The sequence below is a fragment of the Paraburkholderia sp. GAS333 genome (genome assembly GCF_050435665.1).
Taxonomy (GTDB): domain Bacteria; phylum Pseudomonadota; class Gammaproteobacteria; order Burkholderiales; family Burkholderiaceae; genus Paraburkholderia; species Paraburkholderia fungorum_A.
This window is the reverse complement of the sequence record NZ_JBNDKS010000001.1, coordinates 628,235-743,577: the sequence shown is the minus strand read 5'-3', so window position 1 is coordinate 743,577 and position 115,343 is coordinate 628,235. Positions and strand designations below refer to the sequence as shown.

Genomic DNA, 115,343 nt, shown 5'->3' with positions numbered 1-115,343 from the left:
CTTCCTGGCGCTCGAAAAAGCGCAAGCCGCCGTACACGCGATACGCGATGCCCGCGTTGACCAGCGTGTGTTCGATCGTGCGCGACTGCGCGTTGCTGCGGTACAGGATCGCGATTTCGCTGCGCGACGTGCCCGTGCTGATCAGCGCCTTGATTTCCTCGACGATCCAGCCCGCCTCCTGTGTATCGGTCGCGGATTCATACACGCGCACCGGTTCGCCATGACCCGCGTCGGTGCGCAGATTCTTGCCGAGACGGCGCGAGTTGTTCGCGATCAGCTGATTGGCTGCATCGAGAATATGGCCGTGCGAGCGGTAATTCTGCTCGAGCTTGATCAGATGACGAACCTTGAACTCGGTTTCGAAGTCGCGCATGTTGCCGACGTTCGCGCCGCGGAATGCATAGATCGACTGGTCGTCGTCGCCGACGGCGAAGATCGAATTGGTCTGACCCGCCAGCATTTTCAGCCACGCGTATTGCAGCTTGTTGGTGTCCTGGAACTCGTCGACCAGGATGTGCCGGAAGCGCGCCTGATAGTGCGCGCGCAGCGGCGGATTATGCGCGAGCAGTTCGAAACAGCGCAGCAGCAGTTCCGGGAAATCGACTACGCCTTCGCGCTGGCACTGCTGGTCGTACGCTTCGTAGAGTTCGACGAATTTGCGGTTGAAGTTGTCGGTCGCGTCGACGTCTTTCGGTCGCAGGCCCTGCTCTTTCGCGTTGTTGATGAAGTACTGGAGATTTTTCGCCGGGTACTTTTCGTCGTCGATGTTGAGGCCCTTCATCAGACGCTTGATCGCGGAAAGCTGGTCGGCGGTGTCGAGAATCTGGAAAGTGGCGGGCAGGCCGGCGTCACGGTGATGCGCACGCAGCATGCGGTTGCACAGGCCGTGGAAGGTGCCGATCCACATGCCGCGCGTGTCGATCGGCAGCAGCGCCGACAGCCGCGACATCATTTCGCGCGCGGCCTTGTTGGTGAAGGTGACCGCGAGGATCGTGGCCGGCGACGCCAGGCCTTGCTGGATGAGCCACGCGATACGCGTGATCAGAACGCGGGTCTTGCCGCTGCCCGCGCCGGCGAGGATGAGCGCGGGCTCGTTGGGGAGCGTGACGGCGGCGTGTTGTTCGGGGTTTAGATTGGCTAGCAGATCGGGCATTTTTTCTGGAGGGACGGGGCGGCGGTTCGTGCGACATTATATGCCCCGGCGGGGGTTGGGCTTTTTTGCGGGCTGCGCCATTTGGCGGCGTTCTTCGGGGTGTTGGCCTTTCCTTGTGATCGCGGTGGTCTATTGGCGTTGCCACTGTGCCGGGGGGAGCTTTTTTGAGCTGCGCCCTTTGGCGGTGTTCTTCGGGGTGTTGGCCTTTCCTTGAAGTCACGGTGGTCTATTGGCGTTGCCCCTGTGCGGGGCGGCACTTACTTTCTTTGCCGCCGCAAAGAAAGTAAGCAAAGAAAGCGGGCTCACACCGCTAGCCTTGAAGTGGATCCCCTGGCTTGGAGGGGAAAGTGGTGCGATCAACGAATGATCCCTCGCGCAGTAAACGCCAGTGACCAGGCAGTCATTCGCTCCCACTCCGCACTACGTGCATCGCGGACGGGACTGCACGGGAAGCCAGCGGGTTTGTTATATGCGGCGAGAAGCGGCTTCGCGTCGCTGTCAAAACGACGAAGCATGTATAGGTTAATAACCTATACGGGGCTTGAGCCTTCTCACCCTGAAAAAACGGGGAGCGGACATTCCCCGCCACGCCTCGCTGCGGGCGAACGACCGGGGGCGCGCGCAGCGCCGCCGGAAGAATGACTGCTTTGTCACGAACGCGGATCTGCCCGATACCGTCCACTAGCAGTAGCAACCTCAAACTGCCTCGATTCTTTGCGCTCGTTGATAAGGATGTCTTAATTCCTTTCGCATACCACTCTCCAGATTTATAACCCCTCAGCTAACTTTGACGATATTTGACAGAAGTCCTATAGAACTTTCCGTAAAACAGTTTGCATACTAGAGCGGGGTCAATTCAGAGACGTGTCGTAAATTGCGCCGACGACACATTTTTTATGGGAAATTTAAAATGTTGGAGCAAGAAAAAGTTAGAGGCACGATGTACGCATTCGCGACGCTTGGCGCACGAACCGAGCGCGGCGGGTATCTGACACACGCAACAAGCGGCCTGGTTATCTGCGGTCTGCGTGCCGCTTGTGTGGGCGATATCGTCACGTATCGCGACGGCAGCGAAGCGGCGATTATCGACGGCACTGGTAAAGTCCCGCACTATAACGGTAAATGTCTTGCACTTGTTGGCAGTCACCTCAGCAACGGCGATTCCATCGCCTTTACGCCTTGGGATGATGGAATATCCGGCGTATTCATTCCCGAAGGCGAAAGCCCCGAAGGTCTGTTCGATCCGTCCTATGCGCCGCCCCCGCGCAAAACGTTCTATCGCTACGCGCTGCGTGGATCGACTACGGCACGCGGCGGCGTGCTGCGCGAGCCGGGCGGTAAATGGCGTAGCAACGGCGAGGATATCAACGTAGGGCAATTGGGCGATCTGGTTCACTACGCGGACGGCATGACCGCTCGCGGTATTAGCGCGCTCGCGATGATTGCAAATCCGGGTTACGGCCAGTTTGCCTATGTTGGCAGCGTGCTTGATAACGGCGACACGATCACGCACAGCCCGGAACGGGATGGCGGCGCGAATCCAGACACGTACAGCCCCGTAACCGAAGATCAAGTTAAGCGCGTGCAAGCATGATCCGCACGTTTCTCGCTAGAGGCGACCGAGGCGGCGAAGCCGTAATTACTGAAGGGCTAGATTTCGTCACCTGTTCCAATCCGCCTCCTGCTGCGTACATCGCAACGCTGGGAATGAAAACCTATTGTTCAGCATGTAAGCAGGAGGGCTATATTGCACCGCGCGGGCCGCGTTGGCCGGGTACGGGTCCAAACGGAAAAAAATGGGCGTTAAGCGGCGACATTAATATCTGTGGTTGCAACCCACCGCCCTTGTTCTATCCCAGTCGCGAACGTCATATGACGATGAGTTTTACTAGCGATGAAGCGGCACGACTGATGGGAAAAGCCACGCCAGTATCATCAAGCGCGGTAGCGTCGTCTGTTGCCATCTACGATGAACAGGTGCGAGCCGTTGCGGCCCGCGCTTCGCTTGCCGGTTATCCGTACTTGATCGAAAAGGCAGACGGGCAAACTGTATGCGGGCGCATTGAGAGTTCCGGTCGCTTGCCCCGTATCTATACCGACACTGCCGCGACCTACACAATCCATTGGGGCGACGAAGCCCTAGCCCTTGAGGAATGGCAATAATGCCGAACAAGAAAACGCACGTTCAAACGAATACAACTCAAGGCTCAGTCAAGGAAGTGCCACTAAACGTCTTGACGTTCCAAGAGCTCTGGAATAACTATCCTTCGGGCGATCCGTACGACAATCCGGCATACACCGACCAATGTGCAATCCGCATGAGCGTGACGTTCCATCGCGTCGGGATTGAAATGAAATCCTTTTCTTCAAAGTTGGTGCATCCGCTTTCGGGGCAACCCAGCATTGGAAGAATCATACTTGATGGTAAAACTACGGCAACTCGGGCAGACGAGCTTGGCGAGTGGTTGCAGTTGGGGCCGTTCGCCGGATTGCCAAAAGCGGAAAATGTCACTGGACTGGACTGGGAATCCAAGGTGAAGGGGCGGACCGGTATTATCCAGTTTTCACGTTACTGGACACGGGACGGAGAAAGTACGGCGGATGCCAGCGGCGGCCATATTGATCTATGGAATGGATCGCGCTTGACGATCAGCGGGCCAATAGATTCGGTTGCCACGATTGGGCGAAGGTTTGGAATGAACTCGCTTTTTGCTGGCACCTCGTTTGGCTTCTCTGATCTACGCAACTCGAAGCAGATTCTATTTTGGGAAATCAAGTGAAACGGTTCGTGGTCGGTCTTGCTGGAATTGGATACGGCCTGGTTGTCACATGGGCTTGTTTAGTCACGCTAAGTCGTTTTGACTGGTTCCGCAATTCGCATAGGATCATGCAAGGTTGCCATGAGTTGGGCAAGTGCGCGCTCCCGTGGTACAACTGGCCAATTCTGTATGTCGTCATTTTTGGCCCTGCTACGGTAGCAGCGGCGATAAACCTTTACGCATGGCGAAGATGGACCTTCAAGCGCTGGGGGTACTACACAGGGTCGGCGATGTTTCTGTGTGCGGCTCTTTACTTCGTCGCAGTTATTATTTTAGAGCGTTAGCGAAGATTAACCGTATCGGCTGGCAAGGTTAATCGGCTTGCCGAGACAAGCAAGAATCATTGATGCAACCGTGTAAGCCCCGCTTCGGCGGGGCTTTGCATATTCATACATGCGAAAAGGCCCGCCCCGTTCGGGCCTTCTCAATGTTATGGCCGCCGCCAGTGATTGACACGACGCGGCGATCCGTCACGATGCCACTTGCTCCGTTGCAGAGCGATCTTCTCTAACGACCGCAATACCTCTTCTCGCTTGCCGACCGTTTCCGCTTGTGCCATAGCGCTTCGATATTCTTCAGGCGTCGGCTCGACGCCATCGCAGTACCGGTTGACCACTACGGTCAGCGCATCCATTGGCGGTCCGGCATAGCGCCTGCGCAACGCGACCAACGCGTCAGGCGTAAGGTCTGTCAGGTCGTCGGTCTGCAAGATGGCGGCACTGATCTTCAGCACGGGTTCCAGCCAGTGAACCAATTCTGACGTGTGCTGCTTTCGTACTTCGAGCGATCGAAGGTTGTCATAGCACCGCTTTCTATCATCGTTATCAAGAGTGGCCGGTGCGAAACGATACGTGAACTCGATTCGTTCCCATCCCATGTAGTGACGCACATGAGCGACGTTAGCTCCTAGATTCATTTCCGCTGTCTCCTAAAATAGTTTAAAAAAAACCCGCACATGGGTGCGGGCTTTGAACACATGGCGCGGTCCCGGAATGGGGCCGAGCCTGTACAACACGGTTCTATCCATCCGGGCACGCGACGGGCGTATGACTACCGCGCACACTTGAAAATATCCTGTTCATCAAGACTCCGAAATTATTATTGAAAAGTTTCACTGATTTTTCAGTATTGCCTTTCCGTCTCGTTCGTCTGTTCAGGTTCATGCTTTTTCTCCACTCGCTTATAGGTGTGCGATTCGGGTGCTGAAATTGTCGGTCCTACCCTACGGACAATGCCCGCTCGGCGCGGGTTCAGCGTGGAAGGAAACGGGCTCAACTACCATCTTTTTGGGGCGCAGCAGTTGAGTCGGGTTACAGGCAAGAACCATTGCGAGACTTTTGCGAGTACGGTCCCGCAAGACAGGCAATGCTTCCATTTCCTTGAATGTTTTAGGTGCGCAGCCAAAGGCTTTAGCGCACTGCTTGATAGCCATATGGCGATGCCTTCGCCACGCTGCAATAGGGGATTTACCCTCCGTCAGATGTGCCATGACGGCATCAGGATAACGAGTGTCGTCTGGGGAATATTCCATCGCGCGGTCCTTATGCGGACGGATTGACTGAACGGGCGTTGTCTCAGAGCCGGGTTTGGGTGTTAACTTTCCGACCGTGCAATCGTAGATGTCGGCGAATCGCTTCAGCGTGCCCGCGTTTGGAACGTTGTAGCCGCGCTCGTGCCAGAGAATCGTGTCTGGGGAGACACCCGCAAGTTCGGCCGCTTCGATGGGCGAAAGTTCGCGATAGAGACGCCATGCCCGCAACACATAATTTCCGTGTTCGATAAGCGTTGCTACTTCGTCCGATATCGGCTCTGAAAAGATTCGCGGAAAATAGACTTGCTGTCTGGAGCGGAGTGGGCGTTTCGTTGAGGCTGGCTCGACGGCTGGCTGGACAACGTTCGAATGAGTTTCAACTGGTCGGGCGGGGAACTCGACGGCGTGCGCGGCCTCACGTATCAACCTCTCTTCGCGTCAGGAACAGCCTTTCGGCCCGCTCACGCCGGGTCCGTGGTTCCGGGAAGGCGTCCTTAGGCGGCTCGTCAATATAAGGCGTGGCATCAGACAGGTTAGGCAGGCCATCTAGTGAACTCCTGAAAGCGCCGGATGGCGTTTTTTTTCCATCACTACCGCGTGGGCACGGAGCGCCGCATTCCGAAACTCGACTAGCTGGTTCAACAGCCCTACCGGCATGTCAACCCGCAGTCGCCTCCCTTCGTGATCGGTAATGAACTGGCAAGCAGATAAATCAAGACCGTAATTCATTGGCAAGAATAGAAAATCAAGTTTTGACCGGTGGACCTTATTGATTCGGTGCGGATGTATGCGCCAGGGTATGCATTCGTTCTTCCCATGCCCGAGCGTCGCCGAGGGTAATCATTACCTTGCGACCAAGATGAATTTCGCTCGGCCCTTGTCCCGTACGGCGTAGCCGGTAATAGAAGGACCGGCTTAAATGGTAAGCATCGCAAAACTCGTCAATGGTAAAAACCCGCCGTAAGTCGCTCTCCGTAGTGCGTGGCCCAACGTGAGACGAGAGGCCCGAAATTTCGGGACGGGGCGGCGGGCCAGTTTCCTCTTGCATGGCATTGCTCCTTGTGAACATTCCTTATTGGTATTTATAAATGCCAGTGCATGCCTGTGGATAAGTGCGTTTTCCTATCCACCCTTCATCGGTAAGTGCATCTTTCTATCGCCGTTCGCCGGTGAGGTAAATAATTCTTTTGATGCAGGGAGGCACACGCGTAAGCGTGTCCTCCCAAGTACGAAATACCGATTGCTATGCCGCGAGGGCGAGAGACGCGCTGGTTGGGCGTTCCAGCAGGCGGACGGCGCGGGCGCGATGTTGCGGCGAAAGATGCGCGTAGCGCAGCGTCATCTTGATGTCTGCGTGTCCAAGCAGTTCGCGGACAGTGTTTAGATCGACGCCTGCCATGACCAGCCGGGAGGCGAAGTGGTGGCGCATGTCATGCCAGCGGAATGCCACCAGTTTTGCGGCCTTGCGGATTTCCGGCCAGATTTTCAGACCGCGAATCGGCGCGTCTCCCGATTCGTTAGGGAACACCAGGCCGTTCGTGGCGCGTGCCTTCCAGCGGGTAAGGACGGCCAGCGCTTCGGCGTTGAGTGGGACGTGACGCTGGCGGCGAGACTTCGCATTGACTGACAGGACCGTGACGAACGCGAGCCGTAGGTCTATGTCGGACCAGTGCAGCTTGAACAGTTCGCCGCGACGCAAACCCGTGTGCAGGCTCACGACAATGGCGACTTCGGCCGCGTCTTCATGATGGTTGCCGTATTTCGTGCGCAACGAGGCACGGTGTTCGTCCAGCGCGTCATACAGTCGTTGCTCTTCTTCAGGATCAAGAAACCGTACCTTGCCGTCCGGCTCGTTCTGCTTTTTTACCTTCTTCATCGGACTGGTCGTCAGCACTTCCCACTCGACGGCTCGCGCGAACAGTCCACGCAGCGCGTTCAGCTTACGGTTCAACGTGGACGGCTTGAATTCCTTCTTCAGCAAATCCGTACGCCATTCTTCGATCATGTACGCCGTGCATTCATCCAGCGGTGTATCAAGCAGGCCAGGAAACGACATGCGGATCATCTTCGCCGTTATCGTGGCGCGGGCGAGCGTCAGTTTCGTTTGAAGATGGCGTTCGTAACGCTCGTCAAGGAACGCCCGGATGGTCGGCACACCTGCCACCTTCTGAACCGCAACGCGTTGCGCCTTGCGCTCGACTAGCTGAAGGGGCAAGTCACCTTTGCGGTCAAGCAGTGCGATTTCACGACCGCAACGCTCGCGTGCTTCGCCGGGTTGCAGGTCCGGCCAACGCCCCACGTTGCGCCGTCCCTGCGTGCCATCAGGCTTGACCCAGCGGTAGGTGTACGCGACGGTTCCGACTGGCGAAACCTTGATGCCGAACCCGGTCAGGTCTGCATCCTGGAACGCCTGGTATTTTCCGTTCGGTGAAATGGCGCGAATGAATGCGCGGTCGATGCGGTGACGTGTGCCCATGCTGCCATGTCCTCATATATAGATGGAGCACCGCGCCGCAAGCTGGCCAGGCAGGACAAAACCTGCGATGTACAACGGTTCATGCCCGGACATCAACATACACACAAGTCTTTGATTTTTAAATCAAATGGAACTTCCGCGCACACTGGTAGACAGAAAAAATCCCCCGCACAGGGGCAAAACGCTAATAGACCACCGTGATCACAAGGAAATGCCAACGCCCCGAAGCACACCGCCAAAGGGCACAGCGCAAAAAAGCTCAACCCCGGCACAGGGGCAACGCTAATAGACCACCGTGACCACAACACAAGGAAAAGCCAACACCCCAGCAACACAACCAGAGGCGCCTCCCAGGCAAAACACCCTCCCATCGCACCGCATGGCAAAAAATCCCCCACCGCCACGCGCCGCTTATAATCAACCATTCCTTGCATTCACCAGCCGAATCGATACAAATGAGCGAGACCCCGAGCGACATCACCTCCACGCTTGCCAAAAGCTTCGAGCCACACACCATCGAAGCCCACTGGGGCCCCGAATGGGAAAAGCGCGCGTACGCCGCGCCGTCCTTCGACGAGAACAAAAAAGACTTCTCGATCCAGCTGCCGCCGCCGAACGTCACGGGCACCCTGCACATGGGCCACGCGTTCAACCAGACCATCATGGACGGCCTCACCCGCTATCACCGCATGCTCGGCGAAAACACGCTGTGGGTGCCGGGCACCGACCACGCGGGTATCGCCACGCAAATCGTCGTCGAACGTCAACTGGACGCCAAAGGCGTCTCGCGCCATGACCTCGGCCGCGAAAAGTTCGTCGAACGTGTGTGGGAATGGAAACAGCAGTCGGGCTCGACCATTACGAATCAGGTGCGCCGCCTCGGCGCGTCGATCGACTGGTCGCGCGAATACTTCACGATGGACGACAAGATGTCGGCCGCCGTGCGCGACGTCTTCGTGCGCCTGTATGAACAGGGCCTGATCTATCGCGGCAAGCGCCTCGTGAACTGGGATCCGGTGCTGCTCACCGCCGTGTCCGATCTCGAAGTGGTCAGCGAGGAAGAAAACGGCTCGCTGTGGCACATCCAGTACCCGCTCACCGACGGCTCCGGCCACCTCACGGTCGCCACCACGCGCCCGGAAACCATGCTCGGCGACACCGCCGTGATGGTCCACCCGGAAGACGAACGTTACGCGCATCTGATCGGCAAGACGGTCACGCTGCCGCTGTCGGGCCGCGAAGTGCCGATCATCGCCGACGACTACGTCGACCGCGAATTCGGCACGGGCGTTGTCAAGGTCACGCCCGCGCACGATTTCAACGACTACCAGGTCGGCCTGCGCCACAAGCTGCCGATGATCGAAATCCTCACGCTCGACGCGAAGATCAACGACAACGCGCCGGAAAAATATCGCGGCCTCGACCGTTTCGAAGCCCGCAAGCAGGTGGTCGCCGACCTCGAAGCGCTCGGCGCGCTCGAATCGGTCAAGCCGCACAAGCTGATGGTGCCGCGCGGCGACCGTACGGGTGTCGTGATCGAGCCGATGCTGACGGACCAGTGGTTCGTCGCGATGAGCAAGCCGGCGCCGGAAGGCACCTTCAATCCGGGTAAATCGATCGCCGAAACCGCGCTCGACGTGGTCCGCAGCGGCGAAATCAAATTCGTGCCGGAAAACTGGTCGACCACGTATTACCAGTGGCTCGAAAACATCCAGGACTGGTGTATCTCGCGCCAGCTCTGGTGGGGCCACCAGATTCCGGCGTGGTACGGCGAAAACGGCGAAATTTTCGTCGCTAAGACCGAAGAAGATGCGCGCGCCAAGGCTGTCGCCGCTGGCTACACGGGCGCCCTGAAGCGCGATGAAGACGTGCTCGACACGTGGTTCTCGTCCGCGCTGGTGCCGTTCTCGTCGCTCGGCTGGCCCAACGAAACGCCAGAACTGAAGCATTTCATGCCGTCGTCGGTGCTCGTCACCGGCTTCGACATCATTTTCTTCTGGGTCGCGCGCATGGTCATGATGACCACGCATTTCACCGGTAAAGTGCCGTTCGACACCGTTTATGTGCACGGTCTGGTGCGCGACGCCGAAGGCCAGAAGATGTCGAAGAGCAAGGGCAATACGCTCGACCCGATCGATATCGTCGACGGCATCGACCTCGACACGCTGGTCGCCAAGCGCACCACCGGCCTGATGAATCCGAAGCAGGCTGCGTCGATCGAAAAGAAAACCCGCAAGGAATTCCCGGAAGGCATCCCGGCATTCGGCACGGACGCACTGCGCTTCACGATGGCGTCGATGGCCACGCTCGGGCGCAACGTCAACTTCGATCTGGCACGCTGCGAAGGCTATCGCAACTTCTGCAACAAGCTGTGGAACGCCACCCGCTTCGTGCTGATGAACTGCGAAGGCCACGATTGCGGCTTCGGCAAGCCAGAACAGTGCGGCGAATGCGGCCCGGACGGACACCTGAATTTCTCGGCGGCCGACCGCTGGATCGTGTCGCGTCTGCAACGTGTGGAGGCAGAAATCGGTAAGGGTTTTGCCGACTATCGCTTTGACAATGTGGCCAACGCCCTATACAAGTTCGTATGGGACGAATACTGTGACTGGTATCTCGAACTCGCGAAAGTGCAGATCCAGACGGGTCAGCCGAACCAGCAGCGCGCTACACGCCGCACGCTGCTGCGCGTACTCGAGACGGTGCTGCGCCTCGCGCATCCGGTGATTCCGTTCATTACCGAAGCGCTGTGGCAGAAAGTGGCACCGTTGGCCGGACGTTATCCTGAAGGCAAGGCCGAAGGCGAAGCGTCCATCATGGTGCAGCCGTACCCCATCGCCGAGCCGTCGAAAATCGACGAAGAAGCGGAGCAATGGGCGGCCGACCTGAAGGCGGTGATCGATGCGTGCCGGAATCTGCGTGGCGAAATGAATCTGTCGCCGGCGCTCAAGGTGCCGTTGCTCGCCACCGGCAACGCGGAGCGCCTGCGCACCTTCGCTCCGTACGCTCAGGCGCTGGCCCGTTTGTCCGAGGTGCAGATCATTGCCGACGAGGCAACGCTCGACGCGCAGGCAGATGGCGCGCCAATTGCTATCGTTGGGAATGACAAGCTCGTGCTGAAGGTGGAAATCGACGTTGCCGTCGAGCGCGAGCGGTTGTCGAAGGAAATTACGCGGTTGAGTAATGAGATCACCAAATGCAATGCCAAATTGCAAAATGAAAGTTTCGTTGCAAAGGCGCCGCCGGCAGTCGTTGAGCAGGAACAGAAAAGGCTGGCCGAATTCGAGGCGACAGTAGGCAAACTGAAGGCGCAGCTTGCGCGCTTGCCGGTCTGACCAACTCAACGTGCTCGCCCGTTTTTACCGGGCGAGCAGGACTGAAAGCTAATCCAGAGGACTCAGGGTAATCACATGCTAAAAGTTACAAAAGCGGTTTTTCCGGTCGCAGGTCTTGGCACCCGATTCCTCCCTGCCACGAAGGCAAGCCCGAAAGAGATGCTGCCGATCGTCGACAAGCCGCTGATTCAATACGCGGTGGAAGAGGCCATGGCAGCTGGCATCACCGAAATGATCTTCGTCACGGGCCGCAGCAAGCGCGCGATCGAAGACCACTTCGACAAGTCGTATGAGATCGAGCACGAGCTGGAAGCGCGTGGCAAGGACAAGCTGCTGGAGCTGGTGCGCAGCATCAAGCCGAGCCACGTCGACTGCTTCTACGTGCGTCAGCCGGAAGCGCTGGGCCTCGGCCACGCGGTGCTGTGCGCGGAAAAGCTGGTGGGCGACAACCCGTTCGCCGTGATCCTCGCGGACGACTTGCTGTACGGCAAACCGCCCGTCATGACGCAGATGATCGAGGTGTTCGACCACTATCACAGTTCGGTGATCGGCGTCGAAGAAATCCCGCACTCCGAAACCAAGTCGTACGGGATCGTCGACGGCAAGGAGTGGGAAGATTCGATCATCAAGATGTCGGGCATCGTCGAAAAGCCGGAGCCGAACGTGGCGCCGTCGAACCTCGGCGTGGTAGGCCGCTATGTGCTCAAGCCGCGCATTTTCGACCACATCCGTTCGATCAAGCCGGGCGCAGGCGGCGAATTGCAACTGACTGACGCAATCCAGTCGCTGCTCGCCGACGAACAGGTTCTCGCGTACAAGTACCACGGCACGCGTTTCGACTGCGGCAGCAAGCTCGGATATCTGAAGGCGACGGTCGAGTTCGCTCTGCGTCACCCCGAAGTGGCCGCCGATTTCGAAGAATATCTGCGCACCCGCTCGCCGGTGCTGGAAGGCTGAAGCGCCTCTCGTTGCAGCCCTCGATTAACGTGGGGCTGAAATAAAAAATCGCTGTGACCCGCATTTGCGGGCACAGCGATTTTTCGTTTAAAGCGACCTATTGCCAGCTTGCGCACCCTGCACGACGCCAAGCTGCGCGGAACCCGGAGAGTGTCCAGGCGCGCGGCCGGTTACGTAACATTCGGCCCGTGTTCCGGGACAATGCTCCCCCACACGCGCCTAGCGCCGCTTCATCAAAAACGTGAAGACCTTGTCTTGCGCCGAGCTTTCGACGATTTCATTGCCGGTTTGCTTCGCAAACGCCGCGAAATCGCGCTGTGAGCCGGGGTCGGTGGCCAGCACCTTGAGAATCTGGCCGCTTTCCATGTCGGCGAGCGCCTTCTTGGCGCGCAAAATGGGCAGCGGGCACATCAGCCCGCGCGCATCGACTTCTTTGTGAATCTGAATTTGCATCGACGATGACCTTCGGGACGAGGCGTCGTCAGCGACGCCGGATAGAGGCCAAATTCTACCGCAGCCGCCGTTTAGCCGCCCGTCGTGACGCTGTGATGTCGTCATTCATGCTGCGTTAGCGCCGCTACAGCGTCACCGCCTCGCCGGTTTGCAGCGACTGCCGCAACGCCATGCCGATGCGCGTCGCTTCGAGCGCGTCGGCGAGCGTCGCGCCTGCCTGCACGCCGGACCCAGCCCCCGATCCGGCCGCACCCGGCCCGCCCTGCACCGCCGCCACGAACGCCCGCGCCTCGTGCAGAAACGCCTCTTCGAACCGGTCGAAAAAATTCGGCGTACATTCGTTGCGGATACCGTTCGCGTCGTATATCTCAACGCGATTCGCTCGCGGATTGTGGCCGATTGCCAGCGCCCCCGCCGTGCCGATCACCTCGCTGTGTGTGTCGTTGCCGTGCGCCTGCGTGCGCGACGCGTAGAACATCGCCAGCTTGCCGTCTTCGAATTCGCAGATCGCCACGCCGTTGTCGACATCGCCGGATTCGCGCAAGCCTTCGTGCAACGCGATCGCGCCCGCCGCAAACACGCGTTTGGCGCGCGGCTTGCCGAGCAGCCAGCGCGCGACGTCGATATCGTGCACCGTGCAATCGAGAAAAATCCCGCCCGACGTGCCCGCGAAGCGCACGAAGAAACCTTCGGTGTCGTTCTTGTCGGTGGTCTGCGAGCGCACGAGGAACGGCCGGCCGATTTTGCCCGCTTCGATCTTGTCGAACGCGTCCTTGTAGCTCGGATCGAAGCGTCGCATGAAGCCGATGGTCGCCTGCAGATGCGGATAGCGCGCGGCCTCGGCCAGCACGCCCTCGCATTCGGCCAGATCGAGTGACAACGGCTTCTCGCAGAACACATGCTTGCCCGCGCGCAACGCGCCGACAATCTGCTGCGCGTGCAGCGACGACGGCGTAACCAGCCACACGGCGTCCACTTCGGAATCGGCGAGCAGGTCCGCGTAATTCTCGTAAAGACGCGGCGCGGGCAACGCTTCACGCGCCCATGCGCGCTCTTCTTCGACCGGGCTGCACGCTGCCACCAGCGATGCGCCCGGCACGCGAAACGCGAGATTTTCCGCGTGCCGCTTACCGAGCCGCCCAAGCCCGACCACGCCGACACGCACCTTCCCGGAAGCTGGAGCCGCCGTCATCACAATGCCTCGCCGAGTTTGACCACGCGGCCTTCGCGCCACGAACGGGTCGCTGCGTCGGCGAGTTCGAGCGCCTTCAAACCATCGGCGACGGTGGTCCGAACCGGCTTGCCGTGCGCGACCGCATCGAAGAAATGCGCGATTTCGAGCGCGTACGCCGCACGATAACGTTCGAGGAAAAACGCTTCCGGCACATCGCTCGACACTTCGGTTTTCGAATACGCCGTGACCTCGGTGGGCCGCACGTTGCCTGCCTGCAGCATGCCGGTGCTGCCGAGTACTTCGAACCGCTGGTCATAACCGTAAGCCGCGCGCCGCGCCGTGTTGATCTGGCACAGCCGGCCGCGCTTCGTGCGGATTGTCACTGCAGTCGAATCGATATCGCCCGCATCGGCAATCGCCGGATCGCTCAGACAACTGCCGGTCGCGTGCAGCGTGTCGGCTTCGTCGTCGAGAATCCAGCGAAAAATATCGAAGTCGTGAATCAGCATGTCCTTGAAGATGCCGCCCGAGTGCTTGATGTACTCGACCGGCGGTGCGCCGGGATCGCGGCTCGTGACCACCAGCATTTCCGGCGTGCCGATTTCGCCCGCGTCGATACGCGCCTTCAGCGCGGAGAAAGTCGGATCGAAGCGCCGCTGAAAACCGATCATGCACACCACGCCCGCGCGCGCCACCGCGTCGGCGCACGTGCGCGCGCGCTCGAGCGTGAGATCGACCGGCTTCTCGCAGAACACATGCTTCTTCTGCGCGGCCGATTTGACGATCAGGTCCGCGTGCGTATCCGTGCTCGAGCAGATCACCGTCGCGCCGATTGCTGCGTCGCCCATCGCGCCGTCGATATCCGCAACCTGCGCGCCGTGTTCGGCCGCAAGCGCCGCAGCGGCCTCACGGTTCACGTCGACCACGTACTTGAGCCGCACGCCCTTCTGCCGCGCGAGATTCGCCGCATGAATCCTGCCGATGCGCCCCGCGCCGAATACCGCTACGTCGATCGTCTGTACCGCGTCAGTCATCGTATCCTCCTGTGTCCTGGGATTCTTCAACGTTCAATTCGAGCTTGTACGCGAGCGCGATGAATAACGCCTGGCACAAACAGATCGTGCTGGTCAGCGAGCGGAACGCGAACGCGCTGCCCTCTTTCACATACAGTTGCGTGGTTGCGTAACGGGCGAGCGGAGATAGTTGGCTATCCGTAATAACCAGGGTTTTCGCCTGGTGATGATGCGCGACGCGCAGGCAATATTGCGTTTCTTTCCCATAAGGCGCGAAGCTGATCGCAATCACCACATCGCCCTTTTTCACGCTGCGAATCTGTTCGCGATACATGCCGCCGAAACCCGACACCAGATGCACGCGCTTGGGCGTGTGCTGCAACGCATAGACGATGTAGCTCGCCACCGGGAACGACCGCCGCACGCCGATCACGTAAATGTTGTCGGCCTGCTGGAGCATCTTCACGGCGGCGTCGAACTGCTTGTCGTCGAGTCCCGCTTCGAGTTCTTCCAGACCGCCGCGCGACGCCGCGATGAATTCGCGCGCCACCGAGCCGCCCGACAACGCGCCTGGTTTCTCGTCGATCAGCTTGCGAATCCTCTGCTGATAACTCGGTGACGAACTGCCCTGTCCCGTGTATGCCTGTTTGAACACCGCCTGCAAATCCGAGAAGCCGGAAAAGCCGAAGCGTTGCGCAAAACGCACGACGGCCGACGGATGCACGCCGCAACTCGCGGCGATATCGCTGGTGCGATCCACCATCACGCTGGAGCGGTTCTGCTCGATATAAGTCGCGACGTTTTTCAACTGACGCGGCAACGCGTCGTAGTTCTCCGCGATGCGCTGCATCAATTCTTCGACGCTCGGCAATTCTTCCGTGCTCTGTTCCGCCATGACTCTCTCTCGCTTGCTTTATTGCAGTGCGGCAACCGAAGTTGCAAACACCTGCAACGCCCGCCGCACAGGCTTCCGACGCTGCCGATTATAGGCAGCCTACCCGTCAAATGGAACGTATTTTCCATTTTTCTTTGTCATGAAATTTTCATTGCACCGGCTTGGAAGATGACCTACTCTTGGTCGTGAGCGATGGTGCTTCGGCGAATATGCGCCCTCCCCTGTGCGCGGAAAAAGCGCCGTCCGCCATACGCTCCCTTTAATAACGACAGACCGAGAAAGGTGGAGACAATGAGACTTTGCAAGGGCAAGGCTACGCTCAGGGTTCTGGTGACGGCATTGACGTTGGCGACGGGATTCGGCGCGGCATCGGCCGCCCGCGCGGCTGACGCCCACTTCGTGCTGATCAGCCACGCGCCGGATTCGGACTCGTGGTGGAACACCATCAAGAACGCCATCAAACAGGCCGACGAGGACTTCAACGTCGAGACCGATTACCGCAATCCGCCGAACGGCGACATCGCCGATATGGCGCGTCTGGTCGAACAGGCCGCCGCGCGCAATTACGACGGCGTGATCGTCACCATCGCCGATTTCGACGTGCTGAAAAGCTCGATCAACAAGGTGACCGCGAAGAAGATTCCGCTCGTCACGATCAACTCCGGCACCGAGGAACAGAGCGCGCAACTGGGCGCGATCATGCATGTGGGTCAACCCGAATATGTCGCTGGCAAAGCGGCTGGCGAGAAAGCGAAAGCGGCTGGCGTGAAGTCGTTTCTGTGCGTGAACCACCTCGCCACCAACACCGTTTCGTTCGACCGCTGCCGTGGTTTCGCAGAGGCAATCGGCGTCGACTACAAGAGTTCGACGATCGACTCCGGCCAGGACCCGACCGAGATTCAATCGAAGGTCAGCGCGTATCTGCGCAATCATCCGAACACCGGCGCGATCCTGACACTCGGACCGACCCCGGCTTCGGCCACGCTGAAAGCGGTTGAACAGATGGGCCTCGCGGGCAAGATCTATTTCTGCACGTTCGACTTCTCCGACGACATCGCCAAAGCCATTCAAAGCGGCACGATCCAGTTCGCGATCGATCAGCAGCCCTATTTGCAGGGCTATATTCCGGTCGCCGTGCTGGCCATCGTGAAGAAAGAGCACACGATGGACCCCGTGAAAATCCGCCAGATTCTCGAAGCGAATCCGAAGTTCAAGGCACGTCTCGCGACTTACGGTCTTGCACCTTCGTATGGACCGAAGAACATCCGTTCGGGTCCGGGTTTCATCACCAAGGAAAACCTCGACAAGGTCATCAAATACGCAGGGCAGTACCGCTGATTCTTTTCTCTAGCTAGTTAGTCACGCGCCCGGCGGGCCGCGCTGCGAGTCAACACGATTCGCAGCGGGACGCCTGCCGCCCGCGCGCTTTTCACCGGCTGTGGTTCCCGCAACGCATCCCCGCTTAGCTACGAACACGGTCCGGCACCAAGGAGACATCATGGGTGTAGCCGGCAAACACTTCCCACCGCACGTCAAAACGAATCCTGCTGCGCCGCGCGACAACGATGCGCCGTCGCTGCCGGACGCCGACGAGCGCGTGCGCAAGGAATCCCGATTCGGTCATTTGCTGAATCGCCCCGAATTCGCCGCGATTTCCGGCGCGGTACTGGTGTTTCTCGTCTTTGCATTGGGCGCCGGCGGCTCCGGCATGTTCAATCTCGACGGCGTGATGAACTGGTCTCAGGTGTCGGCATATCTCGGCATTCTGTCGGTCGGCGCGTGTCTGCTGATGATCGCGGGCGAGTTCGATCTTTCCATTGGTTCGATGATCGGCTTTGCCGGGATGATGGTCGCGATTCCGTCGGTCTATTTTCACTGGCCGATCTCGCTAGCGATCCTGTTCGCGTTTGCAGGCTCGATGCTGCTCGGCGCATTGAACGGCTACCTGGTGATGCGCACGCGCCTGCCGTCGTTCATCGTCACGCTCGCGTTCCTGTTCATTTTGCGCGGCCTCACGCTGGCGCTGTCGATCATGTTCGCGGACCGCACCATCGTCTCCGGTGTCGGCGATCTCGCACAACAGGACTGGTTCGCCAACACGCTGTTTCACGGCGTCGCGCTGAGCGGCCTGTTCCTGACGCTTGCGCATCACGGCATCGGCACTCTGCTCGATAACGGCAACGCGCTCGTGCCCGGCATTCCGAAGGTGATTTTGTGGTGGCTCGGACTCGCGGCCGTGTGTGCGTTCGTGCTCGCAAAAACGCGCGCTGGCAACTGGATTCTCGCTGTCGGCGGCGACGCGAACGCGGCCAAGAATGTCGGCGTGCCGGTGCGTCGCGTGAAGATTTCGCTGTTCGTGCTGACCGCATTCTGCTCGTGCCTGTTCGCGGTGCTGCAGGTGTGCGATATCGGTTCGGCTGCGGCCGACCGTGGTCTGCAAAAGGAATTCGAAGCGATCATTGCCGCGGTGATCGGTGGCACGTTGCTGACGGGTGGATATGGCTCGGTGATCGGCGCGTGTTTCGGCGCGCTGATCTTCGGCGTCGTGCAGATCGGCATTACGTACACCAATGTCAGCTCGGACTGGTTCCGCGTGTTCCTCGGCGTGATGCTGCTGATCGCCGTGCTGTTCAATCACTATGTGCGCCGCCGCGTCGCGCAATCGTAACGAGGAGACGACCATGTCCGATACGAACTCAGTACACGATAGCGCCGCAGACAACGATGCTTCCGGCGACGACGTGATCCTCGCGCTGGAAAACGTCTACAAATATTTCGGCAAAGTGATCGCGTTGAGCGGCGTGACGTTGCGGCTGAAACGCGGCGAAGTGCATTGCCTGCTCGGCGACAACGGCGCGGGCAAATCGACGTTGATCAAGACGCTGGCCGGCGTGCATCAGCCCTCTTCCGGCCAGTATCTGGTGGACGGCCAACCCGTCCTGTTCGATTCACCGAAAGACGCGCTCGATCTCGGCATCGCCACCGTTTATCAGGATCTCGCACTCGTACCGCTGCTTTCAGTCGCCCGCAACTTTTTCATGGGACGCGAGCCGGAGAAGAAACTGTTCGGTTTCCTCAAGGTAATGGACCTCGAAACCAGCGCGATCACCGCGCGCGACAAGCTCGCGGAAATGGGCATCAACGTGCGCGACCCGCATCAGCCTATCGGCACGATGTCGGGCGGCGAGAAGCAATGCCTCGCGATTGCCCGCGCGATTCACTTCGGCGCGCGCGTGCTGATTCTCGACGAACCGACCGCCGCACTCGGCGTGAAGCAGAGTTTCAATGTATTGAAGCTGATTCACAAGGCGCGCGCGAAAGGCATCTCGGTGATCTTCATCACGCACAACGTACACCACGCGTATCCGATCGGCGATTCGTTCACGATTCTGAATCGTGGCCGCTCGCTCGGCACCTTCACGAAGGAAACCATCAGCAAGGACGAAGTGCTCGACATGATGGCCGGCGGCGCCGAAATGCAGAAGATGATCGGCGAACTCGAAGGCGCGACGATCTGACCGATTCGCGTGGATCGCCCGGCGCTCGTGTCGCCGGTGATCGCGCTCAGCTACTCAGGACTATTCATGGATCACTCCAGCACATCCAGCGGCGCCGCGACCGGTTCGACGTCCGCCAGCCGCTTCGCGCCGGGACGCAGCCGCGACGTCGTCTGCCTCGGCCGCCTTGCCGTCGATCTGTACGCGCAGCAGGTCGGCGCGCGGCTCGAAGACGTGTCGAGTTTTGCGAAGTATCTCGGCGGGTCGTCGGCGAATATTGCGTTCGGTTGCGCGCGGCTCGGGCTTGCGTCGGCGATGCTCGCGCGCGTCGGCAACGATCATATGGGCCGCTTTCTCACCGAGACGCTCAGCAAGGAAGGTTGCGACGTCAGCCATGTACATGTCGATCAGGAACGTCTGACTGCGCTGGTACTGCTCGGCCTGAAAGACCGCGATACGTTCCCGCTGATCTTCTATCGCGAGAACTGCGCGGACATGGCCGTCGACGAAGCCGATTTCGACGAGGCGTACATTGCGTCGTCAAAAGCGCTGCTGATTACCGGCACGCACTTCTCGACCGAGCAGGTGAATCGCACCAGCCGCCGCGCACTCGATTACGCGCGCCGCAACCAGGTGCGTACTGTGCTCGATATCGACTATAGACCGGTGCTGTGGGGCCTCACGGGCAAGGCGGATGGCGAGACCCGCTTTGTCGCAAGCGAAGGCGTGACGGCTCATTTGCAACGTATTCTGCCGCTATTCGATCTGGTGATCGGCACCGAGGAGGAATTCCGCATAGCCGGCGGCAAGGCGGCACTGGTCGACGCGCTCGCCGCCGTGCGCGCGGTCACGCCCGCCACGCTCGTACTCAAGCGTGGGCCGCTGGGTTGCCAGATTATCGACGGCGAAGTGCCCGCTTCACTCGACGCTGCGCCGATTCATGGCGGCGTCGAAGTCGAAGTGCTGAATGTGCTCGGTGCGGGCGATGCCTTCGCTTCCGGTTTTCTGTCCGGCTGGCTGCGCGATCAACCGCTCGAAGCGTGCGCGCGCGCCGCGAATGCGAGCGGCGCGCTGGTCGTGTCGCGTCACGGCTGCGCGCCCGCGATGCCCACGCCCGCCGAACTCGGCTATTTCCTGCGCGAAGCGAAAGCCGACCCTCAGCGCATGCGCCGCCCGGATCGCGACGCCACGTTGGCACGTCTGCATCGCGTTTCACCAGCACGCAAACAGTGGAGCGAAGTGCTGGGCTTCGCGTTCGATCATCGCAACCAGTTCTTCGAACTCGCACAGCAAACCGGCGCCGACGAAGCACGCATCGCGCGTCTGAAAGGGCTGTTCGTCGAAGCCGTGTCGCAGACCGAAAGCGCGCTGGAACTGCACGGCAAGATCGGCGTGCTGATCGACGACCGTTATGGTCAGGATGCGTTGAACGCAGCAACCGGACGCGGCTGGTGGATCGGCCGTCCGGTTGAACTGCCCGGCTCCGTGCCGCTCGTGTTCGATCATGGACGCTCGATCGGCACGACGTTGATCGCGTGGCCGCAGGAGCATATCGCCAAGTGCCTCGTGCAATTCCATCCCGACGAACCGATCGAACAGCGGCTCGAACAGGAAGCGCAATTGCGCGCGCTGTACGACGCGACGCAGGCGAGCGGACACGAGTTGCTGCTCGAAGTCATTCCGCCGAAACATGCGCATTTGCCGCAGGCGCCGGACATCGTGTATCGCGCGTTGAAGCGGCTGTACAACATCGGCATCTATCCCGAGTGGTGGAAGCTCGAACCGATGGAAGCCGCGCAATGGAAAGCGGTCGATGCGCTGATCGCCGAACGTGATCCATATTGCCGGGGCGTGGTGCTGCTCGGTTTGTCGGCAGGCGTCGAGCAGTTGAACGAGGGCTTTCGCGCAGCGGCGCAATCGGCGACATGCCGTGGCTTTACCGTGGGGCGCACGATCTTTCACGAGGCGAGTCATGCGTGGCTTGCCAATGAAATCGACGACAACGAACTGATTGCTCGCGTGCGGCGCACGTTCGAAACGCTGATCGCGTCATGGCGCGCGACGCGTGGCGAGAACGCCGCGCAGACTGGCGCAACGAGTCATGTTCATCAGGAGCAGGCGGCATGAACGAGCACGTAATGCACCATGAGCATCACGAAACGGCATCCGCCAACGACGCGAGCGACACTCTTGCGACCGCCAGCGGCACCGTCCGCCTGACCACGGCGCAGGCGCTAGTGCGCTACCTCGCCGCCCAACGCGTGACCACCGAAGACGGCAAAGGCACCGAGCCGCTATTCGGCGGCGTGTTCGCCATCTTCGGACACGGCAACGTCGCGGGCATGGGTGAAGCGCTGTATCAGCATCGCGACGAATTGCCCACGCTTCGCGCTCACAACGAACAGGCGATGGCGCACAGCGCGATTGCGTATGCAAAGGCGCATTTCCGCCGACGCATGATGGCGGTGACCACGTCGATCGGACCCGGCGCGACCAACCTGCTGACCGCAGCCGCGCTCGCGCATGTGAACCGTTTGCCGGTATTGCTGCTGCCCGGCGATATTTTCGTATCGCGCGCGCCCGATCCAGTGTTGCAGCAAGTCGAGGATTTCAACGACGGCGGCGTATCCGCGAACGATGCGTTCAAGCCGGTATCGCGCTACTTCGATCGCATCATGCATCCCGCGCAATTGCTGAGTGCGCTGCCGCGCGCGTTGCGCATTCTCACCGATGCCGCGATGTGCGGCCCGGTCACGCTCGCGTTACCGCAAGACGTGCAGGTGCAGGCGTACGATTTCCCCGTCGACTTCTTTGCGCCGCGCGTCGTCCGCTTTCATGCGCCCGCGCCGCGTGCCGACGATATCGACGCTGCGTTCGCGCGTTTGCGTCGCGCGAAGCGGCCGCTGATCGTTGCGGGCGGCGGCGTTCTCTATGGCCGTGCAACCGATGCACTGCATCGCTTCGCGACCTCGCATGGCGTGCCGGTCGCCGAGACACAGGCAGGCAAAGGTTCGCTCGCATGGAACGACCCGTTGAACGCGGGCGCGCTGGGCGTCACGGGCTCTCCTGCCGCGAATGCGCTCGCAAGCGAAGCCGATTGCGTGCTCGCCATCGGCACGCGCTTGCAGGACTTCACCACCGGCTCGAATACGCTTTTCACGCAGGCCGACGTGGTCGCGATCAATGCAAACGCGTTCGATGGCCTCAAGCATCGCGCGCTAGTCGTCGAAGCGGATGCGCGGCTCGCGCTCGACGCGCTCGCCGATCCGCTGCAAGGATGGCATGCCGAGCGCACGTGGACCGCGCGCGCGCAGAAACTCGCGGCCGGTTGGCGCGATACGGTGAGCACGCTCACGCACGCGCCGCAGCGCGATGCCGTGCTGCCGTACGAAGGCGATGTAATCGGCGCAATACAGCGTTCGAGCGCTCGCTCCACGACCGACGACATCGTCGTGTGCGCGGCGGGTACGTTGCCTGCCGAATTGCACAAGCTCTGGCGCGCGGGAAAACCGGGCGCGTATCACGTCGAATACGGCTATTCGTGCATGGGCTACGAGATCGCGGGCGGACTCGGCGCGAAGCTCGCGCGACCCTCGCGTGAAGTCATCGTGATGCTCGGCGACGGCAGCTACCTGATGATGAACAGCGAAATCGCGACCTCGGTGATGCTCGGCGCGAAGCTGATTATCGTGGTGCTCGACAATCGTGGGTACGGTTGCATCAACCGTTTGCAGCAGGCTTGCGGTGGTGCGCCGTTCAACAATCTGCTCGACGACTGCAAGCAGGGTCCGCTCGGCGCGCCGAAGATTGACTTCGCCGCGCACGCGCGAGCGTTGGGCGCGCAAGCCGAGCACGTCGAAAATATCGCCGGACTCGAAGCCGCGATGCAACGCGCGCGCGCGGCGGATCGCACCTACGTGATCAGCATCGACACCGATCCCGCCCGCACCACCGACGACGGCGGCTGGTGGTGGGAAGTCGCCGTGCCCGAAGTGTCGTCGCGCGATACGGTGCGCAAGGCCCGCGCGAAGTACGACGCGCAAATCGCGACGCGCGCCGACCCGGCCGCTTTGAACGACAGCGCCAATTCCACCGATCATGAATGAGGACGCTCGCATGACTGCTTTCGACGTACGTATCGGCATCAATCCGTTATCGTGGATGAACGACGATCTGCCCTCGCTCGGTGGCGAAACACCGCTCGATGTCGCGTTGACGGAAGGCCGCAAGATTGGCTATCAGGGCTTCGAACTCGGCAACAAATTTCCGCGCGAACCGCAGGCATTGAAGACACTGCTCGCGCAATACGATCTCGCGCTCGTGTCCGGCTGGTATTCGGGACGTCTCGCACGGCGCAGCGTCGAAGAGGAAATCGCGGAGGTGGGCCCGCATCTCGAACTGCTTGCGCAGAATGGCGCAACCGCGATGGTGTATGGCGAGGTTGCAGATTCGATTCAGGGTGCACCGCAGCCGCTTTATCAACGGCCGCGTTTTTTTAGCGACGCGCAGTGGGCTGCTTTCGCCGCACGTGTCGACGAATTCGCGCGCTATACGTTGAGCCGCGGAGTGCGGCTTGCTTACCATCATCATATGGGCGCGTATGTGGAAACGCCTGCCGATGTCGATCAGTTGATGGCTCGCACGAGCGATGCCGTCGGCCTGCTGTTCGACGCCGGACATATCACGTTTGCCGGGGGCGATCCGCTGGCCGTGCTCGACAAACATATCGCACGGGTTTGTCACGTGCATTGCAAGGACGTGCGTTCTGCCGTGATGAAGCTCGCGCGTAACCGCAACTGGAGTTTTCTCGACGCGGTGATCGCAGGTGCATTCACGGTGCCGGGCGACGGCGCGGTGAATTTCCCCGCGATCATCGAGCGGCTCAAGCGGCATGGTTATCGCGGCTGGCTGGTGGTCGAAGCGGAACAGGACCCGGTCGTCGCGCCATCGTATGAATATGCGCAGAAGGGCTTCACGACTTTGCGGACTCTCGTCGATGCACCGCTCGGCGCAGCAGACGCCGACACAGACACTACGCGTCAGGAGGCAGCATGAGTTTATTGGTGAAGGCACAGCGCGAAGGCCAGACGATCGCGCGAGTCACGCCGCAATCGGCGTGCTGGCGATATGTGGGATTCGCCGCGTACCGGTTGGGGACCAGCGAAGTGGTGCACGTGCTCGATGCGTCGCGCGAAGTGTGCATTGTCGTGCTCACGGGCGCAGTGGATATCGAAACGCCCGACACGAAATGGACCTCGCTCGGTTCGCGCGACAGCGTGTTCGAAGACGCCGCGCCTTACGCAGTGTATTTTCCGCCGAACGTGCCGGTTACAGTGCGCGCGTGTCGCGACGCGGAGATTGGTGTCGCGAGTGCGCCCGCCAAAGGCGAGTTTCCGGCGAGGCTGATCGAACCCGCTTCAATGAAACGCTCGACTCGCGGCAAAGGCCTGAATACGCGATACGTATGCGATATTCTCCCGCAGACCGAACCTGCCGAATCGCTGCTGGTGGTCGAAGTCAGAACGCCGGGCGGACATGCTTCGAGTTATCCGCCGCACAAGCACGACACCGACAATGTCCCGCACGAGAGTTCGCTCGAAGAGACTTATTATCACCGGCTCGATCCGCCGCAAGGGTTTGCGTTTCAGCGCGTGTACACCGATCTGCGCGATATCGACGAATCAATGGCCGTGGAAAATCACGACGTGGTGATGGTGCCGCGCGGCTATCATCCGGTAGTCGTTCCGTATGGGTACGACTCGTATTATCTGAACGTGATGGCCGGTGGCCAGCGGATCTGGCATTTCCATAACGACCCCGCGCATGAGTGGATCATTAATAAGGATGCTTGACAGTTTCTTTGAGCGCGGCGCATTCGGACAATCGAATGCGCCGCGCAACGCGCCCTACTTCCTCGCGGCCAGATCCACATTCAGGCCACCATCGATACCCATTCTCACCGTCCCTTTAGACACGTCGCGACGATAGCCGTACAGGTCGAACTTCATCACGCCAGGATTCGAACTGTCCTTGATATAGGTGCGCGTATTCGTGACCAGCGAGTTGAACATCTTCACATCGCCCGATTCGATCCACACGAAACTCTTGCCTGCATTGGCAGGCGGCCGCGCGGCAGGAATCGCGGGATCACGCCTGAACTTCAGTACCAGTCCGTCGTCGGTCACGGTCGCGCTTGCGAGGCGGCCCTGCAACACCGGCGGCGGGAAAACCGTGTACTGATCGAATACCAACTCGTTGCCCTTCAGCGCCACGCCCTTGCGCGTGAACGGCGTCAGCGAGGCCAGCGGAATATCGAGCGCACGCAGCAGACCGGCCTGCGGCACGCCGAGCACTTTCACCGATGTCGGTTCATACACGAGATGGCGCTCGTCCGCTGCGACGATCGTGCCGCTCATCGTGGTCGGCAACCAGACGCCGGGGAAGTGATTCCACAACTTGATGCCGCCCGTCACTTCGAGCTTTCCGTCAACCGGTTTCAATTGCAGATCGTTCAGCGAGCGCGGCTCGTAATCCAGCAGATAGTCGTTGAACAGCGCCGCCATTGCGGGCCACGGCTCCACTACCTCGCCACCGATAATACGGATATCGAACTGATCGGGATCGTCGAAATCGACCGGCTGACCGGCGTGCTTCGGCACCATCTGCGCATCCAGTGAACGCACGTGAAAGCCGATACGTCCCGCTACGTAGAAGTCCACGTTCTCGACGTGAATCAGCGGCGCGGTGCCGGACGAATGACGCTCGTCGGCGAGGACGGAACCTGGCGTGGCGGCGTTCTGCCCGGAAAACGCGGCGCGTGTGCCGACCGGAATCGCGTGGGCGACCGAGGCGGTGCGCAAAGTCTGCGGAACGTGTTGCCAGACGAGGCGCGCCTGCGCAAGCGCGGCCTGCTGCTCGCGGATAAAGCTGTCGTTATAACGCGCGTTCGCACTGCCGGTTTGCGACTGCGCGTCTTTCGCGCCACTTGCTCCCGCAATCGCGCTGGCTAGCGCCGGATACGACGGCAGATGCACATCGAGCGCACCCGCTTCGTCGAATGTGAAATAGCCGGCCGCCATCTGGTTGCGATAGTGATACAGGTCCAGCACGAACGGCGCGTTGCTGTCGATCGGCGTCAGCGCCATGTCGATATTCATCGGCATCGAGCGCATGAACTTGACGTCGCCGCCCTGCACCAGCATGCCGCGTGCAGGCATCGTCGCGGGCCAGTCGATCTTCGATACCGTGTGGTCGTCGAGCGTGAAGCGCACGCCCGCCGCGCTCGTGTCGATCTTCGCGATGCTCATGCGCAACGCGGGCGGCGGCGTGAGTTTGGCAACCTGCATCACCACGTCGTCGCCGTCGAGACGCGCAATCGGCGTGTCCACTTTCAGCAGGTCGGCCATTTTTACGTGCGCGGCCTGCATCAGCTTGTCCGCGCCGACACCGGCCACCTCGACATGATCGGCGCGGAACACGAGTTCGTCGGCATTGCGCATCGACAGCGAACCGGCCAGCACGATCGGCACCCACGTTTCGCGATGCATCTCTCCGGTGATGCGCAGCGTGCCGCCGTCCTGCGGCACGACCCGCATGTTGCGCAGCGGCGAGCCCTGATACTGGAACAGATAGCGATCGAAAATCGCGGTGAGCTTCGCGCTGTCGAGCGTGACGTCACCCCGGTGAACGTTGATCGTCACGCTGGTCGGATCGTCGAACACGATCGGCTGGCCGGGGCGCGCGGGAGTCAGCGTCGCGGCCATGTCGTGGATCATGAAGCCGATGTCGCCGGTCACGCGAAAATCGACATCGCGCGCGAACATCAACGAGCCGTCGATGCCGGAATCGCGCAACGTCAGTGGACGGTCGCGCTTTTCGCTCATGCCGCTCGCGGACGGCACGCGCGCGGCGACGCTTTGTTCGGCGGCGAGTTGCCGGGCTTTGGCGAGTTCCAGCGCGGGCCGTTGTGACGACGCAGAGTCGTGCGTGGTGTTGTCGGCCTGGCTTGCCGCTTTGGCCGAGGTTCCCGGCGAGCCGGATGGTGCCGGCGCGGTATCCGCCGTAGTTGAACTCGCGTCGGCGCACGCGGACATCAGAAGCGCGGCGGTCAGCAGCGCCGCGCCGATGCCAAACCGTGAGCGCCAGTCATCACGCGCACATGCTGCATCGCCATTCGAATGACGCGGATACAACCCGGCCACCTGACGATCCAATGCCCTTCCGCCCAACCTCGCCGATCTTTTCATGATGTCTCCTCCTGAAGCCGCGACGCGTCTTCGCGCGCCAGACACGGCAGGGTTCGTCACGCAGACGGCGGCTCGAAACACCACGCCGCGAGTGCGCGCCTTTGGACTGATTGTCTTTATTTGTCCGCTCGCTGCCGACAAGATTTCTGGAGGGCGCTCACCAAACGATCAAGCGTTTGAATCGTTTGGCGAGGTGACCGGCGAGCCGCATGGATCAAGGTTGAGCGGTGAATCGGGAAAGGAGATTCAAACGGCAATCAACGCGCGTTTGAGAGGCGGCACAGCGCATGAAGTGGAAAGCGAGCGGGAAAAATGCGGAAAACCTGCAGGCAGAGGCAACCGTGCGGCTAATCGCCCGCATGCGGCAACGCGATAAATGCGCATCGCAACGTAGCCGATATCAGCCGACGCCGAGCCATTCGTCGATCACGTCACCACGTGCGCGCAACGACGCCAGTTCGCCTTCGTACACGATCTGCCCGTGGCCCATCACGGCGACGCGGCGAGCAATCTGCTGCGCGATCACGAGACGCTGCTCGATCAGCAGGATCGCGCCGCCGCGATCGCGCAGCATCCGCAGACAACCGGCGACCTGCTCCATCACCTGACTCGCAAGACCCTCGCCGGGTTCGTCGATCACCAGCAGATCGGGATCGCCGACCAGCGCCCGCGCGAGCGTCAGCATCTGCTGTTCGCCACCCGACAGCGCACCGGCGCGCGTGCGCTTGCGCTCGGCGAGGACGGGGAAAAGCGCATAGGCGTCATCGATCGTGAAGCGCGGAACGCGCCCACGCGATCGCGGCGCGATTCCGAGTTGCAGATTTTCGTGGACGCTCAGCGCCGGGAACACATCGCGATGTTCGGGCACGTAACCCAGTCCGAGGCGTGCGATCTCGAAGGTGCACAGTCCCGCCAGCGAATGTCCCGCGAAACGCAATTCGCCGTCGCTGCGCACGAGGCCCATGATCGCGCGCGCGAGTGTCGAGCGGCCGGAGCCGTTGCGCCCGACCAGCGCCAGCACTTCGCCAGGCCCGATCTGCAACGTGACGCCGTGCAGGACCTGGCTCGCGCCATACCACGCGTTCAGTTCGCGGATGTCGAGCAAGGCGGTCATGCGCCGCGTCCTTTGGGCTGGGGTTTGTCGAAGCCGCTGCCGTTACCGAAATCTTCGCCGAGATACGCGGCCCGCACCGCTGCATCCGCGCGAATCGCCGCCGGTGTCCCGGTCGCGATGACGCGCCCCTGCACCAGCACCGAAATGCGATCAGCTATAGAGAAAACCGCGTCCATGTCGTGTTCGACCATCAGCAGCGTGCGCCCCGCCGTCGTCTCGCGGATCAGCTCGATCGCATGCGCCGCTTCCGCGCGATTCATGCCGGCGGTCGGTTCATCCAGCAACAACGTGTGCGCGCCGCCCGCGAGCGCAATGCCGAGGTCGAGCGCGCGCTGCCCCGCATAGCTGAGCGTGCCCGCGAGAACATGGCGGCGTGCGCCCAGGCCCACGGCGTCGAGCACCTGTTCGGCTCGTGCGTCGACCGTGCGCGAGCCGCTGAAGCGCTGCCACCATCGCAAGCGCCCGCGCTCGGCCAGCATCGCCGCGCAGCGCAGGTTGTCGAACACGCTCAGACGCGCGAACACGCTGGTGCTCTGGAAACTGCGCGCGAGGCCGCGGCGGGTGATCGCTGCCGGTGGCAGGCGCGTGATTTCTGCGCCGAACAGATCGATGCGCCCGGCGTTGGGACGCGCGCCGCCCGCGATCAGGTTGAAGATCGTCGACTTGCCCGCGCCGTTCGGACCGATCAACGCGTGGCGCTCGCCGGGTTCGATCGCGAGGTCGACGCCGCGCAGAATCTGCGTGGAGCCGTAGCGTTTTTCGATGCCGTATAGCGCGAGAGCCGGGATCATTGTGCGGCTCCGGTTTGCGCCGTAGGACTTACGAGCCCGACGCGATTCACCAGCCGCGCGTGTGCACGAACGGCGTAACGCGCGAACACCGCGCCCAAGCCCGCCAGCACGAACAGCACAGCGCACAGCGAGACCGGCGACGCGGCCAATGCCGACGGGACGCCCGGCACGCCGGAATTAGCGCCATCGTCCGCGCCGAATTGCACCGCGTACGCCCACTGCACCGCAAGCACGACGAACGCGATCCACAGTAGCGCCGCGCCCGCACTCCACAGATAAGCCGCGCGGCATTTGCCCCAGCCGAGGTTTGCCAGCCGCGCCGAGTGCCGCTGGACAAAGCCCGCCAGGCCGTCCGGCGACGCGACCACGACCACCACGAAGAACAGCCCGAGGTAGAACAGCCACGCGCGCGTCACGCTCGCCACCGCGACGCTGAAAAACGTCAGCACGATCGCGCCCGCCACGGGTCCGAAAAACGCGCCGGTCCCGCCGATCACCGTCGCGATCAGCACCGAACCCGAGCGCATCATGCTGACGCTTTCCGTCGATACCAGTTCGAGGTTAATCAGCCCCAGCGTCCCCGCGACGCCCGCGAAAAACGCCGACAGCACCACCACGCCAAAACGCACGCGCTTCGGATAGCAGCCAATCGCCGCCGCTCGCGTCGGGTTGTCGCGCACAGCATTCGCAAGACGCATGAACGGCGTGCGCGACAGACCGAACAGCGCCGCACTCGCCAGCAGACACCAGAGCGCGATGAGCGCATAAGCTTCGCGCGCCGGACCGAAGCTCCAGGGCCCGGACCATGGCCCACTCGCGCGATCGATCGCGACGCCCGCTTCGCCGCCGAACCAGTCGGGCAGCGCCCACGAAGCCGCCACCACGAGTTCGCCGAGACCGAGCGTGATCATCGCGAAGGCGGTGCCTGCGCGGCGCGTCGTGATAAAGCCGAACAGCACGCCGCACAGCGCGCCGCCGATGCCGCCGATCAACGGCAGCAGCGCGAGCGGCACGCCGATCCGGTTGAACACCTGCGCGGCGACCAACGCCCCGAGTCCCGAATACATCGCGTGACCGAACGACAGCAAGCCGGTTTCGCCGAGCAGCAGGTTGTACGAGAGCGCGAACACGATCATCGTCGCGCTTTGCGCAAGGTAGGCGAGCAACCAGCTTTGCGGCCAGATGAACGGCGGCACGACGAGGAAGACGACGAGCGCGAGCCACGGGGTGAGCGCACGCGCGATCGAGGCTGGTGCCGGAGCTTGTGGTCCGGTTGCATCAGACTTGGACCGGACAGATACATCTGGCGAGCCGGACGCGTGGCTGCTCTTACGCATGCTCGTCCCGCCTTCCGAACAGGCCACGCGGACGCAGCGCCAGCATTCCGACCAGCAGCAGATACGGAATCAGCGGCGCGACCTGCGCGAGCGTCAGCGCGTCCCACTCCGGCGGCGCCGACGCGCCAATCGCCGATAGCACGTCACCCAGTGACACGTCGCTCGCCACTGCCAGCGTCTGCACGCAGCCGACCAGCAACGACGCCGCCAGCGCTCCGCCAAGCGAACCCAATCCGCCGATCACGACCACGACGAACACGATCGAGCCGAGCGATTCCGCCATCGACGGTTCGATCACGAACAGCGGCGCGCCGATCACGCCGGCGAGCGCGGCGAGCGCCGTGCCGGCTGCGAATACGCCCGTGAATACACGCGGCACGTTATGGCCGAGCGCTTCGACGGCGCTCGCATGCGTGAGCGCGGCGCGCACGATCAGGCCCGCTCGCGACACCCGCAACACCGCGTACAACACCGCCAGCATCGCCAGCGACACGGCCATCATGAACGCGCGGTAACGCGAGAAAGCCGCGCCGTACAACGTGAACAGCGGACCGTCGAGCACGGACGGCACTGTCGCGGACAGCGGGTTCAAGCCCCAGCCGAGCTTCACCAGTTCGCCTAACAGATAAGCCGCGCCGAACGTGAGCAGCAATTCAGGCAGATGACCGTGCACGCGTACGCGCCGCAACAGCCAGCGCTCCAGCGCGGCGCCGATCAGACCGACGAGCAGCGGCGCGAGCACCAGCGCGCTCCAGAATCCCGCATGCGCCGCGACCGAGAAGCCGACATACGCGCCGAGCATGTAGAAGCTCGCGTGCGCGAAATTCAGCACGCCGAGCATGCTGAAAATCAGCGTGAGCCCCGCCGACAGCATTAACAGCAACAGCCCGTAGCTGACGCCGTTCAGCAGATTGATGACGAACGACTGCACGCGCCTATTCCGTCCACATATCGACGGCGAGCGGTTGCAGCGCCGCACGCAGATCGTCCGGCAGATTCACGGGACGCCGCGTCGCGCGGTCGACGTACACGTGCACGAAGTGTCCCTGCGCAGCGGGTTGAGCGTCGCCCTCCCGGAACAGCCCGACCTCGTAACGCACGCTCGTCGTGCCGAGCCGCACCACCCGCAAACCTGCTTCAATGCGGTCGGGAAACACGAGCGGCGCGAAGTAGTTGCAATGCGTCTCGACGACGAGCCCGATCGTCGCGCCGTGCTCGAAATCGAGCACGCCCGCGCGGACCAGATACTCGTTCACCACGGTGTCGAAATAGCTGTAGTAGACGACGTTGTTCACGTGACCGTAGACGTCGTTGTCCATCCAGCGAGTGGTGATGGGGAGGAAATGCGGGTAGGCGCTACGCTCGGCGGGGGCGGGTTTGCTCATCGTGGCGTGATGTTCTGGTCGGGTTGATGTGCGTGGATATCGTGACTGCAGGAATGGCTGCCGACGGTTCCGGTCGAGGGAGTTGCCGGGTGTTTGATTGGCTTTGGCTTTGGCTTTGGCTTTGGCTTTGGCGTTCTACCGATCGTAGCGACGTGTTCGCGTTTTCGAAAAACAACGGCCACATCGCATCGACGCCATGTCAGTCCGCTTACTGGCCCGGCTTCTCCACGAACTCGAACGGCAAGCCGCGCCGACGCATCCATTCACCGAGCGCCTGACCCGTGCCCGCGCGCCACGGCCGCAATCTGGCCGGTTCGACGAGCCGGTATTCGAGCAATTCCGGCGACAGCGCAATCGTGCCGTTCGCCTTCACGTGATACGCGATGATGAGTTCGTTCTTGCGCATGAACTCATACACGCCGACCAACTCGACCGATTCCGCGTGCAGCGACGTCTCTTCGAGCACTTCGCGCGCGATGCCCTGCTCCGGCGTCTCGCCGTTTTCGAGGAAGCCGGTGATCAGCGCGAACATGCCTTCGGGCCACGCGGCATTGCGCGCCAGCAGAATCTTGCCTTCATATTCGACGATTGCCGCCACTACCGGCAGCGGATTGTCCCAGTGGACGTAGCCGCACGTGGTATCGGGACAGCTCTGGCGAACCCGCCCGCCTTCGTGCTCGGGATCGGCGCGTTGGGTCAACGGCGTGGCGCAACGTGGACAAAATCGGTAGTCGGTCATGTCGTGAGGACGTCTCTTTTATCTTGTGTTTGAGGGTGTGTCTGGTGATCGGGATTGCGGTTGATACTGAGGTAGCGAGAGCGTGGGAGGCGAGGTCCAGTGGGTGCTGGGTGTAGCTCATGCGCTCGGCGTTCTGAGTCAACTTTGTGCTGCGATAAAACGGCGAAGCCGCGAAGCACGCGGTTTGGGCTAGGGGCTTTGGTGCTTGCTGGCTGCTTGCCCGCGTTGCCCTCGCTGCTTTGCTGCTTGCCGCTTGCTGCTTGCTGCTTGCTGCTTGCTGCTTGCTGCTTGCTGCTTGCTGCTTGCTGCTTGCTGCTTGCTGCCTGCTGCCTGCTGCCTGCTGCCTGCTGCCTGCTGCCTGCCGCTTGCCCGCTCTGCTACTTGCGGCTCACCGCTTGCCCGCTTTGCTGCTTACCGCTCACCGCATGCCCGCGTCGCCGCTCGCCGCTTTGCTGCCTGCCACCTATCGCTTGTTGCCCGCCGCTTTGCCGCCCCACTCAACCGCCACGTCACTAACTCATCGCATCACCGCACGCCCCGAAGCGGCATCAAGCTGCGCACAATTCGCGTACGTCGGCCGCAAAGCGCTCGACCGTCTCCGGTTGCGTGTCCCACGCGCACATCAGCCGGCAACCGCCCGCGCCGATGAACTCGTAGAACTTCCAGCCCCGCGCGCGCATCGCTCTTGCGGCTGGCGCGGGCAATTGCGCAAAGACCGCGTTCGATTCGCGCGGAAACATAATGCTGACGCCGGGAATTTCCTGCAACCGCGTCTGCAACAGTTCGGCCATCGCATTCGCGTGACGCGCGTTGCGCAGCCATACGTCGTTGTCGAGCAGACCCAGCCAAGGCGCCGAAATGAAGCGCATTTTCGACGCCAGTTGACCGGCCTGCTTCAGACGGTACGCGAAATCGTCAGCGAGCGAGCGGTCGAAAAACACCACCGCCTCGCCGACCGGCAAGCCGTTCTTGGTACCGCCGAAGCACAACACGTCGACGCCCGCGCGCCACGTGATCTCCGACGGATGCACGTCCAGCGCCGCCACCGCATTCGCGAACCGCGCGCCGTCCATGTGCACTTTCAGATGACGCCGCTTCGCGATCGCCGCAATCGCCCGCACTTCCTCGACGCTGTAGACCGTGCCGACTTCCGTCGATTGCGTCAGCGTGACGACTTTGGGCTTCGGGTAATGGATATCGGCGCGGCGCGTGACGACCGCCTCGATCGCGTCCGGTGTGAGTTTTCCGCCGATGCCCGGCGCCGTCAGCAACTTCGAGCCGCCGGAGAAAAATTCGGGACCGCCGCATTCATCGGTTTCGATGTGGGCGAGTTCGTGGCAGATCACCGAGTGATACGACTGACACAGCGACGCAAGCGCCAGCGAGTTCGCGGCCGTGCCGTTGAACACGAAGAACACTTCGCAATCGGTCTGGAACAGGTCGCGCAGACGGTCGCACACCTGGTTGGTCCACGAGTCGTCGCCGTAGGCCGGTTCGTGGCCGCTGTTATTGGCGGCGATCAGCGCCTGGAGCGCCTCGGGACAGATGCCGGCGTAGTTGTCGGACGCGAAATGTTGCATGGCGGGCGGCGCGTCGCGAGGCGGACGCGCGGTGGTGACGGGAAGCGGTCATTTTAGTGCGGCTGAGGGAATTTGGGGTTCGGGGCGGCTCCCGAACCGTCCGCCCGCCAAACCTGCCGGCGACCGCTAACAGTCAGCAACCTTTAACTGCATCCGCAATCGGGCATTCGTCCCCGGCCATTGCTTCGCGGCGTTATTACCACCGCGACCAAACCCGCAGCCCCCACTACCAACGCCCCCGCCGCGAGCCACAACGCCGGCGAAAACGACCCAGTATGTTCGGCGATCGGCGCGGCAACCAGCGGCCCCACGATCTGACCAACGCCATAGGCCGCTGTCGCATAACCCATCAAGCCGGCAGCATCGTCGCCCCGCAGACGCCTTGCCTCGCGCATCGCGAACAGCGTGATCGCGGTAAAAGGCAGACCGATCAGCATGCTGCCGATCGAAAAGCCGGCCGCCGTCGGCCAGATGATCCCCGATGCGATGCCGCACGCTTGCAGCACATAGCAGCCGGCGAGCAGGGTCCGGTTGTCCCAGTGCGCAGGCAGCCGCGCCGCCAGCAATGCGCCCGCCACCAGCGCCGCGCCGAACATCGGCCAGAACAGGTCGGGCCACGCGGACCCGGGCAGCGCATGACGCGCGATCACCGGCAGAAAGGTCGCCGTGATGATGTAGCCAAAGCCTGGAATGCCGTAGAGCAGCACGAGCCAGAATGCGTCGATGGGATGGGCGGTGGGATTTTTAGCGTGGCTGGGCGTGTGAACGCGGCTGCCAGGGGACGCACCCGCCGCAGGTTGATTGCTCAGACGCGAACTGTCGGCGGGCTTGTGCGCCCCGCCTCCGCTCCCCGGCGCTGCAGCGTTTCCGCCGTTCGCGCGGGCATCCGCGGCTGCTTGCCTGACACCAGACACATCGCTGAAAACCGGCCAGACCAGAATCGACAGAACCAGCGCGATCAGCCCGAAGCCGATCCATCCGGCCGTCGCGCCATAACCGCCTGCGACACTCACCAGCAACCCCGTCCCGACGATACCCACGCCCGGCCCGGTATAAATCACGCCGCCCCACCCATGCGCGCCGAGTTCGGCAAGCCGCCGCAAACCCCACTGGGACGCGAACACGAAGGTCCACGCGCTGGCCGCACCGGCGACGAAACGCACCACCGCCCAGACCCAGAACTGGCTGGTGAGGCCCATTGCCAGCGTCAGCAGAACCGTCGCGAGCAGCCCGGCGCGCACCATCCGGGCGGGCGAAATCCGCAACGCCGCGCATCCGACCGCGCCGACAAAATAGCCCGCATAGTTGAACGAAGCGAGCCAGCCGCCTTGCTGGATGTCGAGTTGCGGCTGACCGGGGGCCGCGCCGTGGAGCATCAGCGGCAACAACGGCGTGAACGCGAAACGCCCGATACCGAGGGCGACGGCCAGCGTCACCATGCAAGCAAGCGCCGCGCGACGGGCGGCATGACGATCGGCGAAAGTGTCGCGTAGGGGAGAAGCAAGATCGTTCGTGAGCATGGCGAATAAGGGCCGGGATGGGATGGGCCCGTCGAGTTGATGCTGGTTAATGAGAACAGAGGGTTCATCTCATATTAGCTTGACCAGACGATCACGAAAAATGAATAATCAGGATACCAACCATCGCCAGGAGAGAACTGTGGATCTGGCCGCCCTGACCATCTTTCGCGCCGTCGTGCGGGAAAACGGCGTGACGCGCGCCGCCGCGAAGCTCAATCGCGTGCAATCGAATGTCACGACGCGTATCAAACAGCTCGAGGAGCAACTTGGCACCGACCTGTTTATCCGCGACGGGCGGCGGCTCGTGCTGACCCCGGCCGGCGAAACGCTGCTGCCTTACGCCGAACGTCTACTCGCACTCGCCGATGAGGCGCGTCATGCGATCCGCGAAGATCGTCCGAGCGGACGCCTGCGTCTGGGGACGATGGAAAGTGTCGCCGCCACCCGTCTGCCCACTTTGCTCGCGCGTTATCACCAGCAGTGGCCCGCCGTCGCGCTGGAGCTTGAAACCGGCACGACCGGCAAACTGATCGAGCGGGTACGCGAATTCGAAGTGGATGCCGCGTTGCTGGCCACGCCACTCGATCCGGCCGCGCTCGGCGACCTGTTCGAGAGCGTGCCCGTGTTCAAGGAGGAACTGGTGATGCTCACGCCGCGCGGGCATCGGCCAATTCGCGAGGTGCGCGACGTCGCGCTGACCACGCTGATCGCGTTCGAACAGGGCTGCGCGTATCGGACTTATATCGAGAAGTGGTACATGGAACACGGCGTGCGGCCGGCACGGGTGCTGGAACTGGGCTCATATCACGCGATCGTCGCGTGTGTGGCTGCGGGCGCGGGAGTCGCGGTGGCTCCGCGCTCGGTGCTGAATCTGCAAACCGATTCGAGCAACATCACGGTTCACGAATTGCCCGATATCGGAACGATCGAGACCTTGCTGGTCTGGCGACGTGGACATTTTTCTTCCGCGCTCAACGCGTTGAAGAAGACGCTGCTGGCACCCGAGGATGCAGGAAAGCTGTATAGCGCGGAGATTGCCGCAGATGTGGGTAGCGCGGCGAACACGGACGTTGTTTGATCCGATCCGCTGAGGGAAAAACGTGGATGGCTAAAGCCTGCGAATTTGACGCTGCGGATCGCTACTCAGTTCGACAGTGCAAAAAAACTAAGGCCACGTGCCGCGCCGATCCTTCCAGCGCGCCACGTGGCCTTATCAGACTTGATCGGAAGTGACTGGGCCGTGCGGGCCCGGTCAACCACGAATCAGCGCTGAATCAAACGCAAATCAAAGCTGACCTTCAACCCAAGCTTTAACGCCTGCCAATGCCGCAGGCAGGTTGGCCGGCTCGGTGCCGCCAGCCTGAGCCATGTCCGGACGACCACCGCCCTTACCGCCCACCTGCTGCGCCACGAAGTTGACCAGCTCGCCAGCCTTGACCTTCTTGCTCGCGTCCGCAGTCACACCGGCGATCAGGCTTACCTTGCCACCGTCAACTGCAGCCAGCACGATGGCCGCGCTCTTCAGCTTGTCCTTCAGCTTGTCGACCGTTTCGCGCAACGTCTTGACGTCTGCACCTTCCAGCGTGGCCGCCAGCACATGGACGCCGCCGACTTCGACTGCCTGACCGGCCAGTTCGTCGCCCTGGCTCGAAGCCATCTTCGACTTCAGCGCGCTCAGTTCCTTTTCCAGCGCCTTCACCTGATCCTGCACCTGGCTGATGCGCTGCGTCAGTTCCGACGGTTGCGCCTTCAGCACGGCCGCAGCCGCATTGATGCGCGCGTCGAGGTCCTGCACGAAACGCACGGCGTTGTCGCCCGTAATCGCTTCCACGCGACGAATACCCGCCGCCACGCCGCCTTCCATCACGATCTTGAACAGACCGATGTCGCCGGTGCGTTGCACGTGCGTACCGCCGCACAATTCACGCGAGAAACCGAGGTCGAGCACGCGCACTTCGTCGCCGTACTTTTCGCCGAACAGCGCCATCGCGCCGCCCTTCACCGCTTCGTCGAACGGCATCACGCGCACGATGCCCGGCGCGTTCGCCAGCACTTCGGCGTTGACGATTTCTTCGACGCGGCGGATCTGCTCGTCCGTCATCGGCGAGTTGTGTGCGAAGTCGAAACGGGTCTTGTCTGCGTCGACCAGCGAACCCTTCTGCTGCACATGGCTGCCGAGCACTTCGCGCAGCGCCTTGTGCATCAGGTGCGTGGCCGAGTGATTGCGTTGCGTGCGAGCGCGGCGCACCGCGTCGATTTCCGCCTTGACCACATCGCCAACCTTCAGCGTGCCCTGCTCGACCGTGCCGTGATGACCGACCACGTCGGCCTGCACTTTCAGCGTATCGGCCACCGCGAAGCGAACGCTCGCGTTAGCCAGCACGCCCTGGTCGCCGACCTGGCCGCCCGATTCCGCGTAGAACGGCGTGTGGTCGAGCACGACGACAGCCTGCTGGCCGTCGCGCGCTTCCTGCACCGACACCCCGTCTACATACAACGCGATCACTTTCGCGTCGTCGAAGATGACTTCTTCGTAGCCGTGGAACGTAGTCTTCGCGCCCGAATATTCGAGGCCCTGCGCGATCTTGAACTTGCCCGCCGCGCGAGCCTGTTCGCGCTGACGCGCCATGGCTTCGTCGAACGCCGCTTCGTCGACCGTCACTTCGCGCTCGCGGCACACATCTGCCGTCAGATCCAGCGGGAAGCCGTACGTGTCGTGCAGCTTGAACGCGAGTTCGCCGTCGAGCGTCTTGCCGCCCTTTGCGTCGAGATCGGTCAGTGCCGATTCGAGGATCGACATGCCGTGCTCGATGGTCTCGAAGAAGCGCTCTTCTTCCTGACGCAGCACGTCGGTAACGCGTTGTTCGGCTTCCTTCAGTTCTGGATACGCCGCGCCCATCTGCTCGACGAGGTCGGGCACCATGCGATGGAAGAACGAACCTTTCTTGCCGAGCTTGTAGCCATGACGGATGGCGCGGCGCACGATCCGGCGCAGCACGTAGCCACGACCTTCATTGCCCGGAATCACGCCGTCGACGATCAGGAACGAGCACGCGCGGATGTGGTCGGCGATAACCTTCAGCGAGTTGTTCGTCAGGTCGGTGGTGGCTGTTTCGCGAGCCGCGGCCTTGATAAGCGACTGGAACAGGTCGATCTCGTAGTTGCTGTGCACGTGCTGCAGCACAGCCGCGAGACGCTCGAGCCCCATGCCGGTGTCGACGCTCTGCTTGGGCAACTTCGTCATGTTGCCTTGCGGGTCGCGATTGAACTGCATGAACACGAGATTCCAGATCTCGATGAAGCGGTCGCCGTCTTCTTCCGGCGATCCCGGCGGGCCGCCCCAGATTTCCGGACCGTGGTCGTAGAACACTTCGGAACACGGACCGCACGGGCCGGTGTCGCCCATGGTCCAGAAGTTATCGGATGCGTAACGCGCACCCTTGTTGTCGCCGATGCGGATGATCCGCTCTTTCGGCACGCCGATTTCGTTTTCCCAGATGGCGAACGCTTCGTCGTCTTCCTGGTAGACCGTGACCGTCAGCTTGTCGGCCGGCAGTTGGTAGACCTTGGTCAGCAATTCCCAGCAGTAGTGGATCGCGTCGCGCTTGAAGTAGTCGCCGAACGAGAAGTTGCCCAGCATTTCGAAGAACGTGTGGTGACGCGCGGTGTAGCCGACGTTTTCCAGGTCGTTGTGCTTGCCGCCCGCGCGCACGCTGCGCTGCGCGGTGGTGGCACGCGAATACGGGCGCGATTCCGCGCCGAGGAACACATCTTTGAACTGCACCATTCCCGAATTGGTGAAGAGCAGCGTCGGGTCGTTGCCGGGCACAAGGCTCGACGAGCGAACGATCGTATGGCCCTTCGATTCGAAGAACTTGAGGAATTTCTCGCGGATTTCAGCGGCTTTCATAGCGGGCGGGGGACGGGTTTGCCAGTTCCCTGGCTGTTACCGGCGGCATCGTGGGATGCGCCAACTGTTTGTTTCTTAAACGACTGATTATACGGGATCGGCGAGCGTGCGCGGCAGCGCCCCGCCGCGTTAGCCGTTCGGCCAGGTTTGCCCAGGGTTCGCGTGAGGTTGCGTCGTCCTGGGTTTCAGAAAAGGTCGGCAAAACGCGGACAGACTGAGCCTGGTCTGAGCGAGTAGTTACGAGTTTGCGGTTTTCCTGAATCGTCCTATGACGTTTGGCTGACTGCGCCCGCACGCTGTAATCGCTTAAGATTGCCTCCATCGACGGCGCCCCGCGCGCCGCCTGGACTACATAGGAAGGAGACATCAAACGAATGGGCGCTCTCAGTCATATCCGCGTGCTGGATCTCACACGCGTGCTCGCCGGACCGTGGTGCGCGCAGACACTCGCCGATTTCGGCGCCGACGTGATCAAGATCGAACGTCCCGAAGTGGGCGACGACACCCGTCACTGGGGCCCTCCGTATCTCAAGACGCCGGAAGGCTCGGACACCCTCGAGGCCGCGTACTACCTCGCGGCAAACCGCAACAAGCGCTCGGTCACCGTGGACATCGCGTCGCCCGAGGGCCAGCGGATCATCCGCGAACTGGTTGCGCAGAGTGACGTAGTACTGGAAAACTACAAGGTCGGTCAACTGAAGAAGTACGGGCTCGATTACGCGTCGCTGAAAGAGGTGAAGCCCGATCTGATTTACTGCTCGGTCACGGGTTTCGGGCAAACCGGTCCGTATGCGCAGCGCGCCGGCTACGACTTCATCGTGCAAGGCATTGGCGGCTTCATGAGCATTACCGGCGAACGTGACGGCCAGCCGGGCGGCGGTCCGCAGAAAGCCGGCGTTGCGATTGCGGACCTGATGACCGGCATGTACTCGACCGTCGCCGTGTTGACCGCCCTCACGCATCGCGATCGCACGGGCGAGGGGCAATACATCGACATGGCGCTGCTCGACGTGCAGGTGGCGATGCTCGCGAACATGAATTCGAACTACCTGGCGAGCGGGCAGCCGCCGGTGCGCTGGGGCAACGCGCATCCGAACATCGTGCCCTACCAGACCTTCCAGACGAGCGACGGCTGGATCATCGTCGCGGTCGGCAACGACGGGCAGTTCCGCAAGTTCGTCGAAGCGGGCGGACAACCCGAACTTGCCGATGACGAGCGTTTCGCGACCAATCCGTCGCGGGTGCGTCACCGCGACATCCTCGTGCCGATTCTCGCCGACATGGTTATCCGCCAGGGCAAGCAGGAATGGATCGCCGCGCTTGAAGCGGCGGGCGTGCCGTGCGGGCCGATCAACGATCTCGGTGAGGTATTCGAGAACGAGCAGGTGGTGGCGCGCGGGTTGAGAGTCGATCAGCCGCATCCGTCGGGCGGCACGGTCAAACTGGTGCGCAATCCGATCAATATGACGGGGACGCCGCCCGAAGCAGTGAGCCATCCGCCGATGCTCGGCGAGCACACCGAAAGCATTCTGCGCGACGTGCTCGGCTATGACGACGAGCGGATCAAGGCGCTGCGGGGGCAGTCGGTTATTTGAGGGTGAGTTTGGGGCAGTGGTGGTTTGAGGCAGTGAGGCCGTGTTGACAGACGGAGGCGATGCAGTGAATACGGCGAATGCCCCTCTGCTCCGTGCCCCGCTCGCCACTACGTCCGTATTCACGCGAGCGAGCCACCAAACGCCCGCCAATCAACCCGATGTCAACGTGACCCGCCCAAAGAGTCCAGCCAGCTCCGCCCTTCGCTCCAGTCGCCCAAACCGCTATCGGCATTGATATGGCCACGCGCGCCGACGCCAACCCATCGGCTGCCCCAGGCATTCGCACAATCCTGCGAAAACGGTACGCCGCCGTAGGGATCGTCGCTACTCGCCACGACAATGCCAGGAAACGGCAACGGCAAAAGCGGCACCGGCGCGAACCCGCTGGCGTCTCGCGGAAAATGAGCCCCGGCGGGATCGGGCACGGCGACCAGCAACGCGCCGGCCACCTTCGCAAGTTGCGCCGCGCTCGCGTATCGGGTGGCCCAGAAAGCCGCCGTCAGACAGCCGAGGCTATGGGCAGCGAGCACCACCGGCGAATCGGCTGCGGCCACTGCGGAATCGAGCGTGCGGCACCACGCGTCGCGCACGGGATGATCCCAGTCCAGCATCTGTACACGCGTGAATGCCGGATCGAGTGATTCCCAGCGCGTTTGCCAGTGACCCTCACCGGAATTCTGATACCCCGGCAGCACGAGTACCTTCAGTTTTTCCCCGTTCATCGCATTTCCCGTTGCTGGTTTTTTAGGTCGTTGATTTGTCGACATCCACCACAGCGCGTGCGTTATCGGATCACACGCGCCACGCCGACGCCACGCGGATCGGCGACCGGCTCCGGCGTCGTTCCGTCGATGCGGATCATCTGCACATCGCCATTGAACGACTGCGCTTCGACCGTGTAGCCCAGCGCCTTCAACTGATCGCCCAGCTCGGTCGGAACCGGACGATACGGCTCGAAGTAAATCGTCTTCTGCGGCAGCAGTTGATGATGAAAACGCATCGCCGCAACCGCATCGGCGGGCGCCATGTTGAAGTCGTACAGATTGGTCATCACCTGAAAAATCGACGTCAGGATACGCGAGCCGCCCGGCGTGCCGATCACTAGCGCCACCTTGTTGTCCTTCAGCATGAGCGTCGGCGTCATCGACGACAGCGGGCGGCGTCCCGCCGCGACCGTATTGAGATCATCGCTGCTCGCGCCGGCCGTTTTGTCGCTGCCCGGTTTCGTGACGAAATCGTCCATCGCGTTGTTCAGCAGGAAACCCGCGCTATCGACCACCACGCCCGAACCGAAATCGCCGTTCAGCGTGTAAGTGTTCGAGACGGCATTGCCCCACTTGTCGACCACGGAGAAATGCGTGGTTTGGGTCTTTTCCGGCAGCGCATCGCCGAGACCCGGCTTGACCGGCGCGGCGCCCGGCACTTCGTCGGGCTTCACTTCGTCGGCGCGTGGCGCGAGATAGGCGTCGTCGGTGAGCTTGTCGACGGGAATTTTGTACGAATCGGGATCGCCGAGGTATTGCTGCCGGTCGGCAAACACGCGGTCCTCGATCTGGGCGATCAGGTGAATGTACGGCGCGGAGTTCAATTCGAGGCCGTCGAATACCTGCTTCAGATCTGCCCGCATCTTCAGCATCTGGATCAGTCCGACGCCGCCCGAACTCGGCGGCGGCGCGGTGATCACCCGATAGCCGTTCCAGTCGGCGGAAAGCGGTTGGCGCCACACGGCCTTGTACTGAATCAGGTCCTGCTTCGTGACGAGGCCGTGGCCGTACATCTGCTGCGCGATCAGGTCGGCGGTACGGCCTTCGTAGAACTCACGGCCACCGTCGCCGGCAATCCGCGACAGCGTCTGCGCGAGTTCCGGCTGACGGAAAGTTGCACCGGTCTTGAGATTCGAGAAATACGCGTCGAAATTGGTCTTACCCGTAAAATTCTTCGCCGCCGCGTCGCGCCGCTGCTGCAGCCATGGCTCGACCGGAAAGCCGTCGGTGGCGTAATGGATCGCGGGCGCCAGCACCTGCTTCCACTTCAGCTTGCCAAAGCGCTGCTGCGCCTGCCACATTCCGTCAACCGTCCCCGGCACGCCTACCGCGCGGGCGCCGACCACGCTCATGCCCGGCAGCAGGTTGCCCTTGTCATCGACGTACATGTCGCGGGTCGCCTGTTGCGGCGCCCGCTCGCGGTAGTCGAGAAAGTACGGTTTGCCGTCCATGAACAAGGTCATGAACCCGCCCCCGCCGATATTCCCCGCGTCCGGCCGCGTCACGGCGAGCGTGAAGGCGATGGCGACGGCGGCATCCACCGCGTTGCCGCCGGCGGCGAAGATCTGCTGCGCGGTGTCGGCGCTGTAGCCATCCGGCGCGGCCACCGCCGATGCGTCGAACACGGGCTTCGGCGGCGCCGTTTTCGCTAGCGCCGTACCCGGCGCGACAACGCTGCCGGTGAACGCGACGAACAGCGCCGAAGCCATCGCGATGCGGGCGAGAGAAAGAGAAGCGAAAGACGCGCGACGCGCGCCGTGGGTCGGTAAAGACATCCGAGAAACTCCGGCAACTAAGGGCGCCATGGTGCACGAGCAGCGGCGGTTCGTGCAAGGCAGCAATGGGCGGTAAGGGCGATGCGGCCTGCGCTGCGTGGACGGCTGCGACGGATGCGCGCGCTGCGCGTCGAAGCACAAGCTGCACTGCCCCGAAAAAGAGCGGGCGGCCAGCCTGCGGGCCGCTGGAGAACGTGCCAACGGATGGCGGTCTCGCCAGGAAACGCGTGAAAGCGCACCACGAAAACGGAGCGATCGCGCGCAGGAAATCCGGACGTTCGCGTTAAAGCTCGCGGTAGAGACGCAACGTCGTCGGATAAGGCCCTTGCGATCCGGTCACGTTCAAGGTCACGGGCCGCCGCCGCGGAACCTTGGCGCGGCGCGATCCGCGAGCAATGAGGGCCGTTCAGATTGCGACGGCCTGACACAAGGCCGTCTGGGTCCAGGAAACTCCGCAAATCCGACAGCCTGAAACGGGGCAAATCCCGCACCCGACCCAGCCGCGACATCCCGCGGGCGAACCCGTGCCGCAGCATCCTAAATCGCGCGGGCAAGCGCGAACAAAACGTTTTACCTCCTGTTACAGCGCTCAATCAGCCGTAAGCCAAACCCCAAACCGCGCCGAAAACCGCTCAAACGTTGGCTGCACGCCGCACTCGCCTGCCGCCCGCGAACTCGTCAGGTAGAATTGTCGGATAAGTGGGACGTATTGCGCGGCCCCGACAGACTTTCACCACCTCGCATGAATACCGAACGCAACGACGCGCCAGCGGCATCCAATTTCATCCGTAACATCATTGACGACGACAACCGCACCGGCAAGTGGGGCCAGCGCGTCGAAACGCGCTTTCCGCCCGAGCCGAACGGCTATCTGCACATTGGCCATGCCAAAAGCATCTGCCTGAACTTCGGCGTGGCGCGCAGCTACGGCGGCGTCTGCCATTTGCGTTTCGACGACACGAATCCGGAAAAGGAAAGCGTCGAATACGTCGACTCGATCATCGACTCGGTGCGCTGGCTCGGTTTCGAGTGGGAAAAAGAAGGCAAGGAACAGCTCTTCTACGCGAGCGATTACTACGACAAGCTGTATGAATTCGCCGAACTGCTGATCCAGCGCGGCAAGGCATATGTAGACAGCCAGTCGGCCGAAGAAATGCGCGTCAACCGTGGCTCGGCCACCGAAGTCGGCACGCCGTCGCGCTTCCGCGAGCGTTCGGTGGAAGAGAACCTCGACCTGTTCCGCCGCATGAAGGCCGGCGAGTTCAAGGAAGGCGAGCACGTGCTGCGCGCGAAGATCGACATGTCGTCGCCGAACTTCAACATGCGCGATCCCGTCATCTACCGGATCCGCTTCGCGCATCACTACCGTACCGGCGACACCTGGTGCGTGTACCCGATGTACGACTACACGCACTGCATTTCGGACGCGCTGGAAAACATCACGCACTCGCTGTGCACGCTCGAATTCGAAGACCACCGTCCGCTGTACGACTGGATTCTGAACGAGTTGGCCGAAGCGGGCATTTTCACGCGCCCGCTGCCGCAACAAATCGAGTTTTCGCGCCTGAACCTGACCTACGCGATCACCAGCAAGCGCAAGCTGCTGCAACTGGTGAACGAAGGCCACGTAGACGGCTGGGACGACCCCCGCATGCCGACCATCGTCGGCGTGCGCCGTCGCGGCTTCACGCCCGAGTCGATCCGGTTGTTCTGCGAGCGCATCGGCGTCACCAAGGTCGATTCGTGGATCGACATGAGCGTGTTCGAAGGCGCGCTGCGCGACGATCTCGATGCCAAGGCGCCGCGCACCGTCGCCGTGCTCGACCCGGTCAAGCTGATCATCGACAACTTCCCGGAAGGCGTGAGCGAGCCGTGCAGCGCGCCGGTTCATCCGCATCATCCGGAACAGGGCGTGCGCGAGTTTCCGATTTCGCGCGAACTGTGGATCGAGCGCGAGGACTACAACGAAACGCCGCCGAAGGGCTATTTCCGTCTGTTCCCGGGCAACAAGGTGCGTTTGCGTTACGGCTACGTGATCGAATGCATCGGCGCGGACAAGGATGAAAACGGCAACATCGTTGCGGTTCACTGCAACTATTTCCCGGACAGCAAATCGGGCACCGAAGGCGCGAACAACTACAAGGTCAAGGGCAATATCCACTGGGTCAGCACGGCAGCCGCATGCCCGGCCGAAGTGCGCATCTACGACCGTCTGTTCAAGGAAGCGCAACCGGACGCCGGTGGCCGCGAATTCCTCGACGCGTTGAATCCCGACTCGAAGCGCGTGGTCAACGCATATCTGGAGCAAGGCGCGCGCGACGCGCTGCCGGAACAGCGTTTCCAGTTCGAGCGCCATGGCTACTTTGTCGCTGACCGCGTCGATTCGAAGCCGGGCAAGCCTGTGTTCAATCGCATCGTCAGCTTGCGCGACAGTTGGGGCAAGCCGGCGTAAGCTGGTGCGGTTATAGCCCGTCACGCGTCTGAAGCGAAATACGGCGTGCATCTCGCTCTTGAGATGTACGCCGTTTCCTTACATGATGCTCTATCGACAGTGACAGCGCGGCCACGCCGCGCGCTAGTCCGGGAGGCCCGATGAAATTTGCAGCCCGCCGCTGGGGGAGTACCCGAGATACGACTCGCGGCCCATGTCGCGAAGGCCGTGCGCTTGCCGCCATCGCCCCCTGCGCCCCCGCCCCTGCCTCCGGCTTCGCCTATCGCACCGGTTGCATGCTCGTAGCTCTGGCCGCCGTCGGCACGTCGCTCGCCAGCCCTGCCCGCGCGGACGAACTCACCGGCACGCTTAAAAAAATCCACGACGACGGCGCCGTCACTCTGGGCGTACGCGAGGCATCGATCCCCTTCTCGTATTTCGACGGCAAGAGCACCGTCGGCTACTCGCAGACCATCGCGCTGCAAATCGTCGACGAAATCAAGAAGACGCTCGGCCTGCCGCAACTGAAGGTTCACGAAGTGACCGTGACCTCGTCGAACCGCACGCCGATGCTGCTGAACAACCAGATCGACCTCGAATGCGGGTCGACTACGCATACGGCTGAGCGCGAAAACGTCGCCGCGTTCTCGAACAGCTTCTTCCAGTATGCGGTGCGCATGATCACCCGCAAGAACGCGGGCATTACGGATTTCCCGGAACTGGCAGGCAAGGCGGTCGTGACGACCGCAGGCACGTCCGACGAACGTTTGTTGCGCCGCCTGAATACCGACAAGCATCTGAACATGCGCATTACCAGCGCGCGCGATCACATGGAAGCCTTCAACGCGTTCAAGGACGACCGGGCGGTGGCGTTCGTGATGGACGAGCCGATCGTCTACGGCCTCAAGGCGACCGACCCACGTTCTGCGGATTTCATCGTGACGGGCACGCCGCTCGGCTACGAGGTGTACGCGTGCATGTTCCGCAAGGGCGACGAGCCGTTCCGCGAACTGGTGAACGGGGTGATCGCACGCGCGCAGACCTCCGGGGATGCCGAGCGCCTGTACAAACAGTGGTTCACACAGCCGATTCCGCCGCACGCTATCAATCTGAATTTTCCGCTGTCGGAACAGAATCGCGCGCTGTTTGCACATCCGAACGACCGCGCGCTCGACTGAGCTTGCGGCGCAGCGCCGCTAAAGCGAACGGTGCAATTCCGTCAGCGACAGCGTGGTCTCGAAAAGGCGCGTGAGGCTGCGGCTCGCATACTTCGGAATCTCGTCCAACGCAGCCCAGCGATACGCGTCCATTTCGGGAATCATCGTGCCGTCCGAGCGACGCGGAAACATCGACGTGCAGGTGCAGATAGAGAGGTCGAGTTCGTCGGCGCCGGCCCGTGCCGCGAACAGATGCAGGTCCTTGTCTCGCCGGTAGACAAACAGCCCGAGATCCTTCAGACGCGCCGGGTCGATGGCGATGCCCGTTTCTTCGACCATCTCGCGCAGTGCCGTGACGTGCGGCGCTTCGCCCTCTTCGCCATGACCTTTCGGGATGTCCCAATGCGACGTTTCCGTGGCGTGCGCGAGCAGCAACCGGCCGTCCGGGTCGAGCAGGACGATTCCGCAAGACACCACGCGCGCGCTCATTCACGCCCCTCGCCATGCACTCCCACGCGTGAGTCGCCCGCAAGGCGGAGCCGCGCCGACGACCGGCCGACGCGTGCAGCCATTCCAGCCTGCATGCTCAATGCCGCTTCTGCAATTGCCAGGCGCCGCTACCTTCCTTGCAGAATTGCGGACGCAGGTTCATCGATTGCCCTTTCGCGCTCAGCACGACCGCCAGATCGCGGCAGGTGCGCGCGCCGTCGTGGGCGGTGCTGGTGATGTTGATCGTCGCGTCGATCTTGACGCTGTTGCCGGTGCCTTCGTTGACCCACGTGCTGCTCTCGCCGTCTTTCTGCTCGTTCAACGCATGGATGACGGCCTGCTTGACCGAATCGTTATCGCGCGGCCTCATGTAGCTAATTGGCGTGTCGTTCAGAAAACCGAGATTCGCCGCTTGCGCGCCGCCGATTGCACCGGCGATCAACAGGCTGCCGGCAGTCAGGTGAAACAGCACACGGGTTCGCATCGACATGAAGTGTTCTCCTTGAGAGTGTTCCGGGCGGTCACGAGCGCCCGGCCGCAGCGCTTGATCTGGACCTCAAAAGCATAGCACGCGCGTTTGAAAGACCCGTTTGGCGCGGCTTGCGCGGGGTCAATCTGTTCCCAACTTCGACATCAGACTGGCACTAGGGCCCCAGCGAGAGTTTAGAACGAGTCCAAGACTTTTTAGGATGCGTCTCATATCAACTCGCAAACTACTTTCTTAAGATGGAATTCTGTTGCGCTTCAGCGTCATCCCGATCTTAGGCAAGCCGTTATGAACACCGTCCTTCTTCTGCAAATTCTCACAGTTGTGGTCGCACTGGTCTGCATCACGCTCGTGCCGGTTGCTATCCGCCACGATCCCGGTCTCGCGCGGCGCGTAGTCCGCATGGACGCCATCCGGCTCGCGCGCTGGCCTAATCTGCTGACGCGGGTCGGCACGGCCTGTCTGCTGGTGTCTTTTGCGATGCTGGTTCTCGCCTGCTATTACCTTCTCGACGGCGCGCCTCAGTAACAAAAAAAAAAGCCGCCCGAAAAACGGACAGCTTCGTCGTTAACTCTTCCCCGATTCAATCCATTCGTGACTGCATGTCAATGCACGGCGACAGCAGGAATTGCCGCTTCGGCCGATGCGTGAACCGCTCCATCCGGCGCTTTATAGCCATCCGTGAGCGTATCTAGAAACGCCACCACGTCCTTGATTTCCGCTTCATCGAGCGCGGGTTTGTCACCCGGCTTGCGATCGAACGGCGGCTCGGTATTCAGATTCGCCCAGTAACGCTGCGGCAGATCGTCGAACTTCTGCACCTTACCCCTCACGACCGGATAGAACTTCTCGGGGTTCGTATCGCGCTCGGCATAAAAGCGCACCACCTGATCGAGCGAATGATAAATGCCGTTGTGGAAGAAGCTCTTCTTCAACGCGATGTTGCGCAGCGTCGGCGTGCGGAAGATGCCACAAAACTCGTCGCGTTTGCCGAGGTCGGTCCGCTCAGGACCACAAGCGCCGAGATCGTAGAAATGCGGATCGCGATTCACCGGCAACGCGCGATTGCGCGGCACGCCGATCGCGATCAGACCGAAATCGCTGAACTGCGGCGGTGCGCCATCCTTGGTGCGCTGGCTGATGTGACAACTCGCGCAATTACCTTTCTGCTCGTCGTTGAAGAGTTGCAGGCCGTGAAGCTCGGCCTTCGTCAGTTGCGCCTTGCCCGCGAGGAATGCGTCGTACTTGCTGGTGTATGGGTAGAAAACTTCGGGCGTCTGCTCGAACGTTTCGAGCGATTGCAGAACCGCCTTGAAGGTGGCGTCCTCATTATCGAAAACGTGTTCGCCGAAGGTCGCGCGGAACGCATCGGCGTAAGGCGCAGCCTTGACCGCCGCGACCACCCTGGCCGGCGTGCTGCCCATTTCGAGCGACGACAGCAACGGAATGCGCGCCTGATCGCTGCCCCGGTCGACGCGGCCGTCCCACGTCAAACCACCAGTCGGGCCCGCGTCGACGCTTTCGTCGCCTTCGTCGTCCGACTCGTGATAGTGCTCGGCAAACGCCGGCACCGATTGCAGATACTTCAGCGTCGGCGCGGCGCGCATGCCGGTGCGGTGCATATCCATGCCGCCCAGTTGCGCCGACAACCCATTGGCAGGCGAAAAAGCATGGTCCGGGCTGTGACACGAAGCACAGGCGAGCCTGCCTGAACCCGAGAGCGACGGATCGAAAAATAGCTGTTTGCCGAGCGCCGTCATCTGCCGCACGGACTCATACACCTGCGCGCGAGATTGACCCGCGCCTTGAGCGGCCACCTTCACCGCCGAAACCGCCAGCGGCGCATCGGGCTGCGCTGCATTCGCGCTCGCTTCCGGCTTGCCTGCATCGCACGCGGCGAGCGTGGCCGCCAACGTGGTGACCGTCAGCACGAGCAGCGCGCTCCGCTTGACGTTCGCAGGCTCGACGCGCTGTCGCGCCGAACGCCGAGCCAGAATTTCCCGAATTTCCGCCAGACCGATCCGCATAGGGTGATGTGTGTTCGCGCCAATGAAGTCAGCGAGCGTATTTCATCTACATGTCGACTAAATGACATTTAGCCTACGCAATATACGAACTCCAAGACGTTCGTAATTATTTACATCTTTCTGTCAAATATATTCTCCAAACTTTCGCTCGCGGTCATTCGTGTAAGGAATGCACCCACCTGTCCCCAACGCGAGAGAGAGAATCCACATCAAATGAACAAGAAACTGATCTGCGCGACGCCCATCGCGATCGCAGCAGCGTTGAGTCTGTATGCATGCGGTGGCAGTGAGATCGGCGATCCTGACATCACGGCGATCAAGAACGTCGTCGTGATATACGCGGAAAACCGTAGCTTCGACAATCTGTACGGCAACTTCCCCGGCGCGAACGGTCTGCAGAACGTGAGCGCCGCCAACTCGACCCAGGTGGATCGCGACGGCTCGACGCTCGCGACGCTGCCGCAGGTGTGGAACGGTCTCACGCAAACCGGCGTGACGCCGGTTGTGACCCAGGCCATGACCGCGAATCTGCCGAACAGCCCGTTCGCCATTGACGATCCGAACGGTTTCAACACGCCGATCACCGCCACGACGCGCGATCTGTATCACCGTTTCTACGAGAACCAGATGCAGATCAACGGCGGCAAGAACGACAAGTTCGCCGCGTGGGCGGATTCGGGCGGCCTCGTGATGGGCCACTATTCGCTCGACGCCGACAAGCTGCCGCTGTGGAAGATCGCGCAGCAATACACGCTCGCCGACAACTTCTTCATGGGCGCATTCGGCGGATCGTTCCTGAATCACCAGTGGCTGGTCTGCGCATGCACGCCGATTTATCCGAATGCGGACAAGAGCCCGGCGGCAGCGTCGATCTCGTCGGTGGAAAGCGACGGCGTGACGCTGAAGCTCGCGTCGAACTCGCCAGCTTCGGCGTTGACGGGCATTCCGAAGTTCGCGTTGTCGGGCAACCTGACGCCTGACTTCTACGCGATCAACACGATGCAGCCGCCGTATCAGCCGAGCGGCAACAAGGCGGCGAGCGGCGGCGACGCGAATCTCGCCGACCCGACGGCCGCCACCACCCTGCCGCCGCAGACGCAAAAGCACATCGGCGACCTGCTGAACGACGCGAAGGTGTCGTGGGCGTGGTACGGCGGTGCGTGGGGCGCAGCGGTGTCGGCGGTGCAGGCCGGCACGTCGAACGTGGTGTACGGCGCGAACCTGACGGCGCCGAACTTCCAGCCGCATCACCAGCCGTTCAACTACTTCGCCGACCTCGCACCGGGCACTGCGAACCGCACGCAGCATCTGCTGGACGGCGGCCTCGCCGGCTCCGAGTTCATCAAGGCGATCGATGCCGGCACGCTGCCGCAAGTGTCGTTCTACAAGCCGCAGGGAAACCTGAACGAACACGCGGGTTACACCGACGTCGCGCAAGGCGATCAGCACATTGCCGATCTGATCTCGCATCTGCAGAAGAGCCCGCAGTGGAAGAACATGCTCGTGGTCGTGACATATGACGAAAACGGCGGTTTCTGGGATCACGTCGCGCCGCCGAAGGCCGACCGTTGGGGCCCGGGCACGCGGATTCCGGCGCTGATCATCTCGCCGTACGCGAAGAAGGGTTTCGTCGATCACACGCAATACGACACGACGTCGATTCTGCGCTTCATCACGCGCCGCTTCTCGCTGCCGACGCTGCCGGGTATCGCCGCACGCGACGCGGCACTGGTGACCAACGGCAGCAAGCCGCTGGGCGATCTGACAGCGGCGTTGACGATCAAACAATGAGCGCGTAGTGGTTTGATTAGCCACGGCGGTTATTGGCAACAGCAGTGAGCATTGGCGCGCCACATCGCGTGATTTTCAACGGGCAGCTTCGGCTGCCCGTTTTTTTTTCGACTGCTGGCACTCGCGTGGTTTTCTTTTCCAGTTCTTCGCCGGTTTTTACCGCCAGTCCGCCTGTGACACAACGCGTTTTCCTGACCGGCGTATGCTTCGACCCAAGGCGCGATCTGTCCCGTCGATGCCGGTACGACGTTCGTCACAATGCATCCTCCGTAACGTGCAGAAGCTTCGCTCACTCATTCAGGAGTTCGACAGCATGACTGGAAAAACCATCAAGGTTCCGGGCCCCGATCACCCCATCACCGTCGAGCCGGCCAAGGCCCGCGTGGTCGTGACGGTTGCCGGCAAGGTGATCGCCGATACGCGCAATGCGTTGGTGTTGCGCGAGGCGTCGTATCCGCCGGTGTATTACCTCCCGCGAAACGATGTGGAGATGACGCTGCTGGAACGCACCGATCACACGACCTATTGCCCCTACAAGGGCGATTGCGCGTACTACAGCGTGCCGCTCGGAGGCGAGCGCACGGTGAATGCAGTGTGGACTTACGAGTCGCCTTATGCGCCGGTGAAGGAGATCGCACAGCATCTCGCGTTTTATCCGGATCGGGTCGATTCGATTGATGTGCAGGGCGAAGGCTGAGTATGACCAGGCACGCGTGTAGCGAAGTGTTCCCGTGACGCTTCGCTGCGCGTGGATGCGGCGCGTGGTGAGCGGCGTGAGTGTTCGAACCGTCGGCGACACTGACACGTTTCGCAACAAAGCGACAAGCGCGAACACGTTGGATCATTTCGAACGTATCGCCGCCACGCCTGCCCTGTCTTCCGGTGAATTGACCATTACATCGGCCCGATTGGGGCCGAGAACTTCACCGCTATTTCACTGACTGGAAAAACCAACCCACTTCAGAGTCCCGCCCATCTTCGTGTACGCTCGCAGCCTGTTTTACAACTACAAAAATTTTATCTGCGAGGTTAGGCATGCACACAAGCGTCCTGAAGTCGGACCTGTCAGTCGGTGACATCATCGGACACGCGGTGATCTGGATTCTCCTCTCCATCGTGACCTTCGGTTTGGCGCTGTTCGTATTTCCGTACTACATGGCTCGCTTCATCATCAGCAGAACGCTGGTGATGGACGCGAGCGGCACGAGAATCGGCCGGCTCGAATGCACGATCGATCTCGCCAGCATTATTGGCAACATCATCATCTGGGCGATCATCAGCGTCCTCACACTTGGGCTCGGATACCTTGTTTTTATGTACAAGATCTACGCCCACTGTCTGAATCACACCCGAATCACGACTGCGTAAAGAACGCTCCTTGATCGCGCGGAGGAGGAGTCGTCATCGCATCGCGCAAGCATTCCACCGCCTTTCAAGGAAAAGCAGATTGCTTGCGTGTCCCATAAACAGCTGCATCCGGCGATCTGCCAGGTTGACACCGCCATAAGAAATACAAAGCTCAGCCATAGGCGGTATTGAGCTGAAGACAGACAGTTCCCAGCGGTGGCTGATGTACAGCAAGGAGCCTACGAAGTGAACGCAATCGGCCATCGCCGAACAAAAAAAGGCCGTCGAGGAAGGCAACAAATTCACGCAACGTGGCTACGCCGAAGTGTGGGCTCGGGATACCGTGCTTGTGCAACGCGTCCGCTCGTTTCTCGGGACGAACTTCCATTGGCACCAGCGGCTATCACGAAGCGGCTCGGCTCTTGAAGTCATGGAGACATTGCAGTCGATGATTCCGGGCGAGAGCGTGGTGTTAGTCGCCGGCCAATTCCGTTCCGGCGGCTCCGTCTCAGTCGCTGCGCCGCCACGGCCGGAAGTACCGAGCTTGCGCGAATCGTTGACGACCGAATACGGTATGAGCTACGACGATGCGACGGCCCGTGTCGAGCACTATAACGACATGGTGGACCGCGTTAATCCCCTCATAAAGGGCCCGCGCTGCATCGAACGTTGATATTTGATTTTTTGGTACGGCAGGAGGGACTCGAACCCCCCACCCTCGGCTTAGAAGGCCGATGCTCTATCCAGCTGAGCTACTGCCGTATTGAATTGAGGCGATGCACCCAGCAACAACGTGCATCACCCGCAATGAGAACCCGCGTGTCGATTAATTCACAGCCCGTGCTCGCGGAAAGCCCAAGCCCATCCATCTGAAATTCTAACTGACCGAACCGAGGACCGGAAACCCTGCGCCGGACTAGCAGCGCTCCACCCGGAAACAGACTGGCCCGGCAGCTTGAGCCGGGCCGGATTATAACCGATCGCTCCCCCTGCGCCACCACGCCTCGGGCGACAGCGGCCATGAAGAGCGACCCGGCGCGATCAAACCGGCTGCGGATGCAGCATGAACCAGCCGAGGAACACGATCCCCGCGATCACGCAGTACACGCCGAACGAAGCGAGGCGTCCACGGCCTTCGAAATAGCGCATCAGGAAACGCACGCTCAGATAGGCGGCGATGGCGGTCAGCACGCCGCCCAGCAGCGCGTCCGCGAGTTGACCCGGAGCGTGGAACAGCTTCGGCAATTCGAGCACGCCCGCGGCGAAGATGATCGGCGTGCCGAGCAGGAACGAGAACTCGGCGGCCTTCTCCGTCGTGAGGCCGGCCGCATTGCCGGCGATCATCGTCAGACCGCTGCGCGAGAAACCCGGAATCAGTGCGCCGATCTGCGCGAGACCGACAAAAAACGCCTGGCGGAACGTGAGTTTTTCCGGCGCCTGATGCGCGCGCGAACGTTGCAGGCGATCGCCGACCCACAGCAACACGCCGTTGACGATCAACGCAATCGCGACGATCCGCAAATCGTGAAAAATCCGCTCGAGGCGTTTTTCCAGCAGCAGCCCAACCAGCCCCGCCGGAATCGTGCCGATGATCAACGCCCACATCATGTGCGCATCGTCATTGCGACGTCCGCCGAAAGACGCGAAGAATCCGCGCACCAGCGCACACCATCGCGCGCGGAAATACCAGAGCAGCGCGAACGCAGTACCGAGGTGCAACGCGACCAGAAACGGCAGCAACTGCGGTGCGTGTTTGTCGATATGCATGCCGAACAGCGCAGGCACGAGCAGCGTATGGCCGAGGCTGCTCACCGGAAACAATTCGGTGACGCCTTGCAGCACGCTCAGAAAGATCAGAAACGACAGGTTCACGCGGCGTCCTTGTAAGGAAAATGTCGGGGAACAGCGCGCCGCGAAGAGAATGACCGGCGCACGAAAAAGCGCACCGATTATGCCTGGCTGCAATGTTAGCGCCAAGCGTTTGGACCACATTCGGAGGAAATATTGGTGCGCTGCGTCACCCTGCGTGACAACTGGAAACTGTTGTTACGCCGCAGCAAGAAAACGGGCCGCCGCGATGGAGGCCTGAGATCCGGAAGGATTTAATGCGCGGAAGCCGGAGGCTTACATTAACCTTGAACTGATTTCGTACACGGCTCGTTCAGGTCCACGATGACGGACCGTCGGACAACGCGATCCGTCGGAATCAGCGGTCGAGCTTATGGAAGAAATACACCGTGCTTGCTGCGAACATGCCGAACAACGCCACACCCATTGCCATTGCGAGATCCATAACGCCTCCTGATCCTAGCTTGCCCGGAAGTCGGAGTTACCGGGCAGACAGGCGATTATCGGCAAGGATGGCGCTTGTGCGACACCCGCAATTTCCCGGGAAGGGTTTCCCCGTAGCGCAAAGCAGCGCAAAATCCTTCTCTTACAGGACGTCGCGACGCAATACGAACCTCCTCGACACAGGGTCGAACCGGCTTCGGACGTGCTTTGATCCCGTGTTTGATTCGTGCCCTGATCCCATCATCAACTTCACTCATCAGCTCATCGACCATGCCTCTTACCCCGCAGCAGGACATTCTCGAGATTGCCCAGGACGCCTCCGTGCTCCGCTTTTCGCCGCAAGCCGGCGGCCGTCTGCTGTCGTGGACGATCGACGGCGAAGAGGTGATCCATTGGCCCGAACACGCCGACTGGAGCGACCCGGCGAAAATTCGCGGTGGTAATCCGCTGCTCTTTCCCTTCCTCGGGCGACATCGTGTGGACGGGAAGATCGGCTATTGGCGTGACACCGAGGGCACGGTGCGCGAGTTGCCAATGCACGGCTTCGCCCGCGACCTGCCGTTCGAGCCGCACGCCGACGTGCATGGCGCCGGCCTGCGCATGGTCCTGACGGACAGCGAGGCGACCCGCACCGGCTATCCGTTCGGTTTCCGTTTCGAAGCCGCGTACACGCTGATCGATGCACGTACGCTGGACGTCACACTCACGACGACCAATACGGGCGACACGCGTCTGCCCTACTACGCGGGTCATCATTTCTATTTCACGCTGCCGCATACGCAGCGGGCGGAGACGAAGCTGGAACTGCCGCCAACCGAACGGTGCTATCAGCAGCCGGATGGCTCGATCAGCGCGCGCGAGCCGGGCGAATCCAGCTACACGCTCGACGAAGCGCGAATCCATGACCGCTTCCACTGCCTCCAAGGCACGCCGGACCAACCGGTGCGGATCGTGGCGCCGGGCATCGACCGGATTATCACGATCGACCTGAAACGGCCGGGCTCAGTGCCCTGGTACTCCGTGACGACGTGGACCGAAAAGCCGGAGTCGGATTTTTACTGCGTCGAGCCGTGGCTCGGACTGCCCGACGCGATCCACAACGGCCAGGGCTTGCGTTGGCTCGAACCGGGTCAGACGGAAGCCGCGACGCTGCGGATCACCGTCGAAAAGACACCGGCGGCGGCACGATAAAAGAGAGGCAGCAAGGGGCGCGCTCGGGGTTCGACGCCCCCTTTTTCTGTGCTGCAATGCAAAACCGTTAGAATCGGACGCTTTGTATCCATCTGCCACGTGATCGGGATCGGCGCGCGGCAGGGCTTTGCGAGGTCCAATGCAGGGAACAACAACAATGATCAAACGACTCGCCTGCGCGTCGTTGCTGGCTCTGGTCGCCGCGTGCGGCTCGGCGCCGGTGGCGCCAGGCTTCTATCGGGTCGAACGGGGCGATACGCTGACGCAAATCGCGCGGAGTAACCGGCAGTCGGTGCAAAGCATCGTCCGTTGGAACAATCTGACCAATCCGGACAGTATCGAAGTCGGCCAGGTGCTGCGCGTCGTGCCGCCTGCGGGCGTACCGTCGACGAGCGGTGCAGTGCGCAGCAGCGGTGGTGGCAATGCCAGCGCTTCTTCCGCCGCACCACGTCCGGCACCGGCCGAAAGCGCGCCATCGGCAGCGCCGGCTTCGACGATTTCGCTCATCTGGCCGGTCGACGGCACCGTGATCCGCCGCTTCGACGGCGGCAATTCGAAGGGCATCGACATCACAGCCGCTCCTGGCACGCCGGTGGTCGCGGCCGCGCCGGGCACGGTCGTCTATGCGGGCAATGGTTTGCGCGGTTACGGCAATCTGCTGATCCTCAAACACAACGGCGAGTATCTGACCGCCTACGCGCACAACCGTGCGCTGATGGTGAAGGAAGGCGAAGCGGTCAAACGCGGTGAGAAAATCGCCGAAATGGGCGACACGGACACCGACCGCACAATGCTGCACTTCGAACTGCGTTACCAGGGTCGATCGATCGACCCGTCGCGGTCGCTGCCGCCGCGCTAGCGGCGGAAGAGCACCCGCGACACCCCGGGCACGCGCCCTGCAAGCGCAGTCCGGGGAACCCGGCGTGCTATAAAACGCCCAATCGACACGACGTGGCTGCACGCCACGTCCTTCTCCGTTATCTGTAAGGAATTTGCAATGAAGAGCGCTTTTGCGTCCGTTTCGACGGCAGTCGCGATCGGTTTCGGCCTCCTGACGCTCGGAAGCCTCGGCGGCTGCGCCAGCACGACCACCATGACCTACCTGCCGAGCGGCGACACCGGCTTCGCCATCAACTGCAGCGGTAGCGACGCGAGTTCCAGCTGGGCCGAGTGCTATAAGCGCGCGGGCGAAGTCTGCGGCAATTACGGCTACGACGTCGTTTCGAAAGATGTCGACAACGGCGCGACGTCCGGTGGCACGGTCGGCGGAATTTTTGGCGCGAATGTGAAGAACCGCTCGATGGTGGTTCGCTGCAAACAGTAATCAACGGCCCAAGGGTTGCGCGCGAGTTGTAATCAGGTAGTCCGTCTGCGACGAAAAATCGCTTCCGTGATCCCGGCGCATGCGAATCCGCAATGACCGGCGCGCCAATCCAGACGAAAAAAAAGCCCGGCACGAGGCCGGGCTAACGGGGGTTCGGCGCATATCGGCAAAGGACCGGTTCACCATGCGCCAGAACGAAATCTAACAACCCGCATTTACAAGCGCAATCTATTAATTGCTCTAACAATGTGACACGACGAACAGTATCCGCATTCCACGAACCGTAAATGTCGGAAATAAACCGGCGATATTCGGCGCGCGTTTGGAGTTTTAAAACAGCGAATAGAGCAAATCAGAATTCGTGGATAGCCCGCCGGGCCGCACTACTCCATCGTCTTCGCGGGGTGGCTCAGAATTGCCTGAGGAAAGGCCTTTGGCCGATTTTAGCTAACTCGCCTAGCACCTAAACGACACGAGTCTGGCGATTTATCCGCCGCATAATCTTGGTGCGCCAACGCACCAAACCGACATATTAGTTGTTATGGCCGATCAACCATAATAGTCTACATCTCGAAAATAAAATTCGCGAATAGCGAAATATTAAATCCCGTCAAATCAACCGACAAATTGCGAAGTCGCAATTCAATTGAACATTCCGGTTTCATCAAACAAATGATAAGCGCGAGCAACGAGTGTTAAATCCAGCCGGCTCGCGAAAGCCGGCCGGATTTAACCGCGCTCACATGACCCGCAATCCGAGTTCGGTGATCAGCACCGCCGCCTGCTGATGCGAAATCGTCGCGCCCTTGAAGAGCGCGGCATCGACCAGCCGCACGCCGCTCAGATCGGTGTCGCGCAAGTCCGCGCCGTCGAAGCGCGCGCCCTTCAGATGCGCATTCCTCAAACTGCCGCCCTCGAAGATCGCTTCACGGAAATCGACGCCGGCCACATCGGCGTCGGAAAAATCGAGCTGCTGCAAAGTGGCCTTGCGAAACGACAGGCCACGCAGATGCGCGCCGACCAGCAAGGTTTCGACAAAGCTCAAACCGAGCGCCGTGCAGGCCTCGAAGTTCGCGCCGGTCAGCTTGCAACCGCGAAACGACGCAGACGCAAGCTTCGCGCGCCGCCAGCTGGTGTTGTTCAGATCACTCGACTGAAACGCGGCGTCGACCAGATCGGCGGATGCGAAGTCGGCCTGGCGGCCGCGGCAACGAACCCAGCGGGTCTGCGACAACGCTGCGCTAAAAAATGAAGTTTCGACAATCGAGCAGCGATGAAACTCGGCGCCACGCAGATCGAGCCGGGAGAGATCCACGCCTTCGAAATCGCAGTCGGTAAAATGAAGCGGCTCTTTGTGACCGGCTTCACGTCGCGCATTATTCGCCTCGATCAGGCGCTTGACGTCGTCGCGCGTCAGGGTGGCGTCGCTCACCGCGTAGCTTTGCGCGCCCGGCGCCTGCGTCGTTGAATCCAGTGACATGTAGGTTCAGAATCGATTTAGAAAGACCCTAAGCGTACCGGAACGCGCGTCCGCCTGGCGGCTCGCGCCGATGGTTTATAGTTACGGCCCCGTCAGACCCCGCTTACGATGACTTCCACCAACACCCCGAACGACACCCCCAACGACGCCGCCCACAGCCCGCTCTACGCGAAGCTGCTCGGGGAAACCGCGAAAATCGGCTGGACCGAACTCGAACGCTTTTTCGCGCGCGGCATCTTGCTGCGCGTGGCGCGCGACCTCGACCTGGTGAGTGTCGCCGAGGCCATCGCCAGCGACGACACGACCCAGGTCACGCAATGGCTGTCGTCGGGTCTCGTCGAACGGGTCCAGGCGGAAACCGCCGCCGATTTCGCCGCGCGCGATCCCGACCTGTGGGCCGTGGTCGTGTCGCCGTGGGTGTGCGTGCAGGAACGCAGTTGAGCGACGCCGCGCGCGCGGCGGATTCCGCGAACTCCGCGGGCACCCCCGCCGCAATCGACCCCGATGCCTCGACTCTGCCGCCCGCCGTGCCTGTGCACTGGCATCGCCGCGTGCTGGGACTGGCATTCCCGATCGTCCTCGCCAATCTGACCCAGCCGATTCTCGGTGCGGTCGATACCGCCGTCGCCGGCCATCTGGACAGCGCGTCCTATCTCGGCGGCGTCGCGCTCGGCGGACTGTTTTTCAACTTCGTGTTCTGGGGTTTCGGCTTCCTGCGCATGGGCACCACCGGGCTCGTCGCGCAGGCGCACGGGGGGGCTAATCACGCGGAATTGCGCAACACCGTGCTGCGCGCGCTGCTGATCGCCGCCGCGATCGGCGCGGCAGTACTCGCGCTGCAAATGCCGCTGATCGACTATGCGCTGCGCCTGATCGGCGGCAGCGACGCGGTGCAGCGTCACGCGCGAATCTACTGCCACGCGCGCATCTGGGCCGCGCCGCTCGCGCTCGGCAATTACGTCGTACTCGGGTGGATGCTCGGCACGCAGCGGGTACGGCTTGCGCTGCTGTCGCAGGTGTTCATCAATAGCGTGAACGTCGTGGCCGTGCTGCTCTTTGTGTATGGATTCGATTGGGGCGTGGCCGGAATCGGCGCGGCCACCGCCACCGCCGACGCGCTCGGTTTCGTGCTCGGCGCCGCGCTGCTGTGGCACGGCCGGCCGCGCGGGCTGCCGCCGGTGAACCGCGCCGCCCTCTTCGAGGGCGCGGCGCTGAAGCGACTTATCGTGCTGAATCGCGACATTTTTATCCGTACCTTGTGCGTGCTGTCGTCATTCGGATGGTTTGCGCATCTCGGCGCGCGGCAAGGCGACGCGACACTCGCCGCCAACGCGCTGCTGCTCAATTTTCAAACCTTCATGGCTTATGGACTCGACGGTTTCGCGCACGCCGCCGAGGCGCTCGTCGGCGCGGCGATCGGCGCGCGCGACCGGCACGCGTTCGTGCAGGCGGTGAAGGTCACGGCGCTGTGGTCCGCGATCGGCGCGCTGGGTTTCTCGCTCGTGTATTGGGGCGCGGGCTCGTGGATCGTCGCCCGCCTGACCGATCAGAGCGCCGTGCGCGACGTTGCCGACACGTATTTGCCGTGGGCCGCGCTGTCGCCGGTGATCTCGGTGTGGGGATTTCTGCTCGATGGCGTGTTCATCGGCGCGACCCGCACGGCCGAATTAATGAGATCGATGATGGTGTCGCTAGTGGTATTCGTGGCCGTGTCGTGGGCGCTGCTTGCGCTGTACGGCAATCACGGCCTGTGGGCCGCGATGATGGTTTTCATGGCCGTCCGCGGCGTCACGCTGGTGCGGTATCTGCCAGGCGTCGTGCGCGGCCTGGCAGGTTCAGAAGCACACGCATGAACGCAGATGCCGACTCGCAGTCTCGCGTAATGGCGTCATTACGCGCCGTCGTCCGGTAGAAAGCCGCCAACGCATCCGCATGCATTTCGCATAGCGGGACCCCGTTACGGCTTGAAACAAGCGCATACATATCCGTCGTAAAGCTCGCCCTAGAATGACTTCAGCCCGCGCTCTCCGCGCGAACAGTCTGCGCGGGTCAGAAGTGCCGGCGTGCCCGCGTCGGCGCTTCGCCTATCCTTTTCAACGTACGACGAATGCAAAGCGAGCGGCCGCCAGAACCTTAAGGCGAGGTCGGCATCATGACAGGCGGACGGGTGTCGGTCGGGACGCCGTGATAATCGGCGGGATCTTGCGGCGGGTGGCCGTGGTGGATTGACGGGTCGTCCGCGCAACCGGCGAGGCCGGCGGAAGTGGCAAACGCGGCGGTCAATAACAGCGCAATCATCGGAACGCGAAACATAGACAGTCGTCTCTCCAGACAGAAACAGATAACGGCAACCAGGTGGAAAGCCGGGCGCCGAGAGTCTACCTGCAAAGCCTTTCACGCGACGCCGCGACTCCCGCAGCATCCCTCCCATTTCGTTACGCGTGACCTACTATGAAGTCACAGCCACATGTCATAGGAGACTGCCATGGACGCTGAAACGATCGCGGGTCTGATCGGGCTCGCAATAGGTCTGGCCGTGCTGCTAGCGCTGTCGATTTTCGAATCGAGAACCTACCGGCGCGAACACGATGGCGAAGGAATGCTGCATCACTGGCTGACTCATCAGCACGTTCATATGCCTCACTGGAAGCGGCCACGGCATTGAGCGGATCGAAGTTTTTGTCTGCTTTTCCCCGGTGATGGTTGACCGCGTGGCGAATGCGGATTGTGGGAACCGGTTTGTCAGATTGGCGCATCGATCGATACGCCAATCTGACTAGCGCGCAATGTGCTCCTGTTCCCTGTTGTTCAACTGCTCCGCCGCTCCATTCATGAGCGGCTTCATTCAGCGTGATACGCGCCAGCGCACGCACTGCCTCGTCGCAGCACCTTCGCCAATTCTTCCTGCCAGACGCTTACGTTTTTTCGCGACGTCCAACGCTCCTTCTATAGCCGTTGCCGCCCTTTTAGGCACATGCCTTGCTGACTATCGATCTGCGAGGCGCGCTTTTGAAAGTGCGTCAATTGTCCCGGCGCTCACGCGCCGAACCAACCGGCGATGCGGCCCAGCCTTCCCGAGGGCCAGACAGGGAGAACTCGAATGACCATCGGAACCATCCTGCTTATTGTGCTCATCCTGCTGCTGATCGGCGCACTCCCGAGCTGGCCGTATAGCAGCGGCTGGGGCTACCGACCGACCGGACTGCTCGGCGTCGTGCTGATCATCGTGATCATTCTGTTGCTGATGGGCCGCATATAAACACAGCGAAAAGCCGCGACTACGAACTCTTTTCACATCCGACGCAATTCGGGATTGACTCTGGCACGGCATGCCTCTATTATCCTGCCTTCGTCGGAGCGTAGCGCAGCCTGGTAGCGCATCTGATTTGGGATCAGAGGGTCGAAGGTTCGAATCCTTTCGCTCCGACCACGAAAAGCAACACGAAACCCGCGTAGCCTCCGGCTTCGCGGGTTTTTGCTTTTTGTGCGTCGTTTGTACGGGGTCGAGCGTCCGCTTACCACACCCCGCACACGCCCGTTACGCTCGACGTTCACGCGTTTTATCGACGTCGCCGTGGTGCATCGACCTTGCGGCCTCGCAGGCCCGCATGCGACAGTCCTTCAAAACCGGCGCACAGGTGACATCAGCGATGACATCCAGCGACGCGCCACAAACAGAGTCAAGGAGACACGCATGGATCTGATTCTCTGGCGTCACGCCGAAGCCGAAGACTACGCCGCCAGCGATCTCGCCCGCGCGCTCACCACGCGTGGCCGCAAGCAGGCGCAGAACGTCGCCAAGTGGCTACGCACCCGTTTGCCCGCCGATGCCGTGGTTCTCGCGAGCCCTGCCGTGCGCACCATCCAGACCGCCGAAACCTTGAGCGACCAGTATCGCGTGGTGCGCGAACTCGCGCCCAACGCAAGCGCCGACGACGTGCTCACCGCAGCAGGCTGGCCGAACGGGATCGCGCAGACCGTGGTGATCGTGGGCCATCAACCGACGCTCGGTCATGTGGCCGCGCGACTGCTCGGCAACAGTCCGGCAAGCTGGCCGCTGAAAAAAGCCGGCGTGTGGTGGATTGCAAGCCGCGAGCGCGACGGCGGCGAGCAGGCCGTATTGCGGGCGGCAATGAGCCCCGATCTGATCTAACGCAAACGCAATGCGTGCCGGATTGAACGCCGCAGATTAAAGCGCCGTGCGCCGCCCAGGCACACCAGAGCGCCGGTCAATCACCCCTCTTCCGCCCCTCCCGGTCGCGCGAAAACAACACTCGCGCGACCCGCTCCCGACATTACAAGCCGCGCGCACGCGGCTTACAGGCAGTCATTCAATCGTCATGGCTTTGCCATGCGAACGTCACCAGGCGTTACTACATTGGCGAAAAAAGAAACCTTACTTTTTTCGAACAGGACCTCCCAATGCGAGAACTGCCGACGCCCACCCTGCCCCTCGCTTCGATCTTCGAAACGCGCAGTCTGCCGCGCGCCGAGGAGACGGTCACCGCGCAGCATCGCCTGCAAGTAACGTGGGCGCGCACCGACGAAGAATTGCGCGAAGCACAGCGTCTGCGCTACCGCGTATTCGCCGATGAAATGGGCGCGCGTCTGACCGGCCCTGCAGGTCTCGACGTCGATGCATTCGATGCTTATTGCGATCACCTGCTGGTGCGCGATCTCGACACGCTGAAGGTAGTCGGCACGTATCGCGCATTGCCGCCGCATCAGGCCGCGCGCATCGGGCGTCTGTATGCGGAAAGCGAGTTCGACGTGTCGCGTCTCACGCACCTGCGCGCGAAGATGGTCGAAGTGGGCCGCTCGTGCGTGCATCCCGACTATCGCAGCGGCTCGGTGATCATGTCGCTGTGGGCCGGGCTCGCCGCGTACATGAAGCACAACGGCTACGAGACGATGCTCGGCTGCGCGAGCGTCGCGATGGTCGACGGCGGCCACTATGCGGCGAATCTGTATTGCTCGTTGCGCGACACCGCGCTGACGGCGCCGGAATATCGCGCATTCCCGCACACGCCGCTGCCGGTCGACGAATTGCAGACGGGTGCCGAAGTCGCACCGCCGCCGCTCGTGAAGGGCTATCTGCGTCTCGGCGCGAAGATCTGTGGCGCACCGGCGTGGGATCCTGACTTCAATACCGCCGACTTCCTGACCCTGCTGCGGCTTTCCGATATCAACGCGCGTTACGCCCGTCACTTTCTCGGCGAATGACACCGCGTTAAATCGCGCAGCGTGTGATTGCGATACACGTAAAAAAAGCCCGGTAAAACCGGGCTTTTCCATTCATGCGCTCTGCGCGTTGCGTCGGTGACGCTCGCAGTGAGGCTCGACTAGTCCGTATAAACCACACGATACGGAATGCCGACCTTCTCCCATTCCGCCGCTTCCTGAATCAGGCTGTAATCGGTCAGCGGATTATTGGCAACCCACTCGTTCGGCAAGCGCACTTCATAGCCTCCGTTGACCTGAGCGACCGCGATGCCAGGCAAGCCGACATCCGCACGACGACGGCACAACAGCGCAGCCAGCCGCAGGCAGAACAGCAGCGGCCACTCTACCTCGCGCGTTTGCGACAGCTTGCCGAGCTTACCCGCGTGACCCAGCACCAGCGCAGCGAGCCGCGCCTGATCGGTGCGCGAAAAACCCGGCATGTCCGCATTACTCGTGATGTACGCCGAATGCTTGTGATACGCGCTGTGCGAAATCGACAAGCCGATTTCATGCAGCGACGCCGCCCAGTTGATAAACATCCGGTTTTCCACGCGACGCTCTTCGTCGGCTTCCTCGAACTGGTCGTAGAAGCTCACCGACAACTCGCCGATCCGCCCCGCCTGCGCACGATCGACGCCATAGCGGCGCATGAAGCCTTCCACCGTCACCGTACGCATATCTTCGTGCTGCGACCGGCCCAGCAGGTCGTACAGCACGCCGAGGCGCAATGCGCCGTCGGTGGTGTCGACGTAATCGACGCCGAGTTCGTCGAACACCGCGATCATGATCGACAGACCGCCGGCCAGCACCGGAATGCGGTCGCCCTTCAGCGCCACCAGTTTCAGCCGGTTGACGTTCTCCGCCTTGATCAGCGCGCGCTTGAGCCGTTCGAGGCCGCCGCGCGAAATGCCGTGCGTGATGCCCGGATCGTTGAAGCCGTTCGCCTCGACCAGTTCGGCTAGCGCGCGTGCCGTGCCCGACGAACCGATGGCCTGCTCCCAGCCGGTTTTCTTGTACTCGGAAGAGATGATCTGGATTTCACGGCCCGCGGCGAGTTCGGCCTGGCGCATCGTGTATTCGTCGACATTGCCAGCCGGAAAAAATGCGCGGCTATGACTCACGCAGCCGATGTACAGGCTCTCCATCTTGATCGGCGTGTAGTGCGAACCGATGATGAATTCCGTCGACCCGCCGCCGATATCGACCACCAGACGTTTGCCCGGACTGGCCGGCACGGAGTGTGCAGCGCCCGCGTAAATCAGACGCGCTTCTTCGCGCCCTGCAATCACTTCGATCGGGAAGCCGAGAGCGGCCTGCGCCTCGCCGAGAAATTCGCTCGCGTTCTTTGCAATGCGCAACGTGTTGGTCGCAACAGCACGCACGTGATCGGGATGGAAGTCGCGCAGACGCTCGCCGAAACGCTTCAACGCGTCCCAGCCGCGTACCTGCGACGCGCGATCGAGCATCTTGTCGCGCGACAGGCCGGCTGCGAGGCGCACCGGTTCGCGCAGTGCGTCGACCTGATAAATCTGGCTGCCCGCGTCGGTTTCCTCGACCCGGCCGACAATCAGACGGAAGCTGTTCGAGCCGAGGTCGACGGCAGCGAGGAGTTGTGGGGTATTGACCATCGGGTAAGCGGACTCCATGCGCGCAAGCGCGGCGGCAGTAGGCGACGAAGAAGATGCCGGACGCCCACCCGGTTTGCTGGGTTTCTGATGGCCGGCCGCGCTATTCAAAGACGCCATTCTAAGCGTACCGGGCCTCACGATGTCACCTTGCAGCAATGGGGGTGCCCGATGATCCCATAACCACTGCGTCATATTGACGACACGCAACGATACAAGCGTAGAATAAAAAAATTGCGAATGTCATAACAACGTCATCATATTGTGAGAATTTCCGAGCGTCTTTCCGCCTCTCTTCCTGACATTCCATTCTCGCTGCCGATGTCCATCCGCTATCCCCTTCTGAATCGCGAACTGGGCATTCTGGGTTTCAACGAGCGTGTGTTGGCACAAGCTGCCGACCCTGCCGTCCCTTTGCTCGAACGTTTGCGCTTCATCTGCATCACCAGCAGTAACCTCGACGAATTCTTCGAAGTCCGCATGGCCGGACTGCAGGAGCAGATGCGCGACAACCCCGGCGCATTGTCTCCGGACGGCATGTCGTTGCAGCACGTGTACGACCTCGTGGTCGAGCGTGCGCAGAAGCTCGTACATCGCCAGTACACGATGCTGCACGATACGGTGCTGCCCGCGCTCGAAGGCGAAGGCATCTATTTCCACGGCACCGAAGCGTGGAACGAAGCGCAGACCGAATGGGCGCGCAATTATTTCTTCGACGAACTGCTGCCGGTGCTCACGCCGATCGGACTCGATCCGGCGCATCCGTTTCCGCGCGTGCTCAACAAGAGCCTGAACTTCGTCGTCGAACTCGAAGGCAAGGACGCGTTCGGCCGTCAGGCGATGATGGGCATCGTGCAGGCGCCGCGCGCGCTGCCGCGCCTCGTGCGCATGCCACCGGATCTGTCGGGTTATCCGCATGGCTTCGTGCTGCTGAGCTCGCTGCTGCAGCGCTTTGTCGGCGAGCTGTTTCCTAATCTCGTGGTGCGTAGCTGCAACCAGTTCCGCATTACCCGTAACAGCGAACTGTTCGTCGACGAAGACGAAATCACCAATCTGCGCGTCGCGTTGCAGGGCGAATTGCCGGCGCGGCATCTGGGCAATGCGGTGCGGCTCGAAGTGTCGGCGGAAACACCTGCGCATGTCGTGCGACGCCTGCTCGACGAGAGCGGTCTGTCGAACAAGGACTGCTACTACGCGAACGGCCCCGTCAACCTGGTTCGGCTGATGCAATTGCCGGAAATGGTCGACCGGCCCGATCTGAAATTCGTTCCGCATATTCCTGCGATTCCGTCTGGCATCGCAAACAGCGCAAGCATGTTCGATGTGATCGATCAGGGCGACGTGCTGCTGCATCATCCGTACGAAAGTTTCCAGCCGGTGCTCGAGTTGCTGCTGCAGGCGGCCAAAGACCCGAACGTGGTGGCGATCAAGCAGACCATCTATCGCACCGGCACCGACTCGCCACTGATGGACGCGCTAATGCAGGCCGCGCGCAACGGCAAGGAAGTCACGGTGGTAGTCGAACTGCTCGCGCGCTTCGACGAAGAGACCAACATCAACTGGGCGTCGCAGCTCGAAGCGGTCGGTGCGCACGTGGTGTACGGCGTGGTGGGTCACAAGTGCCACGCGAAAATGATGCTGATCGTGCGGCGCGTGTCGGCGGGCGGCAAGACGACGCTCAAGCGTTATGTTCACCTCGGCACCGGCAACTATCATCCGCGTACCGCGCGTCTTTATACCGACTTCGGTTTGATGACCGCCGACCAGAAAATCTGCGAAGACGTGCATCACGTGTTCCAGCAACTGACGGGCATCGGCGGTGAACTGAAGCTGCACGAATTGTGGCAGTCGCCGTTCACGCTGCACCCCAAACTCGTTGACGCGATTCGCGCTGAAGCCGAACACGCGCGCGCGGGCAAGAAAGCGCGCATCGTCGCGAAGATGAACGCGCTGCTCGAGCCCACGGTGATCGCCGAGTTGTATGAGGCGTCGCAGGCCGGCGTGAAAATCGACCTGATCGTTCGCGGCGTGTGTTCGTTGCAGCCGGGCGTGGCGGGCTTGTCGGAGAACATCACAGTGCGTTCGATCGTCGGGCGCTTTCTCGAACATCACCGCATCTTCTATTTCTACGACGACGGCCGCGAACAGGTCTATCTGTCGAGCGCCGACTGGATGGACCGCAATTTCTTCCGCCGCGTGGAAGTCGCGTTCCCGATCAACAACCGGCGTCTGAAGCGGCGCGTCATCGCGGAAGGTCTGTCGGCGTTCCTCGGCGACAATCAAACCGCGTGGCTGATGCAAAGCGATGGACACTATCGTCGTCGGCGTCCGGGCAAGTCGTCGCGCAATGCGCAGATGAGTCTGCTGACGAAGTTCTGCCCTTGAGCGACAAGTGTGCGCCCGTTGTTCAGACGGGCGCATTCGCATTCTGATTCGGGACGCGCATAAAAAAACCGCCTTATTCAGGCGGTTTTTTTCATGCGATGTATCTGCAGATGGCTATCAAACCGGCGCGGGTTGCCGACGTGCAGTGCGGTACACCGGGAAGCGCACGGTGAACGTACTGCCACGTCCCTCTTCGCTCTTCACGTCGAGTTGCGCCTCGTGCCGTTGCAGCACGTGCTTGACGATGGCAAGGCCCAGACCCGTGCCACCGGTATCGCGCGAACGGCTGCGATCGACGCGATAGAAGCGCTCGGTCAGCCGCGGAATGTCCGCTGCCGGAATGCCCAAGCCGCTATCAGTGACGGAAAACACCGCGTGACCGCCTTGCGAATGCCAGTTCACGCGGATCGCGCCGCCATCCGGCGTATAGCGGATCGCGTTGGTCACGAGGTTGCCCAACGCGCTGAGAATTTCGGTTTCGACGCCGGTCACCGTCAGCCCTTCGTCGGTGTCGAATGCGATCTTATGGTGATCGCTCGACAAGCTTTCCGCGTCGTCCTGCAGATGCCGCAGCACTGCACGCATGTCGATCATCTGATCGCTCGGCGGCTTGTTGTCGCCTTCGAGTTTCGCGAGCACCAGCAGGTCGCTAACGATATGACGCATGCGCGACGCCTGCTGCTCCATCAGTTCAAGATAACGCGAACGCTCGCCTTCGCTCAGCGGCAACTCGCGCATCGTCTCCAGAAAACCGGACAGCACGGTCAGCGGCGTCTTCAGTTCGTGCGACACGTTGGCGACGAAATCGCGCCGCATCGCGTCGGTACGCTCCAGTTCGGTAATGTCCTGCGACAACACCAGCTTGCGATTTTCGCCATAAGGAAACACCTGCACCGACAGCACGTTCTGACGCTTGTCGCCCATGCCGCGCATGATCAGCATCTGCTCGTACTGATGCGAATTCAGATAGCGGACAAAGTCGGGATGGCGCACCAGATGCGTGATGTGCTGACGCAGATCGCGCTTGGCATCGAGACCAAAATGACTCTCGGAAATGGCGTTGCACCATTCGATCTGATCATGATCGTCGAGCATCGCCACACCGTTCGGCGATGCCTGGATAGCCTGAATGAAACGCGAATGCTGTTGCTCGACCTGGCGCACCTGCGCGTGCCAGCGCTTCGCGAGCTTATGCAAACGGTAATAGATTTCGCCCCAGATGCCTGGCGCGCTCGGCACTTCGCCGTACACCGGCGCATCGAGCAGGCGCCACAGCCGCTGCTTGTGAAACGTGCTGAAAATGCTCTGTGCAAGCAGCATGACGATCGCGAGGACGAGTGCTGCCTTGACGTTCACGACTGCGCCGACCACCGCGCAAAGAACAGCCAGCAGCACGATCGACACGAGGGAGCGCGCCCAGATGATGTTCATGGTCTAGCGATCGAAGAGAAAAGCACACGCGCCGAAATGGAATTTGCCGCGCCTCGGTATTGCGAATACGACGGTGCGAACGTAACTGGCGTACCTGCCGCGAGCGGCGCAAGTGGTCTGAAAACCAGTCGCGCCGCGAGAGCTTATCAGGCGCTCTTCGCCAGACGGTAGCCGCTGCCGCGCACCGTTTCGATCATAGCATCGCATCCGGCCGGCTTCAGAGCCGCGCGCAGACGCTTGATGTGCACGTCCACCGTGCGCTCTTCGACGAACACGTGGTCGCCCCACACCTGATCGAGCAGTTGCGTACGGCTATGCACGCGCTCCGGGTGCGTCATGAAAAAGTGCAGCAGACGGAATTCCGTCGGACCCAGATCGAGCTTGATCTCGCTGCCTTCGGCATGCGCGGCGACGCGGTGCGTAGCCGGATCGAGCTTGAGACCGTTGATCGCGACGAGGTCTTCGGTCAACTGCGGCGCGCGGCGGCGCAACACCGCCTTGATACGCGCCATCAGTTCCTTCGGCGAGAACGGCTTCGTGACGTAGTCGTCCGCACCGATTTCGAGGCCCAGCACCTTGTCCTGTTCATCGCCACGCGCGGTCAGCATGATGATCGGAATGTGCTTGGTGCGCTCGTTGTTGCGCAGATCGCGAGCGAACGCAATGCCCGATTTACCCGGCAACATCCAGTCGAGCAGGACGAGGTCGGGCAGCACGTCGCTGATCAGGTTCTGCGCCTGCTCCGCGTTGTACGCGCGAATCGGGCAGTGTCCGGCGTGTTGAAGATTGACCGAAATCAATTCGGAAATGGCGGGCTCATCTTCAATGACGAGAATGCTGCTGGGCATCGGCACCTCTGTTCCTTGTCTCTTGATTAACTGAGTGCTTCGCGTTCGAGCGCGTCGCGCGACTTGTGCCGCACGTCGGTGCCCTTCACGATGTAAATGATGAATTCCGCGATGTTCTTCGCGTGGTCGCCGATCCGCTCGATCGCCTTCGCGATGAACAGAAAATCGAGGCCCACCGAAATCGAACGCGGATCTTCGGTCATGTACGAAATCAGTTTGCGCACGAACGCGCGGAATTCTTCGTCGATCGCTTTATCGTCGCGCACGATCTGCGCGGCGGCGACTGTATCGAGACGCGCGAACGCGTCGAGCGCGCGGCGCAGGATCGACACCGCCATTTCGCCCGACAGCTTGATCTCGGCGATATTGATGGTGCGCGACGCGCCGTCTTCCATCAGACGCTTGGTGCGCTTGGCGATTTTTTCCGCTTCGTCGCCGGCGCGTTCGAGGTTCGTGATGGTCTTCGAAATCGCGATCAGCAGACGCAGGTCACGCGCGGCCGGCTGACGGCGCGCGATGATGTTGCTGCACTCTTCGTCAATATCAACTTCCATCTTGTTCAGACGGTCTTCGGCCGCGATCACCTGCTCGGCGATATCGAGGTCGAATTCGTTGAGCGCCTGCATCGCGTTGACGATTTGCGATTCGACGAGGCCGCCCATTTCGAGCACCTTCGAGGACACCAGATTCAGGTCGGCATCGAACTGGCTGGACAAGTGTTTATCGGACATGTCGTACTCCCTTATTCTGCGCTGTGGCTTAGCCGAAGCGGCCAGTGATGTAGTCCTCGGTTTCCTTGCGGACCGGCTTGATGAAGATCTTTTCGGTGTCGCCGAATTCGATCAACTCGCCGAGGTACATGTAGGCAGTGTAGTCCGAACAGCGGGCCGCCTGTTGCATGTTGTGCGTGACGATCACCACCGTGTAATCGCTCTTCAATTCGGCGATCAGCTCTTCGATACGCCCCGTCGAAATCGGGTCGAGTGCCGAGCACGGCTCGTCGAGCAACAGCACTTCCGGACGGATCGCGATACCGCGCGCGATACACAGACGCTGCTGCTGACCGCCCGACAAACCGTAGCCGCTCTGGCCCAGTTTGTCCTTCACTTCGTTCCACAACGCGGCCTTGGTGAGCGCCCATTCGACGCGGTCATCCATTTCCGAGCGCGGCAGCGTTTCGAACATCTTCACGCCGAATGCGATGTTGTCGTAGATCGACATCGGGAACGGCGTCGGCTTCTGGAACACCATGCCGATCCGCGCGCGCAGCAGCGAGATATCGCGCTTGGAGGTCAGCAGGTTTTCGCCGTCCATCATGATCTCGCCTTCCGCGCGCTGCTCCGGATAGAGCGCGTACATCTTGTTCAGCGTGCGCAGCAGCGTGGACTTGCCGCAACCCGACGGGCCGATGAACGCGGTCACCTTGCCTTCGGGAATGTGCAGGTTGATGTTCTTCAGCGCGTGGTACTTGCCGTAGAAGAAGTTCAGGTCGTTGATCTCGATCTTCGGACGCGACGGCGACGAAGCCTGGCCGCTCTGGACGGGATCGGAACCGGCGGGCGCGGCTTGACGCGCGATCGGATTGAGTTGAGTTTCTGCCATATTCATCGGATTACACTCCGCCCTTACTTATTCGAGAAGACCGTGCGCGCGAGGACATTCAGTCCGAGCACCGCGAGCGTGATCAGGAAGACGCCGGCCCATGCGAGCGATTGCCATTGCGCAAACGGGCTCATCGCAAACTTGTAGATCGTAACCGGCAGATTCGCAACCGGCTGATTCATGTCCATCGAGAAGAACTGGTTCGACAGCGCGGTGAACAACAGCGGCGCGGTTTCGCCGGCAATACGTGCAACGCCGAGCAGAACGCCCGTCACGATGCCGGAGACGGAGGCCTTCAACGTGATCGACAGCACCATTTTCCACTTCGGCGTGCCGAGTGCGAAGGCGGCTTCACGCAGTGCGTTCGGCACCAGCTTCAGCATGTTTTCGGTCGTGCGGATCACGATGGGGATCTGCAGCAACGCGAGTGCGAACACACCCGCCCAGCCGCTGAAGTGACCCATTTTCGCGACCACCAGAGCGTAGACGAACAGACCGATCACGATCGACGGCGCCGACAGCAGAATGTCGTTGATGAAGCGCGTGATCTGGGCGAGCCAGCCCTTCTGACCGTATTCGGCGAGGTAGACGCCCGCCAGAATACCGATCGGCGTGCCGATGAAGGTCGCGAGTCCCACCAGCATCAGGCTGCCGACAATCGCGTTGGCAAGACCGCCGCCGTCGGTATTCGGCGGAGGCGTGGACTGAGTGAACAACTCGACGGACAACCCACCGATACCCAGCCGCAGCGTCGTATAGAGAATCCACACGAGCCACACGAGACCGAACGCCATTGCCGCGAGCGACATGGTCAATGCAATCGCGTTCTTGAAACGGCGGCGTCCTTGAAGACGCACACGCATGGCTTCGAGTTGGGCGGGATCGTGCGAACCCGGCATATTCAAAGTGGGCTGGCTCATTTCGCGCCCTCCCCTTTTTCGAGGCGAAGCAGCATGATTTTCGAAATCGCCAGCACGATGAAAGTAATCACGAACAGGATCAGGCCGAGTTCCATCAGCGCCGACGTATGCAGACCAGGGTCCGCTTCAGCGAACTCGTTGGCGAGCGCCGACGTGATGCTGTTGCCCGGCGAGAACAGCGAAATATTGTCGAGCAGATTGGTATTGCCGATCACGAACGTGACCGCCATCGTCTCGCCGAGCGCGCGGCCGAGACCCAGCATCACGCCGCCGATCACACCGGTCTTCGTGAAGGGCAACACGATTTTCCACATCACTTCCCACGTCGTGCAGCCGATGCCGTAAGCCGATTCCTTCAGCAGAACCGGCGTGACTTCGAACACGTCACGCATCACCGAAGCAATGTACGGAATGATCATGATCGCGAGAATCACACCGGCGCACAGAATGCCGATGCCGATCGGCGGCCCGGAAAACAGCGCGCCGACGAACGGAATCCCGCCGAGCACCACGCCGAGCGGCTTCTGGAAATACTGCGCGAAGATCGGCGCGAAGACGAGCAGACCCCACATACCGTAGACGATCGACGGAATCGCGGCGAGCAGCTCGATCGCGATGCCGAGCGGTCGGCGCAGCCAGGCGGGCGCGAGTTCGGTCAGGAAGAGCGCGATGCCGAAGCTGACGGGCACCGCGATGATGAGTGCAATAAGCGACGTGGCGATCGTGCCGTAAATCGGCACCAGTGCGCCGAATTGCTTGCTTGGTGGATCCCACTCGGCGGTCCACAGGAAGCGGAAGCCGAACTCCTTGATCGACGGCATGGACGCGACGACCAGCGAGACGATGATGCCGCCGAGCAGCAGTAGCGTGATGATGGCGGAAAGGCGTGTCAAACCGCCGAAGATCACGTCGCCGGCGCGGCTGGGCGCCTTCTGCTGCGACGTGCTGCCGGGCGGCGTGGACCTGCTTGCGCCAGACGCTAATTGGATATCGGACATGAGAGCCTGATGGACCTGTTTCCAGTTGCCGTATGACACGTGTCGTGCGGCCGGTGATGCTCGAGTTAAGCTGAATTCGATGCTGGATGAATGCCGCACGTAATTGCAGGTAACCTCGCTGCAAGTTTGCCGTTGCGGTTAATGCCATTGGCCGTCCTCACAGGAGGACGGCCAATGTAGTGCGACTTGCTGTTGCTTACGTCAGAAGCTTAGTCGGCGATCGACTTGCCTGCTGCGTCTTTGACCTTCGCCTTCCATTGCGTGCGGATTTCAGCCGTGACCGAATCCGGCAGCGAGATGTAGTCCAGATCGTTTGCAGCTTGCGTGCCGTTCTTGAACGCCCAGTCGAAGAACTTCAGCGTTTCCGTGCCTTGCGCCGGCTTGTCCTGCGCCGTGTGCAGCAGCACGAACGTTGCGCCGACGACCGGCCATGCGTCCTTGCCCGGCTCGTTCGTCAGGATCTGGTAGAACGACTTCGACCAGTCAGCACCGGCAGCCGCTGCCTTGAACGTTTCCGTCTTCGGCTCGACCACTGCGCCCGACGAATTCTTCAGCGCTGCGTACGTCATGTGGTTCTGCTTCGCGTACGCCCATTCCACGTAGCCGATTGCGCCCGGCAGACGTTGCACGAAGGCTGCGACGCCGTCGTTGCCCTTGCCGCCCGTACCCGTCGGCCAGTTGACCGTTGCGCCTTCACCGACCTTCGCCTTCCAGTCAGCGTTGACCTTCGACAGGTAGTTCGTCCAGATGAAGCTGGTGCCCGAACCGTCGGCGCGGCGAACCACGGCGATGTCGGTATCCGGCAGCTTGATCTTCGGGTTCAACGCGACGATTGCCGGGTCGTTCCACTTCTTGATCTTGCCCAGGTAGATGTCGCCGAGCACTTCACCCGACAACACCAGTTCGCCCGGCTTCACGCCCGGCACGTTGATTGCCGGAACCACGCCGCCGACCACCGTCGGGAACTGGAACAGGCCTTCCTTCGCGAGTTCTTCGTCTTTCAGCGGAGCGTCCGAACCGGCGAAATCCACGGTCTTCGCGACGATCTGCTTCACGCCACCCGACGAACCGATACCTTGATAGTTAACCTTGCCGCCGCCCGACTTCTGATAGGCGTCAGCCCACTTCGTGTAGATCGGTGCTGCGAAGGTGCTGCCCGCGCCAGTGATGTCTGCGGCTTGCGCTGCGATAGCGAAAAGCGCGCCAGCGACGCCAGCGAACACGGTTTGCATCAATTTCATGAGACCTCCAAGGGTGTGAGCGGGTGTGAGCGAGTAACTCGAACACCGCGAAGCTTAGGGTCTATTTATGACAGTAACGTGACTTATCGTGAATCGGATGTGACAGTAGGATTACGGCGCGAAAGGTCGTTGGGATGGTGAATTGCGGGTTTCACGGCGCTTTGGGCGCTATTTGTATGTTGATTGGGTTGTATGGCGGGGTGAGAACGTTTGCGAGGGAAATCAGAAGCGGATAAGCACGGGGGATGGTGCCGCGGTGATTGGCTAGATTGTGGCGGATTGCCGCAGGGGATGGCGGGGGCAAAATCTGAAGGCCGTTAGTTGCGATGAGGACGCGTGAGCGCAGCGGCTGTCAGTTGCGCGAGGAATGCGCAGGTTTGCGGTCCGTTAGTTGCGGGAGTTGTAGAGCGCGGATTCTAGGAGAACTGCTAGTTGGGACTGCCGCTGCGATGGCAGCGTCAACGACAGCGGCAACGGCACGCCAATAGCGCCGCGCCGCTGCCTGAATACCGCTTAAGCCGTAGCCTGCCTCACCGCATCCGCGATAGTTTCCGAATGCAGAACCGCGTCGTCGGCACTTTCCGCTTCGACCATCACGCGCAGAACCGGCTCTGTACCGGATGCACGAATCAGCACGCGCCCGCGCCCTTTCAACGCGTCTTCGGCCGTGCCGATCGCGCGACGGATCGAGTCGCTGCCCTTCCAGTCCGCGTCAGGTTTCATGCGCACGTTGATCAGCTTCTGCGGGAATAGCGTGACGCCCTCCAGCAATTCGGCGAGCTGCTTGCCGCTGCGCTGCATCGCCGCCAGCACCAGCAACGCGGAGACGATACCGTCGCCGGTCGAGTGACGATCCAGCGACAGAATGTGTCCCGAACCCTCCGCGCCGAGCTGCCAGCCGTGCTCGCGCAACTGTTCGAGCACGTAACGATCGCCGACCGCCGCGCGCACGAACTTCACGCCGGCTTCCTGCAACGCGACCTCGACGGCCATATTGGTCATCAACGTACCGACTGCGCCCGGCACTTTGCCTTCGGTCGCGATCCGGTCCTTGACCAGCACGTACAGCAGTTCGTCGCCGTTATACAGACGCCCCGCCGCATCCACCACCTGCAGACGGTCGGCGTCGCCATCGAGCGCGATACCGAGGTCCGCGTGATTCGCGCGCACCGCGCGCACGAGCGCATCGGGTGCGGTCGCGCCGACACCGTCGTTGATGTTGAAGCCGTTCGGCGACACGCCGATTGGAATCACCTCGGCGCCGAGTTCGTGGAACACGTGCGGCGCGACGTCATAAGCGGCACCGTGCGCACAGTCGACCACCAGCTTCATGCCACGCAGATCGTACGCAGCCGGGAACGTGCTTTTGCAGAACTCGATATAGCGACCGGCGGCGTCGTCGAGCCGCCGAGCCTTGCCGAGCTGTTCGGAGGCGGCGCAGGCGAGCGGCTGATCGAGTTGCTCTTCGATCATCGACTCCACTTCGTCCGGCAACTTGTTGCCGTCGGCGGAGAAAAATTTGATGCCGTTGTCGTAATACGGGTTATGCGACGCGCTAATGACGACGCCTGCGGCAAGCCGCAGTGCGCGCGTCAGATACGCAATGCCCGGGGTCGGCATGGGACCGGCGAGCATCACGTCGACGCCCGCTGCCGAAAATCCCGACTCGAGCGCCGCTTCGAGCATGTAGCCCGACACACGCGTGTCTTTACCGATCAGCACTGTTGGCCGCGTGCCGGATTTGGCCCAGCGATCCGCGCCCGCGAGCACCTTGCCCGCAGCGTAACCGAGCCGCAGCACGAATTCCGGGGTAATCGGTCCTTCGCCAACCTTGCCTCGAATCCCGTCCGTTCCAAAGTAACGACGTGCCATTTTTATCTATCTCCCGTGGCGTTGGGTTCAATCGTGCGCGCGGGCGTGTTTCGCCGCATCGCGCATAGCTGCCCATACTTTCAATGAATCTACAGTTTGTAAGACGTCATGGACACGCAGAATTGCCGCGCCCCGTTCGGCTGCGCACACAGCCGCTGCGATGCTGCCCGCGACGCGCTCCGGCGCCGGGCGCCCGACCACCGCGCCGATCATCGATTTGCGCGACATGCCCGCAAGAATCGGATACGGCGGCTCGGCGCGTGGAGCCGTGTCCGGCAGATGCGCGAGCAGCGCATAGTTATGCTCGATCACCGCCTTGCCGAAGCCAAACCCCGGATCAACGCTAATGCGTTCGCGCGCGACACCAGCCTGCTGCAACGTAGCCACGCGCTCCTCGAGAAAATGGCGAACTTCGCTCACCACATCTTCATAGGCAGGCTCGCCGAGTTGCATGGTCTGCGGCTCACCGAGCATATGCATCACGCATAGACCGCAATTGCTGTCGCGCACAGCGTCAACTGCGCCGGGCATGCGAAAGCCCCAAATATCGTTGATCAGATCAGCGCCCGCAGTCAGCGCGTGGCGCATCACTTCCGGCTTATAAGTATCGATCGACAGCGGCACGTTCGCGCCGCGTAGTTGCTCGACAAGCGGAATCACGCGTTCGAGTTCCTCGTCGAGTGGCACGGGGGGCGCCCCCGGCCGAGTCGATTCGCCGCCGATATCGATGATATCCACGCCGTCGAGCATCATCCGCTCCGCCTGGCGCAGCGCATCGTCGCGCATCGCGTACTTGCCACCATCGGAAAAAGAATCGGGCGTGACGTTCAGAATGCCCATCACCAAAGGGCGTTCAAAGGTCAGCTTGAAGCGGCCGCATTGCAGCGGCGCGGGGACGGGAAGAAAACTGCAATCGACTTTCGACACGTAGCGAACTTCACGCAAAACAAATAAATGCAAAACGGGCCGGCGTGGAACACACCGGCCCGCACTTTCTACTATTTGACGATCAGGCGGGTGCGGTTGCGCTACCCGGCTTGACCTCAGCGCCCGGACTTCCGCCCGACGAGGCGTCGCTTGCCGACGGCGGCGAGCTCTTCGGCGAGCGCGGCGGACGGCCAGCCATGATGTCGTTGATCTGATCGGCGTCGATCGTCTCCCACTCCATCAGTGCGGCTGTCATCGCTTCGACCTTGTCGCGATTTTCGTCCAGCAGGCGCTTTGCGAGCGTGTACTGCTCGTCCAGCACGCGGCGAATTTCAGCATCGACCTTTTGCTGAGTCGCTTCCGAAATCGTACGCGTGAAGCCACGGCCAAAAGGCGTTGCGTCGTTCTCGTCGTCGACGTAGACCATCGGCCCCAATGCATCGGTCATACCGAAACGGGCTACCATTGCACGCGCTGTTTGGGTTGCCTTGTTGAAGTCGTCCGATGCACCCGTGCTGATCAGGTTCAGGAACAACTCTTCGGCAACGCGGCCGCCGAACAGAATCGCGAGACGATCGAGCAGGTAGTCCTTCGAATACGTTTCGTTGTCATGCTCCGGCAACTGCCACGTTACGCCCAACGCACGGCCACGCGGAATAATCGTGACCTTGTGCACCGGATCGGCCTTCGGCAACAGCTTGGCAATCACCGCATGACCCGACTCGTGATAGGCCGTTGCACGCTTCGACTCTTCGCGGATCACGGCCGACTTGCGCTCCGGACCCATGAAGATCTTGTCCTTCGCGTCTTCAAAGTCGTTCATCTCGACAATGCGCTTGCCACGGCGAGCCGCAAACAATGCCGCTTCGTTCACAAGGTTCGCGAGATCAGCGCCCGAGAAGCCCGGCGTGCCGCGCGCGATCACCGCTGCGTCGACGTCGTTCGAAATCGGCACCTTGCGCAGGTGAACCTTCATGATGTGCTCGCGACCGCGAATATCCGGCAGACCGACATACACCTGACGGTCGAAACGGCCCGGACGCAGCAGAGCCTTGTCGAGTACGTCCGAACGGTTCGTTGCAGCGATCACGATCACGCCCGAGTTCGCTTCGAAGCCGTCCATCTCGACCAGCATCTGGTTCAACGTCTGTTCGCGTTCGTCGTTACCGCCGCCCATGCCGGCGCCACGATGACGGCCGACCGCGTCGATTTCGTCGATGAACACGATACACGGTGCGTGCTTCTTCGCCTGTTCGAACATGTCGCGCACACGAGCCGCACCCACACCGACGAACATTTCAACGAAGTCCGAACCCGAGATGCTGAAGAACGGCACTTTCGCTTCGCCGGCGATTGCGCGCGCCAGCAAAGTCTTACCCGTTCCCGGTGGCCCAACCAGCAGCACGCCACGCGGAATTCGACCACCCAGCTTCTGAAATTTCTGCGGATCGCGCAGGAAGTCAACGAGTTCGGAGACTTCTTCTTTCGCTTCGTCGCAACCGGCAACGTCGGTGAAATTGATTGCGTTGTTGTTCTCGTCGATCAGACGAGCACGGGATTTGCCGAACGAGAATGCCCCGCCTTTGCCGCCCCCCTGCATCTGTCGCATCATGTAGAACCAGAAACCGATGATCAGGATCGTCGGCCCGAGGTAGTACAGCGCCGACACCAGCGCATTGGGTTCGTCATCAGCCTTGCCGCTCACCTGAACGCCATACTTCATCAGATCGCCGACCATCCAGATGTCGCCGGGCGACACGATCTGGTACTTCTGGCCGTCTGCTGGAGTGACCGTGAGGTTCCGCCCCTGGACGATGACGTTCTTGACTTTGCCGGCCTTAGCGTCATCCATGAACTGCGAATAGGAAACACCTTCCTGGACACGGGGCTTGTCGAACTGCTTGAACACCGTAAACAGCACCAGTGCGATAACCAGCCACACTGCCGCCTTCGAAAACATATTGTTGTTCAAAGCACCACTCCTTCACTTAGACGGGCGCCTACATTTGCCTTGCGGCACCACGAAAGCATTCTAATCCAGTCCGCAGACCCCTGCCATAAGGTTTCGCTACCACAGAAATAGCGTAGCGGGCCGCTGCAGCGCCAATTTCCGGCGCCCCCAGCACCTTATCGACAGATGCGGAACCGTTCTGGAGCGCCCTTATGCAGGACGCTTAAGATGCTTACCCAAAATAAATGTTTCTGACGATTTATCCCGCGACGCTTTCGGCTTGCGGGCCGCCACCACCTTGAACTGACGCTTGAACTTTTCGACAATCTGGCTGTAACCGCTGCCGTGAAAGCATTTGACTAAAAGGGCACCATCGGATTTCAGGTGATTTTGCGAAAATTCCAACGCGAGGTCGCACAAATGCTCGATTCGCGCGGCATCCGCCACCGCCACTCCCGACAGGTTGGGCGCCATATCCGAAATTACAAGGTCAACCTGGCGTTCTCCGACCAATTCTTCCAGTTGACCCACTACGGCGTCTTCGCGGAAGTCGCCTTGAATGAAGTGAACGTCAGCGACTGGTTCCATGGGGAGAATATCCAGCGCGATGATCGTGCCGTCGATGCCGCCTTCGCGCTCTGCGTCGCGTTGTGCACCCTTGGCGAGTTTGTTGCGCACGTACTGACTCCAGCTGCCAGGCACCGAGCCCAGGTCGACAATGACCTGCCCTGGCCGGATCAGCTTGTCCTGTTCGTCGATTTCCTTGAGCTTGTAGGCTGCGCGGGCGCGATAGCCCTCCCGCTGCGCCATTTTCACGTAGGGATCGTTGATGTGGTCATGCAGCCACGCGGTGTTGAACTTGTTTTTTGCCATTAAAGATGAACTCTTGCTGCGTGGTGACGCGCTTTAGGGGATAATACGCGGTTAATTCGCGCGGCCAGTGCCAAACTGATGCCTAAACCGGCAATAAGTAACGGTGAGCCGCGATTCTGTTGTTCTGACGCGCCGCCCTGTTGAATCGGCCCAATCGAGCAAATCGATCGGGAACGCAGGTGCCGCCATTTTAGTCGAGTCTCCCACTTTCCATGCCAGCCCTCAAAGTCTCTTCCGACCAACGCGCCGAGTTGCGCTCCCAGGCACATGCGCTCAAACCGGTCGTGCTCGTCGGCGCCGAAGGCTTGACCGACGCTGTGCTCTCCGAAATTAAGGTACACCTTGGTGCTCATCAGCTGATCAAGATTCGTGTGTTCGGCGATGAACGCGAAGAGCGCATCGCGATCTACGAAGAAATCTGCGACAAGTTGAACGCCGCGCCGATCCAGCACATCGGCAAGTTGCTGGTGATCTGGAAGCCGGAATCGACCCAGCCCGCGGTGAAGGCCAAACGCGGCGCCTTGCCGAGCGCCCGCGAAGCTGCGGAAGAAGCCAAGCCGGGTAAAGGTCGCGCACCGCGCGTCGTTAAGGTCGTGAAGCCCAGCGAAATTCCGATGCGCAAGCCGAAGGCTAAAGCGGTTGTCGTGCGTGGCAATGAACGTGTGACGCAAGGCGGCAACATCAAGCGAGCCAAGAAGCGTCAAACCAGCGCAAAGCGCTCGCATCAATCGTCGAAGTAAGCGAATGGTAGAGGTGCGGGCCAGATCCGCACCTTTGACCCAAGGTAGGCTGAAGCAGACGACCCATTGCGCACGGCGATCTGCCCGAAGCAACCGATCAGCGGGCTCCAGCAACACGCCCGCTGCGGCAACTCACTGCGTCAGCCTGTCACTTTTCCTGCAGTACCGCTGCCATGAGCACCCTGCTCCACGGCCAGCACGCCGCCACCCGCAGGCAGCTTCCACACCAGAGCCAGACCCAGCACGCTTTCGATCAGATAAAACAGACTCGATACGCCATGCAGGATGCCAAAGCGCGTCGCATACACCGAATGCCCTACGTCGCTGCCAGCCTCGAGTGCGGCCACGCGCATCGCATTCATAAACGGCTGCAACGCGAAATAGCCCACCAACACGCATAACAGCATGCCGGCAATCATCCAGCGAACACGGCGATAGGCTTGATCGCCACGGCGCACCAGAACATTCGCGAGAACGAGCAGCAAAATGCCGCACACGATGCCAACCAGCCCCTGGATCCGGAATAGCTGTGCTGCCACGGCGCCCGCCGAAATCCGGTCGAGCGACGTGAACAGTACCGGCGCGACGGCATAGCCGATAGTCAGCAGACTGCCGACCCACAGCACCGTCAAAAGACGAAAAAGTCGATGGGGCATCTGGGACACCGCAGCCGCCATCAGACGTAGCTAACCGCGATAATTTCGTACTCGCGCACGCCGCCCGGTGCCTGCACCGAAGCCACGTCGCCTTCCGACTTGCCGATCAACGCACGCGCGATCGGCGAGCTGATCGAGATCAGACCATGGTCGATATCTGCTTCGTCGTCACCGACGATCTGGTACTTGACCGATGCACCCGACTCCAGATCTTCCAGTTCCAGCGTCGCGCCGAACACCACGCGGCCGTCCGCGTCGACCTTGGACGGGTCGATCACCTGTGCACCAGCCAGCTTCGATTCGATCTCGGCAATCCGGCCTTCGATAAAGCCCTGCTTTTCCTTCGCCGCGTCGTATTCCGCGTTTTCCGACAGATCGCCCTGCGCACGCGCTTCAGAGATCGAATTGATCACCGAGGGACGCTCAACCGATTTCAGGCGCTGCAATTCATCGCGCAACATTTCCGCGCCGCGCTTCGTCAATGGAACAGTGCTCATAAACAACTCTATGCAAAAAACAGCCGTAAAAAAATCACCGCGGTTAAGTGCATTCCGCGGGAGCCAGCGCCCCGGGGCAAAACCCGGGCCACAGCACCTGCGGAACGCCGCTTAACCGCGGCACTTACTTCTCGGACAAAAAGTCGAAGCCTTAGTTTAGGCGAGCGTGCAGCCCTTGTAAATCATAGACTTCGAGGTCCTTCAAATAGCGCAAACCTTCAACTGCAGCACGCGCGCCGGACATCGTCGTGTAGTACGTGACCTTGTTCGCCTGCGCGCTCATGCGGATTGAACGCGAGTCGGCGATCGCTGCGCGGGTTTCGTCGACGGTCGTGAAGACCAGCGCAATCTCGCCGTTCTTGATCATGTCGACGATGTGCGGACGGCCGTCCTTCACCTTGTTGACGACCTTGACCGGCACGCCGGCCGCTTCGATCGCGGCAGCCGTGCCCTTGGTCGCGACGATCGGGTAGCCGAGTTCGTGCAGCATGCGCGCGACTTCGACGGCCTTCGGCTTGTCGGCGTCCATCACCGTCAGCAGCACCGTGCCGGACTCCGGCAGACGCGAGCCCGCGGCGAGTTGCGACTTGAACAGCGCTTCGCCGAAAGTCTGGCCCACGCCCATCACTTCGCCGGTCGAGCGCATTTCGGGTCCGAGCACCGGATCGACTGCCGGGAACTTGACGAACGGGAACACGGCTTCCTTGACGCTGAAGTACGGCGGCACGATTTCCTTCGTGATGCCCTGTTCTGCCAGCTTCTGGCCGACCATCGCGCGCGCCGCAATCTTCGCAAGCGGCAGGCTGGTCGCCTTCGACACGTACGGCACGGTACGCGAGGCACGCGGGTTTACTTCGAGCACGTAGATGATGTCTTCTTTCGAGCCATCAGCCTGCGGCACTTGCTGGATCGCGAACTGCACGTTCATCAGGCCGATCACATTCAGCGCCTTGGCCATCGCACCGGTCTGACGCTTCAGCTCAGTCACGGTTTCTTGCGACAGCGAATACGGCGGCAGCGAGCAAGCCGAGTCGCCCGAGTGGACGCCTGCCTGTTCGATGTGCTCCATCACGCCGCCGATGAACACGGCTTCGCCATCCGAAATGCAATCCACGTCGCATTCGATCGCGTCGTTCAGGAAGCGGTCGAGCAGCACCGGCGAGTCGTTCGACACCTTGACGGCCTCGCGCATGTAGCGCTCGAGGTCGCGCGGCTCGTGGACGATTTCCATCGCGCGGCCGCCGAGCACGTACGACGGACGCACCACCAGCGGGTAGCCGATTTCGTCGGCGAGTTTGAGTGCTTCGTCTTCGGCGCGTGCAGTGCGGTTCGGCGGCTGACGCAAGCCCAGGTCCTGCAGCAGCTTCTGGAAACGCTCGCGGTCTTCGGCGGCGTCGATCATGTCCGGCGACGTGCCGACGATCGGCACACCGTTCGCTTCGAGATCGAGCGCGAGCTTCAGCGGCGTCTGGCCGCCGTATTGCACGATCACGCCGACCGGCTTTTCCTTGTCGACGATTTCGAGCACGTCTTCGAGCGTCAGCGATTCGAAGTACAGACGGTCGGACGTGTCGTAGTCGGTCGAAACGGTTTCAGGGTTGCAGTTGACCATGATGGTTTCGTAGCCGTCTTCGCGCATCGCGAGCGCGGCGTGCACGCAGCAGTAGTCGAACTCGATGCCCTGACCGATCCGGTTCGGGCCGCCGCCCAGCACCATGATCTTCTTGTTGTTGGTCGGGTTCGCTTCGCACTCTTCCTCGTAGGTCGAGTACATGTATGCGGTTTTCGTCGCGAACTCGGCCGCGCACGTGTCGACGCGCTTGTACACCGGGCGCACGTTCAACTCGATACGGCGCTGACGCACTTCCGCCGGCTTTGCGCCAACCAGCTTCGCCAGACGGCGATCCGAGAAACCGCTCTGCTTCAGATACTTCAGCTCTTCCTTCGTGAGGCTTGCCAGCGTACGGCCGGCCAACGCCTTTTCCTTCAGGATGATCTGCTCGATTTGCGCGAGGAACCACGGGTCGATGGACGTTTCGTCGAAAATTTCCTGAGCCGTCATGCCGACACGGAACGCGTCGCCGACGTACCAGATACGATCCGGACCGGCTTCGCCGATCTCGCGGATGATCTCGTCGCGGTTATCGGTCTTTTCGTCCAGACCGTCGACGCCGACTTCCAGACCACGCAGCGCCTTCTGGAACGATTCCTGGAAGGTGCGGCCAATCGCCATCACTTCGCCGACCGACTTCATCTGCGTGGTCAGGCGCGAATCGGCTTCGCGGAATTTCTCGAACGCGAAACGCGGAATCTTGGTGACGACATAGTCGATCGTCGGTTCGAACGACGCCGGGGTCGCGCCGCCGGTGATTTCGTTCTTCAACTCGTCCAGCGTGTAGCCGACAGCCAGCTTGGCCGCGACCTTGGCGATCGGGAAGCCGGTTGCCTTCGACGCCAGCGCCGACGAACGCGACACGCGCGGGTTCATTTCGATCACCACCATCCGGCCATCTTTCGGATTGATCGAGAACTGCACGTTCGAGCCGCCAGTATCGACGCCGATCTCGCGCAGCACCGCGAGCGACGCGTTACGCAGGATCTGATACTCCTTGTCGGTCAGCGTTTGTGCGGGAGCCACGGTGATCGAGTCGCCGGTATGGATGCCCATCGGGTCCAGGTTTTCGATCGAGCAGACGATGATGCAGTTGTCCTTGGTGTCGCGGACCACTTCCATCTCGTACTCTTTCCAGCCGAGCAGCGATTCTTCGATCAGCAGTTCGCGCGTGGGCGACAGATCGAGACCGCGCTTGCAGATCTCTTCGAATTCGTCGCGGTTGTACGCAATGCCGCCGCCCGAACCGCCGAGCGTGAACGACGGACGAATCACGACCGGATAACCGCCGCTGCCGGTTTGTGCAGCGATATCCGCCTGCACGGTCAGAGCTTCTTCCATCGAATGCGCGGTGCCCGACTTGGCCGAACCGAGGCCGATCTTGGTCATCGCGTCTTTGAACTTCTGGCGGTCTTCCGCCTTGTCGATTGCTTCCGGCGATGCGCCGATCAGCTCGACCTTGTACTTTTCCAGCACGCCGTGCGCGTGGAGATCGAGCGCGCAGTTCAGCGCGGTCTGGCCGCCCATCGTCGGCAGGATCGCGTCCGGACGCTCCTTCGCGATAATGCGCTCGACCACTTCCCACGTGATCGGCTCGATGTAGGTCACGTCGGCCGTGTTCGGGTCGGTCATGATCGTCGCCGGATTGCTGTTGACGAGAATGACCTTGTAGCCTTCCTCACGCAGCGCCTTGCATGCCTGCGCGCCCGAGTAATCGAACTCGCACGCCTGGCCGATGATGATCGGACCCGCGCCGATAATGAGGATGCTCTTGATGTCTGTCCGCTTGGGCATAACGCTCTCGCTAATGTATTCCTGAATTCTTTCCGTCGGCGCGCGTCGGTGTTGCGTTGCGCGCGCTTTGCTGTGCGCTGCTTTTGCGCTGCTGCTTGCTGCTGTGTGCTGCCGTTGGCTGTCGCGGGTGGCTCGTTTTGGGGGGCGCTTCCGCACCTTGCGCGCTGGAAGCGCTCATCGCCTGACGAGCCGCGCGCTGCCGGGATGCCGTGCTACTCCTTCCGGCAAGCCCGCAGCGCCGAGCCGCTTCAGCTTACGCCGCCGCGCTCTTGCCGCCCTTCTTCGCATCCATCAAACCGGTGAAGCGGTCGAACAGATAAGCGATGTCGTGCGGACCAGGCGACGCTTCCGGGTGACCCTGGAAGCAGAACGCCGGCTTGTCGGTCAGCGCGAAGCCTTGCAGCGTGCCGTCGAACAGCGAAACGTGCGTGGCGCGCGCGTTCGCGGGCAGCGTGTCGGCGTCGACTGCAAAACCGTGATTCTGTGACGTGATGACCACACGGCCGTCGTCCAGATCCTTTACCGGATGATTCGCGCCGTGGTGGCCGGTCTTCATCTTCATGGTCTTGGCGCCGACCGCGAGGCCCATGATCTGGTGCCCCAAGCAGATGCCGAACGTCGGAATGCCGCGCTCGATCAACTCACTTGCCGCTGCAATCGCGTAATCGCACGGTTCCGGGTCGCCAGGCCCGTTCGACAGGAAGATGCCGTCTGGGTTAAGCGCGAGCGCGTCGGCCGCGGTGGCTTGCGCCGGCAGCACGGTGACGTGGCAGCCACGTTCGGCCAGCATGCGCAGAATGTTGTATTTGACGCCGTAGTCGAACGCGACCACGCGGTACTTCGGCGCGCTCTGCGTGCCGTAGCCGCTGCCCAGACGCCATTCGGTCTGAGTCCATTCGAAGCTTTCCTTCGTCGAGACGACCTTCGCGAGGTCCATGCCCGAGAGGCCCGGGAACGAGCGTGCGAGTTCGATCGCCTTGGCTTCGTCGTCCGAACCGGCGAGGATCGCGCCGTTCTGCGCGCCCTTGTCGCGCAGAACGCGGGTCAGCATGCGGGTATCGAGGCCGGCGATGGCGACGACGCCTTCGTCCTTCAGGTATTGCGGGAGCGTGCGCTCCATGCGGAAATTCGACGCGAGAACCGGCAGATCACGGATGATCAGGCCGGCGGCATGGACTTTCGTAGCTTCGACGTCTTCGGCGTTCACACCGACGTTACCGATGTGCGGATACGTGAGGGTCACGATCTGGCGCGCGTAGCTCGGGTCGGTCAGGATTTCCTGATAGCCGGTGATAGCGGTGTTGAACACGACTTCGCCGATCGTATGGCCGGGGGCGCCGATCGAGTAACCACGAAAGACCGTGCCGTCGGCGAGCGCGAGCAGAGCGGGAGAAAATGACGGCAACACGGGAGACTCCTTGGGGGAACACCCTGTTGCCGACCAGCCTATCCGACTGCGAGCCGCAGCGAAACACATCGAGGATGCGCGCGCAGACTCGCTCGCGTACTGCCTGTAACGTTGCAAGGGGTGCGCGACGTGTCCAATGTATCCATTGTGTGGACGGATCGGCTTGGTGCGGGGCCCTTCTTGCTACGCCATTGGCGCGCGGCGGATGAACGGTATGGGAGAGGTAGGCGCTAGGGTGCGGGTTGATAAGCTCAAACCTTGAAATTATAGCCTGAAATCGCCCTTCCCTCCAAATCCGAGATGGCGCGCGGGCCCGGTGCAGGCCGGTCTCGATCCACGCAAACCCTTACTGGAATTGACTTTGGCGTCGGCAAAGAGAAATTTATCGACACCAAATCAAGATAGCGTCGATTAATCTCCCTTCGCAGCCGCGCGCCCGTCCGAACGCTCAGGCGTCCTGGCCGGCGCGCATTTCCACAGGAGGGACTACCGCACGATTGGGCAATACGTACCAGATCGCGCTCAGCACCTGCAGCGTCACCAGAATCCCCCAGGCAGTCAAATGCGCGACTTCCGGGTAATGACCATTAGTTGCCGGCCAATGCGACAGCACCGCGCCGACGCCAATCTGGAAGCCGAAAATCAGCAGAAAGATAATCAGCGTGAGCGTGGTGTTCACGCGGCCGATCATTTGCGCCGGAAAATGACGGGCCATGACAGCGTAGCTAAGAATGCCAGTCCCGCCGAAAATGCCGTACGCCGCCCATAGCAAGCCGGCGGGCAATGGCGCCTTGAACATGATTAGCAACTGCGTCACTACATACAGCGCCATGCCGATTCCGCAAAACGCATAAAGCGAAATGCCACGTCGCTCGAGACTGCGCGCCGCCGCGCCGAAGCCGATGCAGCCCGCCATCATCGCGAAACCGAGAACCGACACCAGCGCGGCGGCCTCACGCGGCTCGAAGCCTTGCACGTCGCGCAACCAGGCGCCGACCCACAGCGACTGCATCGCGTAGAACACGCCTTGCGTGACCACCGAGAAGGACGCCATTTTCCAGAACGCCGCGCTGCGCAAAATATGCAGCGTGCCTTTGAATTGCGCGCCGATACTCGCCTGATGATGAGTTTCCTTCGTGTCCGGCGCGAGCGTCCATTGTGCGAGCGCGACGAGCACCGTCAACACACCGAGTCCGACGCAAACCGAGCGCCAGCCCGCGAAACCCAGCACCCACGTCAGCGGCGAGCCGACCATCACACCGCCGAAACCGCCGATCGCCATCACCAGTCCGTTCATCAGCGGCAGACGCGCCGTCGCGAAATGCTGCGCCAGCGCCTTGAACGCCGCCCCTAGACAGACGGACACGCCGACGCCGATCAGCAGCCGCCCGATCATCATCACGCCGAGGCTCTGCGCCGCGCCGAACACCCAGATACCGAGCGCGGCGAATAGCAGCGTGGCAGCCGTCACGCGGCGCGCGCCGAAGTGGTCGAGCAGCACGCCCGCAGGAATCTGCGCGCCGGCAAATCCAAGGAAGTACAGGCTGGTCAACAGACCCAGATCGGCCGCCGACAACCCCAGGTCACGCGTAATGAACGGCGCAAAACCAAGATTGACGCCGCGAAACAGGTAGGAAACGAAGTAGCCGGCGGAGAAGAGGAGAAAGACGCGCAGTTGGGTCGACGACATAGCTTTGCTTTGAATTGGACAGCCGAAGTAACCGAAGCACGAACGATAAAGGAAATGCGCGAAGCTCGCCGCAAATGATCTGCAGAATGAAAAACGCCGTCACCACAGGTGACGGCGTCAGGAAACACGGTGCGTGATCGGAGCGCAATTCATGCGCTGCCCCCGCAGCGCATGGGTCACTACCGTGGGAGCCGCTATTGGTCTACTTACCCTTCTTCGCGTTGGCCGCAGTCTTCGGGCGGCTCTCTGCCGCAGCCTTCGACGCCTTGCTGGACGTGGAAGCCGATACCTTCGTCACCTTGCCTTTGCTGGCGGCGGACGCGGTCGGCTTGCTGACCTTTTCTACCGGCTCGGAAACCTTCACCACAGCGGATGAGTGGCCCCGCCCCTTCTTTCTATCGTAGCGCGATTCGCTTCGAGTGTCTGCGACACGAGTGCCGATCTTCTCGACCCCGCCGCCCGACACGTCGGCGGCGATACGCTCCGGACCCGGCTCGCTCGGCATCGCCTTGCCGACAGGCACGTGCAGCACGATCACCTGGCCGCGCGAGACCTGATCGCGATGCGTACGGTTCCACGACTTCAATTGACCAACCGATACGCCATAACGCACGGCGATAGCAGCAATGGACTGATTGCGGCGCACGCGGATCAGCATCTTGCGGGTGTCGGGGACGTCGGGCTCCATCGCCAGAACCGCGCTTTCGGCGACGTCGGCGCTGATGTCTTCGTCGTCGTCCGAACCGCGGGGCACGACGATCGTCGAGCCTGGCTTCAGGCGCATGCCGACCGGAATTTTGTTCACTTCCATCAGCGTGTCGGCATCGACACCGATTTTCTGGGCGATCGCCGCCGGCGTTGCGCGCTGGTCGACCGTGTACGTGGTCCACGACGATAGCGAGCCGGAATACGCCTTCAGATTACGCTCGAACGCGCTGGCGTTGTCGAATGGAAGCAGGATTTGCGGTTGCGTCGCGCCGAGAATCACCGGCTTTCTGAACGACGGGTTCAGCGAACGGAATTCGTCCGTGGAGAGATTCGCGAGCTTCGCGGCCACCTCCACGTCCATATCGTGCGACGTGGTGACCGTCACAAAATACGGGTGGTTCGGAATGGACGGCAAAGTGAGCCCGTACATTTGCGGGTTCATCACGATGTTTTTCACCGCCTGCAACTTCGGCACGTAATTACGCGTCTCGTTCGGCATGCGCAGGCTGAGGTAGTCGGTCGGCAAACCCGCTGCCTCATTGCGCGCGATCGCACGCTGCACGTTGCCCTCGCCCCAGTTGTACGCGGCGAGCGCCAGTTGCCAGTCACCAAACATGTCGTGCAGATTCGACAGATAGTCGAGCGCGGCGCTGGTCGACGCCAGCACGTCGCGGCGCTCGTCCTGCCACATGTTCTGCTTGAGGTTGTAGGTGCGGCCCGTGCCCGGCATGAACTGCCACATGCCCGCCGCCTTCGCGACCGACAAAGCCTGCGGGCTATATGCGGATTCGATGAACGGCAGCAGCGCGAGCTCGGTCGGCATATGACGCGCCTCGAGCTCCTCGACGATGTGGTACAGGTATTTTTGCGAGCGCTCGGTCATGCGCTGCACGTAGTCGGGACGCTGCGCATACCAGTTGACCTGCATATCGACGAGGTCGGTTTGCAGATCGGGCATCTGGAAGCCACGACGAATACGGCCCCAAAGGTCTGCGTCGGCGCTCGTCAGTTGAGTGACGGAACCCTTGTCGACGTCGATGGTTTCTTTGGCGGTGGCTGTCTTGCGAAGTGCGTCGGCTACGGCTTGTTGACTGGCGGGATTGGTTGCGGTGGAACTGCTCGTTGCCGGTCCTTGACTCGCGCAAGCGGCGAGTGTCAGGACCAACAACGCACTAAAGATAAATCTCATGAACGTCTCGGCTTCCACAAGGGCTGGAATTTGCAGCCGATAGTACGAAACGGCAACGTTTCCGTCAATCAGAAAATTACGAAAAAAATCAAGGAAATCTTGGGCTTGGCGAATTTTTCCGATTCATCGCGTGAGGAGTGCTTACATGCGGAACGAATTAACGGAAACGGTTTTTCCATTCGCGCATCAGCGTAAACGCGGCCAGCCGGTCCGGGATTTTTTCATGCAACTGATCCTGCAAGCTCGCCTGGACCGACGGTTCGCCGGCGCGCAGGAACGGATTCACCGCGCGCTCATGGGCGATCGTGGTAGGCAAGGTCGGCACATGACGCGCCCGCAACTCCGTCGCCTTGTCGCGCCAGGCTTGCAGTTCGGCATTGTGCGGCTCGCAGGCGAGCGCGAAGCGGATGTTCGACAGCGTGTACTCGTGCGCGCAATGAACCTCGGTCGCGCCAGGCAACGCGGCGAGTGCGTCGAGCGATGCCAGCATCTGCTTCGGCGTGCCTTCGAACAACCGGCCGCAGCCGCACGCAAACAGCGTGTCGCCGCAGAAAACGTGCGGCGTGCCGTTCGGGTCGGCAGCCTGAAAATAGGCAATGTGCCCGCTCGTGTGACCCGGCACGTCGAGAACATTGAATTCGAGCGCAGGTGTCGCGATCGTCACATGGTCGCCATTTTTGAGACGGTGTGTAAGATGCTCGATCGCTTCACCGGCGGGGCCGTAGACGGGAACGGCCTGGCCGTTCAGCAGATCGGCCACTCCACCGACGTGGTCGTGATGATGGTGGGTGAGTAAAATAGCGCTCAGCTGCCACCCGCGTTTCGCCAGATAGGCTTTCACGGGCGCGGCCTCACCCGGATCGACGACTACCGCGTGTTGTCCGTCGGACACGACCCAGATGTAATTGTCTTCAAACGCCGGGACCGGTACGTACTCGAGCGCATTCATAGGCGACGCATTCTTTGATATGACTGACCGAGCGATTATAGACTGGCCCGCCTGGACCGACTCGCCGCCTGGCCGCTACGTGCTGGAGTGGGAACAAACCCAGCTCGACCGCGTGGTGTCGGACGTGTTCGGCTATCATGCGCTGCAACTCGGCCTGCCGCAGCTCGACGCATTGCGCGAAAACCGCATGCCCTGTCGCGGCCTCGTGCTCGATGCCGCGAGCGGAGCCAGCGCTCCGTACACGTTTCCGCACGGCCCGTCGCGTTATTCCGGCAATGGCGCGGTGCCGCTGTCCGCCGCCCCTTCGTTTTCGCCCGCCGGCTTGCCCGCGCCAGCCGGACGCAGCGCGGTATGGTGCGATTTGCTGGATTTGCCGTTCGAAGCCCAAAGCGTCGATCTGATCGTGATGCCGCACACACTGGAATTCACGAGCGACCCGCATCGGCTGCTGCGCGAAGCCGAGCGCGTGCTGATGCCCGAAGGCCAGCTGATCATTCTCGGCTTCAACTCGCTGTCGCTGTGGGGCGCGCGGCAGTCGGTCGGCAAGATGACCGGCCGGCCGTTCGTGCCCGCCGCTGTCGACCTGATCGCGTTCACGCGGCTGAAAGACTGGATCAAGCTGCTGGGTTTCGACCTTGAACGGGGGCGCTTCGGCTGCTATCGTCCGCCGCTCGGCAGCGACCAGTGGCTGTCCCGCTACGCGTTCATGGAAGCCGCCGGCGACCGCTGGTGGCCGATTTTCGGCGCCACCTACATGATCAAGGCGATCAAGCGCGTGCCCGGCATGCGTCTCGTCGGTCCGCTGAAAGTGAAGAAACCTGTTCTCGCCGCGGGCCTGGCGTCCGCCGCCTCACCGAATACTCGCAATCACACTCAATGACTTCCGATCTCATCGATATTTATACCGACGGCGCCTGCAAGGGCAATCCCGGCCCAGGCGGCTGGGGTGCGCTGCTGCGCTTCGGCGACCAGGAAAAGGAACTGTTCGGCGGCGAAGCCAACACGACCAACAATCGCATGGAGCTGATGGGCGTGATTGGCGCACTCGAAGCGCTGAAGCGTCCATGCAAGGCCGTCGTGCACACCGATTCGCAATATGTGCAGAAAGGCATCAGCGAATGGATTCACGGCTGGAAGAAGAAAGGCTGGATCACGGCGGCTAAACAGCCCGTGAAGAATGCCGATCTGTGGAAACGGCTCGACGCGCTCGTCGCGCAACACGAGATCGAATGGCGCTGGGTGCGTGGGCACAATGGACACCCGGAAAACGAGCGGGCCGATCAACTGGCCAATCGCGGCGTCGCCTCACTCACGCAAATGTGATGACTGTTGCGGCGGGCGCGGCTTAAATTCGCTCCCCTCTCCTGGGTCATTTCTTCGCCGTATATTTTCCGCTGCACATTTTCTGAAGCAGGCTATTCCGACATGCGTCAACTCATCCTCGATACCGAAACTACCGGCCTGAATGCCCGTACCGGCGACCGGATTCTCGAACTCGGCTGTGTCGAGCTGGTGAACCGCCGGCTCACCGGCAACAACCTGCACTTCTATATCAACCCGGAACGCGACAGCGACCCGGGCGCACTGGCCGTCCACGGTTTGACCACGGAGTTTCTGAGTGACAAACCGAAGTTCGCCGAAATCGCCGATCAGTTTCGCGACTTCGTGCAAGGCGCGGACCTGATCATCCACAACGCACCGTTCGACATCGGCTTTCTCGACGCAGAATTCGCACTGCTGGGCTTGCCGAAAGTGAGCACCTATTGCGGCGAGATCATCGACACACTCGCGCGCGCGAAACAGATGTTCCCCGGCAAGCGCAATTCGCTCGATGCGCTGTGCGACCGCTTCGGCATCAGCAACGCGCACCGTACGCTGCACGGCGCACTGCTCGACTCGGAGCTGCTCGCCGAAGTCTACCTGGCGATGACACGCGGCCAGGAAAGCCTGGTCATCGACATGCTTGGCGAATCGCACGCCGGCGGCGACGCAAATGCGCCGCGGGTTGCGCTCGACTCGCTCGACCTCGTTGTGATTGCCGCCAGCGACGACGAAATTGCCGCGCACCAGTCGGTACTCGACGGTCTCGATAAGCAGATCAAAGGCACCAGCGTATGGCGCGTTGAAACCGTATCGACAACGGATGAGCAAACCGCTTAAAAAGTACTAGACAGGGGTAAAAATTCCTGACATAATTTGAATCTCTTCGGGTGGTTAGCTCAGCGGTAGAGCACTGCCTTCACACGGCAGGGGTCACTGGTTCGATCCCAGTACTACCCACCAGAATTTTGGTGTGTCGATCACCGAAGATTAAAGGGCTCACGTAGAAATACGTGAGCCCTTTTCTATTTTGCGGTCGACGTCGCGGTCCTCAAAGCAGCTCAGGCAATCGGACTCAACGCCATTGCAACGTCCGACTTCGCAGTCAACACCGTAACTTCGTACAATTGCGGCAGCCAAATACTGCTGATATAGTCGGCTTTCGGGCATTCGCCCCGTCTGCTTTCTCCACCACTTCATTCGACCATAGGGAGGCGCCACATGTCCGCAGTGCATATCGCTTTCCCATACATGGTCCCGCGATCGCCGTCACGACCTTAACAAGTCGTTGCATCGTCGCTCAAGCGGCCTCGCCTCAACAGGCTAGCCGCACAAAATCCAGACAGTCCGTCGTTCCGTTGCCATCGCATCCCGGCATGCTTTGACTGTCTCGTCCTTTCGCTTCTGACTGGAACCTCGGTGCGCTCGCGCGTCATCGGGTCGTGGCAAATGGCTAACAAAAAACTCGACTTTCGCGGACAAGCCTTCAAGGATGTCCTCGGCTTCACCTTCCTTCACTGGGCGCAACAGCCGTGGCGAATCTTCGTCATCGCAGCGCTCGTACTGTTCGCGGCCCTCGCGGACGTGCTCACGCCACTGTTCGCCGGACGCCTCGCCGATGCCATCGCGTCCGGCCCGGCGGGCGACGCAGTTGCGCTGCACGCAGCAATCACTGCGTTCTGCGTATTGAGCGCGCTCGGCCTGAGCGCCACGCTGCTCCGCCAGGGCATGTACTTCAACATCATCCGGCTCACGCTGAAGATGATGAGCGAGATCGCGGCCAACGCGTTTCATCGCGTGCAACGCTTTTCGACCGACTGGCACGCCAACAGCTTTGCCGGTTCCACCGTCCGCAAAATCACGCGCGGCATGTGGGCGCTCGACCTGCTCAATGACACGTTGCTGATTGCCCTGTTTCCGTCGCTGGTCATGCTGGTGGGCGCGACCGTGCTGCTTGGCTGGCACTGGCCGTTGATGGGCGCAGTCGTCGGGATCGGCTCGGTGGTGTATATCGCGGTGACCGTGGCGATGTCGCTCGGCTTCGTCGCGCCGGCCGCGCGCCTCGCGAATGCATGGGACACGCGCATGGGCGGCGCACTCGCCGATGCCGTCAGCTGCAATGGCGTCGTGAAAGCGTTCGGCGCCGAGGAGCGCGAAGAAGCGCTGCTTCAGCGCGTGATCGGCAAGTGGCGTCATCGCACGCGCCGCACGTGGGTGCGCGGCACGATCAACGGCGGCGTTCAGGGCGGCATGCTGGTGGCGATCCAGGCAGCCATCCTCGGCGTGGCGCTGCTGATGTGGATGCGCGGCAACGCGAGCGTCGGCGACATCACGTTCGCGCTGACCATGTTCTTCATGCTGCAAGGCTATTTGCGCGACGTCGGCATGCACATCCGCAACCTGCAACGCTCGGTCAACGACATGGAGGAACTGGTGTCGCTGGAGAAGCAGCCGCTCGGTATCGAGGACCTGCCCAACGCAGGGCCGATCGTCATCGGCAAAGGCGAGATCCGCTTCGAGCACGTCAGTTTTCACTACGGTTCGAATCCGAAGCCGCTTTACGACAACTTCTCCGTGCGGATCGCGCCGGGTGAGCGTATCGGGCTGGTCGGGCATTCCGGTTCGGGCAAGACGACGTTCATCAAGCTGATCCAGCGTCTTTACGACATTTCGGGTGGCCGGATCACGATCGACGGTCAGGACATCGCGCATGTGCGGCAGGCGTCGCTGCGCAGCCAGATCGCGATCGTTCAGCAGGAGCCGGTGCTGTTTCACCGCTCGCTCGCCGAGAACATCGCCTATGCCCGGCCGGGTGCGAGCCGCGCTGAGATCGAGCGGGCCGCGAAACTCGCCAGCGCGCACGATTTCATCGCGGCGCTGCCGAACGGGTACGACACGCTGGTCGGTGAACGAGGCGTCAAACTGTCCGGCGGCGAACGCCAGCGGGTGGCGATTGCGCGGGCGTTTCTCGCCGACGCCCCGATCCTGATTCTGGACGAGGCTACGTCGAGCCTCGACAGCGAAAGCGAAGTGCTGATCCAGCAGGCCATGGAGCGCCTGATGATGGGCCGCACGACGCTGGTGGTCGCGCACCGTCTGTCCACCGTGCGCGCGCTGGACAGACTGCTGGTGCTGGACAAGGGCAAAGTGATCGAGGAAGGCAGTCACGACGCGCTGATCCGGCTCGAAAACGGCCTGTACCGGCGGTTGTTCGAACGTCAGGCGCTGGAACTGATCAAGGGATTGAGCGAGTCCGATTTCATACCCGGCACTTTGGACGCAAAAACGGAGACGAATCGGGTCGACGACTCCAGCCTGGTGACCGAAAAGTAAAAGGCGCTATGCGTTTGACAGGCGAGGTGGAGGCCGCTTTAAGGCGGCCTCCACCTCCACATTCAGCGGCATGATCTTGCCCGCAGCGCATACACCGGCAGCTACAGTCGCCGCTTACGGCAAAACCACAACACGGTCGCAACCACGCTACCCCCGCTTACACCACCGACGCCGGCAACCCAATGCCGCGCGCCATCCCCGTTGCAGCAAACACCATCAGCACCAGCAAAATCGTCTGGATCACGCTGAAGCGCGCATACGACCGCGCCTTCTTCAGATCCGGCGGTGCACCTTTGCGGATTGCCGCGCGCCAGCGCATCAACGCGAGCATCGACGGAATTTCGAGGAGCAGGATTAGCACGAGCAGTGTCATCTTGAGATGAAAGAGCGGCTCGTGCAGGTAGTAGTCTGCGCCCTTTTCGTAACCGCCGAACGCGCGCATCAACCCGGTGACCACCAGAATCAACGCGGAAATGCCCCACCCGGTATCGGCGCGGAAAACGGATCGCAACGCGGCTGGTACGGAAGCGCGACGCAACGCCCACGTGCGCCGGAGTATCGACGCGAGAGCGAAGCCGTAAGCGAGCAGATGAAGGGCGGCAAGCAACCAGCGAACCAGCATGGCGACTCCTGCGAAAGACGCAATACGATCGATGTATGTCCCACTCGCCCGTCGTTGAACGACGGGCGCCCTGACTCCATTATCGGCTAAGGATCGATTTACGACGCGCGCATTGGCCACAAGGTGTGACCGACAGCACAAAGCGCGCAGATTCAGACTTGCTGCAAGGTGGTGTCGAGTGCCCGTGCGGCGACCCGGTCGCCTTCAGTCATCAACGCGGCGCGGAAGACGGTTTGCCGGTTGTGGCCCGCCGCAGCAGGCGAATCCCACAGCAATTCGACCTTAGGACGACGGCCGAACGCACCACGCGACAACGCGGGAGCGGACGCCGCAGCCGAATGAAGCGGCGCCCCGGATGGATCGCCCGCAGCGCCAAACGCGACCGCGGGTGTCGGCGTGGGCGTAGCCCGCACGTCCTGCCCGGCCGCCCAGCGCACGGACAGTTCACGCGCGTCGTACTGCCCCACCTTGCGACGCTCGGCCCACACGCTCACCGTGCGTGTGGTCTGATCGAGCGCGACCGCGTAACGGCCGATCGCAAAACGGCGCGCGGCGATATTGGTTCGCCACAACGGACGCGGCCGGCAAATCCAGATGACCGCGACATACAGCACCGGCGCGGCGATCAGCCAGCCATTGGTGGCCGCGACCGCTTGCGCCGCGCGCCGCCAGCCGGCGCTGGCGACAAACGCGCCAACCGACCAGACCGCGAACAGAAATCCCAGGAAAGCAAACAGACGCACCGCCTGCCGCAGCCATTGCGGCAACGGATGAAACGGACGCTCGGCCACGGCGCGCGCGCCCGGCAGGAAGATCAGCAGGAACAGAAAAACCAGGTTGATGCACGCCCACGGCGACGACACCATCGCCGACAACGACGCAGTCAGACCCATCTGCGCCATCGAAAAAAGCCAGCGGGCGAGGAGCACGAGACCGATGGCGCGCAACGCGAAAATCGTTCCGGCGCCAGGCGCGGCATTCGCACGCGTCTCTTTCGTTCTCGCCAAGGCATCCTCCTGTCGTCGGCGGCTTTGCAGCCAAATTTGCGGCACGGCCATTATAGGGATATTACCGAGCGTGGCTCGCAGTTACCGGGCCCAGCCCCACACTTTCGGCCATTCGTCCGAAAAAACGCGGCGCGGATGCAACAACGCCCCGTGAGCGGTTTGCGCACGAGGCGTTGCGTGGGTGGCCGGCGGATTGAAGCGTCCCGCCGGCCGTCCTTTGAATGACAGCGAACAATCAGCTTGCGTTGACTTCGCGCAGCACCGTGCGCTGTTTCTGACGCAGCAGTTCTTCGTAGGTCGCGACGTAGTTGCGCGCCATGACCTTCGACGAGAAACGTGATTCGAATGCCTTGCGCACACCGGCGCGCGGCAAAGTGTGCAGACGCTTCAACGCGGCCACCGCGCTGATTTCGTCTTCGACGACGAAGCCCGACACGCCGTTGTCGATCACTTCCGGCACCGAACCGCGATTGAAGGCGACGACCGGCGTACCGCAAGCCATGGCTTCGATCATCACCAGACCGAACGGCTCCGGCCAGTCGATCGGGAACACCAGCGCATGCGCGTTACCGAGGAACTCACGCTTTTCGGCTTCGCCGATTTCGCCGATGTACTCGACGTGCGGGAGCGCCATCAGCGGCTTGATCACTTCTTCGTAATAGGCGCGGTCGGCCTTGTCGATCTTGGCGGCGACCTTCAGCTTCATGCCTGCCTGGCCGGCGATACGGATTGCGCGGTCGAGACCCTTCTCCGGCGAGACGCGGCCGAGGAATGCAAGGTAGCCCGGTTCGACGTCGGGGATCGGCGTGAGCACGTCTTCCGGCAGACCGTGATAGACGGTTTGCAGCCAGTTCGCCTGCTGCAGCGGGATGCGCTGGTTGTCGGAGATCGACACGACCGGCACGTCGCTGAACGTGTTGAAAATGGGTTGCAGTTCCGGCAGGTCGAGACGGCCGTGCATCGTGGTCAGGAAAGGCACCGGCTGACGCGCGAACAGCGAGAACGGGTAGTAGTCGATGTGGAAATGCAGCACGTCGAACTCGTCGGCGCGGCGGCGCACTTCTTCGAGCAGCAGCATGTGCGGAGCCATCACGTCGCGGATGGTCGGGTCGAGGCGCAGCGCCTGCGGCCAGAACGCTTCGAGCTTGGCCGACGTTTGCGAATCGCCGCTCGCGAAGAGCGTCACGTCGTGGCCTTGCTCGACCAGAGCTTCGGTCAGATAGGACACCACGCGTTCCGTCCCGCCATACAGCTTGGGAGGAACCGCCTCGTGCAGCGGAGCGATTTGAGCGATTCGCATAATAGAGAACTCCTGGAAAAAACTGGCAATAGTACTGCGTTTGGTTAAAAGCGACTCGCTTGCTCGCCAGGGCAGTCGGCCGGATATGCCGGCTCAGGCCTGATTCTTTCGAGAAATCCTGCGATGGATCGCTTGGGTAGTGAGCCCAGACCAGTTGGTCACTGTCTGCGCATCTGCGAGTAAACGCGCATGCGACACCTACGTTGACAAACTGTCAGATATTTTGCTGGCCCAACAGAGCATGCATTATCGATGCCGGCATTCTCGTTGCACCACAACATTTCAAAGTCTTTACGTTGTTACAAACGCGAAACACTTTGCAAACCATTGTTTTATAAGACAGTTCTACAGTGGCAACTGGCTTGCGACATCTCGTGGAGACGCGGCATCGGTAAGCCCTTGCGTCAACTTTGCCGGCAAGCATTGAAAAAATGCCGCACCGCAGTTGAATGCAATCTGTAATTATATCTCGAAATTATCTGCAACTAGCGTGAACCACCTGCCAGTCGGCGGGTCGAGCAACAGGTAGGTTGCAGAGGTCTATCGCGAAAATCAGTCGCGTCAACGCCCGGATACACAGGGCGCAATCGCCTTTGCATGTTTACAATGCGAAGCATCGGCTTCGCGGCGAGCCTATTTCGCCCACGTAGCTTATGTGGCCCGCGCTTTGCATGCACAACCCGAAACACACCGACCTCACGATCAATTGGAACAATTAACCATCGCCCAGCGCAACGCCCAGAACGCAAAGCTCGCGAGCTATGCGCATCGGCCGCTTGCGTTTCTCTTCCGCTTTATCCGCCGCCACCCGCTCGCGCATGCGATCGTCCTGTGCAGCGTGTTTGCGGCCGTGGGCTGTGCGCTCGCTTCGCAATACGCGATCAAACATCTGATCGACGTGCTCGGCGAAGGCCGTCATCATCCGGGCCCGCTGTGGGGCGCGTTTGCGATCCTCGTCGGTCTGATCGCCGCGGACAACCTGCTGTGGCGGGTCGGCGGATGGGTCGCCGCGCATACGTTCGTCGCCGTGACGGGCGACTTGCGGCGCGACCTGTTCTCGTATCTGAGCGGACACTCCCCGAGCTACTACTCCGAGAAGCAGCCCGGCATGCTGGCCAGCCGGATCACCGCCACCTCGAACGCTGTCTACACGGCCGAGAACACGACTGCGTGGAACGTGCTGCCGCCGTGCATCGCGGTGCTCGGCGCGATCGTCATGATCATCGCGGTGAATCCGTTGATGGCCGGCGGTTTGATGTTGTGCTCGGCGATTCTGTCGGTCGTGCTGTACAAGCTCGCCGGGCGCGGATCGGCACGCCATCACCATTTCGCGACCAAGGCGGCGTCCGTCGACGGCGAACTGGTCGACGTGATCAGCAACATGGGCCTCGTGCGCGCGTTCGGCATGACGTTCCGCGAACAGCAGCGTTTCGGCGCGACGGTCAAGGCCGAAATGGACGCGCGTCAGCAGAGCCTGCTGTATCTGGAAAAGCTGCGCCTGCTGCACGCGGTGATCACCGCGCTGCTGTCGGCGGGCTTGCTGGGTTGGGCGCTGTGGCTGTGGGACCAGGGCAAGGCAACCTCGGGCGACATCGTGCTGGTCAGCTCGCTCGGCTTCACGATTCTGCACGGCACGCGCGATCTGGCCGTGGCGCTGGTCGACGTGACGCAGCACGTCGCGCGGCTCGCCGAAGCGGTCCGCACGCTGCTGGAACCGCACGGCATGCCCGACCGCGACGGTGCTAGCGAGCTCGTGCCGCAAGGCGGCCGTGTCGATTTCGAAGGCGTGACGTTTGCGTATCCGCGCCGCCGCGCGATTCTCGACCATTTCGATCTGCATATCGAACCGGGTCAGCGGGTTGGTCTGATCGGCAAGTCGGGCGCGGGTAAATCCACCGTGCTGGCGCTGTTGCAGCGTTTCTACGAGACGCAAGGCGGCGCGATCAAGATTGACGGCCAGGATATCGCGGCCATCACGCAAGACAGCTTGCGGCACGCCATCGCGCTGGTGCCGCAGGACATCTCGCTGTTCCATCGCTCTGTGTACGAAAACATCGCGTATGGCCGCCCCGAGGCGACCCGTGACGAAGTCATCGCGGCCGCGCGGGAAGCGCGTTGCACGGATTTCATCGAAGCGATGCCGGAAGGTTTCGATACGATCGTCGGCGACCGTGGCGTGAAGCTGTCGGGCGGTCAGCGTCAGCGGATCGCGATTGCACGCGCCATTCTGAAGAACGCGCCGATCCTGCTGCTCGACGAAGCGACCTCGGCGCTGGACAGCGCGTCGGAAGAAGCGATCCAGAAGGCACTCGACCGGCTGATGGTCGGCCGCACCGTTATCGCGATTGCGCACCGGCTGTCGACGCTGAACAACTTCGACCGGATTATCGTGATGAGCGCGGGCAAGGTAATCGACGACGGCAGCCCCGAAGAATTGCGCCAGCGTCCCGGCCTGTACCGCGACCTGCTCTCGAAGCAGTACGGCAAGGGCACGACATTGCACATCGGCGGAAAAAAGGTCGACGAACAGCACGTGGTTTGAGTTGTGCGACGCGCGGTGGGATTGCCCAGCGCGCGCCCGTAGAAAAAAAAGCCGCTTCCTGGAAGCGGCTTTTTTTCGGCGGGAGAGATAAGCGGCGCAACACACCGCGTTCAGCCAAAGCTTCTAGCCGGAAAAACTATACCGCTGGCTTCTTCCGCACTGCGCGCTTTTTGCCCGCAGCAACAACCTTCGACTTCGCGCTTTTCGCAGCCTTCACCCGCGCTCCCACGGCCTGCAAATCGCGCATGAAGTTATCGCGCCACACCGACACATTGTTCTCGCGCAATTGCACCATCATGTCGCGATGACGCGCCTGGCGCTCCGCCAGCGGCATCTGCAATGCGGTAGCCAGCGCCTCGGCCATCCCGTCGATATCGACCGGATTGACGATCAGCGCCCCCTCCAGCTCCTGCGCCGCGCCCGCAAAGCGCGACAGCACGAGCACGCCCGGATTCTCCGGGTCCTGCGCCGACACATACTCCTTGGCGACGAGGTTCATCCCGTCGCGCAACGGCGTCACATAACCGACGTGCGCGGTACGGAACAGCGCGGCCAGCACCGAGCGCTCGTACTGTTTGTGGATGTAGAGAATCGGAGTCCAGTCCAGTTCGGCGAAGCGTCCGTTGATGCGCCCCGACTCCCCTTCCAGTTGCAGACGGATGTCCTGATACGCGTGCATGTCGGCGCGCGTCGGCGGTGCGATCTGCAGGAACGACACCTTGTTGCGTTGCGCAGTCGCATGCTCCAGCAGACGTTCGAACGCGCGGAATCGCTCGACCAGCCCCTTCGAATAATCGAGCCGGTCGACGCTCATGATGAGCTTGCGCGAATGCAGCGTCGCCTTCATCGTGCGCACCGGCTTGCCACGCTCGCCCGCTTTCGCGAGTTCGGCGATCTCGTCAGGATAGACGCCGATCGGATAAGCCGCCGCGCGCAACGTGCGGCCGAATGCGTGCACGGTCAGCGGACCGCTGCTACCCGCGTTATCGACTGAACCGTTCGCCTCGTTGACGATGTAATCGCAGAACGCGCGCAGATCCGGCGCGGTCTGGAAGCCGAGCAGATCGAACGAACATAGTGCTTCGACCAGCTCGCGATGCGGCGGCACCGCCAGCAGCACCTGTGACGCGGGAAACGGAATATGCAGGAAGAAACCAATGCGATTCTTCACGCCGGCCGCGCGCAACGCCTGCGCGAACGGAATCAGGTGATAGTCGTGAACCCAGATCACATCGTCGTCGCGTAACAGCGGCACGAGTTGCTGCGCGAGCCACGCGTTGACGCGGCAATAGCCTTCGAAATCGTGCCGGTCGTATTGCAGCAGATCGGCGCGATAGTGAAACGCCGGCCACAGCGTGGCATTCGAAAAACCGCGGTAGTACTGGTCGTAGTCGCGGCGCATCAGCGCGATGGTCGCAAAGGTGACGGGTCCGCGCTCTTCGACCTTGATCTGCGGCTGGCCCGAGCTGAGCACGTCGCCGCTCCAGCCGAACCACATGCCGCCGGTTTCCTTCAGCGCGTCGTACACGCCCACCGCCAGCCCGCCCGCTGCCGGACCGCCCTCCGAAATAGGCGCTACCCGGTTCGATACGATGATCAGTCGACTCATGAAGCGCGATTCCCGATGCAATACGATTGCGTTGTTTGCGTTGTTAGCGTTGTTTGCGTCGATTGAAATGGCGTCGCCGTCATGCTCACTCTCATGCTTTGCGCGCCGCCGCGACGATCGTCTCCAGCCAGTCGAGCAGCGCGGACACCGAGTCGATTCGCGAATGCGCCATCGTCTCGCCCGCGCCGACCTTGATCGACACGCCGCCGCGTTCGTTGACGACCGCAAAACCTTTCTCGTCGGTCAGATCGTCGCCGGCGAATACCGGCGTGCGGCCGACGAAAGGCGGCTCATCGAGGAACGCGCGCATCGCGCGGCCCTTGTCGACATCCTTCGGCTTGATTTCGTAGACCATCTTGCCCGGCTGCAGCACATAGGCATCGGGATAGTCGGCGACCAGCCGTTCGGTCGCCTCGCGCGCAAGCTGTTCGCGATCGGGCGCGTTCCGGTAGTGCAGTGCGAGCGCCGCGCCCTTGATCTCGAGCAGCATGCCGGGATGTTCGTTGACGACCTGCGCAAGCACCTGCTCCATGCGCAAAAGCCGCTCGTCGTGGAAGCCGATACGTTGCGTATCGCCGTTCGCGTCACGCCGCTCGGCGCCGTGCAAACCGGCAATCGGCAGATCGGGCATGCCGAGAAAACTGTCGATGCTGTCGATGCCACGGCCCGACACGATCGCGACCGCGCCGTTCGTCAGGCTTCGCAGCGCGCTCAGCAACTCGATCACGCGCGGTTGCACCAGCACGCCGTCCGGCGTGGGCGCGAGTTCGACGAGCGTGCCGTCGAAATCGAAGAAAAATGCTGTCTCGCCAGGAGACAGAACAGCCGGAAGTGCTTGCATCGATTGGGTTCGCCTTTCAGCCTTCTGCGGCCGGAAAAGTGTGCGCATCTTACCGCGCATCGGTCAAATTTTCGAGAAAGTAAGCTTCGGTTCAAGCCCGGCGGGACCACGCGCGCCCGAGCTTTCGGCTATTGCATTCAAAAATGGAACAATCCGGCTTCAGCACGCTTTCAGCGGTGTGCGTCAAATTGCCCCGCGACGCACGCGTCATGAGCGGTGCGCGGCGTTGCCAGGGGTTTTGTTATACAGTCCCTGCCACAAAGGCGCTTGTCGTCATGACCATATTTGCACACTATGGCGGACTCGTAATGCGCCCGATGTCCGCCATCGCAGCATGCAAATCGGGCGACGCCGTTCACACACCACGTCACGCGCCACTATTCAATCGAGTCATTGAGCCCTGCTTTGTTCCCGATCCTGTCATCGCGTCAACCGCAAACGAACCTCGCCGCGCCGTCGCGCCGCCAACGGTTCGCACGGCGCTTCGCAATGTCGTTGACGATCGGCGCGTTGACCGCGCTCGCAGGCTGCACGCATCGCAGCGAGTCCTGGCAGTTGACCAACGTGACCGGCCATCTGCCGGATCTCGACTTCACGCTCACCGGCGACGACGGCAAGCCCGTCAACGGCGATTCGTTCAAGGGCCGCACCTCGCTCGTCTACTTCGGCTACACGCACTGCCCGGATGTGTGCCCCGAAACGATGGGCCGCCTGATGCAGGTGCTCGGCAAGCTCGGCCCCGACGCGCAGAAAGTCCGCATCCTGTTCATCACCGTCGACCCCGCGCGCGACACGCCACGGGCGTTGCACGATTACGTCGGCGCGTTCGATCCGAAACACGCCGAAGGCCTGACCGGCAGCGACTGGCAGATCGAGTCGCTGGCCAAACGCTACCGCGTCGCGTATCAGATGGAAAAGCGCGACCCGAGCGGCAATTACGAAGTGACGCACAGTTCCGCCGTTTACGTGTTCGACAGCCAGGGCCACGCGCGCCTGCTGGCTACCGATCACGACACGCCCGATACGATCGCGCAGGACCTGCGACGTATCATTGATGACCGTTCCTGACCTTTCCCGAGTTCATTCATGTCGATCAAGATCAAAACGTTCGCTTCGCTGGGCTGCGCCCTCGCCCTTTCGTTCGGTATCGCCGGGGCTGCGCAAGCCGCCGGTTCCAACGCGATCAGCGTCAAGGACGCATGGGTCCGCTGGCTGCCGAACAACCTGCCCGCCGCCGGTTACGCGACGCTGGTGAACGCCAGCGACAAGCCCGTCGACCTCGTCGACATTTCGAGTAACGACTATGGCGATGCGATGCTGCATCAGACCGTGTCGAACGGCTCGTCGCAAAAGATGGTGATGGTCGACAAGCTGACCGTGCCCGCGCACGGCCAGGTCGCGATCTCGCCGGGCGGCTACCACGTGATGCTCGAAGACGCGAAGCACAAGGTCGCGCCGGGCGACACGGTTCATCTACAACTGAAGTTCTCCGACGGCGAAACGCTCGACACGCCGTTCGTCGTGAAGTCGCCGGCCCAGACCAAGTAATTCGCGGCGATGAACCTGCTCTACTGGCTCGACCCGTGGGAGTTTTCGCCGACCGTCGTGATCGCGCTGCTGGTGCCCGCGATCCTGTTCGTACGCGGCGCACGCAAAGCGAAGCTGTCGATCGCGCGGCGCATTTCCTTCTGGTTCGGGCTGGTGGCGCTGTATGTCGTGCTGCATACGCGGCTCGATTATTTCTTCGAGCATGAGTTCTTCATGCATCGGCTGCAGCATCTGGTGCTGCATCATCTCGGGCCGTTTTTTATTGCGCTGTCGTATCCGGGCGCGGCGTTGCGGGCGGGGATTCCGTTCGCGTGGCGGCAGCGTTTCGTGCGGCCCGCGCTCGACAACCTCGTGGTACGCAAGCTGCTCGACGTGGTGATGCATCCGGTCGTGGCAGTCACGCTGTTCGTCGGGCTGATCTACTTCTGGCTGATGTCGCCGATTCATTTCGTCGCGATGCTCGACTGGCGGCTTTATCGCGTGATGAACTGGAGCATGGCGATCGACGGGCTGCTGTTCTGGTGCCTCGTGCTCGATCCGCGCCCTGCGCCGCCCGCGCGTTTGTCGCCCGGCAAGCGCGTGCTGGTGGTGATCGCCGCGATTCCGCCGCAGATTATTCTCGGCGCGTTTATCTTTTTTACGTCGCACGAGCTGTATCCGATCTATTCGATCTGCGGCCGCGCGTTCACATGGCTGAGCCCGATGCGCGATCAGCAGATCGGCGGGCTCTTGCTATGGATTCCGGGTTCGATGATGAGCGTGATCGGCGCACTGATCGCACTGCGTCACTGGATGCGGCTGTCGGCGCGCGGACGGCTGCGCAATGAGCGGCGTGCGAAGTCAGGGAGAGCGATGGCGGCGCCTGGGGAGTCGACGCCGATTGGCGGTCACCGTTGACGGCTGCAGGCACGGACGCCGAGGTGGACCTGCATCGTGCAGAAACCGGCTTGCGTGAAGAAGCCTGTCTAAACCACGCTGGTTTGTAGAGCGCAGCGGCGCTTTATAAACGGTAATCGGACGGGAGCGCTGCTATCCCGCCAACGCCAACCCTCATCCGCGCCCCTTCAGCACAAGCTCACGCCGAGCGCATCCACACATGCGGAATGCCATCTTCGTCGTGGATCTCCGATACGGGAGCAAAGCCAAACGCGCCGTAAAACTTTTGCAGATGCGCCTGCGCATGCAGACGGATCGGCGTACCGGGCCATTGTGCGCGGATGTGCGTGAGCGCCCGTTCGAGCATCGCATTGCCCAGCCCGATTCCGCGGAACGGCGCGGTGGTCAGCACACGACCGATACGCACATCGGCGTCGTCGGCATCGGGCAACAAGACGCGGAGATAACCGGCCAACGGCGTTGTTGCAGCGTCGGTTGCAGGCCCGTATGCCGACAGATGCCACGCTTGCATATCGAGCCCGTCGATATCGCCATACACGCAATTCTGTTCAACGACGAAGACCGCGCTGCGCGCAGCCAGCATTTCATACACTTCGACGCTCGTGAGGTCCGTGAAGGACTTCCAGCGCCATTCGAGTTGCGCGAGCCGCGCGGCGGCAGTTTGCTGTGATTCAGTCATCGGATACTTTCGAAAAAAGACGCGCCGCCAGAAGCGGCGGCGAACGATGCGCAATTATGCCGCGCGCGTCAGCCCACGGCCATGCCGCGCGCCAGCGGGTGAGCGCCGGGCGGCGTGCACGAGCATCAACCCCGCTGCGCGCCGCGTGCCTTCGACGCCTGCTTGTGGCTGTACATCGCTGCATCGGCGGCGGCCAGCAGTTCGGCAATCGACACATGGCGCGCCGGATCATAAGACGTCTGTCCGACGCTATAGCGGATCTGATAGCCGCGCCGCTCCTCAGCATTGCGCGCGTCGAGCAACTGCGTGAGACGGCGCGTCACTTCGTGCGTTTCCGTGCTGCCGGTGTCGGTCAGCAGCGCGACGAACTCGTCGCCGCCGAGCCGCCCGATCACGTCGCTCTCACGTAGCGCGGTACGCAGCACTTCGGCGAAGGTCTGCAACGCGCGGTCGCCTTCGGCGTGTCCGAACGTGTCGTTGATCAGTTTGAAATCGTTCAGGTCGAAGAACAGCAGCGACGCGGGTTTATCCATCCGCTTGCAGACGTTCAGCGCGTGTTGCGCGAGCGCTTCGAAACCGCGCCGGTTCGACAGCAGCGTCAGTTCGTCGAGCGTGGCCAGTTGCACGGCCGCCAGTTCCTGCTCGGCCATATGCGCGAGGTCGAGCAGCAACTCGCGCTCTTCGGCATCGAGGCCGCGCGGCTTGATGTCGATCAGACACAGCGTGCCCAGCTTGCTACCGTTAGCCACCGTCAGCGGACAACCCGCATAGAAGCGGATATTCGGATCGTCCGTCACGAGCGGGTTGTCGTGAAAACGCTCGTCGGCGAGCGCGTCCGGCACCAGGAAAAGTTCATCGCCGAGAATCGCGTGCGCGCAGAACGACACGTCGCGCGACGTCTCGGTCGCCGACAGCCCGACGCACGATTTGAACCACTGGCGGTTCGTGTCGACGAGGCTCACGAGCGCGATGGGCACGCCGAACAGCCGCCTGGCGAGCCGGGTCAGGCGGTCGAAGCGCTCTTCGGACGAGGTATCGAGAATTTGCAGCGCACGCAATGTGTCGATGCGGGCGCTTTCATTGCTGGGCGTCGATGGAACATGCATGTCGTGTTCTCAGTGTCCTTCGTGATGACCGAAATCGTGGGCCGTCAGTGTATAGCGGCATTCTTTACGATGGGATTGAGGCGAGCTTGCAGAGTTCCGTCGATGACGATCGACGGGAGCCTTGACTGCGGGGCGTTTCACGTCGGATCGCGCGACGTGCCCAGGATTTTCCCGGAGACGTCATCCGCCTGGAAAACCGCCTCGACGGGATGCGCGAGGCATTCGATCAGATTGCCCGGACCACACAGATGCAGCGCGCCGACGACCACCAAGGTTCGCTCGGGCCGCCCTGTTTGCTGCGTCAGGCGCGCGGCCCATGCACGATTGCGCATATCGAGAATGGCCTCGCGGATGCCCGGCAAATTGAACATCGGCGATTCGACGGCAACCTGCTGGACCGCGTCGAGATCGTCGTCGAGCCATGCCGCGTGCATGCGCTCGAGGGTGCGTTGCGGTTCATCGCGATCGGCCATCAGCAGATCAAGCGCTGCGCCGACCGCTTGCAGCGGAATCGATTCGAGCGCGGCGGCGACATCGTCCGCTGTTTCCAGATACTCGTAGGGTTTGGATTGCGCGAGCGCCGAGCGCATCATGCGCGGCTCGACGCCTTCGACGACCTGCTGGAACAGTGTTGGCGCGACGATCAGCGCGGCCCATGGACGCAACGCGGTGAGCGGCGCCAACGGTCCTTCGGCGGGCCACAGCGCCTGGAGTTGACGCCAGGCATCGGCGGAAACGAACGGCTGCAACTCGCCCGCGCCGGGCTGTGAGTCAGCCTTCAGGAACGGCAGGATTGTCGGCGGATCGGATTCGAAAACGAGCGCTTCGGCCCAGTCATAGGCTTCTGCGATCCATGGCGGCGTCCGCCGGCTGGTCGCGGGAAACAGATGCATCGAGCCAAGCAGTCGCACATTGGTGCCGGCGAGTTGTAGGTACATTCAGCCTCGGTGAACAAACGGTCACGCAGGAAAGCGTCGGGCACGCCGGCTTGGGGCTCCACGCCAGGCGGTCCGCACAGTGAACGCGACGAACAGAAGAAAAACGATCTGCGAAAGATACAGATCCATCCGCACCGGATGATGCAGCGCGAACCACGAATTGTGCGCCACGTCCGTCACGATGACGGCGACGCAGAGTATCAGCCCTATCCTCGGCATGACGAGCAGAAGCAGTGCGGTGAACGGATCGATGAAGAGCAGCGAAGTCCAGTAGATGCGCGTGAATGGCGCGGCGCCGCCGTAGTCCCAATCGAGCCCATGGACTAACGCCACCTGCAGATGCGTCCACGTCGCGCCAAGCAGACAGAGTGCGTAGATCGCGCGCAGATAGAAGGAGCGGCGGCGGATGTCCGTGGGACGCATGGTGTCGAAGTGGGAGTGGGGGTCTGGGTGCGCCACTATATCCGCGCGAGGGGTCGCCCGGTCGATTGCGGGCGTGGTTGCGGGTGAACACCGGGTGCAACACGCATGGCGATAATCAGATCGCTATGGCGAATCTGCATCTCACACGCAGCAGAAAAAAGAAAAGCCCCGACTTGTCGGGGCTTTTCTTTACATCAACTACTGGAGGCGCGAGCCGGAGTCGAACCGGCCTAAACGGCTTTGCAGGCCGCTGCATAACCGCTTTGCTATCGCGCCGCAAGCGGACTGGAACCTAGCTGCAGGCTCGCAGATTTGTTTGTTGGGCGATCAGGCCAGATGGCCGACCCATCAAACAAAAAGGGAAGCGTTGCTTCCCCTAATGTATGGAGCGGGAGACGAGGCTCGAACTCGCGACCTCAACCTTGGCAAGGTTGCGCTCTACCAACTGAGCTACTCCCGCATTGAACTGCTTCACAACGCGCTGCACTTTTTACTGAGCCAAACAACGCGGTGCTTCAAAAATCTGGAGCGGGAGACGAGGCTCGAACTCGCGACCTCAACCTTGGCAAGGTTGCGCTCTACCAACTGAGCTACTCCCGCATTGTGCTGCTTGCACCACCTATCCTGCTGGTTACTGCTGCCAATTTGCAGCAACCGTCTTGCTTCTGCTCCGTCGCTTCAAACTGCGTGCATCGGAGAAACGAGATTATGGAGAAACGACCGAAAAGCGTCAACCCCCTTTGCGAATCTTTTTTAAATAAAATTTTTGACTCGTACTCCTGCCCCGTTTGGGCGAACTTCTGCGCCCTCTTCGCTCACCCTCAACAACCGTTCCCGCCGCGATTAAAACTCAGGCGACCCCGCCCCGTTCACGGATTTGCGGCCACGCGAGCTTCATGTAGTACAGCATCGACCAGATCGTCAGGAACGCAGCGAGATAGATGAGCCACAGGCCCCACACACGGGTGTCGACGGATACGCCGGCGCCGAACGGCAACGGCCCGTAGAACAGCAGCATCGGAATCGCCACCATCTGGCAGACGGTCTTGAGCTTGCCGAGCGAATTCACCGCGACACTCTTCGATGCGCCGATCTGCGCCATCCACTCGCGCAACGCGGAAATTGCGATTTCGCGTCCGACGATCACCAGCGCGATAGCCGAGTCGATTCGCGCGAGTTGCACGAGTACAAGCAACGCAGCGGTCACCATCAGTTTGTCGGCGACCGGATCGAGGAACGCGCCGAACGCCGAGGTCTGATTCCATTTGCGGGCCAGAAAGCCGTCGAACCAGTCGGTGAGCGCCGCCAGGATGAAGATCGTCGCGGCCGCGAGATTGCGGTGCGCGGGGCTCATCATCATGTCCGGCAGATAGAACACACCGACGACCAGCGGAATCAGAACGATCCGCAGCCAAGTCAGGAAAATCGGGAAATTGAACGGCATGGGCAGGCGCAACGTCTGGCGAGGGAGATGCAATTGTGCCGTGTCACAAGGCCTGCCACAAGCAAAGCGGCGGGCGGGGCTTGGTGGGTACGGGATTCCGAGGGCTGGATGACGGTTATTTGGGGGCGCGCGTGCGGGCTGGAAGGGAGCCGTGAGCGGCAATGAGTGACAACCGCAGTCCGCTTCGGCAACCGCGTGCCTCGCTCCCACGCCTGCCGCCCGCGCTCTTCAGCACAGCCACCCTCGACGCGCCACCCGGCCAGCCTTCGCCTAATGCAACTGCCGGTAAATCTGCTCGGCGAGCGCTTGCGAAATCCCTTCGACACTCGCCAGATCCTCGACGCTCGCCGCGACCACGCCACGCAATCCGCCAAACCGCGCGAGCAATCGTTGACGCCGCTTCGCCCCCACGCCCTCGAGTTCCTCGAGCCGCGATGTCTGACGCGTCTTGCCGCGCTTCGCGCGCATGCCGGTGATCGCGAAACGGTGCGCCTCGTCGCGAATCTGCGCGACCAGCATCAGCGCGGCGCTTTCCTTGCCGAGTTCGAGCGCCGCACGGCCGTCGGCGAAAATCAGCGTTTCGAGGCCGACCTTGCGCCCCTCGCCTTTCGCGACGCCGACCAGCATGCCGGTATCAAGCCCCAGCTCCGTGAACACCTGGCGCGCGATTTCCACCTGCCCCTTACCGCCGTCGATCAACACGATGGTCGGCAGGATGCCGCCCGCCGCGACGGGTTCGGCGGCATCGGACGCTTGCGCCGGGTCGGCGGCCGCGTCGCCTTGCAGCTCGGCGGCTTCGTCGGCGGCATTCGCTGCGGCTTGCGCGACCATCTTCTCGTAACGGCGCGTGAGAACCTGGCGCATCGCCGCGTAATCGTCGCCCGGCGTGATGCCCGTGATGTTGTAGCGCCGGTACTCCGACGACTGCATCTTGTGATGGTGATACACCACGCACGACGCCTGCGTCGCCTCGCCCATCGTGTGACTGATGTCGAAACACTCGATGCGCAGATGCGCGAGGTCGTCGCATTCCATGCCGAGCGTGTCGGTGAGCGCGCGCGTACGGGCCTGCTGCGAGCCTTGCTCCGACAGCAGGCGAGCCAGCGCGAGCCGCGCATTCTGTTCGGCCATCGAGAGCCACGCGCGCCGTTGTCCTTGCGGCTGACGCAACACGGTCACCTTGTGGCCGGCCTGCTCGATCAGCACGTCGACCAGTTCGCGCGTGGCCGGCGCATGGCTGACCACCAGCACGGGCGGAACGCGGTTGCCGAGGTAGTGCTGGGCGATGAACGCTTCGAGGACTTCCGATTCGATTCCACCGGATGCGCGGCCTTTGCGAGGTTGGGCGGGCTGGGGATTTTCGGCGTCGGGTTCTTCGGCGGTTTCAGTGGCTTCGGCGTCTTCGGCGCTAAAGACTGACTCCGCGTCGTCGCCCTCGTCATCCTCAGGCGGCAGCTCTTGCGCGAGCATCAGCGCATCGGCCTCGCCCGCCACTTGCGTGTCGCCACTCGCGCCGCCACCCACCGCCGCATTTGTTTCGTCATCGAGCCCGCCCTCGTCCGCGGTCAACGCGCTTTCCACATGCGCGGGAAAATACGCCTTGTCGCCCAGATGCCGCCCGCCGCGCACCATGGCGAGATTCACGCAGACGCGGCCACCGAGCGCGACCACCGCCAGGATGTCGACGTCGCTATCGCTGCCCACTTCGATTGCCTGCTGATGCAGCACCGTCGACAGCGAACTCATCTGGTTACGCACCGCCGCCGCCTGCTCGAACTTCAGCTCGCTCGCGAACGCGTGCATTTTCTGCTCGAGTTCCTTCATCACTTCGCCTTGCCGGCCGAGCAGAAATCGCGACGCATTGGACACATCGCGCGCGTAGTCTTCCTCGTTGATCAACGCGACGCACGGCGCGGTGCAGCGTCCGATCTGATGCAGCAGACAAGGCCGCGTGCGGTTGTTGAACACGGAGTCTTCGCAGGTCCGCAACTGGAACACGCGCTGCAGGATCTGGATGCTCTCGCGCACCGCCCACGCACTTGGAAACGGCCCAAAATACTGGTTCTTCCGATCCACCGAGCCCCGGTAGTAGGCCATACGCGGAAACTTGTGCCCGGTCAGCTTCAGATATGGATAAGACTTGTCGTCGCGGAACAGGATGTTGTAACGCGGCGTGAGCGCCTTGATCAGATTGTTCTCAAGCAGCAGCGCCTCTGCCTCAGAGCGCGTGACCGTGGTCTCAATTTTTGCGATGCGCGTCACCATCATCGCGATGCGCGGCGACAGTTGCGTTTTCGTGAAGTAGCTGGACACGCGCTTCTTGAGATCGCGCGCCTTGCCCACGTAAAGCACTGCGCCGTGCATATCGTAATAACGATAGACGCCGGGCAGATGCGGCAGTTGGGCGAGCACCTTTTTGGGCTCGAAAGCGTCGATGGCTTCGGGTTCGGTCATGCAGGATCGATTGGGGTGGGGACAGTCTCGCGAGGCCTCGCTCTGCGTGCCGCGCGCGAATCGGAC

At 61.6% G+C, this 115,343-nt stretch carries 96 protein-coding genes and 6 tRNA genes (1 of these 102 cut by a window edge); 42 read left to right on the top strand and 60 right to left on the bottom strand.

Annotated features, from left to right (window positions below):
- A protein-coding gene (locus ABH945_RS03430; protein ID WP_074764735.1) for a UvrD-helicase domain-containing protein crosses the window boundary here: on the bottom strand, nucleotides 1-1,153 show its 5' end (the start). The gene continues 1,199 nt to the left of window position 1, outside the view; 1,153 of the gene's 2,352 nt are visible here — the first part of the coding sequence; its start codon is at nucleotides 1,151-1,153; its stop codon lies off the left edge, out of view.
- 910 nt (nucleotides 1,154-2,063) lie between these two features.
- On the opposite strand from ABH945_RS03430, the gene ABH945_RS03425 reads away from it, so the two are divergent.
- The 3 genes from ABH945_RS03425 to ABH945_RS03415 are packed head-to-tail and all read left to right on the top strand — an operon-like array spanning nucleotide 2,064 to nucleotide 3,933.
- Nucleotides 2,064-2,747 carry a PAAR domain-containing protein gene (locus ABH945_RS03425; protein WP_429249711.1) on the top strand — a complete coding sequence of 228 codons (684 nt, stop codon included), beginning with the start codon at nucleotides 2,064-2,066 and terminating at the stop codon, nucleotides 2,745-2,747.
- Nucleotides 2,744-3,316 carry a hypothetical protein gene (locus tag ABH945_RS03420; protein ID WP_429249710.1) on the top strand — a complete coding sequence of 191 codons (573 nt, stop codon included), beginning with the start codon at nucleotides 2,744-2,746 and terminating at the stop codon, nucleotides 3,314-3,316. Before ABH945_RS03425 ends, ABH945_RS03420 begins: the two co-directional genes overlap by 4 nt.
- On the top strand, nucleotides 3,316-3,933 hold the full coding sequence (locus ABH945_RS03415; RefSeq protein WP_429249709.1) for a type VI secretion system amidase effector protein Tae4: 618 nt from the start codon (nucleotides 3,316-3,318) through the stop codon (nucleotides 3,931-3,933). The genes ABH945_RS03420 and ABH945_RS03415 overlap by 1 nt, the downstream gene beginning before the upstream one ends.
- Nucleotides 3,934-4,402: 469 nt before the next feature.
- On the opposite strand, the gene ABH945_RS03410 is transcribed toward ABH945_RS03415, so the two are convergent.
- The 3 genes from ABH945_RS03410 to ABH945_RS03400 form a co-directional block, all read right to left on the bottom strand.
- Nucleotides 4,403-4,888: a hypothetical protein gene (locus ABH945_RS03410; RefSeq protein ID WP_429249708.1), complete on the bottom strand. Its 486-nt coding sequence runs from the start codon at nucleotides 4,886-4,888 to the stop codon at nucleotides 4,403-4,405.
- 306 nt (nucleotides 4,889-5,194) lie between these two features.
- Nucleotides 5,195-5,734 (bottom strand): helix-turn-helix domain-containing protein, encoded by a 540-nt coding sequence (locus tag ABH945_RS03405; protein WP_429249707.1) that lies wholly within the window; start codon nucleotides 5,732-5,734, stop codon nucleotides 5,195-5,197.
- 1,012 nt (nucleotides 5,735-6,746) lie between these two features.
- Nucleotides 6,747-7,979: a tyrosine-type recombinase/integrase gene (locus ABH945_RS03400; protein ID WP_429249706.1), complete on the bottom strand. Its 1,233-nt coding sequence runs from the start codon at nucleotides 7,977-7,979 to the stop codon at nucleotides 6,747-6,749.
- A 455-nt stretch (nucleotides 7,980-8,434) separates the two neighbouring features.
- On the opposite strand from ABH945_RS03400, the gene ABH945_RS03395 reads away from it, so the two are divergent.
- Nucleotides 8,435-11,314: a valine--tRNA ligase gene (locus ABH945_RS03395; protein ID WP_429249705.1), complete on the top strand. Its 2,880-nt coding sequence runs from the start codon at nucleotides 8,435-8,437 to the stop codon at nucleotides 11,312-11,314.
- Between the two features lie 75 nt (nucleotides 11,315-11,389).
- Nucleotides 11,390-12,271 carry a UTP--glucose-1-phosphate uridylyltransferase GalU gene (gene galU, locus ABH945_RS03390; RefSeq protein ID WP_074764747.1) on the top strand — a complete coding sequence of 294 codons (882 nt, stop codon included), beginning with the start codon at nucleotides 11,390-11,392 and terminating at the stop codon, nucleotides 12,269-12,271.
- A gap of 219 nt (nucleotides 12,272-12,490) precedes the next feature.
- Here galU and ABH945_RS03385 read toward each other — a convergent pair whose 3' ends face one another.
- From ABH945_RS03385 to ABH945_RS03370, 4 genes are all read right to left on the bottom strand, one after another.
- Nucleotides 12,491-12,718, bottom strand: a complete 228-nt coding sequence (locus tag ABH945_RS03385) for a sulfurtransferase TusA family protein (protein ID WP_041746333.1) — start codon at nucleotides 12,716-12,718, stop codon at nucleotides 12,491-12,493.
- Nucleotides 12,719-12,848: 130 nt separating this feature from the next.
- Entirely contained in the window at nucleotides 12,849-13,916 is a 1,068-nt protein-coding gene (locus ABH945_RS03380; RefSeq protein ID WP_429249704.1) for a Gfo/Idh/MocA family oxidoreductase, read from the bottom strand.
- Nucleotides 13,916-14,932: an inositol 2-dehydrogenase gene (gene iolG, locus ABH945_RS03375; RefSeq protein ID WP_429249703.1), complete on the bottom strand. Its 1,017-nt coding sequence runs from the start codon at nucleotides 14,930-14,932 to the stop codon at nucleotides 13,916-13,918. The genes ABH945_RS03380 and iolG overlap by 1 nt, the downstream gene beginning before the upstream one ends.
- On the bottom strand, nucleotides 14,925-15,806 hold the full coding sequence (locus tag ABH945_RS03370; protein ID WP_074764753.1) for a MurR/RpiR family transcriptional regulator: 882 nt from the start codon (nucleotides 15,804-15,806) through the stop codon (nucleotides 14,925-14,927). Before ABH945_RS03370 ends, iolG begins: the two co-directional genes overlap by 8 nt.
- Nucleotides 15,807-16,097: 291 nt before the next feature.
- Here ABH945_RS03370 and ABH945_RS03365 point away from each other — a divergent pair, with 291 nt between their 5' ends.
- From ABH945_RS03365 to iolB, 7 genes are all read left to right on the top strand, one after another.
- Nucleotides 16,098-17,144 carry a sugar ABC transporter substrate-binding protein gene (locus ABH945_RS03365; RefSeq protein ID WP_074764755.1) on the top strand — a complete coding sequence of 349 codons (1,047 nt, stop codon included), beginning with the start codon at nucleotides 16,098-16,100 and terminating at the stop codon, nucleotides 17,142-17,144.
- A gap of 160 nt (nucleotides 17,145-17,304) precedes the next feature.
- Complete coding sequence (locus tag ABH945_RS03360; RefSeq protein ID WP_429249702.1) at nucleotides 17,305-18,474, top strand: ABC transporter permease; 1,170 nt, start codon at nucleotides 17,305-17,307, stop codon at nucleotides 18,472-18,474.
- Between the two features lie 13 nt (nucleotides 18,475-18,487).
- On the top strand, nucleotides 18,488-19,324 hold the full coding sequence (locus tag ABH945_RS03355; RefSeq protein ID WP_429249701.1) for an ATP-binding cassette domain-containing protein: 837 nt from the start codon (nucleotides 18,488-18,490) through the stop codon (nucleotides 19,322-19,324).
- Between the two features lie 66 nt (nucleotides 19,325-19,390).
- The gene (locus ABH945_RS03350; RefSeq protein WP_429249700.1) at nucleotides 19,391-21,430 is read left to right on the top strand and encodes a bifunctional 5-dehydro-2-deoxygluconokinase/5-dehydro-2-deoxyphosphogluconate aldolase; all 2,040 of its coding nucleotides are present in this window, start codon (nucleotides 19,391-19,393) and stop codon (nucleotides 21,428-21,430) included.
- The gene (gene iolD, locus ABH945_RS03345) at nucleotides 21,427-23,409 is read left to right on the top strand and encodes a 3D-(3,5/4)-trihydroxycyclohexane-1,2-dione acylhydrolase (decyclizing) (protein ID WP_429249699.1); all 1,983 of its coding nucleotides are present in this window, start codon (nucleotides 21,427-21,429) and stop codon (nucleotides 23,407-23,409) included. Before ABH945_RS03350 ends, iolD begins: the two co-directional genes overlap by 4 nt.
- 10 nt (nucleotides 23,410-23,419) lie before the next feature.
- A complete protein-coding gene (iolE, locus tag ABH945_RS03340; RefSeq protein WP_429249698.1) occupies nucleotides 23,420-24,358 on the top strand; it encodes a myo-inosose-2 dehydratase in 939 nt (312 codons plus the stop codon).
- Nucleotides 24,355-25,155: a 5-deoxy-glucuronate isomerase gene (gene iolB / locus ABH945_RS03335; protein ID WP_074764764.1), complete on the top strand. Its 801-nt coding sequence runs from the start codon at nucleotides 24,355-24,357 to the stop codon at nucleotides 25,153-25,155. Before iolE ends, iolB begins: the two co-directional genes overlap by 4 nt.
- 54 nt (nucleotides 25,156-25,209) lie before the next feature.
- On the opposite strand, the gene ABH945_RS03330 is transcribed toward iolB, so the two are convergent.
- The 9 genes from ABH945_RS03330 to ABH945_RS03290 form a co-directional block, all read right to left on the bottom strand.
- Nucleotides 25,210-27,396, bottom strand: a complete 2,187-nt coding sequence (locus ABH945_RS03330) for a hypothetical protein (protein WP_429250358.1) — start codon at nucleotides 27,394-27,396, stop codon at nucleotides 25,210-25,212.
- Nucleotides 27,397-27,949: 553 nt separating this feature from the next.
- A complete protein-coding gene (locus tag ABH945_RS03325) occupies nucleotides 27,950-28,663 on the bottom strand; it encodes an ABC transporter ATP-binding protein (protein WP_429249697.1) in 714 nt (237 codons plus the stop codon).
- A complete protein-coding gene (locus tag ABH945_RS03320; protein WP_429249696.1) occupies nucleotides 28,660-29,454 on the bottom strand; it encodes an ABC transporter ATP-binding protein in 795 nt (264 codons plus the stop codon). The genes ABH945_RS03325 and ABH945_RS03320 overlap by 4 nt, the downstream gene beginning before the upstream one ends.
- Nucleotides 29,451-30,791, bottom strand: a complete 1,341-nt coding sequence (locus ABH945_RS03315; protein ID WP_429249695.1) for a branched-chain amino acid ABC transporter permease — start codon at nucleotides 30,789-30,791, stop codon at nucleotides 29,451-29,453. The genes ABH945_RS03320 and ABH945_RS03315 overlap by 4 nt, the downstream gene beginning before the upstream one ends.
- Complete coding sequence (locus ABH945_RS03310; protein WP_429249694.1) at nucleotides 30,784-31,722, bottom strand: branched-chain amino acid ABC transporter permease; 939 nt, start codon at nucleotides 31,720-31,722, stop codon at nucleotides 30,784-30,786. The genes ABH945_RS03315 and ABH945_RS03310 overlap by 8 nt, the downstream gene beginning before the upstream one ends.
- 4 nt (nucleotides 31,723-31,726) lie before the next feature.
- Nucleotides 31,727-32,176, bottom strand: coding sequence for an acyl-CoA thioesterase (locus tag ABH945_RS03305; protein ID WP_074764772.1), 450 nt, complete (start codon nucleotides 32,174-32,176; stop codon nucleotides 31,727-31,729).
- A 208-nt stretch (nucleotides 32,177-32,384) separates the two neighbouring features.
- Nucleotides 32,385-32,915: an NUDIX domain-containing protein gene (locus tag ABH945_RS03300; RefSeq protein WP_429249693.1), complete on the bottom strand. Its 531-nt coding sequence runs from the start codon at nucleotides 32,913-32,915 to the stop codon at nucleotides 32,385-32,387.
- 548 nt (nucleotides 32,916-33,463) lie between these two features.
- Nucleotides 33,464-34,495 carry a threonine aldolase family protein gene (locus ABH945_RS03295; RefSeq protein ID WP_429249692.1) on the bottom strand — a complete coding sequence of 344 codons (1,032 nt, stop codon included), beginning with the start codon at nucleotides 34,493-34,495 and terminating at the stop codon, nucleotides 33,464-33,466.
- Between the two features lie 143 nt (nucleotides 34,496-34,638).
- Nucleotides 34,639-36,015, bottom strand: a complete 1,377-nt coding sequence (locus tag ABH945_RS03290) for a YbfB/YjiJ family MFS transporter (RefSeq protein ID WP_429249691.1) — start codon at nucleotides 36,013-36,015, stop codon at nucleotides 34,639-34,641.
- 139 nt (nucleotides 36,016-36,154) lie between these two features.
- Here ABH945_RS03290 and ABH945_RS03285 point away from each other — a divergent pair, with 139 nt between their 5' ends.
- Nucleotides 36,155-37,093, top strand: a complete 939-nt coding sequence (locus tag ABH945_RS03285; protein WP_074764780.1) for a LysR family transcriptional regulator — start codon at nucleotides 36,155-36,157, stop codon at nucleotides 37,091-37,093.
- A 207-nt stretch (nucleotides 37,094-37,300) separates the two neighbouring features.
- Here the strand turns inward: ABH945_RS03285 and alaS are convergent, their stop codons facing one another.
- Entirely contained in the window at nucleotides 37,301-39,925 is a 2,625-nt protein-coding gene (alaS, locus tag ABH945_RS03280) for an alanine--tRNA ligase (protein WP_429249690.1), read from the bottom strand.
- A gap of 374 nt (nucleotides 39,926-40,299) precedes the next feature.
- On the opposite strand from alaS, the gene ABH945_RS03275 reads away from it, so the two are divergent.
- Entirely contained in the window at nucleotides 40,300-41,520 is a 1,221-nt protein-coding gene (locus ABH945_RS03275; RefSeq protein ID WP_429249689.1) for a CaiB/BaiF CoA transferase family protein, read from the top strand.
- Nucleotides 41,521-41,681: 161 nt separating this feature from the next.
- Here ABH945_RS03275 and ABH945_RS03270 read toward each other — a convergent pair whose 3' ends face one another.
- Nucleotides 41,682-42,242: an RBBP9/YdeN family alpha/beta hydrolase gene (locus ABH945_RS03270; protein ID WP_429249688.1), complete on the bottom strand. Its 561-nt coding sequence runs from the start codon at nucleotides 42,240-42,242 to the stop codon at nucleotides 41,682-41,684.
- A 62-nt stretch (nucleotides 42,243-42,304) separates the two neighbouring features.
- On the bottom strand, nucleotides 42,305-44,059 hold the full coding sequence (ggt, locus tag ABH945_RS03265) for a gamma-glutamyltransferase (protein ID WP_429249687.1): 1,755 nt from the start codon (nucleotides 44,057-44,059) through the stop codon (nucleotides 42,305-42,307).
- A 742-nt stretch (nucleotides 44,060-44,801) separates the two neighbouring features.
- Here ggt and ABH945_RS03260 point away from each other — a divergent pair.
- Nucleotides 44,802-46,511 (top strand): glutamine--tRNA ligase/YqeY domain fusion protein, encoded by a 1,710-nt coding sequence (locus ABH945_RS03260; protein ID WP_429249686.1) that lies wholly within the window; start codon nucleotides 44,802-44,804, stop codon nucleotides 46,509-46,511.
- Between the two features lie 275 nt (nucleotides 46,512-46,786).
- The gene (locus ABH945_RS03255) at nucleotides 46,787-47,668 is read left to right on the top strand and encodes a transporter substrate-binding domain-containing protein (protein WP_429249685.1); all 882 of its coding nucleotides are present in this window, start codon (nucleotides 46,787-46,789) and stop codon (nucleotides 47,666-47,668) included.
- Between the two features lie 18 nt (nucleotides 47,669-47,686).
- Here ABH945_RS03255 and ABH945_RS03250 read toward each other — a convergent pair whose 3' ends face one another.
- Both ABH945_RS03250 and ABH945_RS03245 read right to left on the bottom strand, forming a co-directional pair.
- On the bottom strand, nucleotides 47,687-48,136 hold the full coding sequence (locus tag ABH945_RS03250) for an NUDIX hydrolase (protein ID WP_429249684.1): 450 nt from the start codon (nucleotides 48,134-48,136) through the stop codon (nucleotides 47,687-47,689).
- Between the two features lie 97 nt (nucleotides 48,137-48,233).
- Nucleotides 48,234-48,626, bottom strand: a complete 393-nt coding sequence (locus ABH945_RS03245) for an RT0821/Lpp0805 family surface protein (RefSeq protein WP_074764796.1) — start codon at nucleotides 48,624-48,626, stop codon at nucleotides 48,234-48,236.
- A 285-nt stretch (nucleotides 48,627-48,911) separates the two neighbouring features.
- Here ABH945_RS03245 and ABH945_RS03240 point away from each other — a divergent pair, with 285 nt between their 5' ends.
- Complete coding sequence (locus ABH945_RS03240; protein WP_429249683.1) at nucleotides 48,912-49,151, top strand: hypothetical protein; 240 nt, start codon at nucleotides 48,912-48,914, stop codon at nucleotides 49,149-49,151.
- A 77-nt stretch (nucleotides 49,152-49,228) separates the two neighbouring features.
- On the opposite strand, the gene ABH945_RS03235 is transcribed toward ABH945_RS03240, so the two are convergent.
- Nucleotides 49,229-50,650 carry a cytochrome-c peroxidase gene (locus ABH945_RS03235; RefSeq protein WP_429249682.1) on the bottom strand — a complete coding sequence of 474 codons (1,422 nt, stop codon included), beginning with the start codon at nucleotides 50,648-50,650 and terminating at the stop codon, nucleotides 49,229-49,231.
- A 213-nt stretch (nucleotides 50,651-50,863) separates the two neighbouring features.
- On the opposite strand from ABH945_RS03235, the gene ABH945_RS03230 reads away from it, so the two are divergent.
- The 4 genes from ABH945_RS03230 (at nucleotide 50,864) to ABH945_RS03215 (ending at nucleotide 54,461) form a co-directional block, all read left to right on the top strand.
- On the top strand, nucleotides 50,864-52,441 hold the full coding sequence (locus tag ABH945_RS03230; protein ID WP_074764800.1) for an acid phosphatase: 1,578 nt from the start codon (nucleotides 50,864-50,866) through the stop codon (nucleotides 52,439-52,441).
- 313 nt (nucleotides 52,442-52,754) lie between these two features.
- Nucleotides 52,755-53,138, top strand: coding sequence for a DUF427 domain-containing protein (locus ABH945_RS03225; RefSeq protein WP_429249681.1), 384 nt, complete (start codon nucleotides 52,755-52,757; stop codon nucleotides 53,136-53,138).
- Between the two features lie 338 nt (nucleotides 53,139-53,476).
- Complete coding sequence (locus ABH945_RS03220; RefSeq protein WP_429249680.1) at nucleotides 53,477-53,809, top strand: DUF6693 family protein; 333 nt, start codon at nucleotides 53,477-53,479, stop codon at nucleotides 53,807-53,809.
- 409 nt (nucleotides 53,810-54,218) lie between these two features.
- Nucleotides 54,219-54,461: a hypothetical protein gene (locus tag ABH945_RS03215; RefSeq protein WP_429249679.1), complete on the top strand. Its 243-nt coding sequence runs from the start codon at nucleotides 54,219-54,221 to the stop codon at nucleotides 54,459-54,461.
- Nucleotides 54,462-54,473: 12 nt separating this feature from the next.
- On the opposite strand, the gene ABH945_RS03210 is transcribed toward ABH945_RS03215, so the two are convergent.
- Together ABH945_RS03210 and ABH945_RS03205 are read right to left on the bottom strand one after the other, a co-directional pair.
- Nucleotides 54,474-54,550: transfer RNA gene (locus ABH945_RS03210), tRNA-Arg, on the bottom strand.
- A gap of 279 nt (nucleotides 54,551-54,829) precedes the next feature.
- Nucleotides 54,830-55,660, bottom strand: a complete 831-nt coding sequence (locus ABH945_RS03205; protein WP_074766499.1) for an undecaprenyl-diphosphate phosphatase — start codon at nucleotides 55,658-55,660, stop codon at nucleotides 54,830-54,832.
- 690 nt (nucleotides 55,661-56,350) lie between these two features.
- On the opposite strand from ABH945_RS03205, the gene ABH945_RS03200 reads away from it, so the two are divergent.
- The 3 genes from ABH945_RS03200 to ABH945_RS03190 all read left to right on the top strand — a co-directional run bounded on the left by ABH945_RS03200 (nucleotide 56,351) and on the right by ABH945_RS03190 (nucleotide 58,595).
- Nucleotides 56,351-57,271: an aldose epimerase gene (locus tag ABH945_RS03200; protein ID WP_429249678.1), complete on the top strand. Its 921-nt coding sequence runs from the start codon at nucleotides 56,351-56,353 to the stop codon at nucleotides 57,269-57,271.
- Between the two features lie 139 nt (nucleotides 57,272-57,410).
- Nucleotides 57,411-58,130 (top strand): peptidoglycan DD-metalloendopeptidase family protein, encoded by a 720-nt coding sequence (locus ABH945_RS03195; protein WP_429249677.1) that lies wholly within the window; start codon nucleotides 57,411-57,413, stop codon nucleotides 58,128-58,130.
- Between the two features lie 138 nt (nucleotides 58,131-58,268).
- Nucleotides 58,269-58,595: a hypothetical protein gene (locus tag ABH945_RS03190; protein WP_074764813.1), complete on the top strand. Its 327-nt coding sequence runs from the start codon at nucleotides 58,269-58,271 to the stop codon at nucleotides 58,593-58,595.
- Nucleotides 58,596-59,334: 739 nt separating this feature from the next.
- Here the strand turns inward: ABH945_RS03190 and ABH945_RS03185 are convergent.
- Nucleotides 59,335-60,075, bottom strand: a complete 741-nt coding sequence (locus tag ABH945_RS03185) for a pentapeptide repeat-containing protein (RefSeq protein WP_429249676.1) — start codon at nucleotides 60,073-60,075, stop codon at nucleotides 59,335-59,337.
- Between the two features lie 108 nt (nucleotides 60,076-60,183).
- On the opposite strand from ABH945_RS03185, the gene ABH945_RS03180 reads away from it, so the two are divergent.
- Together ABH945_RS03180 and ABH945_RS03175 are read left to right on the top strand one after the other, a co-directional pair.
- The gene (locus tag ABH945_RS03180) at nucleotides 60,184-60,516 is read left to right on the top strand and encodes a DUF2288 domain-containing protein (RefSeq protein WP_074764817.1); all 333 of its coding nucleotides are present in this window, start codon (nucleotides 60,184-60,186) and stop codon (nucleotides 60,514-60,516) included.
- Nucleotides 60,517-60,569: 53 nt separating this feature from the next.
- A complete protein-coding gene (locus tag ABH945_RS03175; RefSeq protein WP_429250357.1) occupies nucleotides 60,570-61,928 on the top strand; it encodes an MATE family efflux transporter in 1,359 nt (452 codons plus the stop codon).
- A 280-nt stretch (nucleotides 61,929-62,208) separates the two neighbouring features.
- Here the strand turns inward: ABH945_RS03175 and ABH945_RS03170 are convergent, their stop codons facing one another.
- The gene (locus tag ABH945_RS03170) at nucleotides 62,209-62,388 is read right to left on the bottom strand and encodes a hypothetical protein (RefSeq protein ID WP_074764819.1); all 180 of its coding nucleotides are present in this window, start codon (nucleotides 62,386-62,388) and stop codon (nucleotides 62,209-62,211) included.
- 172 nt (nucleotides 62,389-62,560) lie between these two features.
- On the opposite strand from ABH945_RS03170, the gene ABH945_RS03165 reads away from it, so the two are divergent.
- The 5 genes from ABH945_RS03165 (at nucleotide 62,561) to ABH945_RS03145 (ending at nucleotide 65,298) form a co-directional block, all read left to right on the top strand.
- Nucleotides 62,561-62,740 carry a hypothetical protein gene (locus ABH945_RS03165; RefSeq protein WP_074764821.1) on the top strand — a complete coding sequence of 60 codons (180 nt, stop codon included), beginning with the start codon at nucleotides 62,561-62,563 and terminating at the stop codon, nucleotides 62,738-62,740.
- 435 nt (nucleotides 62,741-63,175) lie between these two features.
- Nucleotides 63,176-63,334, top strand: coding sequence for a DUF3309 family protein (locus ABH945_RS03160; protein WP_074764823.1), 159 nt, complete (start codon nucleotides 63,176-63,178; stop codon nucleotides 63,332-63,334).
- A gap of 94 nt (nucleotides 63,335-63,428) precedes the next feature.
- Nucleotides 63,429-63,505 (top strand) — tRNA-Pro (locus ABH945_RS03155).
- A 264-nt stretch (nucleotides 63,506-63,769) separates the two neighbouring features.
- Nucleotides 63,770-64,228, top strand: a complete 459-nt coding sequence (sixA, locus tag ABH945_RS03150; protein WP_074764825.1) for a phosphohistidine phosphatase SixA — start codon at nucleotides 63,770-63,772, stop codon at nucleotides 64,226-64,228.
- A 269-nt stretch (nucleotides 64,229-64,497) separates the two neighbouring features.
- Nucleotides 64,498-65,298 carry a GNAT family N-acetyltransferase gene (locus ABH945_RS03145; protein WP_429249675.1) on the top strand — a complete coding sequence of 267 codons (801 nt, stop codon included), beginning with the start codon at nucleotides 64,498-64,500 and terminating at the stop codon, nucleotides 65,296-65,298.
- Between the two features lie 119 nt (nucleotides 65,299-65,417).
- Here the strand turns inward: ABH945_RS03145 and ppx are convergent, their stop codons facing one another.
- A complete protein-coding gene (ppx, locus tag ABH945_RS03140) occupies nucleotides 65,418-67,043 on the bottom strand; it encodes an exopolyphosphatase (RefSeq protein WP_074764829.1) in 1,626 nt (541 codons plus the stop codon).
- 201 nt (nucleotides 67,044-67,244) lie between these two features.
- On the opposite strand from ppx, the gene ppk1 reads away from it, so the two are divergent.
- Entirely contained in the window at nucleotides 67,245-69,308 is a 2,064-nt protein-coding gene (gene ppk1 / locus ABH945_RS03135; protein ID WP_074764831.1) for a polyphosphate kinase 1, read from the top strand.
- 117 nt (nucleotides 69,309-69,425) lie between these two features.
- Here the strand turns inward: ppk1 and phoR are convergent, their stop codons facing one another.
- From phoR to ABH945_RS03080, 11 genes are all read right to left on the bottom strand, one after another.
- A complete protein-coding gene (gene phoR, locus ABH945_RS03130; protein WP_074764833.1) occupies nucleotides 69,426-70,739 on the bottom strand; it encodes a phosphate regulon sensor histidine kinase PhoR in 1,314 nt (437 codons plus the stop codon).
- Between the two features lie 146 nt (nucleotides 70,740-70,885).
- Complete coding sequence (gene phoB / locus ABH945_RS03125; protein ID WP_028199153.1) at nucleotides 70,886-71,587, bottom strand: phosphate regulon transcriptional regulator PhoB; 702 nt, start codon at nucleotides 71,585-71,587, stop codon at nucleotides 70,886-70,888.
- 26 nt (nucleotides 71,588-71,613) lie between these two features.
- Entirely contained in the window at nucleotides 71,614-72,318 is a 705-nt protein-coding gene (phoU, locus tag ABH945_RS03120) for a phosphate signaling complex protein PhoU (protein WP_074764835.1), read from the bottom strand.
- 28 nt (nucleotides 72,319-72,346) lie between these two features.
- The gene (gene pstB, locus ABH945_RS03115; RefSeq protein WP_074764837.1) at nucleotides 72,347-73,195 is read right to left on the bottom strand and encodes a phosphate ABC transporter ATP-binding protein PstB; all 849 of its coding nucleotides are present in this window, start codon (nucleotides 73,193-73,195) and stop codon (nucleotides 72,347-72,349) included.
- Between the two features lie 17 nt (nucleotides 73,196-73,212).
- The gene (gene pstA, locus ABH945_RS03110; protein ID WP_074764839.1) at nucleotides 73,213-74,109 is read right to left on the bottom strand and encodes a phosphate ABC transporter permease PstA; all 897 of its coding nucleotides are present in this window, start codon (nucleotides 74,107-74,109) and stop codon (nucleotides 73,213-73,215) included.
- Nucleotides 74,106-75,107, bottom strand: coding sequence for a phosphate ABC transporter permease PstC (gene pstC, locus ABH945_RS03105; RefSeq protein WP_074764841.1), 1,002 nt, complete (start codon nucleotides 75,105-75,107; stop codon nucleotides 74,106-74,108). Before pstC ends, pstA begins: the two co-directional genes overlap by 4 nt.
- Nucleotides 75,108-75,316: 209 nt before the next feature.
- Entirely contained in the window at nucleotides 75,317-76,348 is a 1,032-nt protein-coding gene (gene pstS / locus ABH945_RS03100) for a phosphate ABC transporter substrate-binding protein PstS (RefSeq protein ID WP_074764843.1), read from the bottom strand.
- 513 nt (nucleotides 76,349-76,861) lie between these two features.
- Nucleotides 76,862-78,220 carry a phosphoglucosamine mutase gene (gene glmM, locus ABH945_RS03095; RefSeq protein ID WP_429249674.1) on the bottom strand — a complete coding sequence of 453 codons (1,359 nt, stop codon included), beginning with the start codon at nucleotides 78,218-78,220 and terminating at the stop codon, nucleotides 76,862-76,864.
- A 27-nt stretch (nucleotides 78,221-78,247) separates the two neighbouring features.
- Nucleotides 78,248-79,060: a dihydropteroate synthase gene (gene folP / locus ABH945_RS03090; RefSeq protein ID WP_429250356.1), complete on the bottom strand. Its 813-nt coding sequence runs from the start codon at nucleotides 79,058-79,060 to the stop codon at nucleotides 78,248-78,250.
- A gap of 169 nt (nucleotides 79,061-79,229) precedes the next feature.
- Entirely contained in the window at nucleotides 79,230-81,119 is a 1,890-nt protein-coding gene (gene ftsH, locus ABH945_RS03085) for an ATP-dependent zinc metalloprotease FtsH (RefSeq protein WP_429249673.1), read from the bottom strand.
- 189 nt (nucleotides 81,120-81,308) lie between these two features.
- Nucleotides 81,309-81,971, bottom strand: a complete 663-nt coding sequence (locus ABH945_RS03080; protein ID WP_074764852.1) for an RlmE family RNA methyltransferase — start codon at nucleotides 81,969-81,971, stop codon at nucleotides 81,309-81,311.
- 212 nt (nucleotides 81,972-82,183) lie between these two features.
- Between ABH945_RS03080 and ABH945_RS03075 the strand changes: the two genes are divergently transcribed.
- Complete coding sequence (locus ABH945_RS03075; protein ID WP_074764854.1) at nucleotides 82,184-82,711, top strand: YhbY family RNA-binding protein; 528 nt, start codon at nucleotides 82,184-82,186, stop codon at nucleotides 82,709-82,711.
- Between the two features lie 140 nt (nucleotides 82,712-82,851).
- On the opposite strand, the gene ABH945_RS03070 is transcribed toward ABH945_RS03075, so the two are convergent.
- The 7 genes from ABH945_RS03070 to gloB all read right to left on the bottom strand — a co-directional run bounded on the left by ABH945_RS03070 (nucleotide 82,852) and on the right by gloB (nucleotide 93,214).
- The gene (locus tag ABH945_RS03070; protein ID WP_074766503.1) at nucleotides 82,852-83,367 is read right to left on the bottom strand and encodes a DUF4149 domain-containing protein; all 516 of its coding nucleotides are present in this window, start codon (nucleotides 83,365-83,367) and stop codon (nucleotides 82,852-82,854) included.
- A gap of 20 nt (nucleotides 83,368-83,387) precedes the next feature.
- A complete protein-coding gene (gene greA, locus ABH945_RS03065; RefSeq protein ID WP_074764856.1) occupies nucleotides 83,388-83,864 on the bottom strand; it encodes a transcription elongation factor GreA in 477 nt (158 codons plus the stop codon).
- A gap of 151 nt (nucleotides 83,865-84,015) precedes the next feature.
- Entirely contained in the window at nucleotides 84,016-87,270 is a 3,255-nt protein-coding gene (carB, locus tag ABH945_RS03060) for a carbamoyl-phosphate synthase large subunit (protein WP_429249672.1), read from the bottom strand.
- 253 nt (nucleotides 87,271-87,523) lie between these two features.
- Nucleotides 87,524-88,678: a glutamine-hydrolyzing carbamoyl-phosphate synthase small subunit gene (carA, locus tag ABH945_RS03055; RefSeq protein WP_429249671.1), complete on the bottom strand. Its 1,155-nt coding sequence runs from the start codon at nucleotides 88,676-88,678 to the stop codon at nucleotides 87,524-87,526.
- Between the two features lie 448 nt (nucleotides 88,679-89,126).
- Nucleotides 89,127-90,368 (bottom strand): MFS transporter, encoded by a 1,242-nt coding sequence (locus ABH945_RS03050; RefSeq protein WP_429249670.1) that lies wholly within the window; start codon nucleotides 90,366-90,368, stop codon nucleotides 89,127-89,129.
- Between the two features lie 202 nt (nucleotides 90,369-90,570).
- Nucleotides 90,571-92,265, bottom strand: a complete 1,695-nt coding sequence (locus ABH945_RS03045) for a transglycosylase SLT domain-containing protein (protein ID WP_429249669.1) — start codon at nucleotides 92,263-92,265, stop codon at nucleotides 90,571-90,573.
- A gap of 157 nt (nucleotides 92,266-92,422) precedes the next feature.
- Complete coding sequence (gene gloB / locus ABH945_RS03040; RefSeq protein WP_429249668.1) at nucleotides 92,423-93,214, bottom strand: hydroxyacylglutathione hydrolase; 792 nt, start codon at nucleotides 93,212-93,214, stop codon at nucleotides 92,423-92,425.
- 19 nt (nucleotides 93,215-93,233) lie between these two features.
- Here gloB and ABH945_RS03035 point away from each other — a divergent pair, with 19 nt between their 5' ends.
- The 5 genes from ABH945_RS03035 (at nucleotide 93,234) to ABH945_RS03015 (ending at nucleotide 97,867) form a co-directional block, all read left to right on the top strand.
- Nucleotides 93,234-94,094 (top strand): class I SAM-dependent methyltransferase, encoded by an 861-nt coding sequence (locus tag ABH945_RS03035; protein WP_074764867.1) that lies wholly within the window; start codon nucleotides 93,234-93,236, stop codon nucleotides 94,092-94,094.
- Entirely contained in the window at nucleotides 94,091-94,537 is a 447-nt protein-coding gene (rnhA, locus tag ABH945_RS03030) for a ribonuclease HI (RefSeq protein ID WP_074764869.1), read from the top strand. The genes ABH945_RS03035 and rnhA overlap by 4 nt, the downstream gene beginning before the upstream one ends.
- A gap of 102 nt (nucleotides 94,538-94,639) precedes the next feature.
- Nucleotides 94,640-95,374: a DNA polymerase III subunit epsilon gene (gene dnaQ, locus ABH945_RS03025; RefSeq protein WP_074764871.1), complete on the top strand. Its 735-nt coding sequence runs from the start codon at nucleotides 94,640-94,642 to the stop codon at nucleotides 95,372-95,374.
- Nucleotides 95,375-95,422: 48 nt separating this feature from the next.
- Nucleotides 95,423-95,497 (top strand) — tRNA-Val (locus ABH945_RS03020).
- Between the two features lie 486 nt (nucleotides 95,498-95,983).
- Nucleotides 95,984-97,867 carry an ABC transporter ATP-binding protein gene (locus ABH945_RS03015; protein ID WP_429249667.1) on the top strand — a complete coding sequence of 628 codons (1,884 nt, stop codon included), beginning with the start codon at nucleotides 95,984-95,986 and terminating at the stop codon, nucleotides 97,865-97,867.
- 157 nt (nucleotides 97,868-98,024) lie between these two features.
- Here the strand turns inward: ABH945_RS03015 and ABH945_RS03010 are convergent, their stop codons facing one another.
- The 3 genes from ABH945_RS03010 to ABH945_RS03000 all read right to left on the bottom strand — a co-directional run bounded on the left by ABH945_RS03010 (nucleotide 98,025) and on the right by ABH945_RS03000 (nucleotide 100,796).
- Nucleotides 98,025-98,489 (bottom strand): DUF2214 family protein, encoded by a 465-nt coding sequence (locus tag ABH945_RS03010; protein ID WP_074764874.1) that lies wholly within the window; start codon nucleotides 98,487-98,489, stop codon nucleotides 98,025-98,027.
- Nucleotides 98,490-98,641: 152 nt separating this feature from the next.
- Nucleotides 98,642-99,496 (bottom strand): hypothetical protein, encoded by an 855-nt coding sequence (locus tag ABH945_RS03005; RefSeq protein ID WP_074766504.1) that lies wholly within the window; start codon nucleotides 99,494-99,496, stop codon nucleotides 98,642-98,644.
- Between the two features lie 235 nt (nucleotides 99,497-99,731).
- Complete coding sequence (locus ABH945_RS03000; RefSeq protein WP_074764876.1) at nucleotides 99,732-100,796, bottom strand: glycosyltransferase family 4 protein; 1,065 nt, start codon at nucleotides 100,794-100,796, stop codon at nucleotides 99,732-99,734.
- A gap of 706 nt (nucleotides 100,797-101,502) precedes the next feature.
- On the opposite strand from ABH945_RS03000, the gene ABH945_RS02995 reads away from it, so the two are divergent.
- On the top strand, nucleotides 101,503-103,338 hold the full coding sequence (locus tag ABH945_RS02995) for an ABC transporter ATP-binding protein (RefSeq protein WP_074764878.1): 1,836 nt from the start codon (nucleotides 101,503-101,505) through the stop codon (nucleotides 103,336-103,338).
- A gap of 136 nt (nucleotides 103,339-103,474) precedes the next feature.
- Here ABH945_RS02995 and otsA read toward each other — a convergent pair whose 3' ends face one another.
- Together otsA and otsB are read right to left on the bottom strand one after the other, a co-directional pair.
- Nucleotides 103,475-104,947, bottom strand: coding sequence for an alpha,alpha-trehalose-phosphate synthase (UDP-forming) (gene otsA, locus ABH945_RS02990; RefSeq protein ID WP_429249666.1), 1,473 nt, complete (start codon nucleotides 104,945-104,947; stop codon nucleotides 103,475-103,477).
- 91 nt (nucleotides 104,948-105,038) lie between these two features.
- Nucleotides 105,039-105,788, bottom strand: a complete 750-nt coding sequence (gene otsB, locus ABH945_RS02985) for a trehalose-phosphatase (RefSeq protein ID WP_074764882.1) — start codon at nucleotides 105,786-105,788, stop codon at nucleotides 105,039-105,041.
- Nucleotides 105,789-106,277: 489 nt separating this feature from the next.
- Between otsB and ABH945_RS02980 the strand changes: the two genes are divergently transcribed.
- The 3 genes from ABH945_RS02980 to ABH945_RS02970 are packed head-to-tail and all read left to right on the top strand — an operon-like array spanning nucleotide 106,278 to nucleotide 108,233.
- Complete coding sequence (locus ABH945_RS02980) at nucleotides 106,278-106,856, top strand: SCO family protein (protein WP_429249665.1); 579 nt, start codon at nucleotides 106,278-106,280, stop codon at nucleotides 106,854-106,856.
- An 18-nt stretch (nucleotides 106,857-106,874) separates the two neighbouring features.
- Nucleotides 106,875-107,336: a copper chaperone PCu(A)C gene (locus ABH945_RS02975; RefSeq protein ID WP_074764884.1), complete on the top strand. Its 462-nt coding sequence runs from the start codon at nucleotides 106,875-106,877 to the stop codon at nucleotides 107,334-107,336.
- A gap of 9 nt (nucleotides 107,337-107,345) precedes the next feature.
- The gene (locus ABH945_RS02970; protein WP_429249664.1) at nucleotides 107,346-108,233 is read left to right on the top strand and encodes a cytochrome c oxidase assembly protein; all 888 of its coding nucleotides are present in this window, start codon (nucleotides 107,346-107,348) and stop codon (nucleotides 108,231-108,233) included.
- Between the two features lie 178 nt (nucleotides 108,234-108,411).
- On the opposite strand, the gene ABH945_RS02965 is transcribed toward ABH945_RS02970, so the two are convergent.
- The 9 genes from ABH945_RS02965 to uvrC form a co-directional block, all read right to left on the bottom strand.
- Nucleotides 108,412-108,912, bottom strand: a complete 501-nt coding sequence (locus ABH945_RS02965; protein WP_074764888.1) for a GNAT family N-acetyltransferase — start codon at nucleotides 108,910-108,912, stop codon at nucleotides 108,412-108,414.
- A 125-nt stretch (nucleotides 108,913-109,037) separates the two neighbouring features.
- Nucleotides 109,038-110,018 (bottom strand): GGDEF domain-containing protein, encoded by a 981-nt coding sequence (locus tag ABH945_RS02960; protein WP_074764890.1) that lies wholly within the window; start codon nucleotides 110,016-110,018, stop codon nucleotides 109,038-109,040.
- 137 nt (nucleotides 110,019-110,155) lie between these two features.
- Nucleotides 110,156-110,956 carry a TraB/GumN family protein gene (locus tag ABH945_RS02955; RefSeq protein WP_429249663.1) on the bottom strand — a complete coding sequence of 267 codons (801 nt, stop codon included), beginning with the start codon at nucleotides 110,954-110,956 and terminating at the stop codon, nucleotides 110,156-110,158.
- Nucleotides 110,957-110,977: 21 nt separating this feature from the next.
- The gene (locus ABH945_RS02950) at nucleotides 110,978-111,379 is read right to left on the bottom strand and encodes a hypothetical protein (RefSeq protein WP_074764894.1); all 402 of its coding nucleotides are present in this window, start codon (nucleotides 111,377-111,379) and stop codon (nucleotides 110,978-110,980) included.
- Nucleotides 111,380-111,581: 202 nt separating this feature from the next.
- Nucleotides 111,582-111,655: transfer RNA gene (locus tag ABH945_RS02945), tRNA-Cys, on the bottom strand.
- Between the two features lie 108 nt (nucleotides 111,656-111,763).
- Nucleotides 111,764-111,839, bottom strand: a tRNA-Gly gene (locus tag ABH945_RS02940).
- A gap of 64 nt (nucleotides 111,840-111,903) precedes the next feature.
- Nucleotides 111,904-111,979: transfer RNA gene (locus ABH945_RS02935), tRNA-Gly, on the bottom strand.
- A 250-nt stretch (nucleotides 111,980-112,229) separates the two neighbouring features.
- Nucleotides 112,230-112,823, bottom strand: a complete 594-nt coding sequence (gene pgsA, locus ABH945_RS02930) for a CDP-diacylglycerol--glycerol-3-phosphate 3-phosphatidyltransferase (RefSeq protein ID WP_201644975.1) — start codon at nucleotides 112,821-112,823, stop codon at nucleotides 112,230-112,232.
- Between the two features lie 270 nt (nucleotides 112,824-113,093).
- A complete protein-coding gene (gene uvrC, locus ABH945_RS02925; protein ID WP_429249662.1) occupies nucleotides 113,094-115,277 on the bottom strand; it encodes an excinuclease ABC subunit UvrC in 2,184 nt (727 codons plus the stop codon).
- Nucleotides 115,278-115,343 lie beyond the last annotated feature (66 nt).

Bases quoted from the DNA above. Each gene is read 5' to 3' on its own strand.
- ABH945_RS02975 (WP_074764884.1), top strand. From the start codon at position 106,875: ATGTCGATCAAGATCAAAACGTTCGCTTCGCTGGGCTGCGCCCTCGCC.
- phoU (WP_074764835.1), bottom strand. From the start codon at position 72,318: ATGTCCGATAAACACTTGTCCAGCCAGTTCGATGCCGACCTGAATCTG.
- ABH945_RS03260 (WP_429249686.1), top strand. From the start codon at position 44,802: ATGAATACCGAACGCAACGACGCGCCAGCGGCATCCAATTTCATCCGT.
- ABH945_RS03220 (WP_429249680.1), top strand. From the start codon at position 53,477: ATGCACACAAGCGTCCTGAAGTCGGACCTGTCAGTCGGTGACATCATC.
- pstC (WP_074764841.1), bottom strand. From the start codon at position 75,107: ATGTCCGATATCCAATTAGCGTCTGGCGCAAGCAGGTCCACGCCGCCC.
- alaS (WP_429249690.1), bottom strand. From the start codon at position 39,925: ATGAAAGCCGCTGAAATCCGCGAGAAATTCCTCAAGTTCTTCGAATCG.
- ABH945_RS03395 (WP_429249705.1), top strand. From the start codon at position 8,435: ATGAGCGAGACCCCGAGCGACATCACCTCCACGCTTGCCAAAAGCTTC.
- ABH945_RS03370 (WP_074764753.1), bottom strand. From the start codon at position 15,806: ATGGCGGAACAGAGCACGGAAGAATTGCCGAGCGTCGAAGAATTGATG.
- pstA (WP_074764839.1), bottom strand. From the start codon at position 74,109: ATGAGCCAGCCCACTTTGAATATGCCGGGTTCGCACGATCCCGCCCAA.
- ABH945_RS03225 (WP_429249681.1), top strand. From the start codon at position 52,755: ATGACTGGAAAAACCATCAAGGTTCCGGGCCCCGATCACCCCATCACC.
- ABH945_RS03185 (WP_429249676.1), bottom strand. From the start codon at position 60,075: ATGTCACTGGATTCAACGACGCAGGCGCCGGGCGCGCAAAGCTACGCG.
- phoB (WP_028199153.1), bottom strand. From the start codon at position 71,587: ATGCCCAGCAGCATTCTCGTCATTGAAGATGAGCCCGCCATTTCCGAA.
- ABH945_RS03415 (WP_429249709.1), top strand. From the start codon at position 3,316: ATGCCGAACAAGAAAACGCACGTTCAAACGAATACAACTCAAGGCTCA.
- sixA (WP_074764825.1), top strand. From the start codon at position 63,770: ATGGATCTGATTCTCTGGCGTCACGCCGAAGCCGAAGACTACGCCGCC.
- ABH945_RS02980 (WP_429249665.1), top strand. From the start codon at position 106,278: ATGTCGTTGACGATCGGCGCGTTGACCGCGCTCGCAGGCTGCACGCAT.
- ABH945_RS03170 (WP_074764819.1), bottom strand. From the start codon at position 62,388: ATGTTTCGCGTTCCGATGATTGCGCTGTTATTGACCGCCGCGTTTGCC.
- ABH945_RS03400 (WP_429249706.1), bottom strand. From the start codon at position 7,979: ATGGGCACACGTCACCGCATCGACCGCGCATTCATTCGCGCCATTTCA.
- otsB (WP_074764882.1), bottom strand. From the start codon at position 105,788: ATGCAAGCACTTCCGGCTGTTCTGTCTCCTGGCGAGACAGCATTTTTC.
- ABH945_RS03230 (WP_074764800.1), top strand. From the start codon at position 50,864: ATGAACAAGAAACTGATCTGCGCGACGCCCATCGCGATCGCAGCAGCG.
- galU (WP_074764747.1), top strand. From the start codon at position 11,390: ATGCTAAAAGTTACAAAAGCGGTTTTTCCGGTCGCAGGTCTTGGCACC.
- greA (WP_074764856.1), bottom strand. From the start codon at position 83,864: ATGAGCACTGTTCCATTGACGAAGCGCGGCGCGGAAATGTTGCGCGAT.
- ABH945_RS03180 (WP_074764817.1), top strand. From the start codon at position 60,184: ATGACTTCCACCAACACCCCGAACGACACCCCCAACGACGCCGCCCAC.
- ABH945_RS03050 (WP_429249670.1), bottom strand. From the start codon at position 90,368: ATGTCGTCGACCCAACTGCGCGTCTTTCTCCTCTTCTCCGCCGGCTAC.
- ABH945_RS03240 (WP_429249683.1), top strand. From the start codon at position 48,912: ATGAACACCGTCCTTCTTCTGCAAATTCTCACAGTTGTGGTCGCACTG.
- ABH945_RS03195 (WP_429249677.1), top strand. From the start codon at position 57,411: ATGCAGGGAACAACAACAATGATCAAACGACTCGCCTGCGCGTCGTTG.
- dnaQ (WP_074764871.1), top strand. From the start codon at position 94,640: ATGCGTCAACTCATCCTCGATACCGAAACTACCGGCCTGAATGCCCGT.
- ABH945_RS03300 (WP_429249693.1), bottom strand. From the start codon at position 32,915: ATGACCGACTACCGATTTTGTCCACGTTGCGCCACGCCGTTGACCCAA.
- ABH945_RS03235 (WP_429249682.1), bottom strand. From the start codon at position 50,650: ATGCGGATCGGTCTGGCGGAAATTCGGGAAATTCTGGCTCGGCGTTCG.
- ABH945_RS03070 (WP_074766503.1), bottom strand. From the start codon at position 83,367: ATGCCCCATCGACTTTTTCGTCTTTTGACGGTGCTGTGGGTCGGCAGT.
- ABH945_RS03215 (WP_429249679.1), top strand. From the start codon at position 54,219: ATGGAGACATTGCAGTCGATGATTCCGGGCGAGAGCGTGGTGTTAGTC.
- ABH945_RS03290 (WP_429249691.1), bottom strand. From the start codon at position 36,015: ATGCTCACGAACGATCTTGCTTCTCCCCTACGCGACACTTTCGCCGAT.
- carB (WP_429249672.1), bottom strand. From the start codon at position 87,270: ATGCCCAAGCGGACAGACATCAAGAGCATCCTCATTATCGGCGCGGGT.
- ABH945_RS03355 (WP_429249701.1), top strand. From the start codon at position 18,488: ATGTCCGATACGAACTCAGTACACGATAGCGCCGCAGACAACGATGCT.
- ABH945_RS03145 (WP_429249675.1), top strand. From the start codon at position 64,498: ATGCGAGAACTGCCGACGCCCACCCTGCCCCTCGCTTCGATCTTCGAA.
- gloB (WP_429249668.1), bottom strand. From the start codon at position 93,214: ATGAATGCGCTCGAGTACGTACCGGTCCCGGCGTTTGAAGACAATTAC.
- pgsA (WP_201644975.1), bottom strand. From the start codon at position 112,823: ATGCCGTTCAATTTCCCGATTTTCCTGACTTGGCTGCGGATCGTTCTG.
- ABH945_RS03010 (WP_074764874.1), bottom strand. From the start codon at position 98,489: ATGCTGGTTCGCTGGTTGCTTGCCGCCCTTCATCTGCTCGCTTACGGC.
- ppk1 (WP_074764831.1), top strand. From the start codon at position 67,245: ATGTCCATCCGCTATCCCCTTCTGAATCGCGAACTGGGCATTCTGGGT.
- folP (WP_429250356.1), bottom strand. From the start codon at position 79,060: ATGGGCATTCTGAACGTCACGCCCGATTCTTTTTCCGATGGTGGCAAG.
- uvrC (WP_429249662.1), bottom strand. From the start codon at position 115,277: ATGACCGAACCCGAAGCCATCGACGCTTTCGAGCCCAAAAAGGTGCTC.
- ABH945_RS02955 (WP_429249663.1), bottom strand. From the start codon at position 110,956: ATGTACCTACAACTCGCCGGCACCAATGTGCGACTGCTTGGCTCGATG.
- iolG (WP_429249703.1), bottom strand. From the start codon at position 14,932: ATGACTGACGCGGTACAGACGATCGACGTAGCGGTATTCGGCGCGGGG.
- ABH945_RS02970 (WP_429249664.1), top strand. From the start codon at position 107,346: ATGAACCTGCTCTACTGGCTCGACCCGTGGGAGTTTTCGCCGACCGTC.
- pstB (WP_074764837.1), bottom strand. From the start codon at position 73,195: ATGAATATGGCAGAAACTCAACTCAATCCGATCGCGCGTCAAGCCGCG.
- ABH945_RS02950 (WP_074764894.1), bottom strand. From the start codon at position 111,379: ATGCGTCCCACGGACATCCGCCGCCGCTCCTTCTATCTGCGCGCGATC.
- iolE (WP_429249698.1), top strand. From the start codon at position 23,420: ATGACTGCTTTCGACGTACGTATCGGCATCAATCCGTTATCGTGGATG.
- ABH945_RS03045 (WP_429249669.1), bottom strand. From the start codon at position 92,265: ATGAGATTTATCTTTAGTGCGTTGTTGGTCCTGACACTCGCCGCTTGC.
- ABH945_RS03035 (WP_074764867.1), top strand. From the start codon at position 93,234: ATGACTGACCGAGCGATTATAGACTGGCCCGCCTGGACCGACTCGCCG.
- pstS (WP_074764843.1), bottom strand. From the start codon at position 76,348: ATGAAATTGATGCAAACCGTGTTCGCTGGCGTCGCTGGCGCGCTTTTC.
- ABH945_RS03365 (WP_074764755.1), top strand. From the start codon at position 16,098: ATGAGACTTTGCAAGGGCAAGGCTACGCTCAGGGTTCTGGTGACGGCA.
- ABH945_RS03190 (WP_074764813.1), top strand. From the start codon at position 58,269: ATGAAGAGCGCTTTTGCGTCCGTTTCGACGGCAGTCGCGATCGGTTTC.
- ABH945_RS03350 (WP_429249700.1), top strand. From the start codon at position 19,391: ATGGATCACTCCAGCACATCCAGCGGCGCCGCGACCGGTTCGACGTCC.
- ggt (WP_429249687.1), bottom strand. From the start codon at position 44,059: ATGTCTTTACCGACCCACGGCGCGCGTCGCGCGTCTTTCGCTTCTCTT.
- ABH945_RS03275 (WP_429249689.1), top strand. From the start codon at position 40,300: ATGGGCGCTCTCAGTCATATCCGCGTGCTGGATCTCACACGCGTGCTC.
- otsA (WP_429249666.1), bottom strand. From the start codon at position 104,947: ATGAGTCGACTGATCATCGTATCGAACCGGGTAGCGCCTATTTCGGAG.
- ABH945_RS03075 (WP_074764854.1), top strand. From the start codon at position 82,184: ATGCCAGCCCTCAAAGTCTCTTCCGACCAACGCGCCGAGTTGCGCTCC.
- ABH945_RS03255 (WP_429249685.1), top strand. From the start codon at position 46,787: ATGCTCGTAGCTCTGGCCGCCGTCGGCACGTCGCTCGCCAGCCCTGCC.
- ABH945_RS03325 (WP_429249697.1), bottom strand. From the start codon at position 28,663: ATGACCGCCTTGCTCGACATCCGCGAACTGAACGCGTGGTATGGCGCG.
- iolB (WP_074764764.1), top strand. From the start codon at position 24,355: ATGAGTTTATTGGTGAAGGCACAGCGCGAAGGCCAGACGATCGCGCGA.
- ABH945_RS03320 (WP_429249696.1), bottom strand. From the start codon at position 29,454: ATGATCCCGGCTCTCGCGCTATACGGCATCGAAAAACGCTACGGCTCC.
- ABH945_RS03015 (WP_429249667.1), top strand. From the start codon at position 95,984: ATGGCTAACAAAAAACTCGACTTTCGCGGACAAGCCTTCAAGGATGTC.
- ABH945_RS03420 (WP_429249710.1), top strand. From the start codon at position 2,744: ATGATCCGCACGTTTCTCGCTAGAGGCGACCGAGGCGGCGAAGCCGTA.
- glmM (WP_429249674.1), bottom strand. From the start codon at position 78,220: ATGGCACGTCGTTACTTTGGAACGGACGGGATTCGAGGCAAGGTTGGC.
- iolD (WP_429249699.1), top strand. From the start codon at position 21,427: ATGAACGAGCACGTAATGCACCATGAGCATCACGAAACGGCATCCGCC.
- ABH945_RS03080 (WP_074764852.1), bottom strand. From the start codon at position 81,971: ATGGCAAAAAACAAGTTCAACACCGCGTGGCTGCATGACCACATCAAC.
- ABH945_RS03295 (WP_429249692.1), bottom strand. From the start codon at position 34,495: ATGCAACATTTCGCGTCCGACAACTACGCCGGCATCTGTCCCGAGGCG.
- ABH945_RS03425 (WP_429249711.1), top strand. From the start codon at position 2,064: ATGTTGGAGCAAGAAAAAGTTAGAGGCACGATGTACGCATTCGCGACG.
- ABH945_RS03200 (WP_429249678.1), top strand. From the start codon at position 56,351: ATGCCTCTTACCCCGCAGCAGGACATTCTCGAGATTGCCCAGGACGCC.
- ABH945_RS03250 (WP_429249684.1), bottom strand. From the start codon at position 48,136: ATGAGCGCGCGCGTGGTGTCTTGCGGAATCGTCCTGCTCGACCCGGAC.
- ABH945_RS03245 (WP_074764796.1), bottom strand. From the start codon at position 48,626: ATGTCGATGCGAACCCGTGTGCTGTTTCACCTGACTGCCGGCAGCCTG.
- ABH945_RS03270 (WP_429249688.1), bottom strand. From the start codon at position 42,242: ATGAACGGGGAAAAACTGAAGGTACTCGTGCTGCCGGGGTATCAGAAT.
- ABH945_RS02965 (WP_074764888.1), bottom strand. From the start codon at position 108,912: ATGACTGAATCACAGCAAACTGCCGCCGCGCGGCTCGCGCAACTCGAA.
- ABH945_RS03305 (WP_074764772.1), bottom strand. From the start codon at position 32,176: ATGAGCAAACCCGCCCCCGCCGAGCGTAGCGCCTACCCGCATTTCCTC.
- ABH945_RS03165 (WP_074764821.1), top strand. From the start codon at position 62,561: ATGGACGCTGAAACGATCGCGGGTCTGATCGGGCTCGCAATAGGTCTG.
- ABH945_RS03000 (WP_074764876.1), bottom strand. From the start codon at position 100,796: ATGCGAATCGCTCAAATCGCTCCGCTGCACGAGGCGGTTCCTCCCAAG.
- phoR (WP_074764833.1), bottom strand. From the start codon at position 70,739: ATGAACATCATCTGGGCGCGCTCCCTCGTGTCGATCGTGCTGCTGGCT.
- ABH945_RS03330 (WP_429250358.1), bottom strand. From the start codon at position 27,396: ATGTCCGCGTGCGCCGACGCGAGTTCAACTACGGCGGATACCGCGCCG.
- ABH945_RS02960 (WP_074764890.1), bottom strand. From the start codon at position 110,018: ATGCATGTTCCATCGACGCCCAGCAATGAAAGCGCCCGCATCGACACA.
- ABH945_RS03315 (WP_429249695.1), bottom strand. From the start codon at position 30,791: ATGCGTAAGAGCAGCCACGCGTCCGGCTCGCCAGATGTATCTGTCCGG.
- ABH945_RS03380 (WP_429249704.1), bottom strand. From the start codon at position 13,916: ATGACGGCGGCTCCAGCTTCCGGGAAGGTGCGTGTCGGCGTGGTCGGG.
- ABH945_RS03410 (WP_429249708.1), bottom strand. From the start codon at position 4,888: ATGAATCTAGGAGCTAACGTCGCTCATGTGCGTCACTACATGGGATGG.
- ABH945_RS03160 (WP_074764823.1), top strand. From the start codon at position 63,176: ATGACCATCGGAACCATCCTGCTTATTGTGCTCATCCTGCTGCTGATC.
- ppx (WP_074764829.1), bottom strand. From the start codon at position 67,043: ATGGCGTCTTTGAATAGCGCGGCCGGCCATCAGAAACCCAGCAAACCG.
- rnhA (WP_074764869.1), top strand. From the start codon at position 94,091: ATGACTTCCGATCTCATCGATATTTATACCGACGGCGCCTGCAAGGGC.
- ABH945_RS03360 (WP_429249702.1), top strand. From the start codon at position 17,305: ATGGGTGTAGCCGGCAAACACTTCCCACCGCACGTCAAAACGAATCCT.